We start from the raw sequence: 114001 nt of genomic DNA, 5'->3' as shown, positions 1-114001 counted from the left end.
AAAATAATGTCAAAATTAAGATTGAATTTGGTAGAAATTAAACGTTTTACGTTGTATTATCAAATTGTCTGATCCTTCCTCCTCATGCCATGTCCGACGCCCCTCTCGACGAAATCCGTCTCACCGCCGAAATCGAGCGGTTGAAGAGCGAATTCCCCAAGACCCGCGAGCTCTACCGGGAAGTGTGCGCGCTGCTATTCTTCCGCTTCGGCGTTACGCCCACGGCCAATCGGCTCTATCAGCTCGTGCACCGGGGCAGCATGGGCACGCCCACGGCGGTGCTCTCCGAATTCTGGGCGGAGCTACGGGAGAAAAGCCGCGTGCGCATCGAGCACGCCGACTTGCCGGAAGAGTTGCAGGGCGCGGCGGGCGAACTCGTGGCCGCGCTCTGGAAGCGTGCCACGGCTGCCGCGCAGGCTTCGCTCGAGGCGCTGCGCGTCGAGGTCGAACAGGCGCGCCAGGATGCCGAGGCGGCCGTTGCCGCTGTGCAGGGCGATCTCGCGCGCACGGAGACGGCGCTGGAACAACGCACCACCGCATTGCTCGCGGCGCAGGTGCGTATTCATGAACTTGAGCAGGCGCAGGCGGCCGCGGCCGCCACGCGCGGCGCGCTGGAAAGCGAGGTCGAGCGGCTGCAGCAGGATGGCCGCGAGCGCGACGGCGCGCTCGCGCAGGCACGCGCCGACTTTTCCGCCGAGCTCGACAAGCTTCGTGCCGGAGCGGAGCTCGCGGAAACTCGCTTGCAGGCTGCGGAAAAGCGCGCGCTGCTGGAAATCGAGCGCGAGCGCACGAGCAACGCGCGCCTGCAGCGCGATCTGGAGGCGGCCTCCAAACGCACCGCGCGGGCTGAAGAGAGTGCGCGGGCCGAGATTCAATCGCTGCAAGGCCAGCTTGGCGATCTGCGGCATCAGGCGGGCTTGCAGGAAGGGCGTCTGGAGACGCTGCGCGCGGCGCATGCGGCGCAGGCGCAGGAGCTCGACGCGCTGCGCAAGCAGGCGGCCGCAGACGGTGATGCCAGTGGTGTGGCGCCGGTCCGGCGTGTGCAGCGGCGCACAGGCCGCTCTGCCGACGTCCCGGCAAAGCCGCTGCGTGCCGCGCGCAAGACGGGCACGAGAAAGTGAGACTGGTGGCACGTACCCGGTGAGAACCGTGGGGCACGCGACCTTTGCGAGTCTGGATGAGCCCCGATTCCCTGTTGGCGCCGTGGCCCCAGACGAATGCGCCTTGCTGGGTCTACCCATAGAGCCACCGCTTCGCTAACGTACTCGGCATCCCTACCCAATCGAGGAGATGTCGAGGATGTCCGAGACCGATACCGTTTCCGCCAAAGGTCAGGCGCCGTCGCCGCGCACGCGTGTGCGCCGCATCGCCGAGCGCGCCCATTACGAGCGCGATACACTGTACGCGATTCTCGACGCGGCCTACGTGTGCCACGTCGCGTTCGCCGACGAGCACGGTGTGCATTGCATTCCCACGGCGTGCTGGCGCGAGGGCGATCATCTGTACATCCATGGCTCCAACGGTAGCCGCATGCTGAAGCTCGCGGCCGAGGGCGCACAGGTCTGCGTGACGATCATGCACCTCGACGGCCTCGTGCTCGCGCGCTCCGCTTTCCATCATTCGATGAACTACCGCTCGGCGATGATCTACGGAGTGTTCGAAGTGGTCGGCGCAGACCGCAAGGCCGCGGCGCTCGACGCTTTTCTCAATCACATCGCGCAGGGCCGCGCGCACGAAGTGCGTGCCGGGAACCGCAACGAGCTGGCCGCGACAACGGTGCTGCGGCTGCCGCTCGACGAAGCGGCAGCAAAGATCCGGACCGGCGGCCCGAAGGACGATGAAGAGGATCTCGACCGCCCCGTTTGGGCGGGTGTGCTGCCGCTAGAGCTCCAGCCCCTCGCTCCCGAGCCTGACGGCACGCAGACGCAAGGTGCCGTACCCGACTATGTGGCGGCGTGGGCCCGCCGCGCGGGGAGTGTGGGCCGCTAGAGGTCCACTGAACCCGAGCTACCTTCCCCGCGGTGGCGGCAACTGCCCATGGCGCCTGCACCGGGCGGCGCCAACGGCTTGCCCGGAGTGCCATGCACAGCGCGAAGCCGTCGCATCCATCGTTGTTCTTCCGCCTGTCCGCCGAGGCGCGCACCATTGGCGCGCCTCGCTTCTATTCCGAACCCCTGAACTGCAAGAGCCGAAACGGGTTGCGCGCAGCGAGCGCGCGCCCCGGTGGGCAATCGCGCGCTCGGTGGCTGCACAAAAGTGCAGCCGGAAGGCCGGTGTTTTCCCTTAGGTGAAATGGGTTGCAGCCAAAAAATGGCTGCACTACGATTCGATCAAATAGAAATTCAATGTAAATTTCTATTTGAAGTGGCTTGGGGGCTGGGGGGTGCAGTGCACTTCATGCTCCTGGCGACGGGCGCTGCACCATCAGCGTCGCCGATGGAAGGTGGCGACCTCGCGCGTGGCTGATTCGTACACGCGCTCCATCTGCTCGAGGCAGGCGGTGGCCTGCGCGGCGGCGGACTGGATGCCTGCGGTCGCCTCGGCCATCTTGAGGAGCACCGTTTCGCGCAGCCGTGCGTATTCCTCGCACACGCTCGCGCCTTCCGCGGTGGTCGTGTAGTAGACGCCGGCGCGCGCCGTTCCGGATTTTTCGACGAGCCCGGCCTTGATCAGCTTGCGTAGTTCGTACTGCATATTAGCGACGTCCTGCCGGTTGGTCATATGCAGCAGATCGCGAATGGTTTTGGGCCGTTCGTGCATGTGGATGACGTGCACCAGTGCGTTCTCCTGGCCGCTCAGTGTGGTGCCGGTCACGGCGGCCATGCACTCGGACTGCCAGCGCGAGAACGACTGGTTCAAACGCATGACGGCATATTCGAGGTCGGTGATCTCGACGCCGAAGTCGTCCATCGCAAGGTGCCAGCGATGTTCGGCTCTAGCGGTTTTTTTCGTGGTTCTGCGTGAAGGTTCGGTCATTGCGGAATCGCGCGGTTGCGGCCCATGCCGTCGACTGGGTTGGGAGAGCGGGGCTGCCGCGAGGCAGCCCGTCATGGAAACAAATTTTACTGCGCCAGGACTGACATGAGACGAATTCTGAACACGAAGGACTTCATTCTGGGGACGTTTGCGACGAACTGCTCGGGCGGGATGTCGGTGACGAAGATCGGCGAGCGCTGGGACAATTCGTGGGAGAACAACGAAAAGCTCGCGCTCATGCTGGACGAGGCCGGTATCGACTTCATGCTGCCCATCGCGCGCTGGATCGGTTACGGCGGCGAGACGGACTTCCACGGGTCAGTGCTCGAGACCATGACCTGGGCCGCGGGCCTGCTCGCCAGGACGCGCAACCTCACCGTGTTCGCGACGATCCACACGGCGGCCAATCACCCGGTCGTGGTCGCCAAGCAGATTGCGACGCTCGACCAGATCGGCGCCGGCCGCGCCGGGCTGAACATCGTCGCGGGCTGGAATCGCCCCGAGTACGAAGCGCTCGGGCTGCCGCTCGCGACCGGCCACGACAAGCGCTATGCGTATGCGCAGGAATGGTTCGACGTCGTGCAGAAGATCTGGACGCACGACGGCCCCTTCAACTGGGACGGCGAGAATTTCCACCTGAAGAACGTCTATGGTTTGCCGCGCCCGTGGAACGGCGAGCGTCCGCCGATTCTGAACGCGGCGGGGTCGGGCGAAGGGCGCGAATTCGCGATCGGCAACGCCAACTTCCTGTTTACGCCTGCGATCGATCTCGAGCGCTCGCGCACGGAAGTCGCCGAGCTCAAGCAGAAGGCCGCCGCGGCCGGAAAGGATGTGAACGTGCTGACGTTCTCCCATGTCGTCTGTCGCCCGACCGAGGAGGAGGCGCGCCAGTATCTGCACTATTTTGCACAGGACAACGCCGACTGGGGCGCGGTCGACAACCTGGTTGCACTGCAGTTCGCAAATGCACAATCGTTCCCGCACGATCTGCTCGCGCTGATCCGCGACCGGATGGCCGCGGGTCACGGTGGCTTCCCGCTCGTGGGGACCCCTCAGCAGGTAGCGGCGGGGCTGATTTCGCTTGCCGAAGCTGGCTTCAAGGGCACGACCTTGTCGTTCGTGGACTACGTGAAGGAATTCCCGTACTTCCGCGACACGGTGCTGCCGATCCTCGAGGCACACGGGCTGCGTCACCCGCGCGAGAGCCGCCATGCAGCCTGAAGCCTTCGATGACACCGGTGCGCTGAGTAGCCGCTTCGTGCAGGCAATGCGCGGTTTCGCGGGCGCGGTATGCGTCGTGACCGTCGCGGAGGGCGCGTTTCGCAGCGGTTTCACTGCCACCTCCGTATCGTCGTTTTCGGCGCAGCCGCCCATGGTGGTGGCTTCGCTGAAGGCGTCCAGTTCGTCTGCCGGGCTGCTCGAACGCACGCGGCGCTTTGGCGTCAATCTGCTGCGCGCCGAGCAGCGCGCGATCGCCGAGCGCTTCACGGGTTTTCGGGGCGAGCAGGGCGAGGCGCGTTATGGCGACGACGAATGGGTGCACGCGATCCCGGGCGGCGCACCGCTGCTGGTGGACAGCGTCGTTGCCATGGACTGCGAGGTGGAGGAGCTGATCGTGCGCCACGGGCACTTGCTCATCATTGGGCGCGTGCGCGCGGTCAATCGTGACGATTCCGCACCGCGTCCGCTGGTCTACTGGCAGGGACAATATACGGCTCCCGCCGGCCCGATTGCGCCGGGACGCTGATTCCGGGCGTCCGGGCGATCGAGGCGAATCCGGTCGTGCGATCTGGTGAAATTTTCAAGCCAAATACTAAGCATACCGAAATATATGCAAGAACTGGAGGGTGTCAATGGGAAGGCAATGCAGGAAATGCGCGCTTGCGGCAATGATTGGCCTTGCAGCGCCAATTGCTCACGCGCAGAGCAGCGTCACGATTTTCGGCCTGCTGGACGCTGGCGTGTCGTACATCAGCAATCAGGGTGGAAAATCGAACTGGCAGATGGCGGACGGCATCGCCGTGCCGAACATTTTCGGCATGGAGGGGGCAGAGGACCTGGGCGGCGGTCTCAAAGCGAAGTTTCGCCTCGTCAACCAGTTCTCGCTCGGCAACGGCTCGATCATCGCCTCGCCCAGCAACAGTTCGATGACGAGTGGCGGCCTGTTCGCCCGCGAAGCCTGGGTGGGCCTCGCGAACGATCGCTACGGTAGCTTGACCATGGGGCGCCAGCAGGACTTCATGGTCGATACCTTGCTCGCGGATGTCGGCGCGGATTCCGCGCTGTACGTGGGCGGCCTCTACAACTTTCGTGACGGTCCGTTCGCCGGGTTGAATCTGCCGGATTCGCCGCCCGGCGACGCCTACGACTTCGACCATATGGACGGCGCCGAAGCCTTGTCGAATTCAGTGAAGTACAGCTCGGCAGACTTCAGCGGACTCAAGTTCGGCGGCATGTATGCGTTCGGCGGAACCGCCGGCAACTTCAGCCAGAACAGCGCATCGAGCTACGGCGTGAGCTACGCAAGGGGGCCGATCGCGGTGGGCGCCGCCTACACGAACGTCAAGTACGCGGTGCTCGAAGGCGAGAGCATCCGGAACTGGGGTGCCGGCGCGCGCTATACGATCGGCAATGCACTGCTGACACTGCTCTACACCAATACGCGCAACACGCAAAATGGTGCCGCCGTGAACATGGTCGAGGCTGGCGGCACTTATCACGTGACGCCCGCATTCGGGCTGGGGGCAAACTACATGTACATGTGGGGCAACGCGGGTGTCGATAACAACCACGCACATCAAATCGATACCGTGGTCCAGTACAGCTTGTCCAAGCGCACGACGGTCTATGCCGAAACGGCGTATCAGATCGCCAACGCCGGCGCGACCGCGGCCATCGACGGCACGTTCGGACCCTCCAGCAGCAATCAGCAGTTTGTGGGACGGATCGGTATCCAGACGAGGTTCTGACGCAATCGGACGCGGGGGAATCACGCCAATCCGACGCTATCAAGCAAGTCGGAGCGTCACCCCGTCCAGGCGTCTGAGCGGAAGAGAATGAAAATTCTTCTCGTTACCGCTATCGTTCGCGCGCCGTCGCCATCCAATGTCTATGCTGTTTCTATCCGTTCCTCGCCTTAACGAACAACCGCCAGGAGGAAGAGCCATGCAAGCCGATCCGAAAGTTATCGAATATCTGAACGCCGAACTCAAGAACGAACTCACGGCCATCAATCAGTATTTCTTGCACGCGCGGCTCTACAAGCACTGGGGTCTCGAAGCACTCGGCAAGCATGAGTACGACGAGTCGATTGAGGAAATGAAGCATGCAGACAAATTGATCGAGCGGATTTTCATGCTCGACGGACTGCCCAATCTGCAGGACCTGGGCAAGCTTCTGGTCGGCGAGAACACGCGCGAGATCCTCGAGTGCGATCTCACGCTCGAACGGACCGCCCAGGCACAATGCAAGGAAGCCATCGCCTACTGCGAATCCGTTCGGGACTTCGTGTCGAGAGAAATCTTTGTCGAGATTCTCGATGCTACGGAGGACCACATCGACTGGCTGGAAACCCAGCTTGGCCTGATCGACAAGGTCGGTATCGAAAATTATCAACAGTCGGGCATTGGCTCGTTAAGTTGAAGTGGCGCGGGTCCGCAAGCGTGAGCGCTGCGGACCGTGCGAAAGCCGCTTGCCCGCTTACCAGTTGTACCGCGCCGATGCGATGACCGTGCGCGGATTGCCGTAGATGCACACCGCGGACGACTGGCACCCTGCGACGTAACGGCGATCGAAGATGTTCGTCGCGTTGATCGCGAAGCGCCAGTCGCGCACGTCGTAGTGGATGGCCGCATCGTAGAGCGTATAGCTGGGCACCGTGATCGAGTTGTCCGCCGCGCCCGCTACCGAGCTTTGATAGCGCACGCCCGCGCCAAAGCCCAGCCCGGCAAGCGCGCCCACGTGCCAGGTCCAGTCGGCCCACAACGAGGCCATTTGGCGCGGACGCGGGATATCGACTGGCCACTTGTTCAGCGTGTCGTTGTTCGCCTCGATGTTCTTCACGTCCTGATACACATACGCCGCGATGATCGAGAGATTGTGCGTCAGCTTGCCGACTGCACTGAACTCGAATCCCCGGGAGCGCACTTCGCCTGTCTGCACGTAGGTGCTGAGCGTGGGATCCGCCGGGTTAGGCGTCGGCACATTGGTCTGATTGATCTGATAGAGCGCCGCGTTGAGCATCAGATTCTTGCCTGGCGGCTGCCAGCGTATGCCCAGCTCCAGCTGGCGTCCGCGCGTGGGTTCGGCAATCGCGCCATTCGCCATGCTCACGCCGAGCAGCGGGTTAAACGACGTCGAGTAGCTAAGGTACGGCGACAAGCCATAGTCGCCGAGGAAGGTCAGGCCGGCGCGTCCGGTAAAGGCGTGATCGGCCTGGGTCTGCTGCGTGCCGCCCATCAGATCGTTCTGCGTGGTGATGGACCAGTCCTGGCGGCCACCGAGCGTGAACACCCAGCGGCGCCATTTGATCTGATCTTGCAGGTACACGCCGAACTCGTCCATCGAACTCTTGACGTCGGTACGCGGATAGGCGTTGGGCGAAGAGAAGATGGCCGAGGTGACCGGCGTATAGACCGGGTTGAACAGGTTCAGGTCCGGGGCGAGCGCGAGTTGTTCGCTGTCGGTCGTCGTCTGGCGGTTGTACTCGAAACCGGCCAGCACGGTATGGTCCAGTTCACCCGTGCGCAATTTCGCCACGGCCTGATTGTCGATGTCGAAGCGGTTGTAGTTGAACTGAAAAATACCGGCATAGCGCGTGAGCGACGCCATGGTCGGGTCGGCCTCATCCAGACCGCCGCCGTACACCGACCAGTCGTTGGTCGAGAGGTGCATGAAGCGCGCGCTCTGCCGGACCGTCCATATGTCGTTGAACTGGTGCTCGAACGTGTAGCCGATCGACGCTTGCCGTTTGTCGTAGCGGTCGAAGTCCGGATCGCCAACGTAGAGATCATTCGAGATCACGCCATTCGGATTGGGCAGTACGGTGCCGCTTGCCGGCAGGAAATTGCTGGCCGTGTCGGTCCAGTCCTGCAGATAGGTTGCATAGAGTGTGAACGACGTGGCGGCGCTCGGTTGCCATTTGATGGAAGGTGCGAGCGACACGCGTTGATCGGCGTTCGGACCGAGCTGCGCGTTGCCGTCGCGGGCGACACCGACCACGCGGTATGAGAGCGTGCCGTCCTTGTCGATCGTGTCGCCGATATCGAAGGCGATCTGCTTGCGCGCGAAGTTGCCGATCTGCAGTTCCATCTCGCGCGTGCGCTCGCCATTGGCGAGCTTGCTCTGCACATCGACGATGGCGCCCGGGTCCCCTTGCCCGTAGAGCACCGAGGTCGGGCCGCGCAGCACGCTGAGGCTGTCGATCATATAGGGGTCGACGCGCCAGCTGGCCAGATTGATCGTGTTGGGCACCGAAAGGCCGTCGACGAAAAGCGTCGGCGTAAAGCCGCGCAGCGCCGAGTACCAGTCCGAACGATTGTCCGTGCCGTAGCTGGAAAAGCCCGGCACATAGCGCAGCGCCTGATTGATATCGGTTGCTCGCGTCATCTCGATCTGTTCGGCGGTGACGACGTTGATCGTCTGCGGGATCTCGTTGATGGGGGTGTCCGTTTTCGTGCCAGTCGTGCTGCGGCGAGCCACGAGTCCCACGGTTGCCGTATTGCCGGCATTCCCCGAGACGTGAATCGAGGGCAGGGTCGCGTCGGTTGCGCCGGGCTGATGCGTGCCGCTCGCGGGGGCGCTTTTCGGGCCACTGTCCGATCCGTGCTGCGCTTCAGTCGCGTTGTGTGGCGGCTGCGCCTGCGCCCAGGCGTGGCTCGCGGCCGCCGCGTAGAACGCCGTGCAGGCGGCGGCCGAAATCGCGCGCAAGCGCGTGCTGGTTGCCCATTCCATCGGTTGTTGCTCTCCAGTAGTGTGTGCGGCCCGCCCGCAGGGCAAGCCGTGGTCAAGGAGGACGGACCTCGACGGTCGCGGCCTCTGCGTGTTGTTGGGTGTGTTGCGCTATCCGGGCGGTTTGGGTTTGCGATCCATCTCGCCGGAACGCGCCGGGCAGTCAGCGGATACGCCTTTCAGACGGCAAGCAGCGGGCGCGCTGCGACGACGGGCTGTCGCGCAGCGAAATACGGTTGATCCTCTGGATTTAGCGTGTGGCGCTGTCTTGCTGGACGGGTTGGCTCCCGGCTCTACCCGTCAAGCGTTGTTGCCTTGTCTTTTCTGCCTGCAACGCGCCAGCACACAAGCGAAGCTGACCCCGGCGGCCAACAGCGGCGGCACTCGTCGTCTGACGGCCAGGGAGCAGGGCAGATTACGCATCGGACTGTGTAAGAATGAGAACTATTACGGTTTAGAGACGGGTTTTGCACCCGGCAGGACACTTGAAAGCTTACATGCGACCGACAGCCGACGTAATGACAACATCTATCGCAATCGTGCCATTTTGTTGCTGAATCTCGATGAAAACGGAAAAGTTTGAAAATCTGGAAGCTGTTTGGCGGCGCCGCTTCCTGCCGATCCGGACAGATGCGCAGAACCCCGTCGTCGCGCGCATGTGGGACTTCGAAGATGGTTTTCGCGATGCGTGGCATGCCCATGAGGAGGCGCAACTCATCTATGTGACGCGCGGCGTGGCCCGTGCCGTCACGCCGAACGGCATCTGGACGCTCGCGCCATTCCAGGCGATCTGGATGCCGCCGGGCATGCTCCACGAGTTGCACGCAATCGGCGAGGTCACCGCGCGTACCGCTTATGTCGATGCGGATGCGGCACCGCAGTTCAAGGCCTGGACGCAGTGCAGGGTCGTGCAGGTGGGGCAGTTGCTGGATGCACTGCTGGTTACACTGGCGGTAGGCACTGGCAGCGGCGAGACGCAGCGCACCGAACTCGCACTGCCCCTTTTCATGCACGAGTTAGCGCGTGCATTGCCGGCTTTGAGCGGCAGGCTTCCGCTTCCCGACGACCGGCGCTTGCGCGCGGTTTGCGAGCAATTGCTGCTATGCCCCGAGAACAACGACACGATCGATGTTTGGGGCGCGCGCGTCGGGGCGAGCACACGCACATTGGCGCGACTCTTTCGCGACGAGACCGGCTTGAGCTTCGGCCAATGGCGGCAGCACCTGAGGCTGGTCGAGGCTGTCGCCCGGCTTGCGCAGGGGGCGCCGGTTGCGACGGTAGCTGCCGAACTCGGCTATCAGAGTCCGAGTGCTTTCACCTCGATGTTCAGGAAGACGCTAGGGGCGAGCCCACAGCGGTATCTGAGGCAACGCGATAGCCTGTGAGCGCGAGAGCAGCTCGAGTTCGTCGGACTGGGACAGCGCATCAGTCAAGCCTGGGGTAGAACGCAATTTGCATTCGTGAAATTGTTGTGATATTTTTTCATGAAATTATTCTGATAGAATTTCACGGATGCCGCCATGTTCGTCGAATCGACCCAGCACGTTGAGAGCTACTACGCCCGAACCTTGCCCGGCGAGGTGCCCGCGCGTCCGACATTGGCGGGCGAGTGCGATGCCGATGTCCTGATCGTCGGGGCCGGTTTCAGCGGGCTGCATACGGCGCTGCGCCTCGCGCTGGCCGGCCGGCGCGTGGTTGTCGTGGAGGCGAGCCGGGTGGCGTGGGCCGCATCGGGGCGCAACGGCGGGCAGGCGCTGCTCGGCTGGTCGTGCGATATGCCGCCGATCGAGCAGTCGCTGGGGCGCGAAGGTGCGCGCGAGCTGTGGGAGAGCATGCGCTGGGCAGCGCGCGAGGTGCGTGAACTGCCCGGGCGCCATGGTTTCGACGCCGACTACCGGCCCGGCAGCCTGTGGACCGCAGTCAGGCGCAACCGCATCGCCCTGCTGGAGGAGGCGCGCGACGATGCCGCCCGCAAGTGGGGCTACGATGCGCTGTGCGTCATCCCCGAGAAAGAGATGCCCGAATGGGTGGGCAGCCGGCGCTATCTCGCGGCGCTCTACGATCCCGAGGCCGGCCACCTCAATCCACTCAAGCTCGCATTCGGCCTTGCCGCCGCCATCGAGCGTGCGGGTGGGCGCATCTTCGAGCAGACCCGCGTGCAGCAATGGCGCGAAACGCAGACCGGTTTCGTCGCGAGTACTCCCGGTGGCCTGATTCGCGCGAATACGCTCGTGCTTGCCTGCAACGCGTATATCGACCGGCTCGACCGTGAGCTTGCGCGCCGCGTCCTGCCCGTTGGCACGTATCAGGTGGCGACCGTGCCGCTCGACCCGCAACTGGCGCGGACGCTCCTGCCGCGCAATAGTTGCGTGATCGACAACCAGTTTGTGCCCGACTACTTTCGGCTGAGCCCCGACAACAGGCTGCTGTTCGGTGGTGCGTGCACCTATCTCGGCGGCATCCCCAAGGACATTCGCGCGGCGATTCGGCCGAGCCTCGAACGCGTCTACCCGCAATTGCGCGGCGTCGAGCTCGAATACGCCTGGGGCGGCCATATCGACATCAGCATCCGGCGCACGCCCGACGTGGGCCACGTGCGCGGGCGCTACTGGATGCAGGGCTTCTCGGGGCATGGTGTGCTGCCGACGCTGGCCGCGGCGCGCGCGGTGTCCGACGCGATCCTCGGCGACACGCGCTTGCTCTCGCTCTACGAAGGCATCCATAATCCGCGTTTCCCGGGCGGCGACGCGCTGGCCGCGCCGCTCGAGGCGCTCGGCAAGCTGTGGTATCGCATGCGCGATGTAGTTTGACAGAGGTATCCGGCATGGACAGGGACGAAGAGATAGAAGGACTCGCGATCCTCATTCGCGATCTGCGCAAGCACAAGAAGGTGACGCTGGCCGAGCTCGCGCAACGGATCGGCCGCTCGGTGGGGTTTCTGTCGCAGGTCGAGCGCGGCATGTCGCGGCCCACCGTCGCGGATCTCACCGCCATCGGCGAGGCGCTGCAAACGCCCACCACCTACTTCTACAGTGTGAGCAAGCCGCGCGCACTGCCGTGGGTCACGCGCCCCGGCGAGCGGCGCACGCTCTATTACGGCGGCGGCATCACCGACGTGCTGGTCTCGCCGAGCATGTCCTCGGGCTTCTCGATGCTGGAGAGTTTGCTGGAGCCGGGCGCCACGAGTGGCGAACGCCCCGTGGACGACAGCGACGAGCAGGGCGGCTTCGTGCTCGAGGGCGAGCTCACCATCTGGCTCGATGGCGAGGGCGAAGAGGTCACGCTCAAGGCCGGCGACAGCTTTCAGCTGCCGGCACGCTGCCGCTTCAGTTACGCGAATCGTTCTGACAAGGACGCACGCGTGCTGTGGGTGTTCACCTGACGCCTGGCTCGATGCCCGCCTGATTCAAAAGCGCGCGCGTTGCCGGAGCGCGCGCTTGCGTCATGATTTGGAGTCCATATTAAACAGCAGGTCCACCCTCTCTCGCTAACGAGGAACCCGAAGTGAGTGCCATCGCAACTGACCTCCTGAGCGAAGTACGCGCCTTTCGTGCGGCTCATCCCGACGTGCAATACGTCGACCTGATTTCCCTCGACATTCCCGGGCATTTCTACGGCAAGCGCTATCCCATCGCCATGCTCGAGAAAGTGGCGGCCGGTTCGCTGCTCAAGGTGCCGCAAAACTGCATCCTGCTGGGTGCCCAAGGCGGCGTGTATCCGATCGGGGAATATTGCTTCCACGACGGCGACCCCGACGTGCCGCGCCGCCTCGTTCCCGGCACGCTCAAGCCGGTGCGCTGGGAGCGGCAGCCGCTCGCGCAGATGCTGATGACCTCGGACGGCACCGCAACGCCGATCGCGTTCGAGCCGCGCCAGGTGCTCGCGCGTGTGCTCGATCGCTTCGCGCGGCGCGGACTGAAGCCGGTGGTCGCGTTCGAGCTGGAGTTCTATCTGTTCGACGCGAAGCTGCGCGAAGGGCTGCCGCAGCATGCGCGCGATGCGCTAAGCGACGACGAAGACGATCAGCCGAACATGCATATCGAACGGCTTTCGCGTTTTTCGCCGGTGTTGCACGAGATGGTCGAGACCGCTCGCGAGCAGGGCGTGGACGCGACGGTCATCACCGCCGAGCTCGGCCCAGGGCAGTTCGAGATCAACTTCGGCCATTGCGACGACGCGCTGCGCGCGGCGGACTGGTCGGCGCTCTTTTGCCGGAGCACGCGCGGCGTGGCGCTACGGCACGGCTATCGGGCGAGCTTCATGTCGAAGCCGCTGCTCGACGTGCCGGGCAGCGGCATGCACGTGCACGTGAGTCTCTACGACGAGGCGGGGCGCAACGTGCTGGCGGCGCGCGAGCGGCGCGCGCTGCGTCATGCGGTAGCAGGCTGCCTCGCGTTGCTGCCACATTGCATGCCCATCTTCGCGCCCAATCACAATGCATTCCGGCGCTATGGCGCGATGGTCAACGCGGCGAGCCGGGCGAGCTGGGGTTTCGAGGACCGCGATGCCTGCATCCGAATTCCCGAGTCCGACGAAGCGAATCTGCGTATCGAACACCGGCTCGCAGGCGCGGACGCCAACCCGTATCTCGTGCTCGCGGCCATCCTCGCCGGCATCGAGCACGGCCTGGAAGCGGGCCGCGAACCGATCGCGCCGCTCAACGAGGACCGCTCGAGCGGCATCGATTTTCCGGGCGACATGCTCTCGGCGGTGGCCGCCATGCGCGGGGATGCCGGGGTGCGCGAGGGACTCGGCGACGACTTCACCATGGTTTATTGCGAAAATAAACGGCAGGATCACCTCGATTTTATGAATGCGATCGGCGCGCGAGAATATCGCTGGTTTTTGTAAAATGACGCTAAATGGTCACAAAATCGGCGAGAAAATCGCTTGCACGAATCATTCCAGGGGCGCTGACGGGCTGTAAGCCCCGTGTGCTTTGCGTTTCCATATGCAACGCGATTTGCCTGTTTGGCTCGCGTGAGGTAGGGTATGCAGGTTTTCTCAACTCAACACAGGTAGCAGATGAACAAACAGGAACTCATTGACGCAGTCGCCGCAAGCACGGGCGAGACCAAGGCAGCCACCGGAGCCGCAATCGACGCGATCCTCGAAGTGGTCACCAAGGCGGTCACGTCGGGCGATTCCGTGCAGCTCGTCGGCTTCGGCTCGTTCTCGACCGGCCAGCGTGCTGCTCGTGTGGGCCGCAACCCGGCTACGGGCGCGGAAATCCAGATCGCTGCGGCGAAGACGGTGAAGTTCACGGCCGGCAAGGCTTTCAAGGACGCCGTCAACGCGGCGTGATGCAGGCCGCCGCTGCGTAGCGCGCACGCGTGCCAGGCAGGATAGCGGGGGCGGCGCATGGCTGTCCTCGCGATCTTGTTGCTCGTGTGCGCGGCTGCACGGCTAATTGCCGCGCAGCCGTGGCGGCAGGGCGCATCGTAAGCCGGGAGCAGGGCGTATGACGCCTCGCTCCCGGTGGTTTGTTTTTGCGGCGCCGAATCGCTAAGGTGTCCGTCTGGTTGTCGGTTTATTTCAATTCAATACAGCGTTTCAAGCAGCCACTACGCGTTCGCGTAATCGCTTGTGCCGCTCGTGGACGTCGTTCGTGACGCTCGTGAGTAAGGGCGGCGCACCCGCGTCAAATTCATGCGCCGTCTTTGGCTGCGGGACTGTGCAGGCGCTCGCCGTCCACCCCAGGGCGATGCAGCTCGTTGCGGCGTCGCTTGGCCTCATACATGGCCGAGTCGGCGGCACGCAACATCGCCTCCACGCTTTCACCTTCCTCGCAACTTTCCCAGCCCAGCGAAAAGCTCAGGCGCGGTCCGCCGTAGAACTGGTTGTTCAATTCGACAAGTTTCGCGATGCTGTCCGCCACCAGTTCGGCGTCGCGCAGCTCGGCGCCTGGCATCAGCACCACGAATTCGTCGCCGCCGATGCGCGCCGCGTGGTAAGGCTTCTGAATGGCCTTTGCCAGCACCTCGCCTGCGCGGCGTAGCAGCGCGTCGCCGGCGGCGTGGCCCAACTGGTCGTTCACGGCCTTCAGGTTGTCCATGTCCACCACGATCGCGCTCACCGGGAACGGCCCCTTGCGCTGCAGGCGGTTCATTTCGTCCACGTAGAACGAACGGTTCTTCAGCTTCGTGAGCACGTCGTGCTTGCCGAGGAATTCGAGGTAGGCTTCGGCTTTCTTGCGCGCCGTGATGTCGGTGAGCGCGAGCAGCACGAGGTCCCAGTCCTGTTCGTGGCCTGGAAACACCGAGAATTGCAGATGCACGTTGAGCTCGCTGCCATCGAGCGCGTAATTGACGACCTCGCGCTGCTGGAAGAGGCGGCCTTCCCACAGGTCGAGCAGCTGCTCGCGAAAGTGCGGGCGCATGTCGTCGCGGAACACCTCAGGCAGACGTGAGAGCAGCGTGGCCTTGTCGGGCGCGCGGTACATGCCGAGCGTGTAGTGATTGACGTCGATGACCTGAATTTCGCTCATGCAACGCTCGACGAAGTCGGGGTGCACATCCGTGAACGTCCGGAAATCGACGATGCCTTGCATGCGCACTTCGTCGAGCAACTGGCGGATGGCCGTGAAATTCTCGACCCACAGCGATACCGGCGCGTGCTCGAAGATGCCGTGCGCGTATTGTTCGCTCAAGTGGGCGCGATGGCGCGCCTCTTCGAGCGCGGACACGTCTTCGATCGAGACGAGCACGCGGCTCCAGTCGTCTTCGTGCCCGGGCAAGATGACGCCGCGCAGCAGGATGTCCATGCGCCGGCCGCCGAGCGTGTAGTTCACGCTCTTGCTCTGGAACGTCGTGCCGCCCGCCCACATTTGCTCGAGTTCACCGACGTGCGCCTGAAACATGTCGTCGCGCAGCACGTCGGAAAGACCCGCGGTGAGTTCCTCATGGTTGCGCGCGCCATAGAGTGCGAGCGTATGCTGGTTGACCTTCAGCACGCGGATGCACGCCGAGCACTCGGCCACACGGCGCGGGTCTTCTTCCAGCCACGCGCGCAGGTTCGTGACGCCTGCCTCGCGCCAGCGCCCGAACAAGGCGCGCAACTGGCTATAGTCTTCGAGCCAGAGCGATGTGGGCGTGACGTCGAAGAAGTCGAGCAGGTCGACGCCCATTTTGGCAAAGCTGGCGGCGTTTGCCTGAGTGCCTTGTTGCATGTCGGGAGCAGTGAAGTGGGGTGGCCGCCGCGCGGATGGCGCGGTGCATAACCCGCATCCTACCCGAATACAGGACGCATGAAACTGCGTTCATAGCTGACTATGCAACGTGTATCGTTTGCGTACTGAAAGGCGGCCTGGCAGGCCGGATCGCTTTGGGATTGCGTGCGATAGCTTTCGTATGCGGTGAGGCTCGGAAACGAGAACAGCGCGAGCGCGATGTTATTGGCGCCTTCGGAGGGCAGAAAATAGCCGTGATGCTGGCCGCCGAACTTCTCGACAAGCGGGATCCACATCTTTGCGTAGGCTTCGAATTCGGCCAGGCGGTAAGGGTCGATGACGTAGCGCAGGGTGCAGGTGATCATGGTTTGAGTGACGAGTCAAAGAGTGAATGGGGTGCAGGGGCGAGTGTAATGGAGCGGTGGCTTGCAGGAGGGCACCGCCTGCGGCGCACGGCAGGTCACAGCTTGGCCTCGCTGTCGTCCAGTTTGAACCCTTCGTCTAGCCAACCCGTGATGCCGCCGATCATGATCTTGACCGGGCGGCCGAGCCGCGCGAGGCGGATTGCACCACGTGTCGCGCCGTTGCAATGGGGGCCCGCGCACCAGGTCACGAAGAGCGTGTCCATTGGATAGTCCGCGAGCCCGGGAGGCACGCCCGCACTTAATGCATCAGTACTCCAGAACAATCTTCCCAAAGTGCCCGCCCGCTTGCTGCAGCCGGAACGCATCGGCGATTGCCTCCAGCGGGAAGGAGCGGTCGATCACCGGCTTGACGCCGGTCGCGTCGATGGCCCGCACGAGGTCGATCTGGTGCTGGCGGCTCCCGACGATCAAACCCTGCAGGCGCTGCTGGCGGCGCATCATCGTAGCGGTAGGCACCGGGCCCGCGAGACCGGTCAGCACGCCGATCAACGCGATATGGCCACCGACCCGCGTAGCCAGAATGGACTGTTCGAGCGTTCCTGGGCCGCCCACCTCGACGACATGATCGACGCCGCGTCCGTCCGTGAATTCCAGCACCTTCTGCGCCCATTGCGGCTCGCGGCGATAGTTGATCGTGTGGTCCGCGCCAAGCTGCCGGGCACGTTCGAGCTTCTCGTCGGACGACGACGTGGCAATCACCGTCGCGCCCATCGCCTTGGCGAACTGCAGCGCGAAGATCGATACGCCGCCGGTGCCCAGCACCAAAACCGTTGCGCCGGCCTTGAGCGCGCCGTCCACCACCAGCGCGCGCCACGCGGTCAGCCCAGCCGTCGTGAGCGTGGCCGCTTCGGCGTGGCTGTAGCCGCGCGGGCTGCGCGTGAACGCTGTGGCGGGCGCGACCACGGCTTCGCGCGCGTAGCCGTCGACACCGTCACCGGGCGTCGCGGAGAAGTCGGGGATCGTGGGCTCGCCGTCGAGCCAGGGCGGGAAGAACGTGGATACCACGTGATCGCCCACGGCGAATTCGCTCACGCCCGGCCCCACGGCCTCGACTACGCCCGCGCCGTCGGACATGGGAATGCGCCCATCGGCGGCGCCCATGTGCCCGAGAACGACGCCCAGGTCGTGATAGTTCAGCGAACTGGCGTGCAGCCGCACACGGATCTCTCCCGCCTGCGGTTCGCCTGGCGCAGCGATATCCACGAGCTTGAGATTGTCGAGTCCGGCGGGCGCGATCAGCTTGATGGCTTTCATGAAAATCTCCTGGAGACGCCGCAGCGCGGCGCCGTGGGTGTTGGCTAGCTTGCTGTCTTGGGCACCAGACGAAGCATAGACGTGCGCACGGAATCCGGGGGGCGAGTGCGGCCGCCTGGAAGCCGCGGCAGCCACGATGGCTACGTGAGTTTACTTTGGACGAATTGATTTGCTATTGACAAATAAATTCCGGCACTCCTATGATGCGCACACGGTAGTTGCAAGTGGTTTGTCGTCGCAGTGCAGACATGTTGCGATGCGGCATTTGCTTGCCCCGGAGTCTGGGGCTGGATCTGCCGGAGCTTTCATCGAGTCATTCCCAAGGCGCGCTAGACGCCACTGAACGGAGATCCGCATGGCGCTGATCTCCCCTCAAAGTTTGGAGACAGGTACATGCCGCAATCGATCATCACGGACCGCGCGTCCGACCCCACGCTCGCCGCCGCCTCCCACACGGGCATGTCCCCAACCAGCGACGACCTGCTGTACCGCAAAGTCTCGTGGCATGTCATTCCGTTTCTGTTCGTCTGCTACGTCGTGTCGTTCCTCGACCGCATCAACATCGGCTTCGCGCAGTTGCAGATGAAGCACGATCTCGGCTTCAGCGACGCGATGTACGGGCTCGGCGCCGCCATCTTCTACGTGGGGTATGTGCTCTGCGAAGTGCCCAGCAACATGCTGCTCGCGCGCTTTGGCGCGCGCCGCACGTTCATGCGCATCATGCTGCTATGGGGTATCGCATCGACCTGCATGATGTTCGTGCATACGCCCACGCACTTCTACGCGCTGCGTTTCCTGCTGGGCGTATTCGAGGCGGGTTTCTTCCCGGGCATCGTGCTGTATCTGACCTACTGGTTTCCGGCGCGCCGGCGTGCCGCGGTGTTCTCGATCTTTTTCGCTGGTGTGGCCGTAGCCGGCGTGTTGGGCGGGCTCGTCTCGGGCTGGATCATGCGCGACATGGGCGGCGTGTTGGGGCTGGAAGGCTGGCGCTGGATGTTCGTGGTCGAGGGCCTGCCCGCCGTGCTGCTTGGTCTGATGGCGGCGTTCTGGCTCGTCGACGGCCCGCAGCAGGCGCGCTGGCTCAGCGATGCGGAAAAAGCCCACCTGATCGCGCAGCGTGACGGCGTAGCCATGGGCGCGGGCACGCATGCACCGGCGCATTCGTCACGCTCGTTCGGCGCGGCGCTGTGCAATCCGCGCGTCTATTTGTTCGCGTTCATCTATTTTTCGCTGACCTGCGCTTCGCTCACGCTCAACTTCTGGATGCCGCTGATGATCCGCGATTTCGGCGTGCATGACGTGCTGGCGATCAGCCTCTATACCGTGATTCCGAACGCCGTGGGTGCGGTAGGCCTGATGTTGATTGCGCGCCGCTCCGACCGGCGCGGCGAGCGCCGCTGTCATTTCGCGGCGTGCACCATCGGCGGCGGCATCGCGCTGTCGTTGCTCACGCTGCACCTGGCGAGCTTTGCGGCAATGATGGCGATTCTCTCGGTGGCCGCCGTGCTGATCTTCGCCGCGCTGCCGATCTTCTGGGCGGTGCCGTCCGCCTACCTCACGGGCAAGGCGGCCGCCGCGGGCATCGCGTTCATCAGCAGCATTGGCATTACGAGCGGGATCGTGAGCCCGTGGGCGATCGGGCTCATCAAGACGCATACGGGCAGCATGGACAGCGCGCTGTACGTGCTGACCGCGCTGCTGATGGCGAGCGGCGTGGCGTTGCTGCTCGGCGTGCCCGCCGCGCAAAAGGCGCGCTGAGGGCGCGCCGGGTAGCCACGCCGGCTTCTTCAGGTGTCTAGTTCCTCAATGGAATCCACCCGGTCGTGGTAGAAGGCCAGATGGTCCTTGATCTGCGCGACGGCGTCGTGCGGCGACTCATAGGTCCACACTGCGTTGATCGAGCGCTCGCCGCCCGGCACGATCGAGTAGTAACTGCAGTTGCCCTTGTAAGGACACCAGGTGGCATGGTCCGTGCGCGCGAGCAACGACATGTCGGCGTCTTCGCGCGGCACGTAGAACACGGCCGGGTAGCTCGCCTCGCGCAGCATCAGCGCCCGGCGCGTATCGGCGACTGTCTTGCCCGCGACCTTCACGACCACGCGCAACGGGCTGGGCTCGATCGTGATGGGATGGTCCGGGCCGGGAATCTTCACGGTTTTCGTGTGCATGGCTGCACTCCTTGCAGGCGTGAATCGGGGGCCGGAGCGCGCTGACGCGGCTCGCGGCCGATGCCTTGCAGTGTAGGGCGAAAACCGCTTCTGCCGCTTGGACTGCTTTCGGGTGCCGCGCGCGCAGCGTTATTGCTGCGGCGCGCCGTTCCAGGCGGGCAGGGTGGCGCCGTGATACACGGCGCGGATCTTGGCGGCGACGTTCGGCTGCTGATAGCTGGCGACGAGCGTGCGCACCCAGGGTGCATTCGCGTCCTTCTCGTTGACGGCGATGAAGTTGCGGTACGGGCTGCCGTCCACCTTCTCCTGCGCGATGCGCTCTTGCGGAATCCGGATGCCGGCCTTGATCGCCCAGTCGGTGTTGACCACGGCGGCGTCCAGGTCGCCGATCGCACGCCCGACGATGCCCGCATCGAGTTCCTTGATCTTGAGTTGCTTCGGATTACTTGCGATGTCGCGAACGGTGGGAAGCAGGCCAACGTCGCCGCGCAGCGTGATGAGCCCCTGCGACTGCAGCAGCAACAATGCGCGGCCCTCGTTGCTCGGATCGTTCGGTACACCGATGGTCGCGCCCGTCGGCAGCGCCGAAACCGAAGCATGCTTGCGCGAATAAAGGCCGATCGGCTGCACGTAGGTGAAGCCCACAGGCACGATCGCGTAGTGGCGGGCGGCGACCTGCGCATCCAGATAGGGCTTGTGCTGGAACGCGTTGGCGTCGAGGTCGTGCTCGGTGAGCGCCTCGTTGGGCTGCGTGTAGTCGGAGAAGGTGCTCACCTTGACCTCGATGCCGTGCTGGGCGGCATTGGCGGCCACCACGCGCCAGACGTCTTCATCTTCGCCCGACATGATGCCAACGCGCACGGTTTGCGCCGCCTGTGCGGACTGCATGAGCGTCGCGCCGGCGATGAGCGCGATCGAGGCAAGCCCCGTTGCCAACAGTGTTCTCTTGTTCTTGTTCATGCGTGTGTGCCCGTGAGGTGGTGAAAGATGTGGCGATGCTAGAGGGCGCCCGCGCCATGGCCAAACAATTTCGCGCGCAATGTTTATTGCATGTGCGCCGATAAGCACTGCACGGCAAGCGCATAGCGCCGCCGGTGGGCGGCTTGCATGCCGGTTTTCGCAACGGGCGCAAAGCATATGCGAAAACGTCGTTTTGCCGCGTGCCGGGCTATGTCTACGATGCTGCGAACGCCATTCATACGGGTTTCGCTCATGTCCACCCTGGTCTTTCCTTCGCGCGACGGCGGTATCGACGCGCGCTCGGCCGCCGCCACCGATGCCGTTCATCCGCACCTGGTTATCCGCTCTGCCGAAGACGTCGCGCGCATTGTCAACGCGGGCCCCGCGCAGGGCAACAGGACGCGCGCCATTATCGCGATCGCGCTGGGCGGCGTGTTTCTTGACGCATACGATCTCACGTCGCTCGCGTATGGCGTAAAAGACATCGCGCGCGAATTCGCGCTCTCGCCCGCGCAAGTGGGTTTCGTTTCCGCTGCGATCGCGTTTGGCGCGATCCTGGGCGCGCTGTTCGGCGGCTATCTCACCGACCGCATCGGGCGCTATCGTGTCTTCATGGCCGACATGTTGTTCTTCGTCGTTGCCGCGATAATCGCGGGTCTTGCGCCCAATGCGTGGGTACTCGGCGGCGCGCGCTTCCTGATGGGTTTCGGCGTGGGGCTCGACTTGCCGGTGGCGATGGCGTTCCTCGCGGAGTTCTCGCGCGTGGCCGGGCGCGGCAACAAGGCGGCGAGCGTCGCGGCATGGTGCCCCGCCTGGTACGCGGCCACGAGCACGTGCTATCTGCTGATACTCGCGCTCTACGCGGTGCTGCCCGCGCATCATTCGGGCTGGCTCTGGCGCCTCACGCTCGCGTTCGGCGCGGTGCCCGCGATCGTCATCATTCTCGTGCGGCACCGCTATATCAGCGAGTCGCCGGTGTGGGCCGCGAATCAAGGCGATCTTGAAGGGGCCGCTCGCATTCTGAAGCAGTCCTGGGGCGTTGACGCTGTGGTCGAGCGCAACGTGGGAGAGGCGGCGGGCGGTTCAGTGCCCGCGCACGCGCCACGCGCCGCTTCGTGGCGCAACTATGGCGTGCTGTTCAACGCCACTTACCGACGCCGCACGATACTCGCGGCGACCATAGGCGCGGCGTCTTCGTTCGGCTACAACGCCATCATCTTCGGCCTGCCCGTGATCATTGCGAGTTTCCTGCAGCAGGGGCCGCTCACCACCATCGTCGCTTCGCTGCTGCTCAATCTGCTGTTCGCGTTCGTGGGCGGCTTGATTGGCGTGCGCACCGCGCCCACGGTGGGGGCGTGGAAGATGACCGTGCTCGGGCACGCGCTGCAGGTGAGCGCGCTGGTTGGCCTTGCGCTGATCGGCCATCCGTCGAGCGGGACGTTCGTCGCGCTCGCCATCTTGCTGCTGGGGACGTATCTGTTTGCTCAGGGATTCGGGCCCGGCTCGCATTCGATGACGTATGCCTCGCTCAGCTATCCCACCTCGCTACGTGGCATAGGCGTGGGCTTCAATCAGACGCTGGTGCGCTCGGCGTCCACTGTTTCGCTGTTTCTCTTTCCGGTGCTGGCGGCGGCGCTCGGCACGAAAGTGTTCTGGGTGATCGCGATTGCACCGCTCGCTTCACTGCTCGTGTTGCTCGCGATCCGCTGGGAGCCTTCAGGTTACGACATCGACAGCGAAGATTACCGGCCCAGCGCCAAACAGGCGCCGCCCGACGACTGCCCGGCGTGCATGCGCGCATAGCCATAATCGTCATATGCAATCATGGATTAACTGGTAGGGGATTGCGTGTCGCGCTGTTCAAATGATTAGCGGGACCCGCCCGGCGCCGTACGGCGCGAGTGGGACGCTAACCCGATCAGTTCGAATCGCCATGCCGACTAGTGAATTCTCCAACGCCGCGGCGCGTCTGCCGCGGCTTCCAGATCCGCGCCGCGTACGCCGCATCGCGAACGATGCCGAAGCGCTCGCGGCAGCACATACCCTCGCGCAAACCATCGCCCCCGGCGCCTCGCAACGCGATCGCGAACGCGTGCTGCCGTGGGACGAGCTCGATAGCTGGTCCGAAAGTGGCTTGGGCGCGATTACCGTGCCGCGTGCGTTCGGCGGCGCCGATGTTTCGTATGCGACGCTCGCCGAAGTGTTCGTGCTGCTCTGCGCGGCCGATCCTGCATTCGGACAGATTCCGCAAAATCACTTTGGGCTGCTTGGCATCCTGCGGGAGATTGGCTCGCCCGCGCAGCAGGCGCGCTTTTACGGAGAAGTGCTGGCGGGACACCGCCTTGGCAATGCCGGGCCCGAACGGCGCTCTGCCGCTTCGGCCACGATCCTGCAAGGCGCGACACGTTTGTCCGCAGAGCCCGAAGGCTTGAGGCTGAACGGCGAGCGCTTTTACTCGACGGGCGCGCTGTTCGCGCACCGGGTGCCCACGCGCGCCATCGACGAGCAAGGGCGCGCCGTACAGGTCTGGGTGCCGCGTATCGCATCCGGGCTCGCCGTGATCGACGACTGGAGTTCGTTCGGACAACGCACGACGGCAAGCGGTACCGTGCGCTTCGACAACGTTGCCATCGATCCCGAAGACGTGCTGCCGATCTGGCAGCTCGCGGACCGTCCGGGCCTGTATGGGCCCACTTCGCAGTTGATCCAGGCGGCGATCGATCAGGGCATCGCCGAGTCGGCGGTTGCGGACGCGCTGAACTTCGTGCGCGAACGTGCCCGGCCGTGGGTGGATTCGGGCGTGGCCCGTGCGGCGGACGACCCCTACATCATCGCGGACGTTGGGCGGCTGCAAATCGATCTGCACGCGGCGCGCGAAGTGTTGCTCGAAGCGGGCCGCACGCTCGATGGGCTCGCCGCCGATGCGTTCGGCGATGGTCTCAGTGCCGAAGCGAGCGCACGCGCCTCGGTAGCCGTGGCGCGCGCAAAGGTGCTGACCACGCGCATCGCGCTGGAGGCGAGCGAAAAGCTCTTCGAGCTCGCCGGCTCCTCAGCCACGCGCGCCACACACAATCTCGACCGGCACTGGCGCAACGCGCGCACGCATACGCTGCACGACCCTGTGCGCTGGAAGCTGCATCTGCTTGGCAACTATCACCTGAACGGCGCGCTGCCCGCGCGACATTCCTGGAACTGATGAAGCATCGTATGAAGACTGAAGGGAACTGAAGCATGAACGTCGAAATTTCTTCCACGCTTCTGGAGCCGCCTGCCGAGACAGGCGAGCCGCGCCGCGCGCACGCGCCTTCGAATCCACCGGCGCGCATCGAGGACGACGCACACGCGATTGCCACCGCACAACGTCTTGCGAATGCATTTGCACAGGACGCCGCGCTGCGCGATCGCGAGCGCCGTTTGCCCTGGGCCGAACTCGACGCGTTCGTCGCGAGCGGGCTGTGGACGATCACGGTGCCGCGCGAACATGGGGGCCCGGGCGTGAAGAGCGGCACGCTCGCCGAGGTGACGGCGACCATCGCCGCGGCGGACGGCTCGCTCGGGCAGATTCCGCAGAATCATTTCTACGCGCTCGAAGTGCTGCGCGTGGGCGGGAGCGCGCAGCAGCAGCGTTTCTTTTACGAGCGCGTGCTTGCGGGCGAGCGCTTCGGCAACGCGCTGGCCGAGATCGGCCACAAGGATTTCCAGCGCCGCACGCGGCTTTCGCGCGATGCGCGCGGCTGGCGCGTCGACGGACGCAAGTTCTATTGCACGGGCGCACTCTACGCGCATTGGATTCCCACGCTGGTGGTGAGCGAGGAAGCGGGGCGCGACGTGACGTATCTCGCGTTCGTGCCGCGTGGCGCGCCGGGCGTGACGATCACCGACGACTGGGACGGCTTCGGTCAGCGCGTGACGGGCAGCGGCTCCGTGCAGTTCGACGACGTGCGCGTCGAGCAGGAATGGATCGTGCCGTTTCAGGCGTCGTTCGAGCGGCCGACGACCATCGGGCCACTCGCGCAGATCCTCCACGCGGCCATCGATCTCGGGCAGGCGCGCGGCGCCTTCGAAGCGGCGCTGCAGTTCGTGCGCGAGCACTCGCGCCCGTGGATCGACGCAAAGGTCGAGCGCGCCGCCGACGATCCGCTCACGCTCGCTCAATTCGGCGATCTTTCCGCGCGTCTGGCCGCCGCCGAGGCGCTGGTGCGCCGCGCGGGCCGCTACGTGGATGCCGCACAAGCCGCGCCGGGCGAGCGCGCCGTAGCCGTGGCATCGATTGCCGTAGCCGAAGCGCGCGCGCTCACCACGACGGTTTCGCTCGAGGCAGGCTCGCGCCTTTTCGAGCTCGCGGGCACGGCGGCCACGCTCGACGGTCTCGGGCTCGATCGTTTCTGGCGCAACGCGCGCACGCACACGCTGCATGACCCCGTGCGCTGGAAGTATCACGCTGTCGGCAACTTCTATCTGAACGATGCGCTGCCGCCGCGGCACGGAGCCTTGTGATGACCAAACCGGACAAGAAGATTCTGCTCAACGCGTTCAACATGAACTGCGTGGGGCATATCAATCATGGGCTATGGACGCATCCGCGCGACCGCTCGACCGATTACCGGCAACTGGCGTATTGGACCGATCTCGCTCGCACGCTCGAGCGCGGTTTCTTCGATGGGCTTTTTCTCGCGGATATCGTGGGCGTTTACGACGTGTATCAACGCAATGTCGACGTGACGCTGCGCGAGTCGATCCAGTTGCCGGTGAACGACCCTACGCTGCTGGTGCCCGCGATGGCGGCCGTTACGCAGCATCTGGGCTTCGGCGTGACGGTGAATCTCTCGTATGAGGCGCCATATCTGCTCGCGCGGCGCTTTTCCACGCTCGATCACCTTACCCAGGGGCGCATTGGCTGGAACATCGTGACCGGTTATCTGGACAGCGCGGCGCGTGCGATGGGCGTGCCGGAGCAACTGCCGCACGACGAGCGCTACGAGCGGGCCGACGAATATCTGGAGGTGCTCTACAAGCTCTGGGAAGGCAGCTGGGAAGCGGACGCGGTGCTGCGCGACAAGGCGGCGCGCGTGTACGCGGATCCCGCGAAGGTCCATCGCGTGCGGCACGCGGGGCGTTATTACAACGTCGATGGCTACCATCTTGCCGAGCCTTCGCCGCAGCGCACACCGGTGCTGTTTCAGGCGGGCAGCTCGGGGCGCGGGCAGCGCTTCGCCGCGCGCCACGCCGAATGCGTGTTCATCTCGCCGCCCAATCGCGCGGTGGGACGCGAGACCGTGCGCGCGCTGCGCGAGCACATGGTGCGCGCCGGAAGGCGGCCCGATGACGTGAAGGTGTTTGTCGGCGCTGCGGTGGTGCCGGGTGCGACCGAGCGGGAGGCGCGCGAGAAGTATGCCGACTATCGCCACTATGCGAGCCGCGAGGCGGGGCTTGCGCATTTCGCGGCGAGCACGGGCATCGACTACGCGCAATACGATCTCGACGCACCGGTTGACTACGCCGGGGGCAATGCGATCGAATCGGCCTCGCGCACGGCGAAGCAGCAGGGCTGGACGCGCCGCGCGCTGCTGGAGATGTTCGAGCTGGGCGGCCGATATCCGGCGATCGTCGGCAGTGCGGCGCAGGTCGCGGACGAACTGCAGGCTTGGGTCGAAGAGGCCGGCGTGGACGGCTTCAACCTGAGCCGCACGGTGGTGCCGGAAAGCTACGAGGATTTCGTCGATCTGATCGTCCCCGAGTTGCAGAATCGCGGCCTCTACAAGACCGCGTACGAGGCGGGCACACTGCGCCACAAGCTGTTTGGCGCGGGCGACACGCTGCCGGAACGTCACGCAGGCGCGACGTTCCGGCATGAGGTGGCCACGCCCGCGTGAGCGTCGCTACGCCCGGCGTAGCGGTGTTCAATGCCCCTGACGTGCGGATTGGAGGAGGTTTCCGCAATATCGGCTATGGTGATATTCCCGGTTTATGCTTGCAAGTGATATTGTCAAGATATCGTCCACAGGCATATAATCGGTTTATGCTTCACAGGAATATCACATGAAGATCATCGTCCATACGCCGACGGGGCTCGCCGAGATCCTGCAGTCGGCCAGAAAGTCGTGCGGCATGACCCAGGCTCAGGCGGCCGCATCGCTCGGCATTGGGCAGCCGCGCCTCTCTGCGCTAGAAACCACCGGAACGGCGAGCATCTCGCTCAACCAGATGCTCGCCCTGTTCGCGCTCTACGACCTCGAACTGTGCGTGCAGTCGCGCGACCGGGGCGAGCTCTACGAGGCGCGCGAAGACCAGCCGGAGTGGTAGGCGATGGGGCGCAAATCGCACTCGCGCACGCTCTCGATCTGGGCCAACGGTGAGCGCGTCGGCACCTGGACGCTGCCTCCAACGGGCGAGACCGAACTGCGCTACGACCCGGAGTGGAAGGCTTCGGCAGCGGGGCGGCCGCTTTCGCTCTCGCTGCCGTTCGGCGTGGGCGAGCGGCCGCTGCGCGGCGCGCGCGTCTATAACTATTTCGACAATCTGCTGCCCGACAGCACGCACATTCGCCGGCGCATTGCGGCGCGCTTTGGCACCGACTCACTCGGCGCGTTCGATCTGCTCAAGGCGATCGGACGCGATTGTGTCGGCGCGGTGCAACTGCTGGGCGAGGACGAGACGCCAGAGCGCATCGAACGCATCGAGGGCACGCCACTCGACGATGCCGCCATCGAGCGGCTCCTGCTCGAAACCTCGGGCGCGCTGCCGGGCGGCACGGGCGACCCCGACGAAGAGTTGCGCATCTCGCTCGCGGGCGCGCAGGAAAAGACCGCGCTGCTCCATCACGAGGGCCGCTGGCATCTGCCGCACGGCGCCACGCCCACCACGCATATCCTCAAGCTGCCGCTTGGCCTGATCGGCCATCGCAAAGTGGACTTTCTGACCTCGGTGGAGAACGAGTGGCTTTGCCTCGCGTTGCTCAAGGCCTATGGGCTGCCGGTTTCATCGGCGCGCATCGCCACATTCGGCGCGCAGAAAGTGCTGGCCGTCGAGCGATTCGACCGCGCCGTCTCGCGCAGTGGTGCGCTGCTGCGTTTGCCACAGGAGGATTTTTGCCAGGCGCTCGGCGTTCCGCCGCACTTCAAGTACGAATCCCAGGGTGGCCCTGGCGTGCGCGAGATCGCTGACCTTTTGCGCCAATCGCAGGCCGCGCGCGAGGACATCGAAACGTTTCTCACCGCGCAAATCGTATTCTGGATGATGGCCGCGCCCGACGGCCATGCGAAGAATTTCAGCCTGCGCCTCTTGCCGGGCGGCCGCTTTCAGCTCGCGCCGCTCTACGACGTCATGTCGATCTGGCCCGTGGAGGGCGACGGCGGCAATCAATGGTCGTGGCACAAGGCCACGCTGGCGATGGCGATGTGGGGCAAGGGGCGGCACTATCGCATGCGCGACGTCAAGCGTGCGCATTTCGACACCACCGCGCAGCTGTGCCACTACGGCGCCGATGCCGCGCCTGTCGTCGAGCGTCTGGTCGCGCGTACCCCGTCAGTCATCGACGAAGTGGCGGCCACGTTGCCGGAGGGGTTTCCGGAGCGCGTGGCCGCCAAGCTGTTCGACGGGCTGCGCTTCTCCGCGCAGCGGCTCGCTTCGTAGCTTCGCCGCCGCGCTCGTGAAGCTGCAGGCGCGCAGCGAACGGGGAAATCAGCGGATAGAAGAGGGATGCTTCGCGAGCGGCGTGACGTGCATCTTCATGTACGGGAAGAGCGGCAGTCCGGAAAGCAGCGTGTGCAGCTCGTCGTTCGACTCCACGTCGAAGACGCTGTAGTTCGCGTATTCGCCCACCACGCGATAGAGCGCCTGCCATTTGCCTTGTCGCTGCAGATCCTGCGAGTAGGCCTTTTCGCGCGCCTTGATCTCTTCGGCTTGGGCGGCGGGCATGTCGGTGGGGATGTGCACATCCATACGTACCAGAAACAGCATCGTTCGATCCTCAGTCAATTAAAGTAATCAGGAAGCCGCGACGCTCGCACGCGGCTTGTCGCGACGATAATGCGCGAGCTTGTCTTCGTCGAGCGCGACGCCAAGCCCGGGGCCATCCGGCAGATGCAGGCAGAAGTCGCGATACGCGGGCCGGTCGACCACAATATCGTCCTTCACGAGCAGCGGCCCGAACAGCTCCGTGCCCCACGCAAGCCTCGGCAGCGTCGCGAAGCAATGCGCTGCCGCGAGCGTGCCCACGCTGCCTTCGAGCATGGTTCCGCCATAGAGCGCCATGCCGCCCGCGTCGCCCACGGCGGCGGTGCGCAGCGTGCCATAGAGGCCGCCCGACTTCATGATCTTCAGCGCGAACACGTCCGCGCACGCGCCGCGCACGAGGTCGATGGCGTCCTCGGGCCCCATCAGCGTTTCGTCGGCCATGATCGGCACGACGAAACGTGCAGCAAGCCGCGCGAGCGCCGCGCGCTGCTCGCGTGGCACCGGTTGCTCGATCAGGTCGATGCCGGCCGCTTCGAGCATGGCGATGCCGGTTGCGGCCTCGGCTTCGTTCCAGGCCTGATTGACGTCCACGGTCACGCGGGCACGGTCGCCCAGCGCGCGCTTGATGGCCGACACGTGCGCCACGTCTTCGCGCACGCTGCGCCGGCCGATCTTGAGCTTGAAGGTATCGTGGCGGCGCTCGGCGAGCCAGCGCTCGGCTTCCTCGATATCGCGCTGCGTGTCGCCGCTCGCGAGCGTCCACAGCGTGGGCAAGGCGGTGCGCACCGCGCCGCCGAGCAGCGTGGAGAGCGAGACGCCAAGGCGCTTGCCCTGCGCGTCGAGCAGCGCCGTTTCCAGCGCGCACTTCGCGAAGCGGTTGCCGCGCGCGACCTTGTCGAGCCGGGCCATGGCCGCGTGCACATTGGTTGCGTCCACACCCTTGAGCGCGGGCGCGAGGTAGGTGTCGATGGTGAGCTTGATGCCTTCGGGGCTTTCGTCGCCATACGACAGGCCACCGATGGTGGTGGCCTCGCCGATGCCTTCGATGCCGTCGCTGCAGCGCAATCTGACGATGACGAGCGTCTGCTGCTGCATGGTGGCCATCGCGAGCTGGTGGGCGCGAATGGTCGGCAGATCCACGAGGATCGCTTCAACGGAGCTTACGGTTGCGTTCATACCTGGCAGATTGGGTCGAGTGATTTGAGCCGAGTATGCAGGCCGTTCGATCGGCGTGTCCAACACCGAAAATGTCTAAATCGATACTCGCCGGGTATGGTGCTGGCGGGTGCGGGTCGGTGCTGGCTCAGCGCTCGGGCGGCGCAAGGTGCTCCATCTTGCCTTCCTCGTAGAGCACGTAGATGAGTTCGAGCATGCGGCGCACGTCCTCGGATTCGTCGAGCATGCGCATGCTCATGATGATGGGCGAGACGAGCTTCGCGTCGTCGAGATCCTTGTAGGCGACGTCGTCGCGCTTGAGGCCATAGACGCTGCTCGGCACGATCGATATGCCTTCGCCCGCCGCCACGAGGCCGAGCGCGATCTGCAGCTCGCGTGCCTCATAAATGCGCTGCGGCTCGAGCGCGCGGTCGTGAAAGGCCGCAAGCACCTGGTCGGCGTAACTGGGGCGCGGGTGCTTCGGGTAAATGATGAGGGTCTCGTTGACGAGCTCGCGCAGCGAGAGCAGCTCCTTGGCATCGATGAGCGGGTGTCCGAGCGGCAGCGCAACGATCAGGCGCTCCTCGCGCAGCACCACGCGGCGGATGCTCGGATCCTCCAGACGAATGCGGCCGAATCCCACGTCGATGCGGCCCTCCTTGAGGGCCTTGATCTGCTCCATCGTCGTCATTTCGACGAGGCTCAGTTCGACGGCAGCATTCTCCTGACGATAACGCCGGATGATTTTCGGCAGCATGCCGTAAAGCGTCGAGGCGACGAAACCCACCGAAAGACTGCGCTCGATCTTGCCCACGCGCCGCGTCATGGACTCGAGCTCAGTGGTCTGCGCGAGCAGTTGCACCGCGTGCTGATAGAAGAAGCGGCCGGTGTCGGTGAGCTTGAGCGGGCGCGAGTCGCGCTCGAAGAGTTGCACGCCCAGCATCTCCTCGAGCTGCTGGATTTGCCGCGAAAGCGGCGGCTGCGCGATGTGCAGCCGCTGGGCGGCGCGCGTGAAATTGCGCTCTTCGGCCACGGCCACGAAGTAGCGCAGGTGTCTCAGCTCCATGTTCATACCTGCTGGATATGGTCCTGATACTAAATCAGTGTTGGACGCGCCTGTCGCTGCCCAACTATGCTTCTCTCACAGCAATCGCCGCATTTCATTATACCTTCGGAGCATGAGAACTCCGGTTTGTGGCGGCGAGAGGAACCCGAGACATTTTTCCCCGCAGATAACGAAGTGGAGACAGTAGCCATGAGCGCGAAGGTATTCGACAGCAAGGAAGTCCAGGAACTCCTGAAAGCAGCCACCAATCTCGGCGGCGCGGGCGGCAACCCCCGCTTCAAACAGGTTCTCAATCGTCTGCTGGGCGACCTGTTCAAGGCCATCGACGATCTCGACGTCACGCCCGATGAAGTCTGGGCCGGCATCAACTACCTGAACAAGCTCGGCAAGGACGGCGAAGCCGCGCTCCTTGCTGCGGGCCTGGGCCTGGAGAAGTACCTCGACATTCGCATGGACGCAGCGGACAAGGCGGTCGGCATCGAAGGCGGCACGCCGCGCACTATCGAAGGCCCACTGTATGTGGCTGGCGTGCCGCTGCGCGACGGCGTGTCGAAGATCGACATCAATGCCGACGCCGACGCGGGCCCGCTCGTCATCCACGGCACGGTGACCGGTCCGGACGGCAAGCCGGTCGCGGGTGCCGTGGTGGAGTGCTGGCATGCCAATTCGAAGGGCTTTTATTCGCACTTCGACCCCACGGGTGCGCAGAGCGACTTCAACCTGCGTGGCGCCGTGAAGACCGGCGCCGACGGCAAGTACGAATTCCGCACGCTGATGCCGGTGGGCTACGGCTGTCCTCCCCAAGGCGCGACGCAGCAACTGCTGGATGCGATTGCCCGCCATGGCAACCGCCCCGCACACGTGCACTTCTTCGTCACCAGCGACAGCCACCGCAAGCTCACCACGCAGTTCAACATCGAAGGCGATCCGCTGATCTGGGACGACTTCGCCTACGCCACCCGCGAGGAGCTGATTCCCGCTGTCACGGAAAAGACCGGTGGTACGGCGTTGGGCCTGAAGGCCGACACGTACAAGGACATCGAATTCAACTTTGCGCTGACCACGCTGGTGCAGGGCAAGGACAACCAGATCGTCAACCGCCCGCGCGTTTCAGCCGAGGCGTAACAGGCCACTACGCGCCCTCAACGCCCGCCAGGGCGGCGGCCAGATAGCGCCGCCGCCAAAGCGGGATCCCCCAAGCATCATTCGATACCGGTGCGCGAATTCTGTGCAGGGGCCAGCTCGCGTCTACGGAGAGGAAACATGTCCGCCATTATCGACAAAGCCAACGAACTGGATCACCTGCTCGCCACCGCGGTGCAGGACGACAAAGAGGCCGGTATCTTCCGTTGCCGTCGCGATATCTTCACCAACGCCGATTTGTTCGAACTGGAGATGAAGCATATCTTCGAAAAGAACTGGGTATATCTCGCGCACGAAAGCCAGATTCCGAACAACAATGATTACTACACGACGTGGATCGGCCGCCAGCCCGTGGTCATCACGCGTGACAAGACCGGTGAGCTGCGCGCCGTCATCAATGCCTGTGCGCATAAGGGGGCGATGCTGTGCCGGCGCAAGCATGGCAACAAGGGCAGCTTCACGTGTCCGTTCCACGGCTGGACCTTCTCCAATACCGGCAAGCTGCTGAAGGTGAAGGACGAGAAGACCACCGAATACCCCGTGCAATTCAATACTGAGGGGTCGCACGACCTGAAGAAAGTCGCCCGCTTCCAGAACTATCGCGGCTTCCTCTTCGGCAGTCTCAATGCGGACGTCGTGCCGCTCGAGGACTACCTTGGCGAAGCCCGCGTGATCATCGACCAGATCGTCGACCAGGCGCCCGAAGGCCTCGAAGTGCTGCGCGGCAATTCCTCGTATGTCTACGAAGGCAACTGGAAGATGCAGATGGAGAACGGCTGCGACGGTTACCACGTCAGCACCGTTCACTGGAACTACGCCGCCACGATGGGGCGCCGCAAGGAAGACGGTACGCAGGCCGTGGATGCGAACAGCTGGAGCAAGTCGGTGGCCGGCGTCTATGGTTTCGAACACGGCCATATCCTGCTGTGGACCCAGACGATGAACCCCGAAGTGCGGCCGGTCTATCGCCAGCGCGATGAAATCCAGGCACGCGTGGGCGAGGTGAAGGCGGACTTCATCGTGAACCAGACTCGCAACCTCTGCCTGTATCCGAATGTGTTCCTGATGGACCAGTTCAGCACGCAGATTCGCGTGGTGCGGCCGATCAGCGTGGACAAGACCGAAGTCTCCATCTTCTGCTTCGCGCCGAAGGGCGAGAGCGCCGACGACCGCGCGACGCGCATTCGCCAGTATGAAGACTTCTTCAACGTCTCCGGCATGGGCACGGCCGACGACCTCGAAGAATTCCGCGCCTGCCAGAACGGCTATGCCGGCACGACCGCGCTCTGGAACGACTTGTCGCGCGGTGCGCCGCTGTGGGTCGAAGGCGCGGACGAGAACGCGAAGAAGATGGGGCTGAAGCCGCTCATTTCGGGCGAGCGCAGTGAAGACGAAGGCTTGTTCGTGTGTCAGCACGAATACTGGGTGCGCGTGATGCGTGACGCGCTGAAAAAGGAACAGGAAGGGGCGCTGGCATGAGCTTCGATTACCAGAAAATTTGTGCCGCGCTTTACCGTGAAGCGCGTCTGCTCGATGACCGCCAGTGGGACGAATGGCTGGCCTGTTATGCGGAAGACGTCACCTACTGGATGCCGGCATGGGATGACGACGACCAGTTGACCGACGACCACGAAAGCCAGATCTCGCTGATGTACTACCCGGACAAGGGTGGGCTCGAGGATCGCGTCTTTCGCATCAAGACCGAGCGCAGCGGCGCTTCGACGCCCGAGCCGCGCACCAGCCACAACGTCACGAACGTGGAAGTGCTGGCCGAGCGCGCGGAAGAAGTGGACGTGCGCTACAACTTTCACACGCTCAGCCACCGCTACCGGGTGAACGACCAATACTTCGGCACGATGTTCGTGACCTTGCGTAAGTCTGGCGACGACTTGTTGATTGCATACAAGAAGATCGTCCTGAAGAACGACTATATCCGGCAGGTTCTCGACGTCTACCACGTTTGACGTCGTAGCCACCAGGCATCAGAGGCAGCGGAGGAGGTTCCCATGTCCAGTTTCAAAATTGCACTGAATTTCGAAGACGGCGTTACCCGTTTCATCGACTGTAAGGCGGGTGAGAAAGTCCTCGACGCTGCCTTTCGGGCCAAGATCAATCTGCCGATGGATTGCTCCGATGGCGTTTGCGGGACCTGCAAATGCCGCGCGGAAAGCGGAAGCTACGATCTCGGCGACGACTACATCGAGGACGCGCTGACCGAGGACGAGAAAGATGGGGGCCTCGTGCTGACCTGCCAGATGGTGCCGCAAAGCGATTGCGTAATCGCCATTCCGACGTCGTCGACCGCATGCAAGACCGGTCACAGCAAGTTCGCCGCCACCGTGTCGAAAGTCGAGCAGCACAACGATGCGGCCGTCGTGCTCGAAATGGATGTGGATGCGAACGCTCCGGTGTTCCTGCCTGGCCAGTATGTGAATATCGACGTGCCCGGCAGTGGCCAGCATCGTTCATATTCGTTCTCATCGGCGCCGGGCGAAGCGAAGATCAGCTTCCTGATCAAGAAAATCCCCGGTGGTGTGATGAGCACCTGGCTGGAAGCCGCGCAGCCGGGCGAAAAGCTGGAGCTGCATGGCCCGCTCGGCAGCTTCTACCTGCGCGACGTGCAGCGGCCGCTGCTGTTCCTCGCCGGCGGCACGGGCCTCGCGCCGTTCCTTTCGATGCTCGAAGTGCTGGCGCGCACGAATTCGCAGCAGAAGGTGCATCTGATCTACGGCGTCACGCGCGATCTCGATCTCGTGCAGGTGGAGGAGGTCGAGGCGTACACGGCGAAGCTGCCGAATTTCAGCTTTGCCACCGTGGTGGCCGAAGAGCAATCGAGCCATCCGCGCAAGGGCTGGGTGACGCAGCACATCCCGGCCAATGCGCTGAACGACGGCGACGTCGATGTCTACCTGTGCGGCCCGCCGCCGATGGTCGACGCCGTGCGCAAGTATTTCGACGACGAGGGCGTGAAGCCGAACAGCTTCCACTACGAGAAGTTCACTCCTAACGCACCGGCGAAGGCGGCTTGATCATGCAACGATTCACAGGCAAGGTCATCGTCGTCACCGGCGCCGCGCAGGGCATTGGCCGTGGCGTGGCGCTGCGCGCGGCCGCCGAAGGCGGCAAGGTGCTGTTTGTCGATCGCGCCGATTTCGTTGCTGACGTGGCCGCAGAAGCGCAGGGCGCCGATACCGCGGGATTCGTCGCCGATCTGGAGACGTACGAGGGTGCCCAGGCGGCGATGGCGTTCGCTGCCCAGAAGTTCGGCGGCATCGACATTCTGATCAACGGCGTGGGCGGCGCGATTCGCATGCGTCCGTTTGCCGAATTCGAGCCGGCGCAGATCGACGCGGAAATTCGCCGCTCGCTGATGCCCACGCTGTACACGTGTCACGCGGTGCTGCCGCATCTGCTCGCGCGCGGCGGCGGGACCATCGTCAACGTTTCGTCGAACGCTACGCGCGGCATTCGTCGCGTGCCGTACTCGGCGGCCAAGGGTGGCGTCAACGCGTTGACGCAGGCGCTGGCGATGGAATACGCGGAGCACAATATTCGTGTGGTCGCCAGTGCGCCGGGCGGCACCAGCGCGCCTCCCCGACGCGTTCCGCGCAACACCGCCGGAGACAGCGAGCAGGAAAAGGCATGGATGAACGAAGCGGTGAAGCAAGTCACCGAATCGACGTTCTTCAAGCGCTACGGCACGCTCGACGAGCAGATAGCACCGATCCTCTTTCTCGCCTCGGACGAGGCCAGCTACATCACCGGCGCTGTATTGCCGGTTGCGGGTGGAGACAACGGCTGACCTATGAACGCCTTGCGCCAGTTGGTCAAAGATTGCTCGCTGCCGGCCTTGCTGGCCGGCTGTATCGCCACGCTGATCTCATTCGCCGGGCCGCTCGTCATCGTGTTCCAGGCGGCGCAAGGCTTGCCCCATGCGCTGCTTGAATCATGGGTTTGGTCGATCGCGGTGGGCTCGGGCGTGCTCGGCATCGTGCTGTCGTTGCGCTACAAGGTGCCGGTGGTCATCGCGTGGTCGGCGCCGGGCTCGGCGCTGCTGATCACGCTGCTGCCGACGGTGGACTATGCGGCGGCAGTCGGTGCGTATCTCGCGGCAAGCCTCGTGATTTTCCTTGCGGGCATCACCGGAACCTTCGACAAGATCGTTTCCAGGCTGCCGGCGGGCATTTCGGCAGCGATGCTGGCGGGCATCCTGTTCGGCTTCACGGCGAAGATGTTCGTTGTGTTGCCCGCGCAACCGGTGCTGGTGGGCGCGATGTTCATTGCCTTCTTTATCGGCCGCCGCGCGTTCCCGCGCTATGCCGTGGTCGGTGTGCTCATTGTGGGTGCGTTGGTCTCGGTTGCAGGTGGCAAGCTCACCGGGCAGGTGCCGTCACTGCAATTCACGAGCCCGGTCTGGACCACGCCGCGCTTCGACTGGCAGGCCATCGTCAACATCTCGCTGCCCTTGGTCGTGGTGGCGCTCACGGGGCAATGGGTGCCGGGCATGGCGGTCATGCGCAACGCAGGCTACACGAAACCCACCGCGGGGCCGGTTATTGCGTGGTCAGCCGCGGCGTCCGCCGTGCTCGCGCCGTTTGGCTGCCATGGCCTGAATCTGGCTGCGATCACCGCGGCGATTTGCACGGGCCATGAGGCGCATGAAGATCCGGCAAAGCGTTACGTCGCCGGCGTATCGGGCGGCTTGTTGTATATCGCGCTCGGTGTAATCGCCGCAACGGTGCTCTCGCTGTTCGCGATGCTGCCACGCGAGCTCATCGCCGCGCTTGCCGGCCTTGCCCTGTTCCCGACTATCGCGAGTGCTTTGGCCGCCTCGATGGCCGATGCCGGCGAGCGCGACGCCGCGCTGGTCACGTTTATCGTGTCGGCGTCCGGCATGTCGCTGTTCGGCTTGGGCGCGGCCTTTTGGGGGCTGCTGTTCGGCCTCGGCGCGCACGCGTTGCTGCGATGGAAGTGGTCACGCCAGACCGGCATGAGCCTGCTTCGGAAATGACGCGAAACCACGAGCGCGGGGCATCCGACCCCGCACGTTGCCGGATCAATGCCCGCGGCAAAAATAGTTGAAATTTTCAACTAAGTGACTATACTCCCATGCGTCGCCGGCACTAGCCGGCGCACGCCATGGGAGTGCGCGCTTGTCCACAGTTCTCTATTCCGGATTTCTCACCTTCAGGCTCGATCTCGCGAGCGCGCTCTTGAGCGAGCGCGCCAACGCGGTCTACCGCGAGCGCTGGGGCCTCGATGTGCGCGCGCTGCGCGTGCTGCGGCTCGTTTGCGCCGAGACCGGCATCACGCCGAAAGCCGTCTCGCAGCGCGCCTTGATCGAGAAAACCCTGCTCTCGAAGACGCTGGCCGAACTGGAGGCACGCGGGCTGATCGGCCGCGACACGCACGCGGAAGACCGCCGCAGCGTCGCGCTGAGCGGCACGCCCGAAGGCGTCAAGGTGGCGCAGGCAACGGCGAAGGTCGGGGCCGCGCTCGAAGCCGATCTCTCGGCCGCGCTCACGCTCGATGAGCGCAAGACCCTGGACCGCCTGCTGGAGAAACTTTCGGATAGCCTGCTGGAAAGCGCCACCGGCGCAACCTGACATGACGGCCTCCCAGGCGCGCAAGCCCATGCGTTGCGCAAGCCGCGCGCTCAACCCACCATCGCCCGCTGTAGCGCCTTATGCCAGCAACAAGGAGTCAACCATGACCAATCTGGTCGAATCGTTCGCGCCCGACATCGACGCGCTTTTGCCCGAGCTCGAAGCGATCTACAAGGATCTGCACGCGCATCCCGAACTCTCGATGCAGGAGTTCCGCACCGCGCAAATCGTCGCCGATTACGTGGAGAAGCTCGGCTTCGAAGTCGTACGTGAAGTCGGCGTGACCGGAGTGGTGGCGCTGCTGCGCAACGGCGAAGGGCCGGTCGTGATGCTGCGCGCCGACATGGACGCGCTGCCCGTGACCGAGGCAACGGGTTTGCCCTATGCGAGCCAGGTCACCACGAAAGACGAAGACGGCGTGCAGGTGGGCGTCGCGCATGCCTGCGGCCATGACATGCATGTGGCCTGGCTGCTGGGCGCGGCGCGTCTCATGGCGACGCACCGCGACGCCTGGCGCGGCACCCTGATGGCCGTTTTCCAGCCCGGTGAGGAAGTAGGGCGCGGTGCGCGCAGCATGATCGACGATGGCATGATCGCGCGCTTTCCGAAGCCCGATGTCATTCTCGGCCAGCACGTGATGGTGGGCCCGGCGGGCACGGTGGGGTATCGCAGCGGCACGATCCTCTCGGCTGGCGACAGCCTCAAGGTCAAGCTCTTCGGCCGCGGCTCGCACGGTTCGCAGCCGCAGACCTCGATCGACCCCGTGATCATGGCCGCTTCCACCACGCTGCGCCTGCAGACCATCGTCTCGCGCGAGATCTCGCCGCGCGACAGCGCCGTGCTGACGATCGGCGCGCTGCAGGCGGGCACGAAGGAAAACATCATCCCCGACGACGCCACGCTCAAGCTCAACATGCGCACCTTCGACGAAGACGTGCGCGAATACATGCTCGGTGCGATCCGCCGCATCTGCTGCGCGGAATGCGCGGCCTCTAACGCGCCCCGCGATCCCGAGTTCACCACGCTCTCGAGCTTTCCGCTCACCGAGAACGACGACGCCACCACCGCGCGGTTGCGCACCGCATTCGAAGCGGTTTTCGGCGAGCGGGCCTACGAAACGCAACCCGCCGCGGCCAGCGAAGACTTCAGCGTGTTCGGGCGCGAATGGGGCGTGCCTTACGCGTTCTGGTTCGTCGGCGGCACCGACCCCGAGGTGTTCGCGCAAGCCCGGGTGGCAAAGAAGATCAACGAGATTCCGAGCAATCACTCCCCACGCTTCGCGCCCGTCATCGACACGACGCTGCGTACGGGACTCGAGGCGATGCTGTGCGCGGCCGGCGCATGGCTTGGCGGCGAAGGCGAACTACAAACCAGCGAACCTGCAAACGGACGCAAAACCGGACAGGAAAGCGAGGCAGCGTGAGTGCAGCACTGGGCGCGCACGTGAGCGCGCATATGAACGTCCATACGGCGTACACGGTTCTCGATCTGATCGGCACTTTCGCGTTCGCGATCTCGGGCGCCGTGGCCGCGCGGCAGCGGCGGCTCGATCTGTTCGGCATTATTGTGGTGACCTTCATGGTGGCGTGCGGCGGCGGCATCGTGCGCGATGTCAGCATCGGCGCGATTCCGCCTGCGGGACTCTCGAACTGGGCCTATCTGGCGGTGTCGCTGCTCGCGGCGGTGCTCACCATTGCGGCCTATCCGCAGGTGCGGCGGCTGCGCCACCCGGTCCTGTTCTTCGACGCGATCGGGCTCGGGCTCTTCGCGGTGGCAGGCGCGCAGAAGGCGTGGATCTGGACCGACAGTGCAGAGACCGCGATCCTGCTCGGCATGGTGAGCGCGGTGGGCGGCGGCGTGCTGCGCGACATCCTGCTCTCGCGTGTGCCCGCTATTCTCGAGCGCGAAATCTATGCGTCGGCGGCGCTGCTGGGTGCGGCGTTGCAAGTTGGCCTCACCGCGAATGACTGGTCGTCGTTCTGGACGCCGTGGGTCGCGACGCTGGCTTGCGTGGCGCTGCGCTTGGCGTCGTTGTATTTCGGCTGGCGCCTGCCCGTGTTCCATACGCGTGAAGGCGTGAAGCGCTCGCATGCTCCAGTGGACTCCACGGGCGACCAGCACAACGCGCAGTAGCGTGATCTACACCGCCTGAACGCAGATAAAGCCGATAAAAGCAGCAGGGCGGCGCGGGGTGCGCCGCCCCTCCCGATGCGATCTGTGCCTATGCACCGAATGCGATGGCTTCGGCAGGCACAGCGGCAATCCGCGGGCCAAAGCTGCGGATGTTCGAGAGCGTCTGGTTGTGATGCTCGCGAATCATGGCTGCCGTGGCGTGATGCTTGTCGTGGGTCGTGTGCGCGTCGGCGGCAAGCGTGACGGCATAGCCGTTGGCCGCTGCGCGGCGCACGGTCGTATCGACGCAAAACTCGCTCGCATATCCGCACACGACCACGTGCTTCACGCCGTGCCGCTCCAGTATCGATCCCAATTCCGTGTTCATGAAGGAATCGGGCGTGCGCTTGCCGACCGTATGGTCTTGCGGCCCCACTCGTAAATCTCCCGATATCTCCCATGCTGGTTCGCCACGCACGAGCTCCTCGTCTTCGTGCTGGATGAATACCACGGGCGCCCCCGCTGCGCGGGCGCGCTGAATCAGCACGTTGATGTTGGCGGTCACCATGGCCGCGTTGCCTGGCAACGGGTCGACAGACACGAGTCCGTGCTGGAAATCGATGACAAGCAGTGCAGTTGTCATGGCAGTGAGATGAGTGATGGAACGTCGATTCTAGCCTGGCTTTGCGTCATTACACTCATTGCGGAATATCAAATTGATTAACTATTTCTGACCAATCTGACAGTCATGGGGCGGAATGATGAACCTAATTAAGAGTTTTCTCGTAGATCAGAAAAAGCCTGCAAAACAAGATGCCGAACCGGGCAATGAATCGCAATTGCTCCACCTGTTCCTTGGCAACGGAGGTAGCGGCACATGCAGGACGCAGCATCAGGACGTGAGGCGGCGCGCCTTGGCGATGTCTCAGACCACGGCGCCGAGGTCAAATGAACCAGCGGTTCGAACATACGATTTCACAAATCGACCACGCCGCATCGGCGACGGACCGTGAGAGGATGACGCGCCGAGCTGGCAACGCCAGGGCAGGCGCATACGAACGGCGAAGCACCTCAGGCAGGGGCGTCAAATCCAGGGGGAAGCAGCCCCGCGCATGGACAAAGAGCGAGCTTGCACTGCTCGGCACGATGCCCGATATCGAAGTTGCACGGCGCATTGGTTCGAACGCAGCGACCGTCAACCGCAAGCGGCTCGAACTCGGTATTCCATCGGTGCGCACCTGTGTCCATCACGAATGGAGCGCGGAGATTCTCGCCATGCTTGGCAAGTATCGCGACCGTGAAATTGCGGAGCGCTTCGGCATACCGCAGTCGACTGTCACGGCAAAGCGCCGCAAGCTGCGTATCTCGTCCATTCGCGGTGAAAGGCGCCACGGTCACGACTGGACAACGGATGCAGTCGCACTGCTTGGCACCATGCCCGACGTCGAAGTCGCGCAACGACTTGGCGTCTGTCTCCTGACCGTTTTCAAGGCGCGCAAGGTGCGCAGGATCCCTTCGGCGCTCAAGCAGGGCTACCTGAAAGCTCAGTGGACAGACGAACACATTACCCTGCTGGGCACGAAGCCGGACACAGCCATTGCGCAGCAAATCGGCGTCACGCCCTTCGCTGTCTGGAAGAAGCGGCATGAGCTAGGGATTCCTTCACATAGCAAACGCACCAGGCAGGGGCTTGTGGTCAATGCGCAGCCCATGAGGCGCTTCGATCAGGTTGTCGAGCAACTCGCGACACCCTCGAAAGGCGTTCCCTGTCTGTCTCCGGGCATACGCGCGCGGCGATACGGATCAGGCGTCGAAGAGACCCTGAAGCGCTGCGCATGGACAGACGAGGCGATAGCCATGCTTGGGACCGTGCCCGATGCGAACATGGCAAAGCGCTTGGGCGTCACCCTTACCACGGTACAGAAAAAGCGCTGGGCGCTGGGCATTCCATCGACACGCGTACAACACACATGGACCGCTGGGGAGATCGCACTGCTGGGCGTGGTTTCCGATGCGGAAGTGGCCAGACGCCTAGGCGTGACGACGAAGGCGGTCAACCTGAAGCGGCACGAGCTTGGTATTGCATCGGCACGCGCACAGGGCAATGCGGGCTGTCACAAGTGGACCCCGGGCCAGCTTGCCTTGCTTGGCACATTACCCGACGAGGATCTGGCCAGGCAGATTGGATTGAGCGCGTATACCGTCACGCAGAAACGGCGCAGCCTGCGAATCGCTCCAGCGCCGCCGCGTGACACCTGGCGCGAAAAGGATATTGCCTTGCTCGGCACCCTGTCCGATGCCGCAGCTGCGCGAAGACTGGGTAGATCGGAATACGTCGTGCGCGTGAAAAGGTGCGCGCTTGGCATCCCGTCCACGCGCGGGCCCCGTGAGTGGAGCGCCGCGGAAATCGCTTTGCTCGGCAAGATAACCGACGCAGAGGTGGCGGCCCGGATCGGCGTGTCGAATACGGCCGTTCACAAGAAGCGCCAGGAGCTTCGCATCGCCCGTGCGCAGCACACGTGGACGGACGATGCCATCGCCTTGCTCGGAACCCTGTCCGATGCGCAAGTGGCGAAACGGGTGGGATGCTGCACCAAGTCGGCTAACCTGAAGCGGCGTGAACTTGGCATTCCTTCATGGCGATCCAATCAGCCTGAAAGTGATGCTGCGCCCAGGAAAGCAGCAGTGGCATTCAGCGGCCGAACCATGGGCGCCGATCGCACCGAATTACGCTCAGTGCCATGAAGCTTCCGTGAGGGAAGACAGCGAAAGCATCAATGAGGTGCATACGCAGCGCGAATGCGCGCCGGCGAGGTTCCGACGTCATGGCAACGCCCTGGGAGGCACCGGAAAAGCACCATTCTCGATGACGCGCTATATTTTTCAGACGCAGTCTACCCAGGCAGGTACGCATCGAACGATGCGTACCTGCCTGGCGGCCGCGTGGAGCATGCCCAGCGGTACTGGATGAATCGCCCCGTGGCCAGTGGCGACGCCGCGCACGATCCGTCGAGCCACGCCATGCTGTATGCGCTCGGCACCACCTACAACCTGAGCGCGCGCACGTTTCTCTACAGCACGGTGGCCTACGTGAACAACAGCAAGGCCGGCACCTTCTCGGTGTTCGCCACGCCGCGCGATTCGAGCTCGCCCTCGAGCCCGATGGCCGGCGAGTCGCAGACCGGAGCGTACATCGGCATGATGCACGTGTTCTGATTCCCGGTGATGAAAGCAGCGTCCTCACACGAAGGTTGAGATCATCATGTCCAGACAATCGGCATCGTCGACATCGACAGGATTCATCGGCGGCATCACGCTGGTATTCACCGCGCTCACCGCGCTTTATCTGCTGATAGGCGGCGCATGGCTGCTCTCGCTCGGCGGCTCCGCGTACTACGTCGTGACCGGCGTCGTGCTGCTCGTCGTGACGTTGCAACTGTACCGGCGCAGTCCCAGCGCGCTCGTGCTCTATGCGCTCGTGCTGGTCGGCACGGCGATCTGGTCGCTCTGGGAGTCGGGGCCCGACTTCTGGGCGCTCGCGCCGCGCTCTGGCGTGCTGGTTGTCTTCGGTGTGTGGCTGCTGCTGCTCGTGAGCTGGCGGCTGCAGGGCGCGAAGACGCTTGGCGTGAGCGCGCTCCTTGGCGCGCTCGTGATCTGGGCGGGCGTGCTGGTCTACGCGTGCTACCACGATCCGCAAACGGTGAACGGCACATTCGGCGCGTCGGCGGGCACGACGCCTGCTGCGAACCCCGACGGTATCGATCCCGCCGACTGGCCCGCCTACGGCCGAACGCAGGAAGGCACGCGCTATTCGCCGCTGCAGCAGATCACGCCGGAAAACGTGAAGAACCTGCAGGTCGCATGGACCTTCCGCACCGGCGACACGAAAGGCCCGAACGATCCGGTCGAGATCACCAATGAAGTCACGCCGCTGAAGATCGGCAATTTGCTCTATCTGTGCTCGCCGCACCAGAAGCTCTTCGCGCTCGACGCGCAGACGGGCGAGCTCAAGTGGAAGTTCGATCCGAAGCTGCAGGCCGATCCGTCGTTTCAGCACGTGACTTGCCGCGGCGTGTCGTATGTCGATCTCTCGGCCAATGAGGTGTCGGCGGAACCCGTTGCGGCCGCAAGCGATGTTGCCGGTGCAGCCTCGGATGTGAGCGCTGCCGCATCGGATACCGCGGCTGCGTCCTCTACGCAAGCCTCAGCGCCTGCCAGCGACACCGCCGCATCGTCCACGCAGGCCGCAGCGCCCGCGAGCGATGCCACCTCGGCGGCGCCGGCCGCGACATCGGCGAACGGCGCCTGCACGCGCCGCATCCTGCTGCCGGTGAACGACGGCCACCTCTACGCGCTCGACGCGATCACCGGCGAGCGCTGCGCGGGCTTCGGCAACAACGGCGATCTCGACCTCCAGCACGCCATGCCCGTTACCACGCCGGGCATGTACGAGCCCACCTCGCCGCCGGTCGTCACGAACACGGTGATCATCGTGGCGGGCGCGGTCGAGGACAACTTCTCGACGCGCGAGCCCTCCGGCGTGATCCGCGGCTTCGACGTGCGCACGGGCAAGCTGCTCTGGGTGTTCGATACGGGCGCGGAGGATCCGAACAAGATCCCGGGCCCGGGCGAGCACTACACGTGGAATTCCCCGAACTCGTGGGCGCCCGGCGCCTACGACGCGAAGCTCGACATCGTTTATCTGCCGATGGGCGTGAAGACACCGGACATCTGGGGCGGCGACCGCACGCCGCTCATGGAGCGCTACGCGAGCGGCATCCTGGCGCTGCATGCGTCCACTGGCAAGCTCGCCTGGTTCTACCAGACCGCGCACCATGACCTGTGGGACATGGACATGCCCTCGCAGCCGACGCTCGCCGACATCACCGACAAGGACGGCAACACCGTGCCGGTCGTGTACGGTCCCGCGAAGACGGGCAACCTGTTCGTGCTGGACCGCCGCACCGGCGCGCTCGTCGTGCCAGCGCCCGAAATGCCGGTGCCGCAGGGCGCGGCGCCCGGCGACCACGTCTCGCCGACGCAGCCGTTCTCCGAGCTCACGTTCCGCCCGAAGAATCTGCTCACCGATGCCGACATGTGGGGCGCCACGATGTACGACCAGCTCGTGTGCCGCGTGATGTTCCACAAGCTGCGCTACGAAGGCACGTTCACGCCGCCTTCGCTGCAAGGCACGCTCGTGTTCCCGGGCAACCTCGGCATGTTCGAGTGGGGCGGCATTGCCATCGACACGGACCGGCAAATCGCCATCGCCAATCCGATCGCGCTGCCGTTCGTCTCGCGGCTGATCCCGCGCGGCCCGGGCAACCCGATCGAGCCGGAGCCGGGCGCCAAGGGCAGCGGCACGGAGTCGGGCATCCAGCCGCAATACGGCGTGCCCTATGGCGTCACGCTCAACCCGTTCCTCTCGCCGTTCGGGCTGCCTTGCAAGCAGCCGGCATGGGGCTACATGGCCGCGATCGACCTGAAGACCAATGAGATCGTGTGGAAGAAGCGCATTGGCACGGTGCACGACAGCTCGCCGATTCCGCTGCCGTTCAAGATGGGCATGCCGATGCTGGGCGGCCCGATCGTGACGTCCGGCGGCGTGGCGTTCATTGGCGCGACGGCCGACAACTATATCCGCGCGTTCGACGTGAATACCGGCAAGGAAATCTGGCGCGCCCGTCTGCCCGCAGGCGGCCAGGCCACCCCGATGACCTATTCGGTCGACGGCCGGCAGTACGTCGTGATCGCCGCGGGCGGGCATGGCTCGTTCGGTACGAAGCTCGGCGACTACGTGATCGCCTACGCGTTGCCGCAGTAACGCGTGCGGTTTTGTACCCGCTCATGTGGACCGAGTGCGCCGCGAGGCGCACTGGTCACGCTCGCCATGTTCCTCGCGCTGGCGGCGCACGCCATGAGCGCGCATGCGCAAAGCGCGGTCACGCTTTACGGCGCGCTCGACACGAGCATCGAATTCACCAACCCGGGCGCGGGCTACGTCGCGCGCATGGACTCGGGCGCGTATCGCGGTTCGCGCATGGGCTTGCTCGGCGCCGAAGACCTCGGCAACGGCGTGAAGATTCTGTTCGACCTGGAGAACGGTTTCGGCTCGAACGACGGCACCTACGCCGTGAGCAATACGATCTTCAACCGCCAGGCGTGGGTTGGCGTGGGCACGCCTTACGGCACGCTGCGCGTGGGCCGACAATACTCGCCCATCTACATCCCGTTCAAGGGCGGGCTCGACGCGTTCGGCGCGGGCACCATCGCTTCGGGGCTCGACAATCTCTCGAAGATCACGCCGTACGAAAGCAACGCGATCACTTACCTGTCGCCCGAATTCCATGGCTTTTCGACGACGCTGATGACCGCGCTGCGCGACGCGAGCGATGCGGACGGCAACGGCATCGCAGGCAACATCGAAACCTTTGTGTATGCCAGCGGCCCGTTCCGCATTTCGTACGCGCATCAGCAGACGCACGGCGATGGCGCGCTGCGCGCGAATCTCGGCGGCGTTTCATACGTATACGGCACGATCACGGGCTTTCTCTCGTTCTTCAACGGCGACGGCGGCACGCCGCGCTATCACAACGACGGCGTCTCGGTCTCGGCGCGTTATGCGGTGAGCGCGCGCTTTCGGGCCTCGCTGGGTTACACGTATATGCGCGACCGTTCCGGCGGCGACAACAACGCCGACCAGTTCAGCGCGGCCTGCGAGTACGACCTCTCCGCACGCGTCCTGCTGTATGCGAGCGCAGGGTGGCTGCGCAACCGCGGGCAAGGCGAAATGACCCTGCGCGGCGTGAACGTCACGGGTCTTCCGCCATCATGGCCGGGGGCGACGGTGCGGGGTGTGCAGCTCGGAATGATCGACCGGTTTTAGGCGCCGGACCTGGCGGACTTGCGTGGCGAGTGCCGGACCATTGTGCCCACCCCATCTATGTGTGTAACGAAACTGGCGGGCTGCTGTTTGCCTCGCCCAGATCGAACGAGAAATTGAGCCCGATCGCGGGCCGTCTGTGCCCATAGCCGCCGTCGAAGAAAGGCATCACACGTGTCGGCGGTGCTCTCCCGGCGGAATCGAGCTGGGGGACGGCGATGTTGTCGATCCTGGCGCTGTCGAGAACGTTGTGCGCGGCCTTGGCCGCGAGGCTCGCGCTGTAAAAAAATGCGCCGCTTAGCGCGGTGCCCGCTGTGCCCACTTCCTGCGCTTGAGCGAGCACGCAAACCCATAGCGCCACACACACCGTCGTCGCACGCCGCGTCACTTTCATCGCATTGCTAACCGAATCCACCGTCTCTCTCCAAAGAGCCGGGAAGCCTGTGCTCGGCATCCCGGCAGATTCGACTTTACCGCCGCAGCATACGAATCAATCGAGAGAAGTGAAGACAATTCGGACCGCAAATTGTCTTATCCGCGCAACCATGATTCGACCCCGGAAATTCGCAAAAGACGGGGACGATGAAAGAGCCGCAAGTGCGGCGATGAAAATGCTGCGGTGCGGGAAACCGTGCCACGCAGCGGCCCGGCAACGTGTACATGCAGCCCCTTTCTGTCACCTCGCCGGTGCATAATGAACCTCCCGCCGATGCAGTCCATGGCCGTCCTTCCTGGAGTCCGCCATGCAAGTGAGAAACGAGGAATTCGTCACCCATCTGCTTTCCGACGTCGTGGAATTCGCGCGTGCGCGATTACCCGAACCCACCTTCCAGATCGTCGAACCCTTTCTGCGGCATTACTACGACTTCGTCGATGCAGAGGACTTGCGCAGCCGCAGCATCGCCGATCTCTACGGCGCCGCCATGGCGCACTGGCAGACGGCGCAGCGCTTCGTCCCGGGCGCCGAGCGCATGCGGGTCTACAACCCGATCCTCGAGCAGCACGGCTGGCATTCGGACCACACCGTGATCGAGATCGTCAACGACGACATGCCGTTTCTCGTCGATTCGGTCTCGATGGCCGTCAACAAGCTCGGGCTCGCGCTGCATTCGGTCATGCACCCGGTGTTCCGGCTCTGGCGCGGCCAGGACGGCACCATCGTGCGCACGGACGTGGGCGGGGTGGGCGCCGATGACGGGCAGTCGCAACTCGCCTCATTCATTCATTTCGAAGTCGACCGCTGCGGCGATGCAGCAAAACTCGAGGAGTTGCGTGCCGCTATCGCGAAGGTGCTGGGCGACGTGCGCGCGGCGGTCGAAGACTGGCCGAAGATCGTCGAGGTGGCGCGCGGCACGATCAAGACCATGAAGGCGCGCGAGAGCAGCGCGGAAGACGTCGAATCACGCGCGTTCCTCGAGTGGATGGTGGCCGACCATTTCACGTTCCTTGGCCAGCGCGATTACGCGCTCGTCGAGCACGGCGACGGGTTCGCGCTGCGCGGCGTGGAAGGCTCGGGCCTTGGCATCCTGCGCGAGTCGCTGCGCGCGCCCGGCGCGCCCGACATCACGCCGCTGCCGAGCGCCGCGACCGAGATCATCACCGGCGCGTGGCCCATCTTCCTGACCAAGGCGAACTCGCGCGCGACCGTGCACCGCCCCGGCTACCTCGACTACGTGGGCGTGAAGCTCGTGGGGCCGGACGGCAAAGTGTGCGGCGAGCGGCGCTTCGTTGGCCTCTACACCTCCACGGCCTATATGGTCTCGAGCTCCGAGATCCCCATCGTGCGCCGCAAGTGCGCGAACATCGTGCTGCGCGCGGGCTTCCTGCCCAAGGGGCACCTCGGCAAGTCGCTCGTGACCGTGCTCGAAACCTGGCCGCGCGACGAGCTCTTCCAGGCCGACGAAGACGAGCTCTTCGATGTCGCAATGGGCGTATTGCGGTTGCAGGAGCATCAGCGCACGCGCCTGTTCGTGCGGCGCGACCGCTTTGGGCGCTTCGTGTCCTGCCTCGTATACGTTTCGCGCGACAAGTACAACACGGATCTGCGCCGCCGCATTGCAAGCCTGCTCATGGAGGCCTTCAACGGCCAGTCGGTGGAATTCACGCCACTGCTATCCGAGTCGGCCCTCGCCCGTATTCATTTCGTTGTCCATGCGAAATCTGGCGAGATGCCCGACGTCGATACGCGCGAGCTGGAGGCGAGGCTCGTGCAGGTCACGCGGCGCTGGCAGGACGATCTCGCCGATGCCTTGCTCGACGCGTTCGGCGAAGAGCAGGGCACGCGGCTCCTGCATCGCTACGCCGACTCGTTTCCCGCGGGCTATCGCGACGATTATCCGGCGCGCACGGCGGTGCGCGACATCGAGCTCATCGAGCGCGTGCAGGGCACGCGGCGCATCGCGATGAATCTGTACCGGCCCATTGAAGCCGGGCCGCGCGCGTTCCGCTTCAAGGTGTATTGCACGGGCGAGGCCATTGCCTTGTCGCGCAGCCTGCCGATGCTCGAGCATCTCGGCGTGCGCGTGGACGAAGAGCGGCCGTACGTCATCGAGGCGCCGGGCTGCGAGAGCGCCTGGGTGCACGATTTCGGGCTCGAACTCGCCGACGACGCGGAGTTCGACATCGAACGCGTGAAGGACCTGTTCGAAGACGCATTCGAAGCCGTGTGGAGCGCGCGCATCGAAAACGACGACTTCAACCGTCTCGTGCTGCGCGCGTATCTGAGCGCGCGCGAAGTCACCATCCTGCGCGCGTACGCGAAGTACCTGCGCCAGGTGGGCTCGACGTTCAGCGACGCTTATATCGAACGCGCCCTGACCGGCAACCCCGCCATCGCGCGCCAGTTCGTCGAGCTGTTTCTGATCCGCTTCGACCCGGCCGTGGGCGATCTGGGCGAGGGGCGCGAGGCGCGCACGGAGCGCGCGCTCAAGGCTATCGAAAGCGCGCTCGACCAGGTGCCCAATCTCGACGAAGACCGCATTCTCCGGCAGTTCCTCGGGGTGATCAACGCGACGCAGCGGACGAACTATTTCCGGCGCGATGCGGATGGCGCTTTGCTCCCGTCGCTGTCGTTCAAGTTCAATCCGGCGAAAGTGCCGGGGCTGCCCGAGCCCAAGCCGATGTTCGAGATCTGGGTCTACTCGCCGCGCGTGGAAGGCGTGCACCTGCGCGGCGGACGCGTCGCGCGCGGCGGCCTGCGCTGGTCCGACCGGCGCGAGGATTTCCGCACCGAAGTGCTCGGCCTCATGAAGGCGCAGATGGTGAAGAACGTGGTGATCGTGCCGGTGGGCTCGAAGGGCGGCTTCGTGGTGAAGAATCCGCCGCCGCCCACCGATCGCGAAACGTGGATGCGCGAAGGCATCGCGTGCTATCAGACCTTCCTGCGCGGCCTGCTCGACCTCACCGACAACCTCGTGAACAACGCGATCGTGCCGCCCCCCGACGTGGTGCGCCACGACCCCGACGACCCGTATCTGGTGGTGGCGGCGGACAAGGGCACGGCCACCTTCTCCGACTACGCGAACGCGATCTCGAGCGAGTATGGCTTCTGGCTCGACGATGCCTTTGCCTCGGGCGGCTCGGTGGGCTACGACCACAAGAAGATGGCGATTACCGCGCGCGGCGCCTGGGAATCGGTCAAGCGGCACTTCCGCGAAATGGGCGTCGACACGCAGGCGACCGATTTCACCGTGGTCGGCGTCGGCGACATGTCGGGCGACGTGTTCGGCAACGGCATGCTGCTTTCGCCGCATATCAAGCTCGTGGCGGCGTTCGATCATCGGCATATCTTTCTCGATCCCAACCCCGACCCAGCGACGAGCTTCGCGGAACGCAGCCGGCTCTTCACGCTCGAACGCTCGAGCTGGGCCGACTACGACCCCGCGGCCATCTCGGCGGGTGGCGGCGTGTTCCCGCGCACCGTAAAGACGATCCCGCTTTCGCCCGCTGTGCAGAGTGCGCTCGGCATCGATGCGGCCGCGCTCACGCCCAACGAATTGATCCGCGCGATCTTGCTCGCGCCGGTCGATCTGCTTTACAACGGCGGCATCGGCACCTATGTGAAAGCCGTGCACGAGACCAATGCGCAGGTTGGCGACAAGGCGAACGACGCCGTGCGCGTCAATGGTGCGGACCTGCGCTGCAAGGTGGTGGGCGAGGGCGGCAACCTGGGCGTCACGCAGTTCGGCCGTATCGAGTTCGCGCAGCGCGGCGGACGCATCAATACCGACGCCATCGACAATTCCGCGGGCGTCGACTGCTCGGATCACGAAGTCAACATCAAGATCCTGCTGGGCCTCGTGGTGGCCGATGGCGAGATGACGATGAAGCAGCGCAACATGCTGCTCGCCGACATGACGGACGAAGTCGGGCTGCTCGTGCTGAGCGACAACTACTACCAGACCCAGGCGCTCTCGATCGCGGGCCGCTACAGCGCGGAACTGCTCGACGCGGAGACGCGGTTCATGCGCTGGCTCGAACGCGCGGGCCGTCTGAACCGCGCGATCGAATTCCTGCCGACCGACGAGGAAATCACGGAGCGCCAGAGCGAGAAGCTCGGCCTCACGTCGCCGGAGCGCGCCGTGCTGCTCGCCTACAGCAAGATGTGGCTCTACGATGCGTTGCTCGAATCGGACGTGCCGGAAGACCCGCTCGTCGCACATTTGCTGATCGACTACTTTCCGAAGCCGCTGCAGCAGCGCTTCAGCGAACCGATGCAGCGCCATCCGCTGCGCCGCGAGATCCTTGCGACGCATCTGACGAACGCGCTCGTGAACCGGGTGGGCTGCGCGTTCGTGCATCGCCTGATGGAGGAAACGGACGCGCAACCCGGCGATATCGTGCGCGCCTGCATCATGGCGCGCGACGTGTTCGACCTGAACGACGTGTGGCGCGACATCGACGCGCTCGACAACCGCGTGCCCGACGACGTGCAGGCGCGCATGTTCGTCGACGTCGCGCGACTGCTCGAACGCGCGGCGCTCTGGTTCCTGCGGCATTTGCAGTCGGGCGCCGTGGACGACGGCGGCACGCTGCTCGCGCGTTGCCGCGACGCGGCACAGCGGCTCGCGCCACAATTGCCGGCGTTGCTGCCCGCCGCCGATCTCGAAGCGTTGTCGGCGCGTCAGGCCGAGCTCGTGAACGCCGGCGTGGAAAGCGCGTTGGCCGTGCGCGTGGCGAGTGGCGAGACTTCCATCGCACTGCTTGATATTGCCGATGTGGCGGCCGCCTGCGATCGTCCGCTCGAGCACGTGGCGGCAGCGTATTTCGCGCTGGACACGCGCCTGAATTACGGCTGGATCGGCGAGCGCGCGGCGGCGCTGCCGACACCCACGCATTGGGACACGATGGCGCGCGCGGCGGCGCTTGCGGAGGTCGCGCGCCTCAAGCGTGCGCTCACGACCAACGCACTCGCGCAGGCCCCCGACACGGAGGATGCGCAAGCGCTCGTGGATGCCTGGTGCGAGCAGCACGAGGCTGCGCTCGAGCGCTATGGACGCCTGCTCGCCGAGTTTCGCGCGACGAGCGGCGTGAGCCTTTCGGTGCTGCTGGTGATCGTGAGGGCGATGGCGGCGCTGGAGCGGCCTTGAGGCGTAGGGCGTCATACGGGAGCCGCTGAATGCCTATGCGGTTCCCGTGCTGCTCGAAGCGTGGGCATAGGCCGCGTCAATAGAAAATACGGTTTGAGCGGGGTGAATGGGCTTAATCCGTATGCCGATTTATGTATAAATACTTTCAATAATGCATAAACGCTTTCATTTGGCAATATGGCGCCGACGGCGTGGAATCGTAGTCTTTCTTGCAGATATATCCTCTGAAGTCACGATCCGGCTGATGAGCAAGCAAGACGCTTGCTCATATTTTGTGCACTCTGCACGACTCGCCGTCCACCGGCGAGTTGACCACACCATCACCCGCACAGCCCACGATATTTCGCGTTGACTGGAATCTCCATTCACTTCTCTGCTTGATACAAATGACTTTTCAAGTTTTGGAAAAGTCTCTGCATCAACATGACGCGCTATTTCGTTCAACCGTAATTCGAGCGATTTGCACAAGGAATAGAGCTTCGTCAAAGCGTTAAATGAATTACGCGATGGTTTGACAAAAACGTAGGTCGCCATTGGGGGTGCCATGCGATGCTGGCGCTCCAGACAGGATGGCACGAAAGCCGCGCTTGCACATGCGATTCGCGCCGTTCGGCATGACCATGAAAAGGAACCATTATGTCGTGGCTGACAGACACACTTCGGCATTACCCCGAGATCGCCATTTTTCTTTCACTCGGCATCGGTTACTGGGTGGGCGGCAAAAGCTTCAAGGGCTTCAGTCTCGGGGCCGTTACGGCCACGCTTCTCGCGGCAATCGCAATCGGCCAGCTCGGCATTACGGTGTCGGCCAACGTTAAGTCGGTGTTCTTTCTGATGTTCCTGTTTGCCGTCGGCTATGGGGTGGGGCCGCAATTCGTGCGCGGCATCGCGAAAGATGGCTTGCCGCAAGCCTTGTTCGCGGTCGTGCAGTGTCTGCTGTGTCTCGCGGCGCCCATCGTCGCTGCGAAGTTCGCCGGCTACGACCTGGGCTCCGCCGCAGGCTTGTTCGCCGGTTCGCAAACCATTTCGGCCTCGATGGGGCTCGCAACGGATGCGATCAACCGGCTCCATCTGCCGGCGGATCAGGCCAAGGCGCTGCTCGACGCCATGCCTACCGCCTATGCGGTCACCTATATCTTCGGCACGATCGGCTCGGCCATCATTCTCGCAACGCTCGGACCACGGCTGCTCGGCATTGACCTGCCCGCGGCATGCAAGGAATATGAAGCCACCCTCGGCGGCAAGGGCGCCGGCGCGCAGGAAGGCCGCGAATGGCATGACTACCAGCTGCGCGCCTATCGCATCGCCGCCGACAGCCCGTTCATCGGCCAGACGATCAGCCAGGTGGAAGCCGCCGAGCCCGCGGGCGTGCGGCTCTTCATCGAGCGCGTCAGACGCGCGGGCGCCGTCACGGAAGCCACGCTGGACTTCGTCTTGCAAGCAGGCGATATCGTGGCGGTCGCTGGCCCTCGCGATCAGCTCGTGGCGAGACTCGGTTCGCGCGGCGACGAAGTCGAAGACGCCGATCTGCTCGCGGTCACCACGGAAGGCGTGGATGTCTACGTGACCAGCAAGGCGGTGGCCGGCAAGACGCTGCAGGAGTTGGCGAACCTGCCCGGCGCACGCGGCATCTACCTCAAGAAGATCAAGCGGGGGCCGACCGAAACGCAGATCCCGGTATTACCCAATACGAAGCTCGAACGCGGCGACACCATCACGATCGTGGGCAGGACGCAGGACACCACCGCGGCCGCCAGGGCGCTAGGCGTTCTCGACCGTTCCACCACGGTGGCCGACGTTGCCTTCGTGAGCCTCGCCATCACGGTAGGCGCCTTGATTGGCGCAATCGTGATCAACGTGCACGGCATTCCGCTCACGCTCTCCACGGCGGGCGGCGCGCTCATTGCCGGGATCGTGTTCGGCTGGCTGCGGGCGATCCATCCTACCTTCGGACGTATTCCCGAACCTACCGTCTGGTTCATGAACTCCGTGGGCCTGAACGTCTTCATCGCCGTGGTTGGCATCACGGCAGGCCCGGGATTCGTCGCCGGCTTGCAGCAACTCGGCATCAGCCTGTTTCTCTGGGGGATTTTCGCTACGGCGGTTCCCTTGATCATCGGCATGTTCATCGCGAAGTATGTGTTCAAGTTCCACCCCGCAATCCTGCTCGGCGTATGCGCGGGCGCACGAACCACAACGGCCGCACTGGGAATGATCTGCGACGCGGCACGCAGTCAGGTGCCCGGACTCGGCTATACGGTGACCTACGCGGTCGGTAATACGCTCCTGACGATTTGGGGAATGGTGCTCGTGATGATCCTGAGCTGATGGTTGGACGTGTTGGACATATCGGATGTTTCGCTAACTAATCAATCGGAGCAAGTAGATGAATTCAGGAAACGACAACGCAACACAGGCGAAAAAGCTGGCCGCTCTGAGCCCGTTCGAACTCAAGGACGAACTGATCAAGGCTGCCGGTGGCGGGGCGACCGCGCGGCCCGCGGCAAATCTGCCGATGCTCAACGCTGGCCGCGGCAACCCCAACTTCCTGGCCACGATTCCGCGCCACGGCTTCTGGCAGCTCGGCCTGTTCGCCATGCGCGAATCGGAGCGCTCGTTCGCGTATATGCCTGAAGGCGTGGGCGGCTTCCCGCAGCGCGAAGGGATCGTCGAGCGCTTCGACCTGTTCGTGCGCGAGAGCAAGGGGCAGCCCGGCATCGACTTCCTGGCCGGCGCGGTGTCATACGTGCGCGACCAGTTGGGCCTTTCGGCTGGCGATTTCCTCTATGAGATGTGTGAAGGCATCCTCGCTTGCAACTATCCGGTGCCGGACCGCATGCTCAAGCTCTCCGAGATCATCGTCGGCCAGTACCTGCGCCGCGAGATGATCGGCAAGCATCCGTTCGTGGGCGAGTTCGACGTGTTCGCGGTGGAAGGTGGCACGGCGGCCATGGCGTACATTTTCAACACGATGCGGGAGAACTTCTTCATCAAGCCGGGCGACACCATCGCGCTTGGCATGCCGATCTTTACGCCGTACATCGAGATTCCGGAACTTAACGACTACCAGCTCGACGTCGTGCACCTGAACGCGACCGTCGAGAACAACTGGCAGTACTCGAAGAAGGAACTCGACAAGCTGCGCGACCCGAAGGTGAAGGCGTTCTTCCTCGTGAACCCGAGTAATCCGCCTTCCGTGAAAATCGACGAGGCGAGCCTCGAGTACATTGCCGAGATCGTCAAGGAGCGCCCGGACCTCATCATCCTCACCGACGACGTGTACGGCACGTTCGCCGACAACTTCGTCTCGCTCTTCGCACTGGCGCCGAAGAATACGATTCTCGTGTACTCGTATTCGAAGTACTTCGGCGCGACGGGCTGGCGCCTGGGCGTGATCGCGACGCACCGCGAGAACGTGCTCGACGCTGCGCTCGCGAAACTGCCGAAAGCGCAGAAGCAGGCGCTGCACAAGCGCTACGAGTCGATCACGACCGACCCGGACAACCTGAAATTCATCGACCGCCTCGTAGCCGACAGCCGCACCGTCGCACTGAACCATACCGCCGGTCTCTCCACGCCTCAGCAAGTGCAGATGGTGCTGTTCTCGCTGTTCTCGCTCATGGACACGCCCGACGCTTACAAGAATGCACTCAAGCGCCTGATCCGCAGCCGCAAGCGCGCGCTCTTCGAGACGATCGGCATTCCATTGAAGGAAGGGGATCCAAACGTAGTCGACTACTACACGCTGCTGGACCTCGAGTACTTCGGTGAACGCGCCTACGGCCGCGAGTTCGTCGACTGGCTGCTCAAGAACACCGAGCCTTCCGAACTGCTGTTCCACCTTGCCAAAGATGCCCATGTCGTGCTCCTGCCAGGCCAGGGCTTCGGCACGCCGCATCCATCCGGACGCGTGTCGCTGGCCAACCTGAATGAGGTCGACTATCGCGCGATTGGCAAGGCGATACGAACGCTCCTTCACGAATACGTGGAGCGCTTCTGCGCGCAGACAGGCAAGCACGTCTCGCGGTAAGCCTGGCGACGCCTCGCCCGACCCGTTCCTTCGGCTGAGGCAGTGCTGGTGGTCACGACGCGTCCGTCCACGCGGACGCAAACTGAAAGGAGTATTCAGATGTCCTTAGATATCGGGAAGATTACCCCGTACGACGAATTCAACTTCGAGGTGCCGCAAAACGCGTTTCCCAAAACGGGGATGTCTGCGCGGGCTGCGGCCGCGCTGGTCGAAAGCGATGAATGGACGGACACCAATCCGGTCCTGAACATGTCGTCGTTTGTGACGACCTTCGCCGAACCCGAAGCGCTGGAAACCGCCAAACGCAATATCTTCAAGAACTATATCGATCACGACATGTACCCGCAGTTGTTCGCGATGGAAACGCGAATGGTGCGCTGGCTCCACAAACTGTGGAACGGCCCGGGCGACGTGGAGCCGTACGGGACGGCGACAGTGGGTTCGTCCGAGGCGTGCATGCTTGCGGGCCTCGCGCACAAGTGGAACTGGCGGCAGCGCCGCGAAAAGGCCGGCAAGGACGCAAGCCGGCCGAACCTCGTGACCGGCGGAAACGTGCAGATCGTCTGGAAGAAGTTCATGCGCTATTTCGATGTCGAGCCACGCATCGTCCCGCTCAAGCCCGGCAAGTACCGCCTGACCGCCGACGATCTCGACCAATATGTCGACGAGAATACGATTGCCGTTGTCGCCATTGCCGGGCAGACCTTTACCGGGGAGGACGACGACTTCGCCGGCATCCATGCGTGGCTGGACGACTACGAACGGCGCACGGGGATGTCGGTGCCGATGCACATCGACGGCGCGTCGGGCGGCTTCATCCACCCGTTCCTCTATCCGGATTACAAGTGGGACTTCCGCTTGCCGAGGGTGCAATCGATCAATGCCTCGGGGCACAAGTACGGCCTCACACCGCCCGGGCTTGGCTGGGTCGTTTTCCGCGACCGCAAGGTATTCAACGAGGACCTGGTGTTCTACGTGAACTATCTGGGCGGTGAAATGCCCACGGCGACGCTGAATTTCAGCCGCAATGGCTTCCAGTTGGCTGTCCAGTACTACCAGTTCCTGCGCCTTGGATTCGAGGGCTACAGACGCGTCATGCAGCACACGCTCGACAACGCGCTCGCGCTGCGCGAAATGCTCGTGAAAAGCGGCTATTTCACCATCATGAACGACACGCAGCGCATTCCGGTGGTGGCCGTCACGCTGGACAAGAAAATCACCCGCTTCAATGAATTCGACGTGTCGAACAAGGTGCGCGAGAAGGGCTGGGTGCTATCGGCCTATACGATGCCGCCCGACGCGGAAGCGGTAAGGAGCCTGCGCGTTGTCGTGCGTCCTCACATCAACCTCAACGTTGCGAGCAATCTCGGACGCGACATCATCGAAGCTTGCCGATACCTCGAGGAGCACGGCGGCCACGCAACGCCGCCGGCGCTGCATGGGCATGCGCATCTGAAAGGCTCGTCGGCCAAGTGCTGAGCCCGGCCCCGCGGCCGGCCCACCTGGTTTGGCCGCGGGGTCTTACCGGCAAGGAGCGGCTTGTTGTTGCGCCCCGGAAATGCCAACATGCCGACAAAACGCGCCGGCCCAACATCCGCGCCAATTTCCCGTTTTGCAAGAGAATAGGGGACTCGACAGTCAGCACAAGGCGCCCAGCGATGAGTCCCGATCCCACCACAATCGACCAGGCCAGCCTGAATCTGGTGCAGATGTTTGGCGTCCTGATCGGCGGGCTGGCGCTTTTCCTGCTCGGGCTGCAATTCATGACCGGAGGCTTCAAGGCCATTGCCGGCTCGAGGCTCCAGATGCTGCTCGGCGTACTCACCGCAAACCGGTTCCGTGGCGTAGTGGCCGGCGCGCTGGTGACGGCGCTGTTGAATTCGTCCACGATCACCACCGTATTGATGGTCGGATTCGTCTCCGCCGGCTTGATGACCCTGGCCCAGTCGGTTCCGATGATCATGGGCGCGAACATCGGCTCGACGATCACGGCGCAAATCATCGCCTTCGACGTTTCCAGACTGACGCCGTTCATGCTGGCGATCGGCTTTGCCATGTACGCGTTCGGCAAGCGCGAGCTGGTGCGCAGGATCGGCGAAGTCGTGATGGGGCTCGGGCTCCTGTTTCTGGGCATCGAGTTCATGGGCGACGCCACGCGTCCGCTGCGCACGTACCCGCCATTCATCGATGCCATGCAGAACATGGAGCACCCGTTGCTGGGCATCCTGGTGGGCGCCGCTTTTACCGCGATCGTACAAAGTTCCGCTGCAACGCTAGCCATCGTCATCGCCCTGGGCGCACAAGGGTTGATGCCGCTCGAGGCGGGCATTGCGCTGATTCTGGGCGCGAACGTGGGCACTTGCGGAACGGCTCTGTTGGCCTCGATAGGCAAGTCTGCCGAAGCCATCCAGGTGGGCGTGGTGCACCTCATATTCAACGTGCTGGGTGTGCTTTTCTGGGCCTTTTTCATTCCACAAATGGCCGAACTGGCGCGCTTCGTCTCCCCGTCGTACCCCGAGTTGCAAGGCGTTGCCCGCCTGGCTGCCGAAACGCCGCGCCAGGTTGCCAACACTCACACGATATTCAGCGTGACAAACACGCTGGTGCTGATCTGGTTCTCGGGGTGGATCGCGCGGCTTGCGCGCATGATCGTCCGTACGCGGACGCCGGCAACGAAGCCGCTTGGCGATCCGGCTTACCTCGATGAAACGTCGTTGGGCGTGCCTTCGCTTGGGCTACAGCGCGTTCGCCTGGAGGTGAGCCGCTTGGGCAATGAAGTGGTCGACATCGTCCGTGATGGTACACACGTCGTGGTGAACGGATCGATTGAAGAGATCAACGCGTTGCTGGACCGGGACAAGGAAGCCGACCGGCTCTCGGCCGAAATTCTTCACTACGTCGGACGGCTCTCGAAGGCTGAGCACTCGGAACAGGAAGGGCTGCAGATGGTGGGTTTTACCCAGGTCGTCGCGAATCTCGAGAACATCAGCGACATTATCGGCACCAATTTGATGGCGGTGAGCCAGCAGCGCTTGACCGAGCGTATCGAGCTCACGCGGCTGAACGAGATCGCGAACTCACGTTTTGCCGAAGTCGTGATGCAGAATCTGGCGGCGATCGTCGAGACGATTGGCGAAGCCGGTGCGATTGTCGGGGCGCAAGGCATCGGGACGAAGGGCGAGATCAAGACGCTCGCGGCGCAGGCGCGGCAAGTCATCCTGGGTGATCTGCAACTCGCGCAGAAATCGGAGGTGCTGGACTATCAATTGGCTGTCGACATGATCGAGGAATACAAGCAGATCGCGCGCCTCTCACGCGGGATAGCCAAGGTTGTTGGGGAGATGCGGGGGAAAACTGAGCTCAGCGAGTGAGGAAATATCGGGGTTCGGTACGCTTGAATTTATCCGTCAATTTATTGCAAGCATCAAGCCCTTCATATGCTTTGGCTCATCAATATCTAAAGCATTACTGATTAATCATTACACCGGAGGCGACTGGGTCAAAGCTACCTCCCGAGTCCGCTCCGCGCCTGGCAACGGCATAGGAAAGCAGCTTCTGCGCCTCGCGGCTCGATACGTCGACACTCCGGGCGTGACTTGCGTTATCCCACACGCATGTCCACCGTCCCTCGCGTGCGCATTGCCGCGCGTAGTCGAGCAAGGCGTCACGCTCATGTTCTCGCGAAACCAGCTCGGCCCGCAGCTGCAGCGCTTCCCCGTTGCCAGGCTGCGCGGCAAGCGCGACCATGACAGCTCTGCGCGCCGGCCATAGGCTGTTCCTGTCGAGGCTTGCGCGCGCTCGGGCGACACTTCCGGCAACATCGGCGCCCGCACCGGTGTTGTCTTCACGCAAGTAGGTGCCCTCGTCGGCAATATCATCTCCGGTAGCGGCGTATTGCCTGGCGCTATGCCTATGCGCCGTGTGGATTGGCGCCTGCGATAGACGATGTGCCGGCGTGGATGCGACCACTGGCTGAGCGGTGCCATTCGCAGCTTCGCCGCTCGCCGGAACCGCAAGCGCACGCGACTGCTCGCGCACGGCCCCCTGTATCGCCAGAGCTTCGGGGGTCCGTTCCCGTTGGTCGTAACGCGAGATCCCGTACGCGGTAAATACGAGCGCGAACACCGCTACGCTGGCGAACGCATAGTAGGGCGACAGCGAGTGATGCGCGGCCGCTTCGCTTGCTGCCGCGCCACGAGACACCGCGGCGCGCTGTTTCGCACCGCACTCGGGACAAAATTTCATGGCCCCATTGAGCCGGGTCCCACAGCTGGGACACTGCCGCGAATCAGGGCCATCTCGGCGAGATTGATTGAACATTGGCACGCTACGACTTCGATAGATCCAGTTGGCCGCCGCAGTCCGCGGGCACATCGCAGAGGGGGATGAGTGGCGCGCAATCGATGGCGAATATCGCGTGTTACCGCGTGGTGGAAGAAAGCGTTGCCTCGAATATGGACTACTTCGCCGCGTAGATCAATGCGAGAATCCGCCAGGACCGCGACCTGAAGCAGCGGGACATACTCTATGTGTGCATCTGATCTGCTCAGGCGCACGTGATCTGGAGCCGAAAACCGGCGCCCGGATACCTGTAAATGTAGGTATCCTGATTAAATATCCTGTTCGACTGTGACAATGACTGTCCAGCCGTGCCATGAGGCGAGGCGCTCCTGGAATCAGCGCGATCACATGCCGCGCTCATCCGGTGACGGGAAGAGGCCAATTGCTGCTCGAGTAGGGTGCCGCATCGGGTGATGTCCCGCTTCGTGAACGGCGGCACGATCATCGCAGGATGTCTGCCAGGTCGTTGAGCGAGATCGGTTTGATGAGCCTGTAGTCGAATGGGCTGCCGCAGGTCGTCTGTTCGCCTTCGCCCTGACTGTATCCGGTCACCGCGACAAACCGGGTCATCGAGCACCGGACGCGCTCGCGCAGCAGCCGGGCCAGTTCCGCGCCGCCCATCCCGGGCATCGCGAGATCAATCAGGGCAACATCGGGTGTAAAGGTTTCGACGATTAAAAGCGCTTCAGCGCCGCTTTGTGCCCGTCTCACGTCGTGGCCATCCAGTTCGAGCAGCGTGCCGAGTGCCTCCGCCGCGTCTGCATTGTCATCGACAACAAGCAGGCGCAGCGGCGCGACTGCCGGCGCAGGCGTGGCATCCTGCCCGGACGGCCGCGCACACGCAATCGGCAGGCGTACGACCACCCGGGTTCCCTTGCCTTCACCGTCGCTGGAGATGTCAATGTCGCCATGGTGGGCGTCAACGAGATACTTCACGACCGCGAGGCCGATACCCAAGCCGCCCTCTGCGCGTGTGCGCGCGGAAGCCGACTGCGAGAACATGTTGAATACGTACGGTTGCAGTGCCGGCGTAATCCCGAGGCCGTTGTCGCGCACCGTGATGACGACCTCTTCGCAGTCTGTATGGGGCACGGGTCGGTCGCCGATGTCGGGCGCCTTCACTGATACGTCAATTTCGCCGCCGGGCGGCGTGTACTTTACTGAATTGGTCAGAAGATTCGTGAGAATCTGTATCACCCGCGCGGCGTCGGCGTAGACATGAACCGGGTAGGGCGGCAGATTGACGGCCAACCGCTGTTGCCGGTGGTCGGCCTGCACTTTCACGGCTCTCACGGCATCACCGACGATGTCCTGCAGCAGAGCACAGGAGCGATGCATCGAGAGCTTGCCATGGCGCATCCGTGAGAGGTCCAGCAGGTCGTCAACGAGGCGTCGCAACTGCGCGATCTGCCGGTCGGCGACGTCCAGCGCCGAGAGTGCGGTACCGTTGTCGTTGCAGACTTTGCGCAGCACCTTGAGTTCGACCTCGATGGGGGTGAGGGGATTGCGCAGTTCGTGGCCGAGCGTGGCGATAAAATTGTCCTTGTGTTCCTCAGCCAGGGCAAGGGCATGGTTCGCCGCCTCGGCCGCCAGCGCATGGCGCCGTGCTTCCGACTCGGCTCTCGCAATCGCCAGTGCGGCACACGTGAAATTCGCAAGTCCGGTCAGGATTCTGCGATGCTCTGCATCAAACCGGTGTTGCTTATCACAGGACATGACCCACAGGGTGCCCCACGGTTCGGGCAGACCCGGAATCGGCACCACGAGTTGCTCGACGACATCGGGTAATTGTGCATATTGCGTCGTGAAGTGGCGCTTCGGGTACGCAAAGAGCTGACTGGTGCCAAGCTCGAGCGTCAGTCCATCCGGACTGTCGTCGGCAGGAATGGCTGCCAGCGCCCCGGCGTCCAGGCCGCCATCGAGCGTCTTGCAGTGAAAACACTGTGTGCCTCCGGCGTTCTCGATGAGGTCGATGCCGGCGAGCGTCGCTCCACACAATTCGCGTGCCAGGCGCGCCAGTTCCCGCAACATGGCCCCGGCCGACGTGGTCAGCGCGTGGGCGAGGCTGTGGAGTGCCTCGTTTTCCGCCGCGAAATCCGCGACACGACGTGCTCGCTGGTCGAGCGCGGCGGTAGCGAGTACGCCGGACCGCTTTGCGCGGTCAACGGCGGCGGATGATGTCGATCGGGCCATCTTCCATTTCCTTCCGGCAAGATGCAAAGCCGGGTGGCGGCATGCGGACCTGAAAACGAACAGCCGAAACTGAATTGTAGGCCTCGCAAGACCACGGGGTACGTGTCTTGCTTCTCCAAATGGTATGACCAGAAGACATGGGGGCTTACCATGGCTACTGTCCTGCTCGCAGATGATGACCGGCAACTTCTGCGCGCCTTTCAGACCGTTCTCGAGACGGAAGGGTTTCGCGTGCTCACGGCACCGGACGGGGAAACGGCGATGGCGATTGTCACCGCTGAACACCCGGACATTGTCGTCACGGACTACATGATGCCGAAGGTCGATGGCGTGGAGCTTTGCCGACGATTGAGGGCCAATCGTGCCACAGCCGGCATTCCCGTTGTCGTCATCACGGCCGCGTTTACCGTGCCCCGTGACGGATGGAGTGCGTTATTGACGAAGCCAGTCGGCATTGCAGATCTGCTTTCAGCCATCAGGTCCTTGCTGTCGGGTGCGCCGTCCATCACTGCGCAGAAGTCCCGTAACGACGCGTAGGCTGCGAGCGTGCGGCACCCGTAGTGCCGGACAGATTAAACCCGCAGCGCACGCATGGTTGGCGCTGTAGGGCGGTTATGCGCGCAGGTTCTGAGGGCACGGCCCGATGCCAGTGGGATCCTGGTGGCGGCAATTGAGTAGTTATACTTATCATCAAGTCACTCTTTGGTTCCTCCAGCTTGATCATCTGGAGTTCGATATCGTCCGCTGAACTAGCCGGTGACTTCGGGCACGCACGTTGCGGCATGAAGTGCATCATCGTTCGACAAGTCACGGAGGCATTATGCTCAGCACCTTGCTTCTTATCGTCCTGATCCTGCTGCTGATCGGTGCCGTGCCGGCATGGCCGTACAGCCGGTCGTGGGGCTACGCGCCATCCGGCACGCTGGGGATCGTGGTTGTCATTGTTGTCGTGCTCCTGTTGATGGGAACGATCTAGTGACGGTGGTGAGAGTCGTAGTCCTCGGGATTAGAGAGGCAGCCGCTCCTTAAGCTGCCGGGGCAATCGGCCATTAGTGTCAACACGAGAATCCTCTTGATGCCGCCTCGCTGCCGAAGCGGCTTTTTCCTGCGCTGCTTCGCGCAGCAGCCTGGTGACAGACCGCATCAGAGCCCCCTGACACGCTCCCAACCGTGACGGACAGCAGCTTTGAACCGCGCCCAGGCGCTATCTGGATAGTGTGATTCCCAATGCTCGCGCGCACTCGGCTCAATCAACTGCCAGTCATGCCCGCGATATCGGTCGTCTTGTGCAAGCGCGGCTCCGTGCGCGCAGGCCCGCCGATACTCATCGTACGACATGCCGGTATGCGCGTAGTGAGCCTCATAGTCTTTCCGAAACTCATCTTCGCTGGGGGCGCTCGCCAGCGGCGCTTCCTTGATTGGATCGCCCACGACACCCGGCCTGGACGTCTGCGTGGACACGCCTGTGCGGCCATCGGGCGATGGCACTGCGCGAGACTGCGCGTAACCTGATATGCCCATTTTCACGGAACCATTGCGCCATCCACTGCTGCGTTCATCGATGTCGGCTGCGCCCGCGCGGCACATCACGTCACGGGCCAGATCGACTTGCATTTCGGAAACGTCCGCGCTGACAAGCGCTCCGCCGCGGCGAATCCATTCCCTGTAGTCCTCAGTTTCCGGCGGATACGCGCCGCGCTTGAAGAGCCGTGCAAATAATTGCTCGAGTTGATCGAATACAGGCTTGCGATGGCGCACATCGCCCCCGCCCGGTGTATAGACACGCGGTCCTTTTTCGACGGCGGCGACCGACATCGAATAAACGGCAATATCGGCTTGCGCAACGCCAGCGTCGCCTAGCGCTCGCTGTGCCGTACAGGCGTCCACGTAGCTGTCGTACACGCCCAACACGGTTTGTCTCATGACTGTCTCCCTGCGGAATCGGCCTGCGGCGATTTCGTCGCCATGTGAAAAACAGTCGCAACAGGTGTGCCCGAGCCAAACTCAACGCCACCGCAGTTTTGGGTTGGCGTCAGCGTGAACAGAAGTTCATGGTTGTGGGCCTGGATGGATTTTCTCCCATCGTGCATCTCGAGAGGCCACCTACCCAAGTCTCGTTTTGGCGGGACAGATGCATCAAATTCCGCTACCAACAGACCAATCAGGCATGGAAGCTGCGTTTCCGGACATGGCGGTGCACGTCTGGATGACTACGCGTGCCGTCGCATTGCTGCCGGCCCTGGTGCGCGTCGCGCAACGGAGCCTGCATGCGTGTTCACACGAGAACAGGGGAGGTCTTCATGCACCGGTCAATGTTAATCGCAATTATGTTGCCGCTGGCGCTCGGCGGCTGTCTTTCCTTCAGCAGTAGCGACCCGAGTCCACCGCCGCGCACGACGGTCGTGGTGCCGGCGCAGTCGACCGTCACCACGCCGGCTCCGGTATGCAGTCCTGCGCCTTGCTAGGTCCGGGCGTTTTCGCGGCGAAAGCGCAGGGCTCGACATGAGGAACACTCGAAGCTCCGGCCGGCGCAAGCGGCAGGGCGGCGCTCGAATGCCGGGCCTGGCGCATCACGGCGCTGGCGAACAACACGGCATCGTCGATGGGCAAACCCGCCGAACGCAATCCGCGCGCAGTCCAGGTGTTGCAAGTGTGAAAGGCATCGTAAGTGCCTGTGGCAGCGTAGAACACGCTTCCTGGGTAAGGACCGGCGCCGAGGCGCACTGGATGGCCCGCCGTATCGGTGCGTAGCGATGCCCGCAAATAGCTTTGTAGACCGTCTCTGCCGGTGGCGCCGATTGCGAGGTGGACTACGTTAGGTGTACCAAAGGCCTGTTCGGGCGATGCGCGTAGCGCAGTCATCAGAAGCGCGGCTTGACTCGGAAGCAGGGCCGAGAGCATCGTGAGCGGGTCATGCCGACGCTCGACGACATACTGGCGCTCACCAAAGCCGAAACAGAGAAACCGGGCGCCGTCGAAACCAAGAGTCAGTGCGGCAAGCGACGCATCCATGTCTTCGCTACGAACGCAAATATCCGTATGCCAGTCGCGCTGGACCAAGTCGATGGTGGTCGCGGCGGGCCCGTTTAAGGCCGTGGGTATCGCAGGCGGCATGGGTGGTGTATCGGCGCACGCGGCGAGCAGGCCCCCGATTGCCGTGCATAGAGCGGCGGCGAGGATACGTCCAATCGTTGCGCAGTTTTGGGTAGCGTTCTCGCGCGATCCGGATGGCGCGCGTGTGCTCATGGCAGTCGTCAGAGCAGGCCCAGGATTCAGCACACTGCAGTGACCTGAGTTCCACTTTGGGCACGAGGAATGCGTTTCGATTCGCAACGATCCACGGCTTTGCGAGGACGCTATGGGCATTCAATCAACCGGATGGTTTCCACTGAATCAGTATGCGCCTGTCCGTGACGGGTGGTACGAGGTTCGGCTTGTGAGCGGGGACACGGCATTTGCGAATTTTGATGCCGGTGAGTGGACGCAAAAGCCGCCGCTCGTTTTTACACACTGGCGCGGCCTGCGCTCCGATCCGGCCAGGTCCGGCGAAGCCGAAACGATCGATGCGGCCGCGACGGCCGCTGTAGGCGTGCGCGCGGCATGGAATGCATTCTTTCCTGGACAAGGCGACGAGCAGCATAAGCCGCTCGACGCGACTCACAGCACTTCGAAGGGCGGAAACAAGTGACACGGTGGGCTCCAGCGCGATAGTCATGGGGGAACTGGGCCCGCTCACTCTCGGCCCATGATTTTACATAAGATAAAAACTAGTCGTTGCGGAAGCTAACTTTAGCTGGCGTTACACCTGTGGGAGCCAAGTCCCACAAGCGTTAGCGGGTAGCGCCAGCAGTCGAAAACCCTTGGAAAAAATTTCCAGGGCGTGCATCCAAACGCCACGCGTTTCGGCATCTTTCGCGCTCTCGACCCTTGCGGACGCAATCACTTCAAGCGGATCAGTCCCAAGAATCTCGGCGACTCGGATCGCCGTCTTTTCGTCAAAAACTGACTGCTGGTTGCGGTACTTACTAACCGCGCCGCGCGTCACGTTCAGCGCCTTCGCCGCAGCGTAATCGGAGGGCAGGTCGAGGCGGATCTTCACCGCGTCGAGCCATTCGACTGTCGTTTTCATAGACAACCCCTTGTAAATCAAAGTGAATCAACCCGGCGTCAAAGGTACTGCGACGCTTCATTCAATGCAACAGTCTCTGGTAATGAGACGTATCAGTTATTGACACGTTTCCGTGACTGATACTATCCTTCGCCTGTCGCCCCGGCTACTGGTCCTCAACCCCGCCAGTGCTGGATTTGCTACCCGGCCGCCGGGGCGATGTTTCTCAAAAACATTGCTCTCGGGGTTGACAAGGGGAAGGCAAAATGCAAGCTTCGCAGCAACAAGTCGTTACATATCTCACCAATTTGCAACGGCTCGCGACCCTCGAAAGGGGTGCGATCACGTATTTCGGCGCCGGTTCCGCGACTGGCAAGCACACTGAATCCCGCAAACCCTCCCTCAAAACCGTCTCGCCAATTCATCGCTCGGCGCTCGGCGGCTACACCATCGAAGGTCCGTTCAATCGCCGCCCCTCGCGCATCGCTCATGCGCTCGAACGTTTTTTCTACTGGCTCGGCGCCTAACGGTTATGCGTACATCAACCGCTTTCGGGGAGATCGGGTATCGCGTGGAGGACGGCGATATCGGCTATGCAGGCGATACGCACCTGTCGTTCAAGCCGCAGGCGGCGCCGAGCGTCGCGCATATTCGCGCAACGGAGCGCGGCGATGCTGAGCTGTCCCTCATCAAATCCATTCTCACCACCACGGCGAAGGCAACGCACGGCGCAGTGCAAAGCACAACTCCGCGCTGCTTGAACGTGACGCCTGACGCCTATTGGGCTGCAATCTCCCGCGCGGTGCGGGGCTTCGCGTAATGCTCGGCGCAAACGACGTATGGGCCGCCGGGCTCGTCGCGCCGTTCCCGCGTCGCTGGCAGGCGAGCATGATGCGCGAGTGGGATCGCCGCCGCGCATCGTTCAACCCGAAAAAGGTCACGGCAGAGAACGACGCGCAGCGCGCGGCCAACGTCGCATTGCGCGACGCGGTTGCGACGCTCGCCGGCCATGCCGTTAGCGATGAGCTACCGCTCGATGCTCTCGAACACGACGTTGTTACCCATGCGCGCGAGTGCGCCGAACAAGCGCGCGTGCGCATGCTCTCGCTTGAAGCGTGGCAGGAAGCAGGGCGATGCGCCGCACGAGCCGCGGGCATTTCGGCGCTTGAGTTGGCGCCGCTCGAAGTGCTCGAAGCGCGCGCGATGCTCGCCGACTTCTGCGTATCGCGCGGCGTGATGCCCGCGACTGGCCGCATTGCGGACGAAGGCGCTGTGCGCCGTATGATCGCGCCGAAGTGGTGGACGATGCGCATGCGCCGCGCGCACGCTCGCGCCGTTGAGGCGGCCGCGATCGACTTCGGACTCGTGAACCGCTCGCGCGACGCGTACGTGTCCAATGAAGGGCTCGCCGCGCGCGAAGCGCAGAACGCGCGCAACGCCGCGATGCTCGAAACGACGATCGCGCACAACCTCGACACCGACCAAGAATTCACGCTTGCCGAACTGTCGGCAAAGGGACCGGCAAATAAGGCCGTGCGCCGCGCCGAACTCATGACACGCATTGCAGGTTTCGAGCGCATCGCGATCGCCTCGGCTCATGCTGGCCTGTTCCTGACGATCACCTGCCCGTCGAAAATGCACGCGTTCAAGCTGGTCGGGCCGAAGGGCCGCGAAAGGGCCATCCGCAACAAGAACTACGACGGCACGAAGCCCGACGAAGCACAAGCGTATCTGCGCAGCGTGTGGGCTTGTATTCGCGCGGCGCTCGCACGACGCGGAATCAAGCTCTACGGCTTCCGTATCGCCGAGCCGCAACACGACGGTACGCCCCATTGGCATCTGCTCGTTTTTTACCCGCCGCAGCACGACAAGACCGTTGAATCGACCGTGCGCCGTTATGCGCTCGCAATGGACGGCGATGAACCGGGCGCGCAGGAAAAGCGCTGCGACTTCAAGCGTATGGACGCCGCACTTGGCACGGCCGCCGCCTATATCGCGAAGTACGTGGCGAAGAACATCGACGGCTACAAGGTGGACAAGGATCTGATCGGAAACGACGCACTCGAAACCTCGGCGCGCGTGGAGGCGTGGGCGTCGCGCTGGCGCATTCGCCAGTTTCAGCAGATCGGCGGCCCGCCGGTAACGATCTGGCGCGAGCTGCGCCGTGTCGAATCTGTTCCGGCCGATGCACCCGCGCACGTGCGCGCGGCGCATAACGCCGTGAACCGCGTCGCGAAGCTTGAAGGGCGCGAGAACGCGTCCGTTGCGTGGGATCACTACGTCAACGCGCAAGGCGGCGTGCATTGCGGCCGCGATTACCTGGTGCGTCTCGCGACATTCCGCGACGGCTCACGCACAGCCTACGGCGAAGAAGCCGCCGCGAAGCCGGTCGGCATTGAGTATTTTGAAGTCGCCAAGATTCGCGACGCGATCGGCAACTGGATTGACGTGATGCCGCGCACGGTCACGATTGATTCGAAGCGCTTTCGGTGGGAAGTAGTGCGCGCCGCAACGCGCGCGGGGGGTGTCGGTTTTGAGCGCGCGCAGCGCGCGCCTCGGACCTGTGTGAATAACTGTACGCGACCGGCCCCAGAGCTGACGTTTGACCATCACGCGGCCGTGCCGCTCGATGCGGATATCGACAGCGCGGCCCCTCATTTCGCCCGGGGCGGCGCCATACGCACTCATTGGAGGCCGGAAGAATGACCATGAGAATCGATTGCCCATGTTGCGGCGGCGATATTGACGCGCGGCACACCGAGAGCATGTCCCACACGATGCGGCGCATGTATTTCGTCTGCGACGACTGCGGCTATCGAACGCCCGCTGGCTTTGAAATCCTGTTTTCACTCTCGGCATCCGCGAAGCCGCGCGCCGACGTTGTACTCGAAGTACGGCCTTCGCCAATGCTGCGAGGTGGCGTCAACGCGCGCACGACGGTGGCGCTCGCGAGGACGGTATGAGATTCACTATCAAATGCCCGCACTGCGGCGCGCGCGGCATTGCTCGATCGATAGAGAAGGTGTCGCCAACGTCATGGCTGCTTGATTTCCAGTGCGACGACGTGACGTGCGGCCACACATATCGCACCCAGCTCGACATGTACCCGCCGGAAACGCCAATACCGCGCCGCGAGCGGCGCGAGACGGCCACACTGCAATTTGACGAGTAACGGGCGGCCTAAACGTAATCGGACCGCTATCGAACTGATAGCTGCGTTCACTTCTTACCATGCTCGGGGCTGGATGCCGCGCACGAGCAGGTGGTGGAAACGATACGGCGCCGGAAAGAGGTAATAAGCCTCGGCGTTGACGGGGCGCTCCTCAAACGGCTCGACGCGCGCGCCGCGCAGCGAGGGCTCTCGCGCGCGGCAGCGATCAATCTTGCGATGGCGAGATTCCTCTACGCCGAGTAGAAGGAATCACGCAACGGACGAGATCACTAAGCGCACTGTGAAGCAAAGTCGAAAGGAAGATAGCGACGTACCCAATTCACAAGCCGAAGAGCCGATAGCGTAGCGCTCAAATACTGAAGTGCCCCGCCATAGAGACAACTCGGTGATACTTCTGCAGGCTGCTTTGACTCGTATTGCTTGCGGATCCCATACCGAGTTTCCGTATCGCGTTGCGCAAAATAACCCACGAATGGTCGGTTTCGAGTGGTCTGTCGGACCAGACGCCCGTCATGTAATCCAGCACCCATTCAATTGCAGGCACCTGAATCTCGATTTGACCGCCAAAACCGTCAGAACGTTCTCCTATCTCATTCCAAGTAATACTTGTATCAAAGTGCACTGTTGTGTTCTTCACAATTGAAGACGCGCTGAGGGTTCGAGTGTAGGCATCGAAAAGGTCCACATGAGAGACGTACAACATGATAAGAAAGGTCATCGCAATCAGGTCGATTTGATCTGATTGCGTTATCCGGATCGTATCCAATATATCGATCGATCTCATGAAATCGCGCGTCGTAACTTTCATCGCTTGGCCAATTTTGGCCAGAACCTCAGAACTTGTTGGCAATCCGCCCGGTCGCTGTATTACGTTGTCGATTTTAGGGTCATCGGCCAACTTGCGTTGCTCCAACATAGCTGCAGCGAGTTGTGCGAATTGCGGGGTATCAAGGCGCGATTCGTGATCAAAAAAACGTCGCAGATATTTGCGCGAATCGAATTCGGATCCATACACCGCCTTTATGGAATGGGCTAGTTGCTGAGAGTCTGTCGCAACTACGGTATAGACGTTATCAACGCGAAAAATATGCTTTATCTTTTCAAGAAGTTCAATCGCATATGACGGTCGGCATCGATCCAGCTCGTCAACCATCAGAAATATTGGCAATTTGGTAGGATGTTCTTTTTCGTAAATTTGCGCGAAAGACGAAAATGATTTCTTAAAATCACCAATTGCATTTTTCAGGTCTTTGTTTTGTTTTTCAAGATCGGCCTTTATGGTGGAGGCGATTTCCTTTCCAGCGCTTTTCGTTGCTTTATCGACATGATTCAAAATATCGCTTTTTACATCTACACCGGTAAAATTTTTGATGACTGCAAAAGCGATACTAGGAGCCGCTGTTTTAATCACGCGGCTCCCTGCTCGGGTCATTGCTTGCGCTTGCAGAGAAATTTTTCCTTTCGTTGGCAGACTAGCTTTCAGTTGAGCGTTGATCGCTGACATGAAGCCGACGAAGGGATCGGCTGAGTAATCATTCTCCCACGCGTCAAAGTACACTACGAAGTGACCTTGATTGCGCAGCATCTTTGCCCACTCACGAAGAAAGTATGTTTTGCCGAGGCCCCATTCTGCGTTTACATTCAAGACAAAGCTCTGGTTTCCCTCAACACTGCCCGCGACTCGATGCCGACCGATGAGGAAGTTAGTTAGAAATTCGGCAGCTTTTTTCCTATCTAACTGATCGTTTGCAAATGGATCGTCAGAAATTACTTGTTGGTCGGCCATTTCTTTATCGGTTATTGAAGAAAAACCCCAAGCCTACACTATCGGCAAAGACTCGCCGATCTGAACAAGTGAACGGCCGTCTCGCGTCGGTATGGCGTCACCCACTTCAGTGGGGCGACCGACCGCGCCTCGGCGATCTTGGCCCGTCCGCCAAAGGTTCGCCCGCGAGATGGTCGAGCGCAGCCGATGAATCTCCCATAGCAATTCGAGCACGATCGGGTGCGGAAATTCATCCCAGATTTGGGCAAGGCGGGCGGCGGTGAGCGGCGGCCGGTCTCGCATGACTGATTTGGGCGTTATACTGTATAAATATACAGTGTAACGCCCAATGCCGACGCTGGAGCACGGCGGGCGGCCTCGATAGGAGGCGTTAGGAGCGGCCGACGTACGTAGAGTGCGAGAAGGGGGCGACCGGGCATCTGCGGAGGCGTGGCGTGACGCGCAGGCCATCAAGCGGCGGCCAGATTCGCCGGGGTGGGGCGCGTGCACGTCCATCCAGCCACCAAAAAACGCAGTCCCCCTCCCCGCCTGCGCGAGTCGAGGACCTCAATTTTCGACGCAAACCGGCAGAACCGCTGGGCTTGTCCCACTGGGGGGGACAGAGCTTAATTAGACCCTGCAGCCTGCTGCAAGATGACGCAAAAAACGCGAACTTTTAATGGGGTCATATCAAAGCCGCGAAAGTGAGTCGGTACACGCGAACAAGTTGTACCTACATGCTGCGAATCAACCCTCTAAGGCTATTTTTCCGTATAATCTTCGGAAAAATAGAGTTATAGGAGGTGGCGTCATGCTTCTTCGTTTCGGTGTTGAGAATCACAAGTCCGTTAGGAACTATCAGCAGATCCTTTTGACAGCGTCTTCTATCAAGGATGACGCAACGCGCCTGCTGCAGTCGAGCGATTCGCGCGTCAAGGTGGTACCGGTTGCGGCAATCTATGGGGCGAACGCCTCGGGCAAAAGTACGCTGCTAGATGCGCTCCGGTTCATGCAATCGGTCGTGAGGTTCAGTCACACCCGCGGCGATGCCACGGGCGGGACCGCCTACGCCCCCTTCGCCCTAGACGAAGTCTCGAGCACGAGACCGTCTCGGTACGATATCGACCTCGAGTTTGACGAGACGAGATTTCACTACGGGTTCATCGTTGACGGGAAAAAGGTCAATGAAGAATGGCTGTTCGCGATACCGCTCAACAAGACGCGGAAATCACGTCAAACATGGTTTCATCGTACGGATGACGGTGAGCCCATTTATTTCGGAAAAGAATTGAAGGGGGAAAATAAGCTAATTGAGAAGATAGTTCGCGCGAACAGCCTATTTTTGTCCGCCGCGGCACAAAATGCGCATCAGCAGCTATCGAAAATTTACGAACTCATTGTTGCAAAAATGGAAGTGCTTTCGACAGATTCTAATGCCGTGATTTTGGGGAGCGCGGTTGCGAAGTTCTTCGATGAGCATAAGGAGTTGGAGGGCGACGCACTGGAATTCCTAAAGGTGGCCGATACGGGTATTTCTAACGTAACGTACGAGGTCATCGAGCAGGATGACCAAACGAAGAATTTCGTTACAGAGTTTCGTACCTTCCTCAAGCGACATTCGATTTCTGCCTTAGATGAAGCAACAGATTTCCCTAGGCGACGAGCCTCATTTACACACAAAGGTGTAGGCGGGAAAGAGTACCGTTTGAAGCTGGATGCCGAGAGTGCCGGGACAAAGGCAATTTTATCCGCAATCGGTCCTATTTTGTCTGCTCTCCGTTCGGGTGGGGTTCTCATAATCGACGAGTTGAGTAATTCTCTCCATCCCTTGATGTCGAGAAAGCTTGTAGGACTATTCGGAGACCAAAAAATCAACGTCGGCGGTGCCCAATTGGTATTCAGTACGCACGATACGAATCTGTTGTGTGACGGTATGTTCCGTAGGGATCAGATTTGGTTTGCAGAGAAAGATCGTGAAGGCGCTACGCATTTCTTTCCTTTGACTGAAATTGACGTTGATAAACGCGATAATCTCGAAAAAGGTTATCTAAATGGTCGCTTCGGCGCTATTCCGTTCTTTTCCAAACCCGATATCAAATGGGAGACGACGGAAGATCTGCCTCTCCTGCGAGGGGAGCATGAGGATGCCTAAGCGACGAGCTGCCCCAGCGGTCCCTTCGATTACACGGCATGGTCCGGTTAGACAGCCGAAAGTTGAGTTTGTGATTGCTTGCGAAGGCGTTTCGACGGAACCGGAATACCTGACAGCATGCACAAACTACTACGGTGTTGGCGCCGTGCGATTGCGCATTCTGAAAGAAAAGGGGGTTCCACTTACCCTAGTGAGACTTGCTATTGATGAGCGCGAGCGGCTAATGGAGGAATACCGGAAGAATCCTGAAAAAATTGGCTATGGATTCGTCGTATGGGCTATCTTTGATCGCGACGAGCATCCGCATTTTGACGAAGCGATCAAGCTTGCAATCGAGCACAAGATCTTGATTGCGGTGTCTACTCCTTGCTTCGAGATTTGGCCTTATCTCCACTACGCCGACTGCAACGCGCACGTCGAACGCGACGTGATGCAGGCAAGACTCGCGGAGATCGCGCCGCCATATCATCACAAAAATAACCCTATTGTCGGTTTCGAGGATTTGGCCGATCGCGTTGACCACGCTGAACGCAGAGCGCGGGAGCTTGAGCGTATGGCGAAGGAGAACGGTATGCCGTACGGGAATCCCACGACCGGTATGCATCATTTTGTTAGAGCGATAATTAACAATGGGCGTCGCCAACCGGACAACGGCTAGATCTCAACGTCAAGCGCGTAAGGGGAGAAGCGAATGATCTCATCGCCAGCCCAATCGTTTAGCGCGAGGAACTGCGCTTGCATGGGAGCGATTTCGTTCCGCCCGAATACCTTCGCTGCCGTGTCCGCCGCCCCGAAGCCGCCGGTATTACTTGGCACAATGCCGAGCAACTGCGGCGGCACGCGATGCGCCGCGAGCAGGTCGTCACGAGTGATGTTCTTGATGTTGAAAAACTCGTCCTTCGCGGCCACTTCCGACACCGGTATGAGCTGCAGGCCGTCTTTTTTGCCGCCCGGCGCGTAATAGAACAGGTTACGGAAATTCCCTGGCCCCTTCGCGTGCTTGAGTGCATCGCGCAACGAATCAACATCATCCTGATTCTGTGCCGGGTCGGTCAGGTACAGGATGAAGCCGGCGTGACTTCCGTTCTCGTAGTAGCGCCGACGAAACAGCGTCGACGACTCGTTCAACCAGGCCGCGTGCAGGGCGCCGAGATATTCGGGCAGGCCATACACCTCCTGGTTCACGTCAGGCTCGACCAAGTGATGTACTGTGCCGGTGTCGAATTCGTGTACAGCCTTCCAGCCGTCCGTTTGGACGTAGCGCAACAGGTCGACGCGCCGCCGCGTGTACTTCGCTGGCACCGCCTCGAATTTCAGCGTCCCGCCGAGCCGATTCGTCTGCCGCTCAATGTATCCATTGCCAAACATGAGGAAGTCGAGCGCCCAGCGTCGAAACGTGTCGCGCGAGAGTAGGGGGTGTGGAATGAACGTCGACGCCAGCACATTGCGCTTGAAGTAGAGCGCGGACGCGTGATGTGTACCGGCCCGGAAGGACTTCGCGAGCCCCGTCCAGCTAATCGGCGGTTCATACCAGCCGTTGACCTCGACCAGCTCAGCGAAATCGAGAAGATCGACGCGGTTGAGCACCGGCATCGGATCGCCGAACGTGAATGCGGTTGCCTGCGGTGCGCGCGATACCTCGGCGACCGGCTCGACGGCGCGCGTGAGCTGTGCGTTGCGTTTGTGTTTCGCGCTCATGCGGAAATCTCCATGAAACCAGAATTGCGGGCCGCCATGCCTTCCAGCGGCTCGTTTGAAATTGCGTGCAGGACCGCCCAAGCGAGGTCAGCGTGTCCCGTTTCCTCATTGCGGCCGGCCTCGTATGTGACCTGCCGCCCGCTCGCCGTTACTGTCTTTTTGATCGCCATGAATGCGGCCGCCATATCGGTCCAGCCCGCGTCAAACTGCAGGCGGGCATTGCCGACGACAGACAGGCCTTTCAGCACGAGCCGGCCTTTCACTTCGGGCGAATAATTGAACGCGACGACGCGCGGGTAGAACTGCTTCACGAGCTGATAGACGCCCTGGCCGATACCCGTCGTGTCGACCGCCATGTACGTGACGTTAAAGCGCTTCGTGATTTCTTCGATGCTCCGCGCTTGCGCCTCGAAGTCCATGCCTCGCCACTGATGCTTTTCCAGCACGCGCAGCGGTCCGCCCTCGACCACCGGCGGCGCGACCACCACGCAGCCCGCCGAGTCCCCTGAAAGGGCCGGGTCGTACCCGACCCACACTGGCCGATAACCGAACGGGCGCGCGAGCAGGGGCTCGAAGTCTTCCCACACTTCCCACGAGTCGACCATGCAACGCTGAAGGTTTGCCAGGCTGAAAATCGACGCAGTATCGTCGATAAACTGGCACATGAGCAGGTTCGCATACTCCTCGGCGCTGTATTCGAGCTGCAGTTCGTGAAGATCGAACAGCGTGCAACCTGCGCGTGCCGCATCCTCGACCGTGACGATCTGCCGCCATTGCCGATCCTCGCAAAGACGGCCGCGCGCAAGTGCCTCGTGCGTTACGTCGAAGTGAACGTGATCGGCTTTCGCGCGGCCGCGGTTGATGTGCTCGCCGCTCCAGAATTTATAGGCCTCGTGCCCGATGCTCGAAGGCGTCGAGAAGTAGGTTTTGCGCCAGTGCTTGTGCATCGCCATGCCTGACGCGACCTTGTTGAGCGCCGTGAATTTCGGCACCCAGAAATACTCATCGAAATAGAAGTTGCCGTGATAGCTCTGCGCCGTGCGCGCGTTCGTGCCGAGAAAGTAGAGAATCGCCTCGTTTGGCAGCACGATCGGGTCACCGGAGAGATCCACGTCGGCGGCCTCGCGTGCAAACTGCGTGATGTACTGCTTGAATACGTGCGCCTGTGCCTTGCTGGCCGACAAGAAAATCTGGTTGCGGCCCGTGTTGAGCGCGTCGACCAGCGCCTCGCGCGCGAAATACCACGTCGCGCCGATCTGCCTCGACTTGAGGACGTTGCGCGTGCGCTGCTCGCCGCTGCGAAACCATACCTTCTGGTAGTCGAATAGCGATTCACGAAACACGTCATTGATCTTTTCGACCTGTTCGTCGCTGAACGCGTTACGCGCGGCCTTTTTCTTCGGCGCTGCATTGCGTGCCTCGATGTTCGGATTCAGGTCCGATTCCCTGCCAGTCTCGCCGTACTTGCGCACACGCGCGATGCGTTCGAGCTGACGCATCAACAGGTCGATTTCCTTGTAGTCGCCTGGGTCTTTCGTTTCTTTCGCGATCAGCGCATTGACACGCATTTCGGTCGTCAGCTCGATCGTGTCGACCGGCGCGGCCTTATCCCAACCGTCGCGCTGCTTCCACGTTTCCACGGTGGAGCGCTTCAGTTCGAGATGACGTGCGATAGACGACACGCGCCACCCTTGCCAGTACAAGGCGCGCGCTGCGTTCTTTGCGTCCGATGCGGGCGCTACGTTGTCGTTCGTCTCAAGCATGGCAGGAGCGTAACGATCTATCACGCGCGCGCGCAGCGTTTGCGTTTGTACCCGGCCAAACCACTGTGGAGCTTGATTGCCCGCCTGCTTTCATCCAGGCAACATTCGATTACAAGATTAAATCAGATGGAGTCCAAATCAGATGAACCGGCAATCGAGCAACACGAATCACGCGAGCACGTCGAAGTGGTTCCGCGTCGCCGTTGAAGGCGCGACGACTGACGGCCGCAGCATCTCGCGCGATTGGATCGCACAGATGGCGAAGAACTACAGCCCGACGCTGTACGGCGCACGTGTGAACCTCGAACACATTCGCGGCGTGTTGCCCGATGGCCCGTTCAATGCATACGGCGACGTTCTCGCACTGGAAGCACGCGACGAAACCGGAGAGTTCTCCGGCAAGCTCGGCCTGTACGCACAGATTTCACCGACGCCCTCGCTCGTGTCCATGACGAAGGCACGCCAAAAGGTGTTCACGTCAATCGAAGTCGACCCGTCGTTTGCCGACACGAAACAGGCCTATCTCGTCGGCCTTGCCGTGACCGACAGCCCCGCGAGCCTCGGCACTGACATTCTGGCTTTCTCGGCCAGTCAGGTGAAGAAGGGCGAAGCCAGCCCGCTCGCCGCGCGCAAGCTAGGCCCCGACAACCTGTTTACCGCTGCCGCCGAGACCGGGATCGAGTTCGAGCTGGCCGGCGAGCCCGCCGTCGGTGCCGCTGCCTCGCTCTTTGCGCGAGTGTCCGAAATCATCGGCCTCGCGAAGAAGAAGGGCGCCGCAGACGACACGCGATTCGCAGATATGACGCAGGCCGTCGAGGCCCTCGCGAACCACGGTCGCGAGCACGCCGAGCGCGTCGCCAGCTTCACCGCGCAGCTCGACGCAGTGCGCGCCGAGCTCGCCACCGAAAAGAAAGCTCGCGAAGCATCCGACCAGGCATTCGCAGACCTGACGGTGAAGCTCTCGATGGAAAGAGCCGGCGGCCAGCGCCCCTCCGTGACCGGGCAAAGCGGCACCATTCAGACCGATTGCTAACCGGCCATTCACTCAACGCCCCCGGAGATAAGACACATGCGTAACGAAACCCGGCTTGCGTTCAACGCCTACACGAAGGCGATTGCGCAGCTCAACGGCGTCCCCGACGCTGGCGAGAAATTCTCTGTCGACCCGTCGGTACAGCAGAAGCTCGAAAGCCGCATCACCGAATCGAGCGCGTTCCTCGGCAAGATCAACGTGATCGGCGTGACCGAGCAGCAAGGCCAGAAGCTCGGCCTCGGCGTGGGCTCGCCGATCGCGAGCACCACCGACACGAGCGCGAAGGAACGCGACACGCGCGATCCGAGCGATCTTGACGCGAATGGCTACGTCTGCACACAGACCAATTTCGACACGCACATTCCGTATGCGCGGCTCGATGCCTGGGCGAAGTTTCAGGATTTCCAGACGCGCATTCGCGATGCGATCGTGCAGCGTCAGGCGCTCGACCGCATTTGTATCGGCTTCAACGGCACGAGCCGCGCCGCCACCTCGGATCGCAACGCCAATCCGCTGCTGCAGGACGTGAACAAAGGCTGGCTGCAGAAGTACCGCGAACAAGCCGTCGAGCGCGTGCTCAAGGAGGTCGTGAAGGCCTCGGGAAAAGTTGTCGTGGGCGCCGGCGGCGATTACAAGACGCTCGACGCGCTCGTGTATGACGTGCTTTCGAATCTCGTCGATCCGTGGTATCGCGACGACACCGGCCTCGTCGTGATCTGCGGCCGTGGCCTACTGCATGACAAGTATTTCCCGATCCTGAACACGCAGCAGGCGCCGACCGAACAGCTCGCGGCCGACATGATTGTGAGCCAAAAGCGAATCGGCGGCCTTCCGGCGGTTTCGGTTCCGTACTTCCCGGCCAACGCACTGATGGTCCAGCGCCTCGATCACCTGTCGATCTACTATCAGGAAGGCGGTCGCCGCCGTGCCGTGATCGACAACCCGAAGCGTGACCGGATCGAGAATTATGAATCCTCGAACGACTCGTATGTCGTCGAAGACTTCGGTTCGGGCTGCGTGGTCGAAAACATCGAAATCGCACAGGGCTGACGATGACGAGCCCCGCACGACGCCATTTCGAGCAGGCGCGGGCCGAGAAGGAAGCGGCCAGCGCCGGGCCGGGCCAGCAGCTCGCCGGCGCGAGCCACTACGAGCTGATGCTCGTCAAGCTCGCGGCCGACAGGCGACGCCTTAAGGCTGTCCAGTCTGTCGCACGCAAGGTCGAAGTCAAACGCGAGGTGCTGCCCGAATACGTCAGCTATGTCGCTGGCGCGCTCGAAGGCGGGCGGGGCGCCCAGGACGATGTACTGATGACGGTCATGATCTGGCGCATCGACGCGGGCGACTACGCCGGCGCGCTGGAGATTGCCCGGTACGCGCTGCGCCACGGCCTCACGCTGCCGAACCATTACGAGCGCTCGACGGCCGCGGCAATCACCGAGGAATTCTCCGACGCCGCGCTTACTGCACTACGCGACGGCGGTACGTTCGACGCTGACCAGCTCAACGAAGTGCGCGAGCTGACCGAACCGGTCGACATGCACGACCAGATCCGCGCCAAGCTGCACAAGGCGCTCGGCCTCGCTGCCATGAAGCTGATCGGCGACGACCAGCTCGACGACACCTACGATTGGGCGCGCGCGTCGCAGGCCGTCCAGAACCTTCAAACGTCGCTGCGGCTCGATGCCCGCGCCGGCGTGAAACAGAACATCACTCGGCTCGAAAAGCTGCTGAGTGATGCGGAAGGCCGCCGCAAGGCCTCCCGCACGTAAAGAGCCCCCCCGGCAATGGCGGCACCGGCGTTCTTTCCCAACACCTGACGGCAACGGGATTCGAACGCCGGTCCACCGCCACCTATTCAAAGCCCCGTCATGAGTAGCTTTCTCGCCACCGCAGACACGACCATCGGCAGCGCGCCGGCACCGGCAACCACGCTCGAAAACGACGGATGGTTTCCCAATATCGAGCTCGCCGACCTGCGCGAGGAAACGCGCCTTGATGGCACCGTGACCGATACGCGCCTGCGCTCGGCCGCGCTCGATGCGATGGCGAGCTGTAACGCCGAGTTGCGCGCATGGCAGACCGCCCAGCTCGCCGACGGCCATGCCGACCTCGCGAGCGTGCCGGCGCCGCAGCTCGGCGGCAAGAGTACGCACGTCATCCGCTATCGGCGCGCAATTTACAACCTCGTGCGCGCGGACCTCACCGAGCAATACCGGGGCTATGACTCGACGAAATCGGGCGGCCAGGCGGCCGAAGCCCTGGAAAGAACGATCTGCGAAGCGCGGCGCAACGTCCGCATCGCACTCGCCGACATTCGCGGCATCCGTCGCACGACGGTCGAGCTGATCTGATGAAAGTCACCGCCCAGCAAGGCGACACCGTGGATCTGCTCTGCTGGCGTCACTACGGTCGCACGGACGGCACCGTAGAGGCGGTACTCGAAGCCAATGCGGGCCTTGCCGACCTCGGCCCCGTGCTGCCGATCGGCACCGTTCTTGATCTGCCCGAGCTCGACACCGTGCAGACCAGCGCGCCACTACTGCAACTGTTTGACTGACTCTGGAGCCGACCGCATGGCCGAACCGAACACCACTACCGCAGCAGCGCTATCCGCCGCGATCGGCTTGGCCGGCCTCGCACCGGGCATCGACGGCAACGCCCTGATCGGGGCTTTCACGGGCGCCGCGCTCGTCGTCGTTACGTCGAAAAACCTCGGCGTTCTCACACGCCTCGCGTATCTGCTCATCTCGCTCGTGATGGGCTATCTCGCCGCGCCTGAAATCGTCAATTCGACGCCGATCCGGTCAACTGGCGTGGCGGCATTCTTCGCGGCCGCGCTCGTTATCACCGTGACGCTGCAACTGATCGAGCGCATCAAGGGTATCGACCTGCTTTCGATCCTGAAGGGGGGCCGCTGACATGCACGCCGCTCTCGCCTATGTCGCGCTCGCCGCGCAGCTCGCGGCCGTCGTCTGCCTGCTCGTGTACCGGCGCAACGGCGCGCGCCACCGCAGCCACGTTTCATGGCTCGCGTGGCTGCTCGTCGTCATCATGGGCGGCTCGTCGATCGAGCTCGCATTGCACGCAAGGCACATCGGCCTTTTCGAAGCTGGCAAGGCGATTTTGCTGGCCGTGTTCGTGTTCGGCTCGCGTGGCAACGTCGCGCGACTACTTCGGAGTGAATCCGCATGAAAACCCATTTTCTCGGCGACCGCGGCGCCGACGTTGGCCTGCTGCAAACGCGCCTGATCCGCGCCGGCTATCGGCTCACCGTCTCGCACTTCTACGACGCAGCAACCGAAAGCGCCGTTCGGGCGCTGCAGATTAAAACCGGCCTTGTCGACGACGGCATCGCCGGCCCGAAAACCTATGCCGTGCTCGCCACCGGCCAGCGCGACCCGAAGCACCTCGCCGACGCCGACCTCATACGCGCGGCCGACATACTCGGCGTGCCGCTCGCCTGCGTGCGTGCCGTGAACGAAGTCGAATCGACGGGCTCGGGCTATCTCCTCGACGGCCGGCCGAAAATCCTGTTCGAGCGTCACGTCTTCTGGCGCCGGCTGAAGGCGCGCGGCATCGATCCGGCACCGCTCGCCGCGAAATACCCGAACGTCGTCTCTCAGGTGTACGGCGGATATCAGGGCGGGGCGGCCGAATACACGCGCCTCGCGACGGCCGAGCTGATCGACCCGGCGGCCGCATACGAGTCGGCGAGCTGGGGCGCGTTTCAGGTGATGGGCGAGAACTGGCAACGCCTGGGCTATGCCAGCGCTGACGACTTTGTAAGCCGCATGGAAAACAGCGAAGCCGACCAGCTCGACGGGTTTGTGCGCTATGTGGTGGCCGACAGCGGGCTCGTCGCAGCGCTGAAGGGCCGGAAGTGGGCGACATTCGCCAAGGGCTACAACGGCCCGGATTACGCGCGCAACCTGTACGACGTGAAGCTCGCGCGGGCATATGAAAAGTATGCCGAGCGCGAAAAGGCGGCCGCATGAGCCTCGCCGCAAAACTCGCCGCCGGCGCGCTCGTGCTGCTCGCGATCGCCGCCGGCACGTTTTATGTGCGCGAGCTGCTCACCGAGCTCGCCGAGCGCACGCACGAGCTCGACGACGCAAACAAGGGCATCGAAAGCCGCGACGCCACTATCAAGCGCCTGCGTGATGACGCCGAGGACAAGGCGAAGCAACAGCGCCAGCTCGACCAGACGCGCGCCAGCGTCGCCGCGCAGCTCACCGACGTACTGCAGGAAAACCGGAGACTCAGGGATGAAAATGCGTCTGTTCGCGAGTGGTCTGATACTGCTCTGCCTTTCGACGTTGCCCGCTTGCACAACACCCCCGCCGCAACCGGCGCCGCAGATTACCGTGCAGGAATGCCAGTCAGTGAGCCGCTGTACGTTCCCGGCGATGGCGCCCCGCAGTAACGGCGAGCTCGACGACGCGCTGCACATCGCGCGCGCCGCATGGGCCTCGTGCGCGGCGATCGTCGACATGACTTTTGATTGCCAGGCGAAGAAAGGGCAGGGGATCACCACGCATGATTAAGCCCGCGAGCCTGCGCGCCGCGATCGTGAAAGCTATCCCGGCGCTCGCGACCGACCCCGACAAACTGACCGTAATGATCGACGCGGGCTCGATCGCCGCGACTGGCGCGCTATCGCTTTCGTTCGAGTATCGGTACACCTGCAATGCGATCCTGCTGGACTTCGCAGGCGACGCCGATGCACTTTTCATCGCCCTCGTGGAATGGGTGCGGAAATACCAGCCCGATCTCGTGCTGAATCCCGACGAGCGGGGGAACGGCATCACCTACGAAGTCGATATACTCGACAACGCGACGGTCGACGTTTCGGTAAAGATTCAGCTTACCGAGAGCGTAGTCGTGAAAGACAACGCGGACGGCACGCGCACGGTGAAGCACGTCGACGACTCCAGCGTGCCGCCATTCGGCTACACGAACGTCGCCGAGCCCGCCTGCGACCCGGACGCCATTATTGCGAAGAGCATGCGCGACGGCGACCAGGTGCAGGTATGGCCGTAACCGAAGATCTGCACGCGCTCGACAAGTGGGCCGGCGCGCTGCTCGCGCAGCTCGCGCCGGCCGCGCGCCGCAAAGTCATGCTCGACGTAGCGCGCGATCTGCGCCGCAGTCAGCAGGCCCGCATTGCCGCGCAGCAGAACCCGGACGGCACCGCCTACGTGCCGCGAAAGAAGAAGGGCGGAAAGAACCTGCGCGGCAAGCGCGGCCGCATCAAGCGCGCCACGATGTTCACGAAGCTGCGAACGGCACGCTATCTGCGCACCGAGGCGACGCCTGAAGGCCTCGAAATCGGCTTTGCGGGCCGCGTCGCACGCATCGCGCGCATTCACCAACTCGGCGAGCGCGCGCCCGTTGAACCGGGTGGCGCGCAGGCGCAATATCCCGCGCGCGTGCTGCTCGGCTTTACCGATGCCGAGCGTGAGCTGATACGTGACAAGCTGATCGCACACGTCACACTTGGCTAGTAGACGCACATTTGCCGGCACTTGAGCATCCTTAGTCGAACCGCTGGACATAGCGAACGCAATCGTTTTACCTGTGTTTGGCTTAGTCGGTGGAAAGGCCGGCGGGACATAGCATAGGAGCGACGCTATCTGAACCCTTCCGTAGTCCGATACGCATAAATCGTCTATGAATGGAGTATTTAAAATATATTCAAATGAAATTGAAATGCTTGGTAATGATTTCGTTTGAATTTTTTTAAATCTTGCCTCTTTGATATTTTGTGCTATTACACATAAATATGTCAGCGATAAGTTCCGCCATTCCAGCAAAACGTTAATAATCAAAAAGTGGAGCAATCATGGAGACCATCGGTTATTTGGCAATCACGTTAGTTATCTTGTTCCTGGGCGGTCAATCAGGCGAAGTGCTAGCACAGCCGGCTAGCGTTAAAGACTGCTCTTACGTTCTAAAGTCAAAAGATTATTATTCGTATGCAGAAAAAAATAATCTCCAGGCTGACTATTTAAGGTCAATCGATTCGGAGACGTGGGAGGAAATGAAGCACGATAATAGCTTTAGTGCCTTCGGGATATTTTCCGGAGGGCTATTTTCATTAAATGACGATTACAATCAATTTGACAACAAGCGGGCGAAATATCTGGAAAGCATCCACTACAACAGGACGGAGAGCGAGGCGAAGAATATATTGCAAATCACAACATCTCCCCGGACCTATTCTGCGTATGCAGAATGTCTACAGCATATTAGCCAGTCAGGACTGATTGCATACGTGGACAAGGAGGATGCATCAACTCTAGAGTTGAATGTTCTCTATAAAAATCCGGCAGGTGTCGCCAGCATGTCTATAGACGGATTCGTAAGTGGCGGAAGCGTGGCAGGAGCTCCTGCGGGACATTTATGGGACGATCAACATAAGGTTTGGGGTGTAAATCAAGCTAGGGTGCTTACTATTTCTCGTTCGCCGGGTTCGTCAGAGACCACGATAATAATTGCGCCTGCTGATGGTTCGCAGCCGTTTTCGAAACATTACTATCGCGCGGACGGAACTCTATCTCTGGAATACGTCGGAACTACATCTGTGCTGTTAGTCTCAAACATGCGAGTTTTGGTAAAGGGCACACCCAACAACGACAAGAATAAAGGAACATGCCCAAATATGGTGGGCCATGCGGACGGGAAATGGTGCCAATCCAAAACACCCCTGACCGCTTCGACAACTCCACCGAATTTTTTTAAAAACGCTCGCGTTAGCTGCGAAGGATTCGGTTGTGGATGGATAAACATTCCGCCCGCGTCTATCGATCCAACCGGAACCACAGCCAGCGGCAGCATCATTAACTGGGGGCCACCCGCTCAAGCTGTACTACTTGTCGACCAATACGAAAATTTGAGCAAAGATCAGTGTGGTGGGGATGGGCCGATTCCTGTTATTTACGGTCAAACCGTGCTTTTCACGTCGTCCAAACAATGTTTACCGATAGCGACGATTCAATCAAATTCCCTAATTGACCAATCATCCGCGGTGGTAAAGTTTGGACAAACTGACGGGAAAATCGTAACCCAATCACAGCTTGACACTGGGGACTCCATAGTAGCGAGCTATAAATTGACGCCATAGCTCGCAAGAACGAATTGGTTGTTCTGGTAACTCGATGGACGCTGATGTCGCCAAATACCGTACCCGGTGTTGCATGGAGCGAAGCAGCGGCCAGCATTTCTGCATATTGTCTGTACCCAGACCTATGACATATGCCACCGCTCGCTCTACGCGCGAGCGGCCGGCAACATGGGTGGTATGGATGCCAACGAATTTCGCCGCCTCATCGTCAACCTGATCCGCAAAGGGTCTGTGTCCGACGTCGACCTGACGAGCAACCCGCCGACGTGCAGGGTTTCCGTGGGCGATCCTGACAACGCCGACAATCCCGGCCTTGTGACGAACTGGATTCCGTTCCTCACGCTGCGCGCGGGCACCACACGCGAATGGAACCCGCTCACGAAGGGCGAAAAGGTTGTGCTTCTCTGCCCGATGGGCGACCCCGCGCAGGGCGTCGCGCTCGCCGGCCTGAATGACGAAAACGCACCGGCACCGAGCAACAGCCCCGACAAGCACATGCGCGTCTACCCGGACGGCGCGGCGATCGAATACGACCACGCCGCGCACGCACTCACCGCGACGCTGCCGGCCGGCGCAACCGTGCTGATCGTCGCACCGGGCGCCGTCAACGTGCAGACGAAGCAGGCGAACGTGCAGGCCGAAACGATCCTGCTCGATGCCAAGCAAACCACCGTCACGGGCGCGATGCTCGTCAAGGGCGCATTCGAATTCCAGTCAGGCATGACGGGCTCGGCCGGCGCAAGCGGCGGCTCGACCATGAAGATCAACGGCGCCGCCGACTTTACGGGCGAAGTGAAATCGCAGGGCATCAGCCTGCCGAAGCACACGCACCGCGAACAGGGCGACGGCCAACTCGTGAGTGCCCCGCAATGAAAGGTCTGAACGTCACCACGGGCCGCGCAATCAGCGGCCTCGATCACCTGTATCAGTCTATCGGCCAAATCCTGACGACACCGCTCGCGTCGCGCGTGAAGCGCCGGCCGTTCGGTTCGGACATTCCCGATCTGATCGACGCACCGAACAACGGCGCAACGCGTACGCGCGTGTACGCCGCGATCGCAACCGCGCTGATGCGATGGGAGCCTCGCCTCACGCTTACGCGCGTGCAGCTCGCGACGGATAGCAACGAAGCCGGCCAGGGCGTGCAGGTCGTCGACATTGAAGGCACGACCACCGAAACCGGCGAAGACGTCAAGGCGAGCGTAGCGATTACGAACGGGGGGGCAGCATGAGCGCGACGCCGATCGATCTTTCGCAGCTCCCCGTCCCCGATATCGTCGAAGTGATCGACTATGAGACGCTGCTCGCCGAACGCAAGGCGCGGCTCGTGTCGCTCTATCCGGTCGACGAACAGGCCGAAGTCGCCGCGACCCTTGAGCTCGAATCCGAGCCGATGGCGAAGCTCCTGCAGGAGAACGCCTATCGTGAAGTTGTGCTGCGCCAGCGAGTGAACGACGCCTCGCGCGCCGTGATGCTGGCGTACGCCAAGGGCGCCGACCTCGAACAGCTCGCCGCATTTTTCGAGCTCAAGCGTCTCACGATCACACCGGCCGACCCGACGACCGGCGCAGCGGCCGTCATGGAAGAGGACACGGACCTGCGCTATCGCACGCAGCTCGCGCCGCAGAGCCTTTCCGTCGCCGGTCCAGAAGGCGCCTACATCGCCCACGCCCGCAATGCAGACGGCCGCGTGCTCGACGCCTCGGCTGTCAGCCCCTCGCCGTGTCAAGTGCTCGTCACCGTGCTTTCACGAATCGGCGACGGTACGGTGCAGGCGAGCGACGGCATTCTCGACGCAGTGCGCGCCGCGCTCTCGAAAGACGACGTGCGCCCGCTCACCGATGAAGTGCTCGTGCAGGGCGCGCAAATCAACCGTTATGCCGTCGACGCCACGCTGATTTTCTTCGCCGGCCCCGATCGATCTGTCGTGCTCGCACAGTCGCAGAAGGCCGTAAAGAAGTACACCGACGACATGCACCGGCTCGGAATGGAAATCACGCGAGACGGCGTCTTTGCGGCCGCGCGCCAGCCTGGCGTGCAGAAGGTAATTCTTCGCAGCCCTGCCGCCGATATGCCGTCGACGAAGCAACAGGCGCCGTACTGCACGAGTATCAACGTGATCGACGGCGGGGTGTACAGCAATGAGTAATCTGCTCCCGCCGAACGCGAGCAAGCACGAGCGCAACGTCGCCGCGACGAACGCGGCAATCAGCGATATCGACGTGCCGCTGCGCGAGCTGATGAACCCGGACACGATCCGGCTCGACCTGCTGCCGTGGCTCGCATGGCAGCTCGGCGTTGATACGTGGAAGGACTACTGGCCCGAGAGCGTGAAGCGCGATCGCGTCAAGAAAGCGATTCCGATCGCGCGCAAGAAAGGCACCGCGGCCGCCGTGCGCGAAGTTGTCGCGACGTTCGGCGCGAATCTCGTGCTGCGCGAGTGGTTCGAAAAAACGCCTCGCGGCACGCCTGGCACGTTCGACATTGTGATGACCGTCACCGGCCGCAACGGCGAGCCCGCGACGGCCGAATACGTCGCCGACATCATCGCGGAAATTGAGCGCACGAAGCCCGTGAAAGCTCACTACACATTCACGCAAGGCTATTCCATGCAGGGGCGCATTGGCGTCGCGGGCGCAGCGCGGCCGGCCCTGTATCGCCGCCTGACACTCTCGGATATCTGACAATGGCCGGAACCCTTATCACGATTTCAGACGCGTTTCGCGCGGCTCTCGTCGCACCAGGCAACACCGGGACGAACGCCCACAAGGTCACGAAAATCGGCCTGTGTACCGCTGCATTCGACGCGACAAACAAGAAGCTGATGGCACTTCCGAACGAGCGGAAGCGTATCGACACGTTCGGCGGCCAGAACATCGACGCCGACACGATTCACGTCACGCTGACGGACAACACGGCCGACCAGTTCACGCTTTGGGGTTTCGGGTTCTATCTCGAAGACGGCACGCTGGCCGCGTACTACAGCCAGAAGGCCGCAGACGGCCCGATCATGGAGAAGTCACCGGCGGCTCAACTGCTGCTGTCCGTCGACGTTGTATTCGCCTCGATCGACGCGGCGACGCTCTCTTTCCCGCCGGCCTCGTTCCTCAATCCGCCGTCAACCGAACAGGTGCAGGGCGTGATCGAGCTCGCCACGCAGGCCGAAACCGATGCCGGCACCGATGATCTGCGCGCCGTCACGCCGAAGAAGGCGGCTGCCCGCTATGCACCATTCAACCGGCCGACCCTCACCGGCCCAGTGACCGTCACGGGAACGCCTACCACGAACGAGGGGCACATCGCGCTGAAACCGCCATCGGGCGCACTGAGCCGTGAATCGAAGCTGCGCTTTCATGGCACTTTCAGCGGCTCGTCAACCGATACGGGCGTGCGTCATGTTGCGTCGATTCGCGGGGGCTTTGATAGCGGCGCGTGGGGCCGCGAATACCTCGACTTCTATCTCAACAGCGCAAACAACGACAACGATAGCGACGCGAATCAGTCTCGCGCCATGCGTCTTTCGTACGGCGGCCGGGTAATGATCGGAACCACCGCCGACGATGGCTCGAACGCCCTTCAGGTTGCAGGAAATTTGCGTGCCGCAAATTTTTTCGTCAACGGACAGACTGTCACTGATGGCGGCACCTTCGGCTTTGGGAATGCCAATGGTCCAGCCGTCGTCGTTAATGGTAATAGCGCCGCTGGCGCCGCTGGCGCGCTCGTTACCAAGACGGCCGGAACAGAGCGCATGCGCGTCAACGCTGCGGGGCGTGTCCTTATGGGCACCACGACGGATGATGGCGCGAGCCTGTTGCAGGTAGCTGGCAATGTCGCAGTTACTGGCAGTCAGACGGTTACAAGTCCGGTCAATAATACGGTCGGTTCGCTTGCGGCTAGCGCTTATGCGGGCGGCCTTTCCATCGAAGCGTTCAACGTCGGGAACACGGCGAAGAAGAACGTTGCGCTGGCACCGTGGGGTGGCCGTGTCCTGGTCGGCACGACGACCGATGATGGCGGATCGGCGCTACAGGTCAATGGCCGTATCTATGGAACAAACAACGCCGACGGCAACCCCGGTCTTTTCCTGCAAGGCCCGCAAGGCTTCGCAGCCGGACTCCACCTGATTAACACGACCCCAACGACGGGCCGGAAGTGGAGCATGTATTCGAGCGCGGCGGGCAACCTCACCTTCGGAGACGAGACGGCGGCCGCATCGCGACTCGCTATCCTCGGTGGTAATGGCCGCGTGCTGGTCGGGACCGTGAGTGACGACGGCAGCAGCAGGCTCCAGGTGAACGGCGACTCCCGCACCTATGGCGTGCATAGGTCAGGCGCTGCAGGCACCGTCACGGCTTGGGTTTCGGCTGACGCGAACTACGGCTATTTCCGCACCGCAGGCCACGCGACGGTTGGTTCCGAGAAGGCAGACGGCTACACCGACCTTGTCGCAGGCAACGTCGCACGCGTGCGCGTGTTGGCGTCCGGACGTGTGCTGATGGGGCAGACCGCGACCGACGACGGTTCTAGCGCATTGCAGGTCACTGGCACCATCAAGGGTATCGCTGGGGTGCGTGCATTGCAGGCGTCGAATGGCAGTGGAACCGGGCAAACGAGCATCACGCTCACTCGCGAAGGCGCAGCGGCTGACACCAAAGTGTGGGAAGTTCTGAGCGGTGGCGACAATGCCCTGTCGATTCGGGCAGTCAACGACGCATATAGCGGGTCAACGTTCGCAATGGCGATTACGCGTCCCAGTGGCATTGGCCTCGGGGCGATGCAGCTGATGCCGGATCAAGGGAATGTCCTGGTCGGGAAATCCACGGATACGGGAGGAGACCGCCTCCAAGTCGCAGGCACCGCCGATTTTTCCGGCGGCTACATCAAGATCAACCGCAGCAATGGCGAAGGTCAGGTTTGGCTTGGCAAGAACGACGGCTACATGTTCGCCAATGCCAACGAGATGGGCTGGTATTCGCCCACGCAGGGGAAATGGTCGTACGATTTCGCCAAGCGCAATCTGATGGTCGCCACGTATCCCGTATGGCACTCGGGCAATCTCACGCCGCTTGACAAGAATTCTGGGGGGCAGGTCAATGGCACTCTCACACTGTATGGCTCAGGCGACTATGGCAGCGCGCTAATCTTCAACGCAAATGGCTACGCCCCGCGCATTCAGGCACAAGCATCTACCGGCATGGTGATGGTGACCAATGGGGCGAATACTTTTTCCAACCTTCTCGTGTGGGATGGCGGCCAGGTAGCCGTTTCGCGTACGGGTGCAAATCTGCTCGTAGGCGGAACGACGGCTGCGGGCGGCAGCAATGCAACCATCGCGCCGGACGGGAACGTCTGGGGAACGCAGTGGGGTAGCAAGTGGCTGCGGCAATTCCTCGACGAAACCTTCGTCCATAAAGTCGGCGATACGATGACCAATTCGCTGACTCTCACTGGCGGGTCGGTCACTGCCCAGAGTGGCAACGACTACAACGGCTATAGCGGCACGGTTGGTCCGGGGTGGATCAAACTCGCCGAGTACAACTACGGCGGGTACATTGATTTTGCGGGGGCGCGTTCACAGGACTTCGTATGGCGTATCCACTACAACCGAAGCACACTTAACGGCAGTGGCGACGGCAACCTCCAGTTCTTCTGCAATGGGCAGGGAAATGTCCAGTTTAGTGGCGATTCGAACATCTACTGCGATGGTCGTGGCTGGGTATGGGACAACATCACAGATGCCAAGAATCGCGGCAACAATGCCCAGAACACGGCAAATGATGCGTGGAACAAGGCAAATGACGCGCAGGTAAACCGGGCCGACCGCAATGCGAATTGCCAGTGGAACACGGGCATTGTTGAATTCGGCCCTGCTGCGGTCGGTCAGTCCATAGACGTCAATGCCCCTTATGTCATGGTCGGCCTTCGGACCACTAATGATGGTAACAGTGTGCCGAACCGGTTCTATCCGCGCGCCGTCATATTGCGCAACAACTAAGGAATTCAAATGAATTTCAAGAAGTATTGCCATGAGCACATGATCGCGGTTATCGCGACGAACTATCCCGGCCTCGTGCATGGGAAGGACTTTCTCGTTGCGCAGCCCGTTGGCGTGGACGGCGGCCTGACGGACAAGCCATTCATCGCGGCATGGTACGCCGAGGAGATTCGCCCGACGGACGATGAACTGCATGCGATGTTCGATGCCGACGAGGAAGCCTATCGGGCCGCCCATATACGCAGCTATCGCGATGAAGCACTACGCGTCACGGACGGAAAGGCGAATGCCCCCACAGATGCACCTCCCTCCGTGGCGGCCCAGTCCGAAGCATGGCGCACGTATCGCCAGGCGCTCCGCGATCTTCCTGCGCAGCCGGGTTTCCCCAATACGGTGACGTGGCCGGAAATTCCCCAGTAAGTAGCAGTCCACACACCGTGTAACGATGTTTAATCAACCCCATCCGACAGGAACCTAGAAAATGGCACTCAAGAAAGAGATCCTCGTAGCAGCGAATGGCGCACCAGCAGAGATTCACCGCATCGACAGCATCACGATCAATAAGCTCTCGAAAACGGCAACGGTGAGCCTTTCGAGCTTCTATAACGAGGCGGCGCTCACCCAAGGTTTGAACCCGCTGGCACAGGTTACGGTGCAGCTCGACGGCAACCCGGCGAATGGGCAAGACGTGACTGACTTCGCCGAGCAATCACTTGTCGCGGCGCCCCCGGATGGCGTGACGGTCGATCTGGTTATCCACCCTTACAACACAGACCGCTACGTCTTCGCCGGCGCAGAAACCATCGACGTGTAAGTCACGGGCAACGCCATTTATTCGGGCGGTGCAACACCAGAATACCTATCGGGCAACGTCCCGTTTCCTCTCACCACAGGAGTTCACCACATGCCGCAGGACTATCACCACGGCGTACGCGTCACCGAGATCAATGAAGGGACGCGCCCGATCCGCTCTGTCTCGACCGCGATCGTTGGAATCGTGTGTACGGCCGAAGACGCCGACGCGACCACGTTCCCGCTCGATACGCCGGTGCTCATCACGAACGTTGTCTCGGCGCTCGGCAAGGCCGGCAAATCCGGCACGCTCTACAAGACGCTCGACGCGATCGGCAAGCAGACGAAGCCGATCACCGTCGTCGTGCGCGTCGCCGAAGGCAAGGACGAAGCCGAGACGACGAGCAACGTTATCGGGACCGTGACCCCGGGCGGCAAATATACGGGCATGAAGGCGCTGCTCGCGGCACAGGCAAAGCTCGGCGTGAAGCCGCGCATTCTCGCCGCGCCTAACCTCGATTCGCAGGCCGTCGCGACCGCGCTCGCCAGCACCGCACAATCGCTGCGCGGCATAGCCTACGTGTACGCCTACGGCGCCAAGACGAAGGAAGAGGCGACGACCTACCGCAAGCAGTTCAGCCAGCGCGAAGTTATGGTGATCTGGCCGAATTTCCTCGCATGGGACGATGCAACCAATGCAACGGTCGAAGTCCCGGCGACGGCCTACGCCGTGGGCCTGCGTGCAAAGATCGACAACGAAACCGGCTGGCACAAGACGATTTCGAATGTCGGCGTGAACGGCGTCACGGGTATCAGCCAGGACGTTTTCTGGGACCTGCAAGACCCTGCAACCGATGCGGGCTATCTCAACGAAGCCGACGTGACAACCCTTATCAACCGCGATGGCTTTCGCTTCTGGGGCTCGCGCACCTGTTCCGACGATCCGCTGTTCATGTTCGAGAACTACACGCGCACCGCGCAGGTTATCGCCGACTCGATCGCCGACGCGCAGATGCCCGTCGTCGACGGCCCGCTCAATCCATCGCTGCCGCGCGACATCATCGAAGGCATTAACCGATGGTTCCGCGAGCAAACGAGCAACGGTTATCTGATCGGCGGCGGCTCGTGGTGGGACCCGGAGCCGAACACCCAGGACGTGCTCAAGGCCGGCAAGGCGTACATCGATTACGACTATACGCCCGTGCCGCCCCTCGAAAACCTGATGCTGCGCCAGCGCATCACCGACCGCTATCTCGCCGACTTCGCGACCCGCATCACGGCGTAACGGCCCAACACAGGAGCAAACGCAATGGCTCTCCCGAGCAAATTGAAGGGGTTCAACCTCTTTCACAACGGCGAAAACTTCGCCGGCAAGATCGCCGAAGTCACGCTGCCGAAGCTGACCCGCAAGATGGAGGATTACCAGGGCGGCGGCATGAGCGGCCCGATCAAGGTCGATTTCGGCCAGGAAGGCATTCAGATGGAGTGGACCGGCGCCGGCTTCCTGAAATCTGTCCTGCAGTCCTACGGCGCCCTGAAGCACGACGGCGTGCTGCTGCGCTTCGCCGGCGGCTATCAGGCCGAAGACTCGACCTCGTTCGACTCGATCGAGATTGTCGTGCGCGGCCGTCACATGGAAATCGACCCCGGCACCGCGAAGGCGAAGGAAGACACCGCTTTCAAGGTTACGACCGTGGCGAGCTATTACAAGCTCACCGTGAACGGCGAGACGATCATCGAAATCGACTTCGTGAACATGATCGAGAACATCAACGGAACCGATTTGCTGCAGGCGCTTCGCACGGCGATCGGCCTGTAATCCCCCGACGCGGCCCGTAGCGGGCCGCCATACCGCTCAAACCACCTTTCCCATACCCGAACCATGAAACCCAACGACCAAGCCCATAGTGCCCCGGAAACCACCGCCCTCGACGCCATCGACCCGAACACGCACACGCTCGACACGCCGCTCGTGCGCGGCAGCCAGACCATCGACAAGATCACGCTTCGCAAACCGCGCTCGGGCGAGCTGCGTGGCGTCTCGCTCTCCGACCTCGTGAGCCTCGATGTTGTCGCGCTCTCAAAGGTGCTGCCGCGCATCACCACGCCCACGCTCACCGAGCACGACGTTGCGAACATCGACCCGGCCGACCTCGTGCAACTCGGGGGCATCTTTGCCGGTTTTTTGATGCCGAAGGCAGTGAAAGCGAGCATAGCCTCCCTGACCGCGTAGAAGATGCGATGGCCGATATCGCGACGGTCTTCGGCGGGTGGACGCCCGCCGTAATGGACGATTTCGGCCTGGCCGAACTGATGGACTGGCGCGAGCGTGCGCGCGTGAGAAGCGGATACGGAAACGATGGATAACGCCCTGAAACTTCGCGTGATGTTCGATGCGATCGACAACATCACGAAGCCCCTGAAAAACATCCTCGCCGGTAACAAGGGGCTCGCCGGCTCGCTCAAGGAAACCCGGCGCGAGCTGGCCGAGATGGGCAAGACACAGAAAGCCGTCGGCGAGTTTCGCGACATGCGAAGCGGGCTCACCTCGACCGCTTCGCAGCTCAAGGCCGCGCGCGGCCGCGTGAATGTGCTGGCCGCCGGAATTCGTGAAGTCGGCACGCCAACGCGCGCCATGAGTACGGAATTCGAACGGGCCAAGCAGGCGGCCGCGCGCCTGAAGACCGAGCACGCAAGCCAAACCGCACGCGTGCGCGAGTTGCGCGACCAGCTCGCCGGCGTCGGCATCAACACGCGCAACCTCGCGCAGCACGAGCGCGACCTTCGCGGCAACATCGCAGCCACCACGGCAACGATGAAAGGCCAGATGGCGCAGCTCGAAGCGCTCGGCGATCGCGAGAAGCGCGTCGCGACCGCGCGCAGGAGCATGGAGAAAATGCAGGGCGTCGCCGCAGGGATGGCCGTAGGCGGCTATGCGGCGCGCTCGACCGGCACGCACATTTTCGGCGACCTGCGCGAATCGCTCGACGAGTCGAAAGAGTTCGAGCGCGAAGCCATGCGAATCAAGGCGCTCGGCCTGGGCGATCACGCGTCGGCCGACGCCGTGAAGTATGCCCGCGCGATGAAGCAGTACGGCGTCGCGACGACCGACAACGTGCTCATGATGCGCGACGCCCTGAGTATCTTTGCCGACGAGCACCACGCGCAAATGGTGATGCCGACGCTCTCGAAAATGAAGTTCGCCAACGAAGCCATGTACGGCGGCGAAGACGCGCACGCGAACGAAGAAAAGTTCATGAACATGCTCAAGGTGATCGAGCTGCGCGGCGGCACCAAGGACGAAGCGACGTTCAAGGACGAAGCGAACATGGTTCAAAAGGTGCTCACCGCAACCGGCGGGCGCGTGGGCGGCGACGAGTGGCGCAACTTTATCCAGACGGGCGGCGTCGCGGCGAAGCAACTGCGCAAGGACGCGTTTTATTACCAGATGGAACCGCTCATTCAGGAAATGGGCGGGCACGCTGTCGGCACGGGCCTGATGTCCGCTTACAGCAACGTGTATCAAGGCAAGACGACCGTGCGCGCCGCCAAGCAGATGATGGCGCTCGGCCTGCTCGATCCGAAGATGGTCGAATACACGAAGATCGGCACGATCAAGCAGGTCAAACCGGGCGCGCTTGCCGGCGGCGACCAGCTCAAGGCCTCGCCGCTCGAATGGCTCGAAAAGGTGCTGCTGCCGAAGCTGGCCGCGAAGGGGATCACCGACCCGGACAAGGTAAAGGACATGATCTCTACGATCTTTACCAACCGGACGGCCGCGAACCTGTTCACGACCATGTACATGCAGAGCGCGCAGATTCACAAAAACGAGCGCCTGAACGCCGGCGCCGATGGCATCAACGAAGCGGCCGCGAAGGGCGAACAGCTCACGCAGGGCCGCGAGCTCGCCGCACTCGGGCAACTGCGCGACCTGAAGCTAGAGCTCGGCGAGAAGATTTCGCCGCTCTATAACGCCGGCCTGCAGGCGACGGCGACCGCAACCGAGAAGGTTGTCGGCTTCATGAAGAATCACGCCACCGCCGCGCAAGTGATGCTCACGGCGCTCGCCGCGCTCGCCGCGATCCTTGTCGTCGTCGGTACGCTGACCATTGCACTCGCCGGCGTGCTCGGCCCGCTCGCCGTCGTCAAGTTCAGCATGCAGACACTTGGCATGCAGGGCGGCATTCTCGCGCGCGTGCTCGGCCTCGGCGCGGGCGCTTTCCGCATGCTGGGCACGGCCGCGATGTTCGCCGGCCGCGCGATGTTCCTAAACCCGATGGGCCTTGCGATCACGGCTGCCGTCGCCGTCATCGCCGGCGCGGCGTATCTCGTCTACCGATATTGGGAACCGATTTCCGCATTCTTCGGCCGCATGTGGCAGGAGATTCGCGCGGCGTTCGCGGGCGGCATCGGCTCGATTGCCGCCCTGTTCGTCAACTGGAGCCCGCTAGGCCTGCTGTATCAGGCGTTCTCTGGCGCGATGGCGATGCTCGGCATCGACTTGCCGGCCAAGTTCACCGAGCTCGGCGCACACCTGATTTCGGGCCTCGTGAACGGCATCACGAGCGGCCTGGGCACCGTCAAGGATGCGATTGTGAACGTCGCGAGCTCCACGGTCGCATGGTTCAAGGAAAAGCTCGGGATTCACAGCCCGAGCCGGGTTTTCGCCGAGCTCGGCGGGTTCGTCGCGCAGGGCGCCGCGATCGGCATGGAAGGCGAGCAAGGCCGGATTACGCGCGCGGCCGTGGCAATGGCAACCGTCGCGACGACCGCTTTCGGCGTACCGGCATTCGCCAAGGGCGCGAGCGCGGCGACCGTGCCGCTCATGAGACCGCAGGAAGCCGCGGCCGTGCCGAATGTCGCGACTGTGCCGCTCGTGCGCCCGACCGTGCCGATCGACACGCGCGCACCGCTCACCGCGTCGCCTGCGGCCGCAGCCGTGGCGAGCTCGCCGGCGCCGATCACGATCAACATTTACCCGCAGGCCGGCGACGATCCGAAGGCGATCGCGCGCGCTGTCGCTGCCGAGCTCGATCGCCGCGATCGCGCGCAGCGCTCGCGCGCCGGCTCACGCCTCACCGATCCGGCCAACTAGGAGGAATCGACTCATGATGATGGCCCTCGATCAATTCGTTTTCAGCCTCGCGACGGCCCCCTATCGCGAGCTGCAGCGGCAACGCAGCTGGAAGCACCGCACGAGCTCGCGCATCGGCACGCGTGACGCGAGCCAGTTCACGGGCGCGGGCGAAGACACCATTACGCTCGCCGGCACGCTCGCACCGGGCGATTCGTTCGGCTCGGCCGGCTCGCTCAGGCGACTCGCGGAAATGGCCGATGTTGGCGACGCCTATGTGCTTGTCGACGGCCTGGGCTACGTGTACGGCGCCTATATCATCGACGGCCTGAACGAGACGCAGAGCTACCACACGAAAGAAGGCATCGCGCGCAAGATCGAATTCAGCCTCACGTTAAAACGTGTCGACGATGGCGCGATCGCGGCCGCAAACGAGAAGGCCGTGAAATGATGGGGCTTGAACCGAAATCGCATTTTGCCGGCCGCGTGCAACCGCAGGCCGACTATCGCGTGACGCTCGACGGGCGCGACCTCTCGCGCCTCATCGCGCCGAACCTCATCAGCCTGTCACTGTCGGAATCGCGCGCCGAAGAAGCCGACACGCTCGATATCGTGCTAGACGACTCCAAAAACACGTTCGACATTCCGAAGCGCGGGGCCGCGATCAAAGTCGCGATCGGATGGGTAGGCGAGCCGCTTGTCGACAAGGGTACTTTCACGGTCGACGAAGTAGAGCACAGCGGCGCCCCCGATATCATCACGATCCGCGCGCGCTCGGCCTCAATGACCGAAGCCATGCACGAGCGGCGGGAACAGAGCTGGCACGCGGCGACGATCGGCGCGATCGTGCGCGCGATCGCGTCGCGTCACTCACTCAAGCCGGCGATCGGCGCCGCGCTTGAGCAAATCGCGATCGCACACGTCGACCAGACGCACGAAAGCGACATGGCCTTTCTCACGCGCCTCGCGAAACGCTACGACGCCGTGATGAACGTCAAGGACTTGAACCTGCTTTTCATGCCGATCGGCACCGGCAAGACGGCGAGCGGCAAGGCGCTGGCCGTGCTGCCGATCACGCGTGCGAGCGGCGACCAGCATCGCTACCACATCGCGCAGCGCGAGAGCTACGCGGCCGTGCGCGCGCACTACCATTCCAACTCGAAAGGCAAGCGCAAATCCGTCATCGTGGGCGGCGAGAACAATCGCAACGTCAAGGTATTGCCGGAAGACTACGCGACCGAAGCCGAAGCGCGCGCGGCTGCGCAGGCCGAATTCGCCCGCACGCAGCGCAGCCAGTCGACGCTCGACTACACGCTCGCGCTCGGCCGCGCCGAGATTTTCCCCGAGCTCCCTGTAACCGTGAGCGGCTTCAAGCCGGAAATCGACGAAACGCCCTGGCTGGTGAAAAAAGCAACGCACACGATCAACGACGGCGGCTTTACAAGCGCGCTGGAGCTCGAAGTGCGCGACGACCCGACAACAGCGCGACACCGCACGCACTTCCGAAAGGGCGGGCAGTAATTGTAGTTACAAAAATATGTTGTCATGCTGAGTTTTTGTAACTACAATAATCGCATGATAACGACCTACGACCCAGCCAAGAGCGAAGCCAACCAACGCAAACACGGCGTTTCTCTGGCCCTGGCGGAAGCGATCGATTGGTCGTCTGTATGGTGCGCGCCCGACGACCGTAACGATTACGGGGAACTGCGCGAAATTGGCTATGCCGTGATCGATACGCGGCTGTATTGCGTCGTGTTCACGCAGCGCGGCGAGACCTTTCGGGTTATCAGTCTGCGCAAGGCCAACAACCGGGAGATAGACCGCTATGAGCAAGCAACGCAAATTGATCCGTAACACGCCCGAAGAAGAAGCCGCGATCGCTCGCGGTATTGCGGCCGACCCCGACACGTTCGAACCGACCGATGAACAGTTCGCACAGATGAAGCGGCGCGGCGGCCGGCCGAAACTTGCCAATCCGAAAGTCGCGGTAACGGTGCGCTACGACGCCGACATCGTTGAGCAGTTCAAGGCGAGCGGCGAGGGCTGGCAGACTCGCATGAATAACGCTTTGCGCGAGTGGCTGACGACTCACCACGCGTAAGGGCAATCTGTTTTCGAGGATCACTGCACGTCATGAAACGGCCGCCGACGCGGCCGTTTTTGCGTCGGAGCATCAACGCGTGAAATAGGCAGGTGGCCCGGTGTCTTTCCAGATGCGACCGGATCGCCAGGCCTTCGGCAGTTCGACGGCAAGCACGCGCCAACGTGCAAGGACATCGGCGAATGTACCTTTGCGTTTCGCGTGGCGGATTTTGTCAACGACGCTCCACCCGCGAACGTAGTGTTCGAAGCTGCGCTGGCTCGAAAGGTAGTGCGGCGCGTGGACGCCGACCCATGCAAGAATTTCGGCGGGCGGAACGTCAGGCGCGTCAGGATCGGGAGCAATGTTGGCCGTGACGCCTGTTTCATCGGCGGCGGGCTGTACGTCGGCTTGCGGAGCTGCTGTCTTCGATTCGCGAACGAGTAGGCGCAGCAGCTCGATTCGATGCCAGGGGATAGGCGAACGACCTGCGATATAGTTCCGGACGGATCGTGTGCAGCAGCGGAGAATGTCGGCGATACGAGCGACGGAAAGACCGTCAGCGAGAGCGAGGAAATCGGACAATTCGCCGTGCCGGGGAGCGGCGGCCTTCATGAGCGTTGAAATTTGTAAGACTTTGTAAGCAAGCGTGATTATGCTTACAAATTCATATTTCCCGCCCACAGGAACGCAAGGCTTTAGTCAGCTTCCACAATTTGACATAAGATAAATTATCGAAGTTTTTGATTGTAACGGCTAAGTTGAAATGTCCGGTTCTGGCTCATTAGAAATGTCCGATTCCTGCCCTGGTTGAAGCGCACGCTCACGCGAGGCGTCGACCGGGGGCGAACCATGAACGGACGTGAGTTGATCACGGCAAGCATGCGCGAACTCGAGCGGGTCAAGGTCATCGAGGCGGAACTGCGTCCCGACCTGCCGGACGGCACGACGTAAACATCGTCGGGCAGCGCCGTCGCCGCATTTACCAGCCGGAGCTAGCGCCGGAGACTGAAAAGCCGCAGCAGCTCGTCGCGCAAGTCGGCGATATCGAGCACATGCTGTGCGCGAGTGAGCGCCACATAGAGCAGGCGGAGCTCATCCTCGTCAGGCATCGGGCTACCGTCGGCACCCCGCAGGCGGAAATCGTTCGCGACCTTGACCCGTTTCCATTCGAGGCCCTTGGCGCGATGGACGGTCGAGATCACATAATCGGCGGCGCCCTCCGCCGCCGAGCGCTGCGCGAGGCCCCGCAGATAGTCGGTGCCCAGCTCGTCGACGATCCGGACAACCGGCAGCAAGTCCTGGCCAAACGCGCTGCGCGCAAACGCCTGCGCCTCGCCCCATGTCTCGAACAGCGAAAACGCAGCAGGCCGGAATACACGCTGTCCGGCCTGCAACTGGTCCACGCCATCGGCATACGCAACGATCTCGGCCGCACTCATGCGGATTGCCGGGCGATGCCCCGCCTCGATGCCAGCAGCGAACTGCCATAGCGCCGTGACGTTCTTGCGGCATAGAACGGCGTCCACGGGCGGTGCAATCGCCGGGTCTTCGACCATGATCGAGCCAATCGCGTCTTGCCCGCGAATCGGCGTTCGTTCTCCAAGCAGGCCAAGCAGCCGGCTCGCCAGCGCCGCGAATGTCGTGCCGAAACGAAACGACTCCGTCAGCGCGCATTCGGGCGCGTCGATCCGCGCCATCGCGTTCACCGCGCCGCGCCATTCGTAGATCTGCTGGTACGGGTCGCCCACGTAGATGATCTGCGCGTGGCGCTGCCGTTCGAGGACCGAAAGCATGACGCCGTCGCTGTCCTGCGCCTCGTCGAACAGGATGTAATCGGCCTCGATGCGTGGCTCCGAAAGCGCCCAGAGCTTGAGCAGCACGTCCGGCGAAATGACATTGCGCGCCCGTGGGTGGGCGCTCTCTTCCCACAGCCGCACGACGTGGGGCAACAGCCAGTTACGCAACTGCGCCGCCATCGACTCGTCGATTTTCTCGTCCACGACGATGTGCTGCGCTTCCGGCTGGTGCTGGTCCGAGCGGCAGAACCTGCCGAGTCCGTCGGCAATCCAGCGCCCGATCTCGAACGGCGTGACGTCGACGGCCTTCCCCGTCACAGTGCGAACCTGTACCGTCCCGAGTCCATAGCGTGCAGCCAGCAAGTGCGGAGGCTCGCCCGCGAGGCTCACGCGACTTCTCAGCGTCTGAGGCACGCACGCCCAGGCCAGCGAGTGCATCGTGCGCGCGTCGACCGTGGGGGGAAAGCGGCGGCCGGCACTCGCCGCGATATCCCGGTTGAAGGCGAGATAGGCGCCGCGCCGTCCGCCGAGTTGCTCCGCCACCAGCTGGAGCGTGGAGGTCTTGCCCGCGCCTGCATAGGCCTTGATCTTGAGGTTCCCGCCACGCAGCACCGCCTCGACGACCGCGCGCTGCTCTTGCGTGGGATTGAACGGGACTGGCATGGGAACGGGACGCAGAAGGGGGAACGTCCCGGAGTGTGCCAGAAATGATGCCAGTTCCGACAGTCCCCACCCTGCCCGCGCTGACCAGGGTTCAAAACGCTCCCGCACTTGAACAATGGCGCGCTGAATGCGAGCGCGTCAATGCAGCGCGGCGTGGTCGCTCGCCAACGCCGGAGGCACGACCTCCCGCAGGAACTCAACAAAGGTCCGGACTTTCGCATCGAGATATTGTCGCGATGGATACTGGACATAGCCGGTCAGTTTCTGCAGCTGGTGGTTCGGCAAGACACGCACCAACGCACCGCTCTTGAGGAGCGGCACGGCCGATGGCATGGGCAGCGCGCCGATTCCTTTACCCTCCTGCAGCACCGTGCCCAGTACCTCCGGCACATTCACCTGAAATGCCGTCGGCGGAAGCTCGAATGTTTCCGGGCCGTCGGGCCCGTCGAGATCCCAGCGACCGCGCGGGAAAAACGACGAAACGAGCGGTATGCACGAATGCTGCGCCAGACCGGCAACGTCGTCTGGCGTTCCATGATCCTCGAGATAGGCCGGCGACGCGCACAGTACGCTGTGCAGCGTCCCAAGCCGCTGCGAGACGAATCCCGAGTCCGGCAATTGATCCCCCGCCATCCAGACCGCAACGTCGCACCCCTCGTCCAGCATCCTGGGGAGATGCTGGGACAGGTTCAGATCGACCGACACGGACGGATAATATTCCTGATAACGCATCAGGGCGGGCACCAGGTAGGTCTGGCCAATGCCCAGCATCGCATGCACCCGCAAACGGCCGGCCGGCTTGGCCAATGCGTCCGCGGCTTCCACCTCTGCGTCCCTGATACAGGTGAGAATCTGCTGGCAACGCTGCAAATAGCGCTGCCCGGTCTCGGTCAATGCGATGCGGCGCGTCGTGCGGTTGAGCAGCCGGGCGCGAAGATGGGTCTCCAGCCAGGCGACTGCACGGGTTGCAACGGCGCGTGAAATATCCATGCGCTCTGCCGCGCGGGCAAAACTGCCCTCTTCTGCAATGCGAACGAATATCCGCATCGATTGCAACGTATCCATTTTCAGATCCTCTATTTCAGCTTCCGAATGGCCCGCAGCAACACGGGTAATCAGTGTTGCTGCGGCCCCGGCTACCCACCCGCTCAGTTCGCCTGAGCGATCTTCTGCATGCGAGGCGATGCAGCCTTCGCCTGCTGCGCCATCTCATTGCTCGCGATGATCTTCTCGATCTCCGCATCGGCCTGCGCGCCGTACTGCGCAAACACGTCGGTGCGATAAGTCGTGTTCACAGCCGCGGCGAGCTGCGTGCCGGATTCGTCGCGCGTGTCGGCGTCCACGACCATCGACAAGCCGATGCGCAGCGGGTGCGCCTGCAGCTCCTTCGGGTCGAGCTGGATACGCACCGGCAGCCGCTGCACGATCTTGATCCAGTTGCCGGTCGCATTCTGCGCCGGCAACGTTGCGAACGCGCTGCCCGTACCGGCCGAGAAGCCGATCACCTTGCCGTGGTATTTGACGCTCGATCCGTACACGTCCGCCGTCATCGTGACCGGTTGACCGATGCGCATGCGGTGCAGTTGCACTTCCTTGAAGTTCGCGTCCACCCACACGCCATCGAGCGGCACGATCGACATCAGCGGCGTGCCCGGCCCCACGCGCTGCCCCACCTGCACGGAGCGCTGCGCGACGTAGCCCGTCACCGGCGCCGGCAACGTGTTGCGCGCATAGTTCAGGTAGGCGTTGCGGACCTGGGTGGCCGCCGCCTGCACGTCGGGGTGCTGCTCGATCGACGTGCGGTCGGTCAGCGCAAGGTTCGATTGGGCCTGCTGGCGAGCGGCGTCGAGCGCGGCCTGCGCGGCGGCCACGGCGTCGCGGGCGTGCGAGACGTCCTCGGCCGACACCGCGCCGGTGTCCTGCACCGCGACACGGCGGCGCAAATCGTCCTGTGCGCGAGCGAGGTCCGACTCGCGTTGTGCGACGTTGGCCGCGTAGTAGTCGTTGTTCACGTAGAGCGTGCTCACCTGGCGCACCGCCTGGCCGAGCGCCGCTTCGGCGTTCAGGAGAGCGATTCGTGAATCGGCCGGGTCGAGCGTGACCACGGGGTCGCCCTCTTTCACGATCTGGGTATCGTCGGCGTTGACGGCGTCGACCGTGCCGGTCACCTGCGGCGTGAGCTGCACGAGATTGCCGTCGACATACGCGTCGTCGGTCGACTCGTGATATTGGCCGTACGTGAAGTAGTACGCGCCATAAGCCGCCCCCGAGAGCGCCACGCCGATACCTAGCAGCGCAAGCCACAGCTTGCGTTTGCGCGGCGCATCGGGCCGTGTGGCGTTCGGCGCGGCGCTAGCGGGTGCGCCGTGGGCGGGGTTGCTGGTCGGTTGTGCCGTGTCCGCGCTGGTGCGCTCGGTCGTGGTGGAATCGCTCATGTCAATGCTCCAGTGAATTTGCGAACGTGCCGGTTCAACGCGCGGCGACGACAGGATGAGATTGCGCGGCGGAATCCGCGCGGCGAGTTGTATCCGACGACGAATCGGACGACGTATCGACGTAGCCGCCGCCGAGTGCCGAAGCGAGCGCGATCTGCTGGTCGCGCCGGTCCATCAGCAGATTGGCGACGGCTTGATCGGCCTGCAGTGCGGTCATGTCCGCGTTGAGCACGGTCAGCTGATTCGTCAGGCCGCCCTTGTATTGCGTGATCGCCAGATTGTCGGCATCGCGCGCGGCTTGTTGCGCGGCTTGCGCATCGGCAAGCTGCGTGTCGCTCGAGCGGATCTGCGCGAGTTGCGTCGCCGCTTCGCTCAAGGCAGTGATCAGCGTCTGGTTGTAGGTCGCGACGGCGTCGTCGAAGTCGGCGTAGCGTCCTTTCAATTGCGCGCGCAGTTCGCCGGCATCGAAGATCGGCAGATGGATCGCCGGACCCGCGCTGGCCGTGCGGCTCGCGGCCGTCAGGAAGCGGCCGAAGCCGAACGCGTCCAGGCCAATCGCGGCGCTCAGGTTGATGTCCGGGTAGAACTCGGCCTTCGCCTCCTTCACTTCGTGCGTGATCGCGTCGACGCGCCAGCGGGCCGCGACGATATCGGGCCGGCGGCTCACGAGGTCGGCGGGCAGGTTGTCCGGCAGGCGCACTTCGTCGCCCACACCGAGCGCGGGTCGCGCGATCGCAAGCCCGCGGTCCGGGCCTTCGCCCATGAGCGCCGCCAGTTGGTAGCGGGTCGTCAGGATGCTGCCGTCGAGCGCCGCAAGCGCGGAACGCGCGCTCGCGAGGTTCGCCAGCGCCGTCTTGCGCTCGACCTCGGTATCGAGCCCGGTCGCGATGCGGCCCGCCGTGATGCGGTCGATTTCGGCACGCCGGTCGACCTCTTGCTGGGCGATGTCGTGCAGCACGTAAAGCCGCGCCAGCTGGTTGTAAGTGCGGGCGATTGTGGTGGTGAGCGTGAGCTTGACGACTTCGGCGTCGGCCCGGCTCGCCTGCAAGTCGGAGACTGAAGCTTTCAGCGCTTCGCGATTCTTCCCCCACAAATCCAGATCGTACGACGCGCTCAGGAGTCCGGAGTTCTCGGTTTCCCACGCTCCACCGTACGGCGGCGGAATCAGTGTGTTGGCGCTGTACTGCTCGCGTTTGAGCGAGTAGTCGGCGCTGACGCTCGGCATCGTGCTGGCCTTCGCGGTTTCCGTATAGGCCTGCGCCCCGGCGACACGGGCACGCGCCTGGGCGATCGTCGGGCTGCCCTTGAGCGCTTCGTCGATCAGCGCCTTCAATTGCGCGTCGCCGAACTGGTCTGCCCAGTCGGCCGCGGGCCAGTGACCGCTTTCAGCGGGCAAGCTGGTTGCCGTTTCGAACTGTTGAGGCTGCGCCATCTGCTTGTCGCTGTGGATGCCCGCGTAGTTCACGCAGGCCGACAGCAACGCCACCAGAATCGCCGACAGCCCTGCCTTCGCCGCGCGGGTGCCGGATTGCGTAATCTGCGTCTTCATTTTCTGACCTGTCAGATTAAAGATTGAAAAAAGGAGGTGCGCTGCTGCGCTCACACTCCAATGAACTTCTGCAGCAGGCGGTCCAATTCCTCGAATTCCGCCTTCGTGAACTTCTTCCATTTCGCATCCAGTACAACGGCTGCGATCGCCTGCATTTCGGCCGCGATTTGTCTGCCCTTCTGCGTCATCGCGAGGTTGACCACCCGGCGATCGTCGGTACTGCGGGTGCGTTCCAGCAGCCCTTGCCTTTCCAGCTTGTCCAGCATCCGCGTCATCAGGCCCGTGTCGACAGAAAGCCGCTTCGAGAGCTCGATCGGCGTGGACGCCACACCGTGCTGCATCGCGAGGAGAATGCCCACCTGCGCCCCGGTGATGCCGAGGTGACCGAAGGCGGCGTCCATTTCCGTCACGATCTGCTTGCGAGCCCGGATCAACATGAACCCCACGTTTTGCGTCGGCGAGAAAGAGGCACGTGTGTAGTGCTCCATGGCTCCTCCTCAATGACCGCCCGCGCCCGCCGCGCTCGATGCCCCGTCCCTGGTGGGCTTGGTCACCCAGACGAGCGGAATGATCACGACAAAGATCACCGCGGATAACCAGAACACGTCGTTCAATCCCAGCATCGCCGCTTGCGCGCCCAACTGCGTTTCAAAGAAAGCCTGAGCTTTGAACAGACTCGCGTGCAGGGTCGTTTCGATGTTGGCGAGCGCGTGCACGTAGTTCGGGTTGGTCGCGCCCGTTTGCTCGGCAAGCTGCGAGTGATGCAGGATCGTCCGGTTGTTCCAGGTGTTGGAAAGGAGCGACGTCCCGACCGCGCCCGCGAACACCCGCACGAAATTCGACAGGCCCGCGGCCGCCGGGATCTTCTCGGGCGGCAGCCCCGAGAGAATGATCGCCGTGAGCGGCGTGAAGAACAGCGCCATCGGGATGCCCTGCAGCAGCGTCGGCATCACGAGCGTGTACGGGTCGACGTCCGTCACATAGAACGAGCGCATGAAGAACACGCCGGCAAAACCGAGGAACGCGAGCGTCGCCAGCACCCGCGGGTCCGACTTCGGCATGATCTTGCCCATCACCGGCGCGAGAATCACCGCGAAGATGCCGAGCGGCGCGGTCACGAGCCCCGCATCGACAGCCCGGTAGCCGAGGTATTCCTGAATCCAGGTGGGGAGGATCACGAGGTTGGCAAAGAAGATGGCGTACGCAACCGAAATGGCCACCGTGCCGCCCATGAAGTTGCGCCCGGCAAAGAGACGCAAATCGATAATCGGCTTGGCCTCGGTCAGTTCCCAGACGAGGAAGAACAGGAAGCCGACCAGCGCGACGATCGAGAGGATCCAGATTGTGGAGGACTCGTACCAGGCGAGGTCCTTGCCTTTGTCGAGCATGACCTGCAGCGCGCCCACCCACACGACGAGCGAGAGCAATCCCACCTTGTCGACCGGTAGCTTGCGCGAAGGCGTTTCGCGCTGGCGATAGAGCGCCCAGATCACCGCCGCGGCGAAAATGCCAACGGGCACGTTGATGTAGAAGATCCACGACCAACTGTAGTTGTCGGTGATCCAGCCACCAAGCGCGGGACCGGCGATCGGGCCAACCGTGGCGGTCATCGCCCAGAGCGAAAGCGCGCTCGAGCTTTTCTCCCTGGGAAAGGACTTGAGCAACAGCGCTTGCGAAAGCGGCACCAGCGGCCCGGCGACCGCCCCCTGCACGATGCGGGCGGCGAGCAGCACCATCAGGTTGGGCGCGATACCGCACGCCGCGGACGAGACCACGAACAGCAGGATCGCGGCCACGAAGAGCTTCACTTCCCCAACCCGCTGCGTGAGCCACCCGGTCAGCGGAATCGACACCGCGTTGGCCGCCGAGAACACCGTGATGACCCATGTGCCTTCATCGACCGACACGCCCAGGTCGCCGGACAAGGTCGGGATCGCGACGTTCGCAATCGAGGAGTCCAGCACGTTCATGAACGTGGCGAGCGCCACGGCGAACGTGCCCAGCGCGAACTGCCATCCCGCCAATGGCGCCGCAGCGTTCGCATTCTTCGGAGAGTTCATGTTGCGTCCTTTAAGGGGGGGCGACGGTCGAAGTGCCCACGCCGTCTTCATTGATCTGATCTGTCATGTCTATATCTGACATATCAGACATTACGGTAAAAAAAATGGCTCACTGATCCAGCAGCTTGCCGAGGAGACGACAAAAAGTGACGAGTTCCGGCTCGTCAAAGGCCGAGAGGCGCCGGTTCAACACCACCGGCACGATCTCGGCGGCGCACTCGGCAATCTCCCGACCGGTCCCGGTCAACGCGAGGTTGACCACGCGCCGGTCCTCACTGTCGCGAGTCCGGCGCACGAGACGCTGACTTTCCAGCCGCTCGATCACACGTGCGACGAATCCCGAGTCGACGTCGAGCAGCCTCGACACCTCGACCGACGAATGCGCGCTGCCGTGAGACAGCAGCAACAGCGCGCCGACCTGAGAAGCCGTGACGCCCAACCCTGCAAGGGCGATATCCAGATCCGCCTTGTACACGCTGCGCGCCTTGCCCAGCGCGAGGCCGATGCTCAGGCCCGGCAACATACGCTCTTCGCCAAGGGTGTTCATGACTGATGCCTCTGCTCCTGACTCTGGCGTCTCTCGCCAGGATCACGATCTCGATGCGACGCATACTAAACCGATCGGTTCGGACCGGTCAAGAAGGAATTTTAAAAATTGATAAATGCTCGTTTAATCAGTCGATCTGTCACCATACCGATCGGTGTGAACTTCCGTGATACAGTGGTGTCGACCCGTTTTGACTTCAGCAGGAATCGAACCCATGGCTACATCGGCAGCGCGCACCAAGACGATCGTACCTCCCCCGTCCGCTCCGCCCGATGGCGCAGCCGTCCAGTCCGAAAAGGCGCGCCTCGTCCTGGCCGGGGCGAGAGCCGTGTTCCTGGCCAACGGCTACAGCGCCGCGACGACCGACATGATCCAGCAAGCCGCGGGCGTGTCGAAGTCGACGGTCTACTCGCACTACCCGAACAAGGAAACCCTGTTCATCGCGGTGGTCGAAGCCGAATGCGAGCGGTTTCTCCAGACGATTCGCAAGTGCGAATTTTCGGAGAAGCGCCTGTTGGACAACCTGAGCGCGATAGCGCACGCCTACCTCGACCTGTTGCTCTCCCCGAATGGCATGGCGTTGTATCGCGCGGTCGTGTCCGAGGCGCCGAGGTTTCCCGAGCTCGGCAGGCGCTTCTATGTCGCCGGTCCGAGCGCCATGATCAACGCCGTGGAGGAGGCGCTGGAAGCCGCCGAATCGAGCGGGGATGTGGACCTTGGGGGCATCGGGCGCAATTCCGCCGCCACGCTCTTCGTGAGCATGGTGCGTGGCGATGCGCAGATGCAATGCCTGACGCACCCTGAGTCTCCCGCGTCCGCCGTCCAACGGGACAGATGGGCAAAAGACGCAGTCACCGCATTTCTGCGCGCTTTCCAGAAGGCGCCGAAGTAATCCGACGAGCGGAACGTGGTGACCGTGGAGACCGTGAAAAAGACACGCTCCGCAGGCTTCGTTCAGAACACGTGCCGCACGCCCGCCATCACGCCAAGCTGTTGCGCCCCGGGCTCGACGGTACCGCCGGCGGCCACCGGGTTACTGCCGTTTCGACCGTTGATCATGTAACTCACCGAGGCATAGACCGTTGTGTGCGGGGTCAGATAGTAGTTTGCGCGCGCAACGAGGTTCGTCGAACTCGTCACGTGCGCCTGGATGTACTTGTCGACTTGCGCATCGAACGCCAGTGACGCTATCGGCGCGTAAGTGAGGCCGAGAAAGTACAGGTTATAGAGCGTGCTTGCGGCGCCGGCAGACAGGCTACGGTGGATCCAGCCACCGCCGACCTTCAGGCTCGGGAGCGTGAAATAGCCGTCGACGATCGTGCGAGAGTCCGTGTAGGCGGCGCTGGTCAGCGGCGCAGACGCCCCCGTATTGCCACGCATGCGGTCATACGATGCCGCTACCCCGAACTGCGACGAATCGTAGGCAAGCAAGGCTGTGTACTGCTTGCAGGCGAGGAAATTCCCGGGCACCTGGCCGGGGCAGTTCGTCGCGGCCGGGCCGGCGGGACCGGCCGCGTCGCGCCCGAAGCTGTACGTGCCGCCAACGGTCACGCCCGCAAACTTGCCCATATAGCCAATGGCGTTGTCGCTGCGCGCATTCGGCAGATAGGGGTCGAAGACGTACAGGGAATGAGTCGATGGGCCGATGACATCAGCGCTCAGGAGTGCGTAGGTCGTCATGTTGATCAGCCGGCCGAGCGTCAGCGTTCCCCAGGCATTCTGCAATCCCACGTACGCCTGACGTCCGAACTCGCGGCCGCCATAATTGAAGCCGCCGGTGCCGGGGGCGAAGCCATTCTCCAGCTTGAAAATCGCCTTATTCCCGCCCCCCAGATCCTCCGCGCCCGTCAACCCCCACTCGGAAGGTATCTCGCCGGTCAAAGTGGGCATGCCAGCGAAACTACCGCCACCCGCGGCATGGTTATAGTATTCGACCGCTGTATCGATGATGCCATACAGGCTGACACTGCTCTGACTGTACGCGAGGCTCGATGCCAGCATGAGCGAACTGAAAACGGCACTCCTCGCAACACTACGCCCTTCCATTGATGTCTCCTTTCCTGATGCGGTCACTGCTATGTAATTTGTGTTGTACTAATTAAATACGTGAGAACCGGTACAGCTTTTTTGTATGTCCGCTATCGTCCAGCCGGCGCGATAAGCGAGCGTCGCCAGCGGCCTCTAATCGAAGCCGCCGGAGCTGGACGGATAGCTGGAAAGCTTGATGGCCGCCGCCGCGCTTACCTTACGGCCGGCTGCTGTCCCGACCATGCTGCCTGCAGCAACCCGAGCACAGCTGCCTCGTCAACAGGCACCGGGTTGTGGTCGAGGTGGTGGAAAGATTCGCTCGCGATAGCGGCAATGCGCCCGGCGGGCACGCCCAGTTCGCTCAACGCAACCGGCGCGCCCAGCTCGCGCACGAGCCGCTGCAACGCCACCGCGGGGTGCGCCCCCATGACCGACTCCATCGCCGCGCAAGCTTCCGGAATCGCCGCCGCGTTATAGGCCAGCACGTGCGGGAGCACCACACAATTGGATTCGCCGTGCGGCACCTCAAAACGTCCGCCCAGAATGTGGCAGATCCGGTGATGCATGCCGATGCCGACCGAATTGACCATCAGGCCGCCAATTGTCGCGCCATACGCAGCCTGTGTTCTGGCTTCAAGGTTGGTGGGCTCGACGGCCAGTTTCGTCAATGCACGGTAGAGCATGTCAATGCCGGTCAGCGCGAGCTGGCTCGTCAACGGATTGCGCTTCGGGACATAGAGCGCCTCAATACAATGCGCGAGCGCATTCATGCCTGTGGTCGCCGTCTCGCGTAACGGCAGGGACTGCGCGAGCAGCGGATCGACAATGACCGTGTTGGCAAGCGCCCTGGGTTCGCGCCTGCTGCGCTTTTCTCCGTCCACGAGCACGCCGAACAGCGGCGTCAACTCCGACCCCGAGAGCGTGGTTGGCAACGCGACATGAACCGCGCCGGCCTCGACCGAGAGGTATTTGCCAAGCCCGATCGTCGAGCCGCCGCCGATCGACACGACGCAATCGCAGCCGGCCCGCTCGTAGACTTCCAGCGCGGCCATGGCGACATCGACTGGGCAATGCGGCTGCGCACCGGCAAAGGTTGCATGCGCCGTGTCGGCCATCGATTCGATAACGGACGCATAACGCCGTGGTCCCGACTCGGTTGTGACGACGAGCGCACGCGAGCGCCCGAGTTCGCGCAATCGCTCGGCCACCCGGTTTGCGCGGCCAGCGCCGAACAAGACAGTCGGTGAATGGCAGAAGAAATCAAAAGCGGTCTGCATGGAAAGTCCTTCGGTATGCGATCGTGTCAATGAGAACTCTGGTGCAAGTGAGCGAACCACGCGCCCCATCACACTCGGTCCGCTCGCAAACGCCAGGTGGACAAATTCTATGAACTGACTTACTTTCGGTAAAGACAATGTCGTGAATTGTGAATATTGATTGGGTGAATGAGATGGTGGAACTGAACGACGTCGATCTGAACCTTCTGCTGGTTTTCAACGAGCTGCTCATCGAGCGCCGCGTGGCCAGGGTTGCCGACAAGCTGGGTTTGACACAGCCGTCCGTGAGCAACGCACTCAGCCGGTTGCGCAAGACGCTCGACGATGAGCTGTTTATTCGCACATCGAATGGAATGGAGCCGACCCGCTATGCGAGCCAGCTCGCGGAACCCATCAGTTCCGCACTCAGCACGATTCGCAACTCCCTGAACCAGCAAGCGGCATTTGCTCCGGCCACGAGCACGCGAAAATTCACCATTAGCGCGGCGGATGTGGGGGAAGTTTATTTCTTGCCCGCGTTGATGGACAAGCTGGCGCAGGTCGCGCCAGGCGTCTCTTTGAACACGGTGCCCAATACGACGGTCAATTTGAGGGAGGCCATGGAGGCGGGACAGATCGATCTCGCAATCGGTCTTCTGCCCCAACTGAAGGCAGGATTTTTTCAGCGCAGCCTGTTACACCAGGACTATGTCTGCATGTTCCGCGAGGGGCATCCACTTCATGGGAAAAAACTCTCACTGAAGCAGTTCTGCGAGGCTGACCATGTCGTGGTATCGGCGCCGGGCACGGGGCACTCGAAAATGGACGAAATGATTGAGCGAAAAGGCATCCGCCGAAACATTCGGCTTACCGTGCCGCATTTCGTGGCCGTGGGGCACATCCTCTCGACTACGAATCTGCTCGCCACGGTCCCGGAGCGATACGCAATGGCCTGCCGCGTGCCGTTCAAACTTGCCTACGTGAAGCACCCTGTCGTATTGCCGAGGATTGGCATCAACATTTTCTGGCATGCGAAGGTGCACAAGGAGCCTGGCAACCAGTGGTTGAGAAATCTGATCGCCGAATTGTTTTCGGATTCCAAAGCGGCGTGACCCAATTGCGTTCCAATTGCGATGGTAGCGCTTCGGCATGCTTGACCGAGGCGAATGGAACGCAAGGGGCCCATGGACAGGCCCTTGCCAGGGCGTCGCCTCTCTCTGTTGCTCAGACGATTGCGACCGTCAGTTCACCGAGGCGCTCCACGCCCACCTTCATCGTATCGCCTCGCTGCACAGCGCCGACGCCTTCAGGCGTGCCCGTGAAGATCAGATCGCCGGGCTCCAGACGGAAGAACTTCGAAAGATCGGCGATGGTTTCCGCTACCGACCAGATCAGTTGCGACACATCGCTCTTTTGTTTCGTGACGCCGTTGACGTCCAGCCAGATGCCGCCGGCGAGGAAGTGGCCAACATCGTCCGCGCGATGGATCGGCCCGGTGGGCGCCGAGCGGTCGAAGCTCTTGCCGATCTCCCACGGCCGCCCCATCTCCCGCATCTTCATTTGCAGGTCGCGCCGCGTCATGTCGAGGCCCACCGCATAGCCCCACACATGCTCAAGCGCATCGTCCACGGCGATGTTCGAGCCGCCCTTTCCGATTACGGCGACGAGTTCCGCCTCGTAGTGGTAGTTCTCCGTTTGCGGCGGATACGTGAGTTCGAGCGTCTGTCCGTATCCAACCGGTACGATCGCATCCGCGGGTTTGCAGAAAAAGAACGGCGGCTCGCGGTCCGGATCGAAGCCCATTTCGCGCGCGTGAGCCGCGTAGTTGCGGCCGACACAGTAGACGCGGCGCACGGCGAACTTCTCGTCGCGACCGATGACAGGAAGCGCAACGGGGGCTTCTGGGGGAAATACGAATGACATGATGATC

108 protein-coding genes and 2 pseudogenes are annotated in these 114001 nt (G+C 62.6%); 78 read left to right on the top strand and 32 right to left on the bottom strand.

Annotated elements, in window-relative coordinates; genetic code table 11:
- Positions 1-89: 89 nt before the first annotated feature.
- Complete coding sequence (locus BO1_RS10300; protein ID WP_028217488.1) at positions 90-1121, top strand: DNA-binding protein; 1032 nt, start codon at positions 90-92, stop codon at positions 1119-1121.
- 178 nt (positions 1122-1299) lie between these two features.
- Positions 1300-1989 (top strand): pyridoxamine 5'-phosphate oxidase family protein, encoded by a 690-nt coding sequence (locus BO1_RS50475; protein WP_043284394.1) that lies wholly within the window; start codon positions 1300-1302, stop codon positions 1987-1989.
- A 435-nt stretch (positions 1990-2424) separates the two neighbouring features.
- Here the strand turns inward: BO1_RS50475 and BO1_RS10290 are convergent, their stop codons facing one another.
- Complete coding sequence (locus tag BO1_RS10290; RefSeq protein ID WP_028217487.1) at positions 2425-2910, bottom strand: winged helix DNA-binding protein; 486 nt, start codon at positions 2908-2910, stop codon at positions 2425-2427.
- A 171-nt stretch (positions 2911-3081) separates the two neighbouring features.
- Between BO1_RS10290 and BO1_RS10285 the strand changes: the two genes are divergently transcribed.
- From BO1_RS10285 to bfr, 4 genes are all read left to right on the top strand, one after another.
- A complete protein-coding gene (locus BO1_RS10285; RefSeq protein WP_028217486.1) occupies positions 3082-4197 on the top strand; it encodes an LLM class flavin-dependent oxidoreductase in 1116 nt (371 codons plus the stop codon).
- A complete protein-coding gene (locus BO1_RS10280) occupies positions 4187-4723 on the top strand; it encodes a flavin reductase family protein (RefSeq protein WP_028217485.1) in 537 nt (178 codons plus the stop codon). The genes BO1_RS10285 and BO1_RS10280 overlap by 11 nt, the downstream gene beginning before the upstream one ends.
- Before the next feature lie 142 nt (positions 4724-4865).
- Entirely contained in the window at positions 4866-5945 is a 1080-nt protein-coding gene (locus BO1_RS10275) for a porin (protein ID WP_028217484.1), read from the top strand.
- 196 nt (positions 5946-6141) lie between these two features.
- The gene (gene bfr / locus BO1_RS10270) at positions 6142-6618 is read left to right on the top strand and encodes a bacterioferritin (protein ID WP_028217483.1); all 477 of its coding nucleotides are present in this window, start codon (positions 6142-6144) and stop codon (positions 6616-6618) included.
- 57 nt (positions 6619-6675) lie between these two features.
- On the opposite strand, the gene BO1_RS10265 is transcribed toward bfr, so the two are convergent.
- Positions 6676-8928 (bottom strand): TonB-dependent siderophore receptor, encoded by a 2253-nt coding sequence (locus BO1_RS10265; protein ID WP_028217482.1) that lies wholly within the window; start codon positions 8926-8928, stop codon positions 6676-6678.
- 265 nt (positions 8929-9193) lie between these two features.
- Between BO1_RS10265 and BO1_RS58935 the strand changes: the two genes are divergently transcribed.
- From BO1_RS58935 to BO1_RS10240, 6 genes are all read left to right on the top strand, one after another.
- Positions 9194-9508 carry a hypothetical protein gene (locus BO1_RS58935; RefSeq protein WP_156992195.1) on the top strand — a complete coding sequence of 105 codons (315 nt, stop codon included), beginning with the start codon at positions 9194-9196 and terminating at the stop codon, positions 9506-9508.
- A complete protein-coding gene (locus tag BO1_RS10260) occupies positions 9489-10310 on the top strand; it encodes an AraC family transcriptional regulator (RefSeq protein WP_084687864.1) in 822 nt (273 codons plus the stop codon). The genes BO1_RS58935 and BO1_RS10260 overlap by 20 nt, the downstream gene beginning before the upstream one ends.
- 135 nt (positions 10311-10445) lie before the next feature.
- The gene (locus BO1_RS10255; protein WP_028217480.1) at positions 10446-11735 is read left to right on the top strand and encodes an NAD(P)/FAD-dependent oxidoreductase; all 1290 of its coding nucleotides are present in this window, start codon (positions 10446-10448) and stop codon (positions 11733-11735) included.
- Between the two features lie 14 nt (positions 11736-11749).
- The gene (locus tag BO1_RS10250; protein WP_028217479.1) at positions 11750-12307 is read left to right on the top strand and encodes a helix-turn-helix domain-containing protein; all 558 of its coding nucleotides are present in this window, start codon (positions 11750-11752) and stop codon (positions 12305-12307) included.
- Between the two features lie 122 nt (positions 12308-12429).
- On the top strand, positions 12430-13776 hold the full coding sequence (locus tag BO1_RS10245; protein WP_028217478.1) for a glutamine synthetase family protein: 1347 nt from the start codon (positions 12430-12432) through the stop codon (positions 13774-13776).
- A 174-nt stretch (positions 13777-13950) separates the two neighbouring features.
- Positions 13951-14229, top strand: a complete 279-nt coding sequence (locus tag BO1_RS10240; RefSeq protein WP_028217477.1) for an HU family DNA-binding protein — start codon at positions 13951-13953, stop codon at positions 14227-14229.
- A 343-nt stretch (positions 14230-14572) separates the two neighbouring features.
- Here the strand turns inward: BO1_RS10240 and BO1_RS50470 are convergent, their stop codons facing one another.
- The 4 genes and pseudogenes from BO1_RS50470 to BO1_RS10220 all read right to left on the bottom strand — a co-directional run bounded on the left by BO1_RS50470 (position 14573) and on the right by BO1_RS10220 (position 17772).
- Positions 14573-16093, bottom strand: a complete 1521-nt coding sequence (locus tag BO1_RS50470) for a sensor domain-containing diguanylate cyclase (RefSeq protein WP_407669928.1) — start codon at positions 16091-16093, stop codon at positions 14573-14575.
- Between the two features lie 59 nt (positions 16094-16152).
- Positions 16153-16458: an NIPSNAP family protein gene (locus tag BO1_RS10230; RefSeq protein WP_028217476.1), complete on the bottom strand. Its 306-nt coding sequence runs from the start codon at positions 16456-16458 to the stop codon at positions 16153-16155.
- A gap of 95 nt (positions 16459-16553) precedes the next feature.
- Positions 16554-16736, bottom strand: a pseudogene (locus BO1_RS50465) (rhodanese-like domain-containing protein); the annotation flags it as partial.
- 28 nt (positions 16737-16764) lie between these two features.
- Positions 16765-17772 carry a zinc-dependent alcohol dehydrogenase family protein gene (locus tag BO1_RS10220; RefSeq protein WP_028217475.1) on the bottom strand — a complete coding sequence of 336 codons (1008 nt, stop codon included), beginning with the start codon at positions 17770-17772 and terminating at the stop codon, positions 16765-16767.
- A 393-nt stretch (positions 17773-18165) separates the two neighbouring features.
- On the opposite strand from BO1_RS10220, the gene BO1_RS10215 reads away from it, so the two are divergent.
- Complete coding sequence (locus BO1_RS10215; protein WP_028217474.1) at positions 18166-19530, top strand: MFS transporter; 1365 nt, start codon at positions 18166-18168, stop codon at positions 19528-19530.
- A gap of 29 nt (positions 19531-19559) precedes the next feature.
- On the opposite strand, the gene BO1_RS10210 is transcribed toward BO1_RS10215, so the two are convergent.
- The gene (locus tag BO1_RS10210; RefSeq protein ID WP_028217473.1) at positions 19560-19940 is read right to left on the bottom strand and encodes a DUF427 domain-containing protein; all 381 of its coding nucleotides are present in this window, start codon (positions 19938-19940) and stop codon (positions 19560-19562) included.
- Between the two features lie 129 nt (positions 19941-20069).
- Positions 20070-20900 (bottom strand): MetQ/NlpA family ABC transporter substrate-binding protein, encoded by an 831-nt coding sequence (locus BO1_RS10205; RefSeq protein ID WP_028217472.1) that lies wholly within the window; start codon positions 20898-20900, stop codon positions 20070-20072.
- A gap of 252 nt (positions 20901-21152) precedes the next feature.
- On the opposite strand from BO1_RS10205, the gene BO1_RS50460 reads away from it, so the two are divergent.
- The 6 genes from BO1_RS50460 (at position 21153) to BO1_RS10175 (ending at position 28532) form a co-directional block, all read left to right on the top strand.
- Positions 21153-22703, top strand: a complete 1551-nt coding sequence (locus BO1_RS50460) for an MFS transporter (RefSeq protein ID WP_084687863.1) — start codon at positions 21153-21155, stop codon at positions 22701-22703.
- Positions 22704-22833: 130 nt separating this feature from the next.
- On the top strand, positions 22834-24096 hold the full coding sequence (locus BO1_RS10195; RefSeq protein WP_028217471.1) for an SfnB family sulfur acquisition oxidoreductase: 1263 nt from the start codon (positions 22834-22836) through the stop codon (positions 24094-24096).
- Between the two features lie 35 nt (positions 24097-24131).
- Complete coding sequence (locus BO1_RS10190; RefSeq protein ID WP_028217470.1) at positions 24132-25397, top strand: SfnB family sulfur acquisition oxidoreductase; 1266 nt, start codon at positions 24132-24134, stop codon at positions 25395-25397.
- The gene (locus BO1_RS10185) at positions 25397-26773 is read left to right on the top strand and encodes an LLM class flavin-dependent oxidoreductase (protein WP_028217469.1); all 1377 of its coding nucleotides are present in this window, start codon (positions 25397-25399) and stop codon (positions 26771-26773) included. The genes BO1_RS10190 and BO1_RS10185 overlap by 1 nt, the downstream gene beginning before the upstream one ends.
- Before the next feature lie 166 nt (positions 26774-26939).
- Positions 26940-27203 carry a helix-turn-helix domain-containing protein gene (locus BO1_RS10180; RefSeq protein ID WP_028217468.1) on the top strand — a complete coding sequence of 88 codons (264 nt, stop codon included), beginning with the start codon at positions 26940-26942 and terminating at the stop codon, positions 27201-27203.
- A 3-nt stretch (positions 27204-27206) separates the two neighbouring features.
- Positions 27207-28532, top strand: coding sequence for a type II toxin-antitoxin system HipA family toxin (locus BO1_RS10175; protein WP_028217467.1), 1326 nt, complete (start codon positions 27207-27209; stop codon positions 28530-28532).
- Between the two features lie 48 nt (positions 28533-28580).
- On the opposite strand, the gene catC is transcribed toward BO1_RS10175, so the two are convergent.
- The 3 genes from catC to BO1_RS10160 form a co-directional block, all read right to left on the bottom strand.
- Positions 28581-28859: a muconolactone Delta-isomerase gene (gene catC / locus BO1_RS10170; protein WP_028217466.1), complete on the bottom strand. Its 279-nt coding sequence runs from the start codon at positions 28857-28859 to the stop codon at positions 28581-28583.
- Between the two features lie 27 nt (positions 28860-28886).
- Positions 28887-30032 (bottom strand): muconate/chloromuconate family cycloisomerase, encoded by a 1146-nt coding sequence (locus BO1_RS10165; protein ID WP_028217465.1) that lies wholly within the window; start codon positions 30030-30032, stop codon positions 28887-28889.
- 127 nt (positions 30033-30159) lie between these two features.
- Positions 30160-31077: a LysR family transcriptional regulator gene (locus BO1_RS10160; RefSeq protein WP_028217464.1), complete on the bottom strand. Its 918-nt coding sequence runs from the start codon at positions 31075-31077 to the stop codon at positions 30160-30162.
- Between the two features lie 189 nt (positions 31078-31266).
- Here BO1_RS10160 and catA point away from each other — a divergent pair, with 189 nt between their 5' ends.
- The 9 genes from catA (at position 31267) to BO1_RS10115 (ending at position 39959) form a co-directional block, all read left to right on the top strand.
- Entirely contained in the window at positions 31267-32202 is a 936-nt protein-coding gene (gene catA / locus BO1_RS10155; protein WP_028217463.1) for a catechol 1,2-dioxygenase, read from the top strand.
- A 138-nt stretch (positions 32203-32340) separates the two neighbouring features.
- Positions 32341-33699, top strand: coding sequence for a Rieske 2Fe-2S domain-containing protein (locus BO1_RS10150; protein WP_028217462.1), 1359 nt, complete (start codon positions 32341-32343; stop codon positions 33697-33699).
- The gene (gene benB / locus BO1_RS10145) at positions 33696-34184 is read left to right on the top strand and encodes a benzoate 1,2-dioxygenase small subunit (RefSeq protein WP_028217461.1); all 489 of its coding nucleotides are present in this window, start codon (positions 33696-33698) and stop codon (positions 34182-34184) included. Before BO1_RS10150 ends, benB begins: the two co-directional genes overlap by 4 nt.
- Before the next feature lie 42 nt (positions 34185-34226).
- Positions 34227-35249 (top strand): benzoate 1,2-dioxygenase electron transfer component BenC, encoded by a 1023-nt coding sequence (gene benC / locus BO1_RS10140; protein WP_028217460.1) that lies wholly within the window; start codon positions 34227-34229, stop codon positions 35247-35249.
- Positions 35250-35251: 2 nt separating this feature from the next.
- On the top strand, positions 35252-36022 hold the full coding sequence (gene benD, locus BO1_RS10135) for a benzoate diol dehydrogenase BenD (protein WP_028217459.1): 771 nt from the start codon (positions 35252-35254) through the stop codon (positions 36020-36022).
- A gap of 3 nt (positions 36023-36025) precedes the next feature.
- Entirely contained in the window at positions 36026-37231 is a 1206-nt protein-coding gene (locus tag BO1_RS10130) for a benzoate/H(+) symporter BenE family transporter (RefSeq protein WP_043284384.1), read from the top strand.
- 142 nt (positions 37232-37373) lie between these two features.
- Positions 37374-37826: a MarR family winged helix-turn-helix transcriptional regulator gene (locus BO1_RS10125; protein WP_028217457.1), complete on the top strand. Its 453-nt coding sequence runs from the start codon at positions 37374-37376 to the stop codon at positions 37824-37826.
- A gap of 103 nt (positions 37827-37929) precedes the next feature.
- Positions 37930-39249: a M20 family metallopeptidase gene (locus tag BO1_RS50455; RefSeq protein WP_043284381.1), complete on the top strand. Its 1320-nt coding sequence runs from the start codon at positions 37930-37932 to the stop codon at positions 39247-39249.
- A 32-nt stretch (positions 39250-39281) separates the two neighbouring features.
- A complete protein-coding gene (locus BO1_RS10115) occupies positions 39282-39959 on the top strand; it encodes a trimeric intracellular cation channel family protein (protein ID WP_028217456.1) in 678 nt (225 codons plus the stop codon).
- Positions 39960-40047: 88 nt separating this feature from the next.
- On the opposite strand, the gene BO1_RS10110 is transcribed toward BO1_RS10115, so the two are convergent.
- Positions 40048-40581: a cysteine hydrolase family protein gene (locus tag BO1_RS10110; protein ID WP_028217455.1), complete on the bottom strand. Its 534-nt coding sequence runs from the start codon at positions 40579-40581 to the stop codon at positions 40048-40050.
- 305 nt (positions 40582-40886) lie between these two features.
- Here BO1_RS10110 and BO1_RS56295 point away from each other — a divergent pair, with 305 nt between their 5' ends.
- The 4 genes and pseudogenes from BO1_RS56295 to BO1_RS10085 all read left to right on the top strand — a co-directional run bounded on the left by BO1_RS56295 (position 40887) and on the right by BO1_RS10085 (position 46824).
- Positions 40887-42683: a hypothetical protein gene (locus tag BO1_RS56295; protein ID WP_052409417.1), complete on the top strand. Its 1797-nt coding sequence runs from the start codon at positions 40887-40889 to the stop codon at positions 42681-42683.
- A gap of 186 nt (positions 42684-42869) precedes the next feature.
- Positions 42870-43154, top strand: a pseudogene (locus BO1_RS10095) (porin); the annotation flags it as partial.
- A 46-nt stretch (positions 43155-43200) separates the two neighbouring features.
- Positions 43201-45762, top strand: a complete 2562-nt coding sequence (locus BO1_RS10090; protein WP_028217453.1) for a glucose/quinate/shikimate family membrane-bound PQQ-dependent dehydrogenase — start codon at positions 43201-43203, stop codon at positions 45760-45762.
- A gap of 66 nt (positions 45763-45828) precedes the next feature.
- Complete coding sequence (locus BO1_RS10085) at positions 45829-46824, top strand: porin (protein ID WP_043284378.1); 996 nt, start codon at positions 45829-45831, stop codon at positions 46822-46824.
- Between the two features lie 55 nt (positions 46825-46879).
- On the opposite strand, the gene BO1_RS10080 is transcribed toward BO1_RS10085, so the two are convergent.
- Complete coding sequence (locus BO1_RS10080; RefSeq protein WP_167338326.1) at positions 46880-47275, bottom strand: hypothetical protein; 396 nt, start codon at positions 47273-47275, stop codon at positions 46880-46882.
- A gap of 289 nt (positions 47276-47564) precedes the next feature.
- On the opposite strand from BO1_RS10080, the gene BO1_RS10075 reads away from it, so the two are divergent.
- The 5 genes from BO1_RS10075 (at position 47565) to BO1_RS10055 (ending at position 59810) form a co-directional block, all read left to right on the top strand.
- Positions 47565-52409, top strand: a complete 4845-nt coding sequence (locus BO1_RS10075) for an NAD-glutamate dehydrogenase (RefSeq protein ID WP_028217450.1) — start codon at positions 47565-47567, stop codon at positions 52407-52409.
- A 636-nt stretch (positions 52410-53045) separates the two neighbouring features.
- Positions 53046-54737, top strand: a complete 1692-nt coding sequence (gene aspT, locus BO1_RS10070; protein ID WP_028217449.1) for an aspartate-alanine antiporter — start codon at positions 53046-53048, stop codon at positions 54735-54737.
- A 58-nt stretch (positions 54738-54795) separates the two neighbouring features.
- Positions 54796-56439 carry a bifunctional aspartate transaminase/aspartate 4-decarboxylase gene (locus BO1_RS10065; RefSeq protein ID WP_028217448.1) on the top strand — a complete coding sequence of 548 codons (1644 nt, stop codon included), beginning with the start codon at positions 54796-54798 and terminating at the stop codon, positions 56437-56439.
- A 99-nt stretch (positions 56440-56538) separates the two neighbouring features.
- On the top strand, positions 56539-57918 hold the full coding sequence (locus tag BO1_RS10060) for a glutamate decarboxylase (RefSeq protein WP_028217447.1): 1380 nt from the start codon (positions 56539-56541) through the stop codon (positions 57916-57918).
- Between the two features lie 230 nt (positions 57919-58148).
- Complete coding sequence (locus tag BO1_RS10055; protein ID WP_456088864.1) at positions 58149-59810, top strand: Na/Pi cotransporter family protein; 1662 nt, start codon at positions 58149-58151, stop codon at positions 59808-59810.
- A gap of 94 nt (positions 59811-59904) precedes the next feature.
- On the opposite strand, the gene BO1_RS60150 is transcribed toward BO1_RS10055, so the two are convergent.
- Both BO1_RS60150 and BO1_RS10040 read right to left on the bottom strand, forming a co-directional pair.
- Entirely contained in the window at positions 59905-60684 is a 780-nt protein-coding gene (locus BO1_RS60150; RefSeq protein ID WP_028217445.1) for a hypothetical protein, read from the bottom strand.
- Between the two features lie 537 nt (positions 60685-61221).
- Entirely contained in the window at positions 61222-62973 is a 1752-nt protein-coding gene (locus tag BO1_RS10040; RefSeq protein ID WP_028217444.1) for a hybrid sensor histidine kinase/response regulator, read from the bottom strand.
- 150 nt (positions 62974-63123) lie between these two features.
- On the opposite strand from BO1_RS10040, the gene BO1_RS10035 reads away from it, so the two are divergent.
- Positions 63124-63510, top strand: a complete 387-nt coding sequence (locus tag BO1_RS10035) for a response regulator (protein ID WP_028217443.1) — start codon at positions 63124-63126, stop codon at positions 63508-63510.
- Between the two features lie 283 nt (positions 63511-63793).
- On the top strand, positions 63794-63949 hold the full coding sequence (locus BO1_RS57285; protein WP_043284375.1) for a DUF3309 family protein: 156 nt from the start codon (positions 63794-63796) through the stop codon (positions 63947-63949).
- A gap of 167 nt (positions 63950-64116) precedes the next feature.
- On the opposite strand, the gene BO1_RS10025 is transcribed toward BO1_RS57285, so the two are convergent.
- Together BO1_RS10025 and BO1_RS50430 are read right to left on the bottom strand one after the other, a co-directional pair.
- Positions 64117-64788: a hypothetical protein gene (locus tag BO1_RS10025; protein ID WP_245643757.1), complete on the bottom strand. Its 672-nt coding sequence runs from the start codon at positions 64786-64788 to the stop codon at positions 64117-64119.
- Positions 64789-65397: 609 nt separating this feature from the next.
- A complete protein-coding gene (locus BO1_RS50430) occupies positions 65398-66219 on the bottom strand; it encodes a DUF2459 domain-containing protein (protein ID WP_084687862.1) in 822 nt (273 codons plus the stop codon).
- A 112-nt stretch (positions 66220-66331) separates the two neighbouring features.
- Between BO1_RS50430 and BO1_RS61020 the strand changes: the two genes are divergently transcribed.
- Entirely contained in the window at positions 66332-66661 is a 330-nt protein-coding gene (locus BO1_RS61020) for a hypothetical protein (RefSeq protein WP_028217441.1), read from the top strand.
- A gap of 111 nt (positions 66662-66772) precedes the next feature.
- Here BO1_RS61020 and BO1_RS10010 read toward each other — a convergent pair whose 3' ends face one another.
- On the bottom strand, positions 66773-67102 hold the full coding sequence (locus tag BO1_RS10010) for a helix-turn-helix domain-containing protein (RefSeq protein WP_028217440.1): 330 nt from the start codon (positions 67100-67102) through the stop codon (positions 66773-66775).
- A gap of 245 nt (positions 67103-67347) precedes the next feature.
- Between BO1_RS10010 and BO1_RS50425 the strand changes: the two genes are divergently transcribed.
- From BO1_RS50425 to BO1_RS09985, 5 genes are read left to right on the top strand one after another with little or no spacing between them, the layout of a single operon-like run.
- Complete coding sequence (locus BO1_RS50425; protein ID WP_043284373.1) at positions 67348-67608, top strand: hypothetical protein; 261 nt, start codon at positions 67348-67350, stop codon at positions 67606-67608.
- Between the two features lie 44 nt (positions 67609-67652).
- Positions 67653-67901 (top strand): hypothetical protein, encoded by a 249-nt coding sequence (locus BO1_RS10000; RefSeq protein ID WP_156992193.1) that lies wholly within the window; start codon positions 67653-67655, stop codon positions 67899-67901.
- A complete protein-coding gene (locus tag BO1_RS50420) occupies positions 67901-69787 on the top strand; it encodes a replication endonuclease (RefSeq protein WP_052409416.1) in 1887 nt (628 codons plus the stop codon). The genes BO1_RS10000 and BO1_RS50420 overlap by 1 nt, the downstream gene beginning before the upstream one ends.
- The gene (locus tag BO1_RS09990; protein WP_028217438.1) at positions 69784-70044 is read left to right on the top strand and encodes an ogr/Delta-like zinc finger family protein; all 261 of its coding nucleotides are present in this window, start codon (positions 69784-69786) and stop codon (positions 70042-70044) included. The genes BO1_RS50420 and BO1_RS09990 overlap by 4 nt, the downstream gene beginning before the upstream one ends.
- Positions 70041-70253 carry an ogr/Delta-like zinc finger family protein gene (locus tag BO1_RS09985; RefSeq protein ID WP_028217437.1) on the top strand — a complete coding sequence of 71 codons (213 nt, stop codon included), beginning with the start codon at positions 70041-70043 and terminating at the stop codon, positions 70251-70253. The genes BO1_RS09990 and BO1_RS09985 overlap by 4 nt, the downstream gene beginning before the upstream one ends.
- Before the next feature lie 349 nt (positions 70254-70602).
- Here BO1_RS09985 and BO1_RS56285 read toward each other — a convergent pair whose 3' ends face one another.
- On the bottom strand, positions 70603-72039 hold the full coding sequence (locus tag BO1_RS56285) for a KAP family P-loop NTPase fold protein (RefSeq protein ID WP_052409415.1): 1437 nt from the start codon (positions 72037-72039) through the stop codon (positions 70603-70605).
- A 790-nt stretch (positions 72040-72829) separates the two neighbouring features.
- Here BO1_RS56285 and BO1_RS09970 point away from each other — a divergent pair.
- Complete coding sequence (locus tag BO1_RS09970; RefSeq protein WP_028217436.1) at positions 72830-74170, top strand: AAA family ATPase; 1341 nt, start codon at positions 72830-72832, stop codon at positions 74168-74170.
- Positions 74070-74828 (top strand): RloB family protein, encoded by a 759-nt coding sequence (locus tag BO1_RS57280; protein ID WP_084687860.1) that lies wholly within the window; start codon positions 74070-74072, stop codon positions 74826-74828. Before BO1_RS09970 ends, BO1_RS57280 begins: the two co-directional genes overlap by 101 nt.
- Here the strand turns inward: BO1_RS57280 and BO1_RS09960 are convergent.
- The gene (locus BO1_RS09960) at positions 74825-75868 is read right to left on the bottom strand and encodes a phage portal protein (protein ID WP_028217434.1); all 1044 of its coding nucleotides are present in this window, start codon (positions 75866-75868) and stop codon (positions 74825-74827) included. The genes BO1_RS57280 and BO1_RS09960 overlap by 4 nt on opposite strands.
- Complete coding sequence (locus BO1_RS09955) at positions 75865-77631, bottom strand: terminase ATPase subunit family protein (RefSeq protein ID WP_028217433.1); 1767 nt, start codon at positions 77629-77631, stop codon at positions 75865-75867. Before BO1_RS09955 ends, BO1_RS09960 begins: the two co-directional genes overlap by 4 nt.
- Positions 77632-77773: 142 nt before the next feature.
- Here BO1_RS09955 and BO1_RS09950 point away from each other — a divergent pair, with 142 nt between their 5' ends.
- From BO1_RS09950 to BO1_RS09815, 29 genes are all read left to right on the top strand, one after another.
- On the top strand, positions 77774-78664 hold the full coding sequence (locus BO1_RS09950) for a GPO family capsid scaffolding protein (protein ID WP_028217432.1): 891 nt from the start codon (positions 77774-77776) through the stop codon (positions 78662-78664).
- Positions 78665-78700: 36 nt separating this feature from the next.
- The gene (locus BO1_RS09945; protein ID WP_028217431.1) at positions 78701-79714 is read left to right on the top strand and encodes a phage major capsid protein, P2 family; all 1014 of its coding nucleotides are present in this window, start codon (positions 78701-78703) and stop codon (positions 79712-79714) included.
- Positions 79711-80436: a phage terminase small subunit gene (gene gpM / locus BO1_RS09940; protein WP_028217430.1), complete on the top strand. Its 726-nt coding sequence runs from the start codon at positions 79711-79713 to the stop codon at positions 80434-80436. The genes BO1_RS09945 and gpM overlap by 4 nt, the downstream gene beginning before the upstream one ends.
- Positions 80437-80535: 99 nt before the next feature.
- Entirely contained in the window at positions 80536-81018 is a 483-nt protein-coding gene (locus BO1_RS09935; RefSeq protein WP_028217429.1) for a head completion/stabilization protein, read from the top strand.
- The gene (locus tag BO1_RS09930; protein WP_028217428.1) at positions 81018-81224 is read left to right on the top strand and encodes a tail protein X; all 207 of its coding nucleotides are present in this window, start codon (positions 81018-81020) and stop codon (positions 81222-81224) included. The genes BO1_RS09935 and BO1_RS09930 overlap by 1 nt, the downstream gene beginning before the upstream one ends.
- Before the next feature lie 16 nt (positions 81225-81240).
- Entirely contained in the window at positions 81241-81585 is a 345-nt protein-coding gene (locus BO1_RS09925) for a putative holin (protein ID WP_028217427.1), read from the top strand.
- A gap of 1 nt (position 81586) precedes the next feature.
- Positions 81587-81859: a phage holin family protein gene (locus BO1_RS09920; RefSeq protein ID WP_028217426.1), complete on the top strand. Its 273-nt coding sequence runs from the start codon at positions 81587-81589 to the stop codon at positions 81857-81859.
- A complete protein-coding gene (locus BO1_RS09915) occupies positions 81856-82662 on the top strand; it encodes an N-acetylmuramidase domain-containing protein (RefSeq protein ID WP_028217425.1) in 807 nt (268 codons plus the stop codon). The genes BO1_RS09920 and BO1_RS09915 overlap by 4 nt, the downstream gene beginning before the upstream one ends.
- Entirely contained in the window at positions 82659-83090 is a 432-nt protein-coding gene (gene lysB / locus BO1_RS61015; protein WP_028217424.1) for an Rz-like lysis system protein LysB, read from the top strand. Before BO1_RS09915 ends, lysB begins: the two co-directional genes overlap by 4 nt.
- A complete protein-coding gene (gene lysC / locus BO1_RS60710) occupies positions 82984-83211 on the top strand; it encodes an Rz1-like lysis system protein LysC (RefSeq protein ID WP_245643754.1) in 228 nt (75 codons plus the stop codon). The genes lysB and lysC overlap by 107 nt, the downstream gene beginning before the upstream one ends.
- Entirely contained in the window at positions 83204-83707 is a 504-nt protein-coding gene (locus BO1_RS50410; protein WP_084687859.1) for a phage tail protein, read from the top strand. The genes lysC and BO1_RS50410 overlap by 8 nt, the downstream gene beginning before the upstream one ends.
- Complete coding sequence (locus BO1_RS09895; protein WP_028217422.1) at positions 83698-84171, top strand: phage virion morphogenesis protein; 474 nt, start codon at positions 83698-83700, stop codon at positions 84169-84171. Before BO1_RS50410 ends, BO1_RS09895 begins: the two co-directional genes overlap by 10 nt.
- A 338-nt stretch (positions 84172-84509) precedes the next feature.
- On the top strand, positions 84510-85790 hold the full coding sequence (locus BO1_RS58930) for a hypothetical protein (protein ID WP_156992190.1): 1281 nt from the start codon (positions 84510-84512) through the stop codon (positions 85788-85790).
- 177 nt (positions 85791-85967) lie between these two features.
- Positions 85968-86663, top strand: coding sequence for a phage baseplate assembly protein V (locus BO1_RS09890; protein ID WP_028217421.1), 696 nt, complete (start codon positions 85968-85970; stop codon positions 86661-86663).
- Positions 86660-87022, top strand: coding sequence for a GPW/gp25 family protein (locus tag BO1_RS09885; protein ID WP_028217420.1), 363 nt, complete (start codon positions 86660-86662; stop codon positions 87020-87022). Before BO1_RS09890 ends, BO1_RS09885 begins: the two co-directional genes overlap by 4 nt.
- A complete protein-coding gene (locus BO1_RS09880; RefSeq protein ID WP_028217419.1) occupies positions 87019-87939 on the top strand; it encodes a baseplate J/gp47 family protein in 921 nt (306 codons plus the stop codon). The genes BO1_RS09885 and BO1_RS09880 overlap by 4 nt, the downstream gene beginning before the upstream one ends.
- Positions 87932-88474 carry a phage tail protein I gene (locus BO1_RS09875; protein WP_028217418.1) on the top strand — a complete coding sequence of 181 codons (543 nt, stop codon included), beginning with the start codon at positions 87932-87934 and terminating at the stop codon, positions 88472-88474. Before BO1_RS09880 ends, BO1_RS09875 begins: the two co-directional genes overlap by 8 nt.
- Before the next feature lie 2 nt (positions 88475-88476).
- Positions 88477-91785 (top strand): hypothetical protein, encoded by a 3309-nt coding sequence (locus BO1_RS56280; RefSeq protein WP_052409414.1) that lies wholly within the window; start codon positions 88477-88479, stop codon positions 91783-91785.
- Between the two features lie 9 nt (positions 91786-91794).
- Positions 91795-92205, top strand: a complete 411-nt coding sequence (locus BO1_RS56275) for an XkdW family protein (protein ID WP_028217417.1) — start codon at positions 91795-91797, stop codon at positions 92203-92205.
- A gap of 61 nt (positions 92206-92266) precedes the next feature.
- Positions 92267-92599, top strand: coding sequence for a hypothetical protein (locus tag BO1_RS09860; protein WP_028217416.1), 333 nt, complete (start codon positions 92267-92269; stop codon positions 92597-92599).
- Between the two features lie 90 nt (positions 92600-92689).
- The gene (locus tag BO1_RS09855; RefSeq protein WP_028217415.1) at positions 92690-93862 is read left to right on the top strand and encodes a phage tail sheath protein; all 1173 of its coding nucleotides are present in this window, start codon (positions 92690-92692) and stop codon (positions 93860-93862) included.
- Positions 93863-93886: 24 nt separating this feature from the next.
- The gene (locus BO1_RS09850) at positions 93887-94396 is read left to right on the top strand and encodes a phage major tail tube protein (protein WP_028217414.1); all 510 of its coding nucleotides are present in this window, start codon (positions 93887-93889) and stop codon (positions 94394-94396) included.
- Positions 94397-94459: 63 nt separating this feature from the next.
- Positions 94460-94810, top strand: a complete 351-nt coding sequence (locus BO1_RS09845; RefSeq protein WP_028217413.1) for a phage tail assembly protein — start codon at positions 94460-94462, stop codon at positions 94808-94810.
- An 8-nt stretch (positions 94811-94818) separates the two neighbouring features.
- A complete protein-coding gene (locus BO1_RS57275; RefSeq protein ID WP_028217412.1) occupies positions 94819-94944 on the top strand; it encodes a GpE family phage tail protein in 126 nt (41 codons plus the stop codon).
- On the top strand, positions 94937-97672 hold the full coding sequence (locus tag BO1_RS09835; protein ID WP_028217411.1) for a phage tail tape measure protein: 2736 nt from the start codon (positions 94937-94939) through the stop codon (positions 97670-97672). The genes BO1_RS57275 and BO1_RS09835 overlap by 8 nt, the downstream gene beginning before the upstream one ends.
- Positions 97673-97685: 13 nt before the next feature.
- Positions 97686-98102 carry a phage tail protein gene (locus BO1_RS09830; protein ID WP_028217410.1) on the top strand — a complete coding sequence of 139 codons (417 nt, stop codon included), beginning with the start codon at positions 97686-97688 and terminating at the stop codon, positions 98100-98102.
- Entirely contained in the window at positions 98099-99172 is a 1074-nt protein-coding gene (locus tag BO1_RS09825) for a phage late control D family protein (protein WP_156992189.1), read from the top strand. The genes BO1_RS09830 and BO1_RS09825 overlap by 4 nt, the downstream gene beginning before the upstream one ends.
- 54 nt (positions 99173-99226) lie before the next feature.
- Positions 99227-99508 (top strand): BrnT family toxin, encoded by a 282-nt coding sequence (locus BO1_RS09820; protein ID WP_028217408.1) that lies wholly within the window; start codon positions 99227-99229, stop codon positions 99506-99508.
- Positions 99480-99755 carry a BrnA antitoxin family protein gene (locus tag BO1_RS09815; RefSeq protein ID WP_028217407.1) on the top strand — a complete coding sequence of 92 codons (276 nt, stop codon included), beginning with the start codon at positions 99480-99482 and terminating at the stop codon, positions 99753-99755. Before BO1_RS09820 ends, BO1_RS09815 begins: the two co-directional genes overlap by 29 nt.
- Before the next feature lie 72 nt (positions 99756-99827).
- On the opposite strand, the gene BO1_RS09810 is transcribed toward BO1_RS09815, so the two are convergent.
- From BO1_RS09810 to BO1_RS09770, 8 genes are all read right to left on the bottom strand, one after another.
- Positions 99828-100349, bottom strand: a complete 522-nt coding sequence (locus tag BO1_RS09810) for a hypothetical protein (RefSeq protein WP_028217406.1) — start codon at positions 100347-100349, stop codon at positions 99828-99830.
- A gap of 380 nt (positions 100350-100729) precedes the next feature.
- Complete coding sequence (locus BO1_RS09800) at positions 100730-102196, bottom strand: UvrD-helicase domain-containing protein (protein ID WP_028217405.1); 1467 nt, start codon at positions 102194-102196, stop codon at positions 100730-100732.
- Between the two features lie 138 nt (positions 102197-102334).
- Positions 102335-103261 carry a LysR family transcriptional regulator gene (locus BO1_RS09795; protein WP_028217404.1) on the bottom strand — a complete coding sequence of 309 codons (927 nt, stop codon included), beginning with the start codon at positions 103259-103261 and terminating at the stop codon, positions 102335-102337.
- Between the two features lie 83 nt (positions 103262-103344).
- A complete protein-coding gene (locus BO1_RS09790) occupies positions 103345-104631 on the bottom strand; it encodes an HlyD family efflux transporter periplasmic adaptor subunit (protein ID WP_028217403.1) in 1287 nt (428 codons plus the stop codon).
- Between the two features lie 34 nt (positions 104632-104665).
- Positions 104666-106180, bottom strand: coding sequence for an efflux transporter outer membrane subunit (locus tag BO1_RS09785; protein WP_028217402.1), 1515 nt, complete (start codon positions 106178-106180; stop codon positions 104666-104668).
- A gap of 50 nt (positions 106181-106230) precedes the next feature.
- Positions 106231-106668: a MarR family winged helix-turn-helix transcriptional regulator gene (locus BO1_RS09780; protein WP_028217401.1), complete on the bottom strand. Its 438-nt coding sequence runs from the start codon at positions 106666-106668 to the stop codon at positions 106231-106233.
- A gap of 9 nt (positions 106669-106677) precedes the next feature.
- Complete coding sequence (locus BO1_RS09775) at positions 106678-108240, bottom strand: DHA2 family efflux MFS transporter permease subunit (RefSeq protein ID WP_028217400.1); 1563 nt, start codon at positions 108238-108240, stop codon at positions 106678-106680.
- 109 nt (positions 108241-108349) lie between these two features.
- Entirely contained in the window at positions 108350-108787 is a 438-nt protein-coding gene (locus tag BO1_RS09770) for a MarR family winged helix-turn-helix transcriptional regulator (protein ID WP_043284369.1), read from the bottom strand.
- A 214-nt stretch (positions 108788-109001) separates the two neighbouring features.
- On the opposite strand from BO1_RS09770, the gene BO1_RS09765 reads away from it, so the two are divergent.
- A complete protein-coding gene (locus BO1_RS09765) occupies positions 109002-109679 on the top strand; it encodes a TetR/AcrR family transcriptional regulator (protein WP_028217398.1) in 678 nt (225 codons plus the stop codon).
- A 62-nt stretch (positions 109680-109741) separates the two neighbouring features.
- On the opposite strand, the gene BO1_RS09760 is transcribed toward BO1_RS09765, so the two are convergent.
- Both BO1_RS09760 and BO1_RS09755 read right to left on the bottom strand, forming a co-directional pair.
- Complete coding sequence (locus BO1_RS09760; protein ID WP_028217397.1) at positions 109742-110833, bottom strand: porin; 1092 nt, start codon at positions 110831-110833, stop codon at positions 109742-109744.
- Positions 110834-111027: 194 nt separating this feature from the next.
- The gene (locus tag BO1_RS09755) at positions 111028-112092 is read right to left on the bottom strand and encodes a maleylacetate reductase (protein ID WP_028217396.1); all 1065 of its coding nucleotides are present in this window, start codon (positions 112090-112092) and stop codon (positions 111028-111030) included.
- Between the two features lie 176 nt (positions 112093-112268).
- Here BO1_RS09755 and BO1_RS09750 point away from each other — a divergent pair, with 176 nt between their 5' ends.
- Positions 112269-113183: a LysR family transcriptional regulator gene (locus BO1_RS09750; RefSeq protein WP_028217395.1), complete on the top strand. Its 915-nt coding sequence runs from the start codon at positions 112269-112271 to the stop codon at positions 113181-113183.
- A gap of 112 nt (positions 113184-113295) precedes the next feature.
- Here the strand turns inward: BO1_RS09750 and BO1_RS09745 are convergent, their stop codons facing one another.
- Positions 113296-113994, bottom strand: coding sequence for a fumarylacetoacetate hydrolase family protein (locus BO1_RS09745; protein WP_028217394.1), 699 nt, complete (start codon positions 113992-113994; stop codon positions 113296-113298).
- Positions 113995-114001 lie beyond the last annotated feature (7 nt).

Origin of the sequence: Paraburkholderia oxyphila NBRC 105797 (genome assembly GCF_000685075.1) — a bacterium.
Taxonomy (GTDB): Bacteria; Pseudomonadota; Gammaproteobacteria; order Burkholderiales; family Burkholderiaceae; genus Paraburkholderia; species Paraburkholderia oxyphila.
The sequence above is the reverse complement of the archived record's forward strand: the minus strand, read 5'-3'. Positions and strand labels throughout refer to the sequence as shown.

Bases quoted from the DNA above. Each gene is read 5' to 3' on its own strand.
- BO1_RS09775 (WP_028217400.1), bottom strand. From the start codon at position 108,240: ATGAACTCTCCGAAGAATGCGAACGCTGCGGCGCCATTGGCGGGATGG.
- BO1_RS09850 (WP_028217414.1), top strand. From the start codon at position 93,887: ATGGCTCTCCCGAGCAAATTGAAGGGGTTCAACCTCTTTCACAACGGC.
- BO1_RS09920 (WP_028217426.1), top strand. From the start codon at position 81,587: ATGCACGCCGCTCTCGCCTATGTCGCGCTCGCCGCGCAGCTCGCGGCC.
- BO1_RS09760 (WP_028217397.1), bottom strand. From the start codon at position 110,833: ATGGAAGGGCGTAGTGTTGCGAGGAGTGCCGTTTTCAGTTCGCTCATG.
- BO1_RS10055 (WP_456088864.1), top strand. From the start codon at position 58,149: ATGTTTGGCGTCCTGATCGGCGGGCTGGCGCTTTTCCTGCTCGGGCTG.
- BO1_RS09930 (WP_028217428.1), top strand. From the start codon at position 81,018: ATGAAAGTCACCGCCCAGCAAGGCGACACCGTGGATCTGCTCTGCTGG.
- BO1_RS09955 (WP_028217433.1), bottom strand. From the start codon at position 77,631: ATGCTTGAGACGAACGACAACGTAGCGCCCGCATCGGACGCAAAGAAC.
- BO1_RS09790 (WP_028217403.1), bottom strand. From the start codon at position 104,631: ATGAGCGATTCCACCACGACCGAGCGCACCAGCGCGGACACGGCACAA.
- BO1_RS10220 (WP_028217475.1), bottom strand. From the start codon at position 17,772: ATGAAAGCCATCAAGCTGATCGCGCCCGCCGGACTCGACAATCTCAAG.
- BO1_RS09780 (WP_028217401.1), bottom strand. From the start codon at position 106,668: ATGGAGCACTACACACGTGCCTCTTTCTCGCCGACGCAAAACGTGGGG.
- BO1_RS09770 (WP_043284369.1), bottom strand. From the start codon at position 108,787: ATGAACACCCTTGGCGAAGAGCGTATGTTGCCGGGCCTGAGCATCGGC.
- BO1_RS10195 (WP_028217471.1), top strand. From the start codon at position 22,834: ATGCCGACTAGTGAATTCTCCAACGCCGCGGCGCGTCTGCCGCGGCTT.
- BO1_RS10075 (WP_028217450.1), top strand. From the start codon at position 47,565: ATGCAAGTGAGAAACGAGGAATTCGTCACCCATCTGCTTTCCGACGTC.
- BO1_RS09745 (WP_028217394.1), bottom strand. From the start codon at position 113,994: ATGTCATTCGTATTTCCCCCAGAAGCCCCCGTTGCGCTTCCTGTCATC.
- BO1_RS10175 (WP_028217467.1), top strand. From the start codon at position 27,207: ATGGGGCGCAAATCGCACTCGCGCACGCTCTCGATCTGGGCCAACGGT.
- BO1_RS10240 (WP_028217477.1), top strand. From the start codon at position 13,951: ATGAACAAACAGGAACTCATTGACGCAGTCGCCGCAAGCACGGGCGAG.
- BO1_RS50460 (WP_084687863.1), top strand. From the start codon at position 21,153: ATGTCCACCCTGGTCTTTCCTTCGCGCGACGGCGGTATCGACGCGCGC.
- BO1_RS09845 (WP_028217413.1), top strand. From the start codon at position 94,460: ATGAAACCCAACGACCAAGCCCATAGTGCCCCGGAAACCACCGCCCTC.
- BO1_RS09860 (WP_028217416.1), top strand. From the start codon at position 92,267: ATGGCACTCAAGAAAGAGATCCTCGTAGCAGCGAATGGCGCACCAGCA.
- BO1_RS09795 (WP_028217404.1), bottom strand. From the start codon at position 103,261: ATGGATACGTTGCAATCGATGCGGATATTCGTTCGCATTGCAGAAGAG.
- BO1_RS58930 (WP_156992190.1), top strand. From the start codon at position 84,510: ATGGAGACCATCGGTTATTTGGCAATCACGTTAGTTATCTTGTTCCTG.
- BO1_RS09960 (WP_028217434.1), bottom strand. From the start codon at position 75,868: ATGAGCGCGAAACACAAACGCAACGCACAGCTCACGCGCGCCGTCGAG.
- BO1_RS09855 (WP_028217415.1), top strand. From the start codon at position 92,690: ATGCCGCAGGACTATCACCACGGCGTACGCGTCACCGAGATCAATGAA.
- BO1_RS56295 (WP_052409417.1), top strand. From the start codon at position 40,887: ATGAACCAGCGGTTCGAACATACGATTTCACAAATCGACCACGCCGCA.
- BO1_RS10010 (WP_028217440.1), bottom strand. From the start codon at position 67,102: ATGAAAACGACAGTCGAATGGCTCGACGCGGTGAAGATCCGCCTCGAC.
- BO1_RS09915 (WP_028217425.1), top strand. From the start codon at position 81,856: ATGAAAACCCATTTTCTCGGCGACCGCGGCGCCGACGTTGGCCTGCTG.
- BO1_RS61020 (WP_028217441.1), top strand. From the start codon at position 66,332: ATGGGCATTCAATCAACCGGATGGTTTCCACTGAATCAGTATGCGCCT.
- BO1_RS09945 (WP_028217431.1), top strand. From the start codon at position 78,701: ATGCGTAACGAAACCCGGCTTGCGTTCAACGCCTACACGAAGGCGATT.
- BO1_RS60150 (WP_028217445.1), bottom strand. From the start codon at position 60,684: ATGAAATTTTGTCCCGAGTGCGGTGCGAAACAGCGCGCCGCGGTGTCT.
- BO1_RS09970 (WP_028217436.1), top strand. From the start codon at position 72,830: ATGCTTCTTCGTTTCGGTGTTGAGAATCACAAGTCCGTTAGGAACTAT.
- benD (WP_028217459.1), top strand. From the start codon at position 35,252: ATGCAACGATTCACAGGCAAGGTCATCGTCGTCACCGGCGCCGCGCAG.
- BO1_RS10035 (WP_028217443.1), top strand. From the start codon at position 63,124: ATGGCTACTGTCCTGCTCGCAGATGATGACCGGCAACTTCTGCGCGCC.
- BO1_RS09875 (WP_028217418.1), top strand. From the start codon at position 87,932: ATGAGTAATCTGCTCCCGCCGAACGCGAGCAAGCACGAGCGCAACGTC.
- BO1_RS09985 (WP_028217437.1), top strand. From the start codon at position 70,041: ATGAGATTCACTATCAAATGCCCGCACTGCGGCGCGCGCGGCATTGCT.
- BO1_RS10025 (WP_245643757.1), bottom strand. From the start codon at position 64,788: ATGTCGGTCGCCGCCGTCGAAAAAGGACCGCGTGTCTATACACCGGGC.
- BO1_RS10040 (WP_028217444.1), bottom strand. From the start codon at position 62,973: ATGGCCCGATCGACATCATCCGCCGCCGTTGACCGCGCAAAGCGGTCC.
- BO1_RS56285 (WP_052409415.1), bottom strand. From the start codon at position 72,039: ATGGCCGACCAACAAGTAATTTCTGACGATCCATTTGCAAACGATCAG.
- BO1_RS10115 (WP_028217456.1), top strand. From the start codon at position 39,282: ATGAACGTCCATACGGCGTACACGGTTCTCGATCTGATCGGCACTTTC.
- lysB (WP_028217424.1), top strand. From the start codon at position 82,659: ATGAGCCTCGCCGCAAAACTCGCCGCCGGCGCGCTCGTGCTGCTCGCG.
- BO1_RS10165 (WP_028217465.1), bottom strand. From the start codon at position 30,032: ATGAACGCAACCGTAAGCTCCGTTGAAGCGATCCTCGTGGATCTGCCG.
- BO1_RS10285 (WP_028217486.1), top strand. From the start codon at position 3,082: ATGAGACGAATTCTGAACACGAAGGACTTCATTCTGGGGACGTTTGCG.
- BO1_RS10250 (WP_028217479.1), top strand. From the start codon at position 11,750: ATGGACAGGGACGAAGAGATAGAAGGACTCGCGATCCTCATTCGCGAT.
- BO1_RS09785 (WP_028217402.1), bottom strand. From the start codon at position 106,180: ATGAAGACGCAGATTACGCAATCCGGCACCCGCGCGGCGAAGGCAGGG.
- BO1_RS56280 (WP_052409414.1), top strand. From the start codon at position 88,477: ATGGCCGGAACCCTTATCACGATTTCAGACGCGTTTCGCGCGGCTCTC.
- BO1_RS10265 (WP_028217482.1), bottom strand. From the start codon at position 8,928: ATGGAATGGGCAACCAGCACGCGCTTGCGCGCGATTTCGGCCGCCGCC.
- BO1_RS10150 (WP_028217462.1), top strand. From the start codon at position 32,341: ATGTCCGCCATTATCGACAAAGCCAACGAACTGGATCACCTGCTCGCC.
- benB (WP_028217461.1), top strand. From the start codon at position 33,696: ATGAGCTTCGATTACCAGAAAATTTGTGCCGCGCTTTACCGTGAAGCG.
- BO1_RS10205 (WP_028217472.1), bottom strand. From the start codon at position 20,900: ATGAACAAGAACAAGAGAACACTGTTGGCAACGGGGCTTGCCTCGATC.
- BO1_RS10180 (WP_028217468.1), top strand. From the start codon at position 26,940: ATGAAGATCATCGTCCATACGCCGACGGGGCTCGCCGAGATCCTGCAG.
- BO1_RS10215 (WP_028217474.1), top strand. From the start codon at position 18,166: ATGCCGCAATCGATCATCACGGACCGCGCGTCCGACCCCACGCTCGCC.
- benC (WP_028217460.1), top strand. From the start codon at position 34,227: ATGTCCAGTTTCAAAATTGCACTGAATTTCGAAGACGGCGTTACCCGT.
- bfr (WP_028217483.1), top strand. From the start codon at position 6,142: ATGCAAGCCGATCCGAAAGTTATCGAATATCTGAACGCCGAACTCAAG.
- BO1_RS10230 (WP_028217476.1), bottom strand. From the start codon at position 16,458: ATGATCACCTGCACCCTGCGCTACGTCATCGACCCTTACCGCCTGGCC.
- BO1_RS50430 (WP_084687862.1), bottom strand. From the start codon at position 66,219: ATGAGCACACGCGCGCCATCCGGATCGCGCGAGAACGCTACCCAAAAC.
- BO1_RS10090 (WP_028217453.1), top strand. From the start codon at position 43,201: ATGTCCAGACAATCGGCATCGTCGACATCGACAGGATTCATCGGCGGC.
- BO1_RS57275 (WP_028217412.1), top strand. From the start codon at position 94,819: ATGGCCGATATCGCGACGGTCTTCGGCGGGTGGACGCCCGCCGTAATG.
- BO1_RS09835 (WP_028217411.1), top strand. From the start codon at position 94,937: ATGGATAACGCCCTGAAACTTCGCGTGATGTTCGATGCGATCGACAAC.
- BO1_RS10260 (WP_084687864.1), top strand. From the start codon at position 9,489: ATGAAAACGGAAAAGTTTGAAAATCTGGAAGCTGTTTGGCGGCGCCGC.
- BO1_RS09800 (WP_028217405.1), bottom strand. From the start codon at position 102,196: ATGCCAGTCCCGTTCAATCCCACGCAAGAGCAGCGCGCGGTCGTCGAG.
- BO1_RS09925 (WP_028217427.1), top strand. From the start codon at position 81,241: ATGGCCGAACCGAACACCACTACCGCAGCAGCGCTATCCGCCGCGATC.
- catC (WP_028217466.1), bottom strand. From the start codon at position 28,859: ATGCTGTTTCTGGTACGTATGGATGTGCACATCCCCACCGACATGCCC.
- BO1_RS10080 (WP_167338326.1), bottom strand. From the start codon at position 47,275: ATGCCGAGCACAGGCTTCCCGGCTCTTTGGAGAGAGACGGTGGATTCG.
- BO1_RS10130 (WP_043284384.1), top strand. From the start codon at position 36,026: ATGAACGCCTTGCGCCAGTTGGTCAAAGATTGCTCGCTGCCGGCCTTG.
- aspT (WP_028217449.1), top strand. From the start codon at position 53,046: ATGTCGTGGCTGACAGACACACTTCGGCATTACCCCGAGATCGCCATT.
- BO1_RS57280 (WP_084687860.1), top strand. From the start codon at position 74,070: ATGGTCGCTTCGGCGCTATTCCGTTCTTTTCCAAACCCGATATCAAAT.
- BO1_RS50425 (WP_043284373.1), top strand. From the start codon at position 67,348: ATGCAAGCTTCGCAGCAACAAGTCGTTACATATCTCACCAATTTGCAA.
- BO1_RS10280 (WP_028217485.1), top strand. From the start codon at position 4,187: ATGCAGCCTGAAGCCTTCGATGACACCGGTGCGCTGAGTAGCCGCTTC.
- BO1_RS10065 (WP_028217448.1), top strand. From the start codon at position 54,796: ATGAATTCAGGAAACGACAACGCAACACAGGCGAAAAAGCTGGCCGCT.
- BO1_RS50475 (WP_043284394.1), top strand. From the start codon at position 1,300: ATGTCCGAGACCGATACCGTTTCCGCCAAAGGTCAGGCGCCGTCGCCG.
- BO1_RS09755 (WP_028217396.1), bottom strand. From the start codon at position 112,092: ATGCAGACCGCTTTTGATTTCTTCTGCCATTCACCGACTGTCTTGTTC.
- BO1_RS10060 (WP_028217447.1), top strand. From the start codon at position 56,539: ATGTCCTTAGATATCGGGAAGATTACCCCGTACGACGAATTCAACTTC.
- catA (WP_028217463.1), top strand. From the start codon at position 31,267: ATGAGCGCGAAGGTATTCGACAGCAAGGAAGTCCAGGAACTCCTGAAA.
- BO1_RS09935 (WP_028217429.1), top strand. From the start codon at position 80,536: ATGAGTAGCTTTCTCGCCACCGCAGACACGACCATCGGCAGCGCGCCG.
- BO1_RS10275 (WP_028217484.1), top strand. From the start codon at position 4,866: ATGATTGGCCTTGCAGCGCCAATTGCTCACGCGCAGAGCAGCGTCACG.
- BO1_RS10190 (WP_028217470.1), top strand. From the start codon at position 24,132: ATGAACGTCGAAATTTCTTCCACGCTTCTGGAGCCGCCTGCCGAGACA.
- BO1_RS09950 (WP_028217432.1), top strand. From the start codon at position 77,774: ATGAACCGGCAATCGAGCAACACGAATCACGCGAGCACGTCGAAGTGG.
- BO1_RS09895 (WP_028217422.1), top strand. From the start codon at position 83,698: ATGGCCGTAACCGAAGATCTGCACGCGCTCGACAAGTGGGCCGGCGCG.
- BO1_RS09815 (WP_028217407.1), top strand. From the start codon at position 99,480: ATGAGCAAGCAACGCAAATTGATCCGTAACACGCCCGAAGAAGAAGCC.
- BO1_RS09880 (WP_028217419.1), top strand. From the start codon at position 87,019: ATGAGCGCGACGCCGATCGATCTTTCGCAGCTCCCCGTCCCCGATATC.
- BO1_RS10085 (WP_043284378.1), top strand. From the start codon at position 45,829: ATGTTCCTCGCGCTGGCGGCGCACGCCATGAGCGCGCATGCGCAAAGC.
- BO1_RS10110 (WP_028217455.1), bottom strand. From the start codon at position 40,581: ATGACAACTGCACTGCTTGTCATCGATTTCCAGCACGGACTCGTGTCT.
- BO1_RS10290 (WP_028217487.1), bottom strand. From the start codon at position 2,910: ATGGACGACTTCGGCGTCGAGATCACCGACCTCGAATATGCCGTCATG.
- BO1_RS09810 (WP_028217406.1), bottom strand. From the start codon at position 100,349: ATGAAGGCCGCCGCTCCCCGGCACGGCGAATTGTCCGATTTCCTCGCT.
- BO1_RS09990 (WP_028217438.1), top strand. From the start codon at position 69,784: ATGACCATGAGAATCGATTGCCCATGTTGCGGCGGCGATATTGACGCG.
- BO1_RS57285 (WP_043284375.1), top strand. From the start codon at position 63,794: ATGCTCAGCACCTTGCTTCTTATCGTCCTGATCCTGCTGCTGATCGGT.
- BO1_RS50455 (WP_043284381.1), top strand. From the start codon at position 37,930: ATGACCAATCTGGTCGAATCGTTCGCGCCCGACATCGACGCGCTTTTG.
- BO1_RS50470 (WP_407669928.1), bottom strand. From the start codon at position 16,093: ATGCAACAAGGCACTCAGGCAAACGCCGCCAGCTTTGCCAAAATGGGC.
- BO1_RS09830 (WP_028217410.1), top strand. From the start codon at position 97,686: ATGATGATGGCCCTCGATCAATTCGTTTTCAGCCTCGCGACGGCCCCC.
- BO1_RS56275 (WP_028217417.1), top strand. From the start codon at position 91,795: ATGAATTTCAAGAAGTATTGCCATGAGCACATGATCGCGGTTATCGCG.
- BO1_RS09890 (WP_028217421.1), top strand. From the start codon at position 85,968: ATGGATGCCAACGAATTTCGCCGCCTCATCGTCAACCTGATCCGCAAA.
- BO1_RS10255 (WP_028217480.1), top strand. From the start codon at position 10,446: ATGTTCGTCGAATCGACCCAGCACGTTGAGAGCTACTACGCCCGAACC.
- BO1_RS09885 (WP_028217420.1), top strand. From the start codon at position 86,660: ATGAAAGGTCTGAACGTCACCACGGGCCGCGCAATCAGCGGCCTCGAT.
- BO1_RS09825 (WP_156992189.1), top strand. From the start codon at position 98,099: ATGATGGGGCTTGAACCGAAATCGCATTTTGCCGGCCGCGTGCAACCG.
- BO1_RS09765 (WP_028217398.1), top strand. From the start codon at position 109,002: ATGGCTACATCGGCAGCGCGCACCAAGACGATCGTACCTCCCCCGTCC.
- BO1_RS10300 (WP_028217488.1), top strand. From the start codon at position 90: ATGTCCGACGCCCCTCTCGACGAAATCCGTCTCACCGCCGAAATCGAG.
- BO1_RS09820 (WP_028217408.1), top strand. From the start codon at position 99,227: ATGATAACGACCTACGACCCAGCCAAGAGCGAAGCCAACCAACGCAAA.
- BO1_RS10185 (WP_028217469.1), top strand. From the start codon at position 25,397: ATGACCAAACCGGACAAGAAGATTCTGCTCAACGCGTTCAACATGAAC.
- BO1_RS50410 (WP_084687859.1), top strand. From the start codon at position 83,204: ATGATTAAGCCCGCGAGCCTGCGCGCCGCGATCGTGAAAGCTATCCCG.
- BO1_RS50420 (WP_052409416.1), top strand. From the start codon at position 67,901: ATGCTCGGCGCAAACGACGTATGGGCCGCCGGGCTCGTCGCGCCGTTC.
- BO1_RS10160 (WP_028217464.1), bottom strand. From the start codon at position 31,077: ATGGAGCTGAGACACCTGCGCTACTTCGTGGCCGTGGCCGAAGAGCGC.
- BO1_RS10210 (WP_028217473.1), bottom strand. From the start codon at position 19,940: ATGCACACGAAAACCGTGAAGATTCCCGGCCCGGACCATCCCATCACG.